At 65.8% G+C, this 115,343-nt stretch carries 98 protein-coding genes and 1 pseudogene (2 of these 99 cut by a window edge); 47 read left to right on the top strand and 52 right to left on the bottom strand.

Translation table 11 applies throughout. The annotated features are described in order from the left end of the window. The 4 genes in view from C7453_RS05615 to C7453_RS05600 are tightly spaced (at most 14 nt apart) and all read right to left on the bottom strand, a layout consistent with a single transcriptional unit that may run on beyond the window. Nucleotides 1–1,109: the 5' portion of a methyl-accepting chemotaxis protein gene (locus C7453_RS05615; RefSeq protein ID WP_114726527.1), read on the bottom strand. It extends 574 nt beyond the left edge of the window; the window shows 1,109 of its 1,683 coding nt (coding positions 1–1,109); its start codon is at nt 1,107–1,109; its stop codon lies beyond the left edge, outside the window. A 6-nt stretch (nt 1,110–1,115) separates the two neighbouring features. Beyond that, complete coding sequence (locus C7453_RS05610; RefSeq protein ID WP_114726526.1) at nt 1,116–1,661, bottom strand: chemotaxis protein CheW; 546 nt, start codon at nt 1,659–1,661, stop codon at nt 1,116–1,118. A 14-nt stretch (nt 1,662–1,675) separates the two neighbouring features. After that, a complete protein-coding gene (locus C7453_RS05605) occupies nt 1,676–3,064 on the bottom strand; it encodes a CheR family methyltransferase (protein WP_114726525.1) in 1,389 nt (462 codons plus the stop codon). After that, nucleotides 3,057–3,587, bottom strand: coding sequence for a chemotaxis protein CheW (locus C7453_RS05600; protein ID WP_114726524.1), 531 nt, complete (start codon nt 3,585–3,587; stop codon nt 3,057–3,059). Before C7453_RS05600 ends, C7453_RS05605 begins: the two co-directional genes overlap by 8 nt. 150 nt (nt 3,588–3,737) lie before the next feature. On the opposite strand from C7453_RS05600, the gene C7453_RS05595 reads away from it, so the two are divergent. The 6 genes from C7453_RS05595 (at nt 3,738) to C7453_RS05570 (ending at nt 8,759) form a co-directional block, all read left to right on the top strand. Next, nucleotides 3,738–4,148, top strand: coding sequence for a hypothetical protein (locus tag C7453_RS05595; protein ID WP_114726685.1), 411 nt, complete (start codon nt 3,738–3,740; stop codon nt 4,146–4,148). A gap of 25 nt (nt 4,149–4,173) precedes the next feature. Further along, nucleotides 4,174–4,854, top strand: a complete 681-nt coding sequence (locus C7453_RS05590; RefSeq protein ID WP_114726523.1) for a cell division ATP-binding protein FtsE — start codon at nt 4,174–4,176, stop codon at nt 4,852–4,854. Next, a complete protein-coding gene (locus tag C7453_RS05585; RefSeq protein ID WP_114726522.1) occupies nt 4,847–5,842 on the top strand; it encodes a cell division protein FtsX in 996 nt (331 codons plus the stop codon). Before C7453_RS05590 ends, C7453_RS05585 begins: the two co-directional genes overlap by 8 nt. After that, complete coding sequence (locus C7453_RS05580) at nt 5,842–6,468, top strand: YdcF family protein (RefSeq protein ID WP_114726521.1); 627 nt, start codon at nt 5,842–5,844, stop codon at nt 6,466–6,468. Before C7453_RS05585 ends, C7453_RS05580 begins: the two co-directional genes overlap by 1 nt. Nucleotides 6,469–6,602: 134 nt before the next feature. After that, nucleotides 6,603–7,373: a lysophospholipid acyltransferase family protein gene (locus C7453_RS05575; RefSeq protein ID WP_114726520.1), complete on the top strand. Its 771-nt coding sequence runs from the start codon at nt 6,603–6,605 to the stop codon at nt 7,371–7,373. 306 nt (nt 7,374–7,679) lie between these two features. Next, complete coding sequence (locus C7453_RS05570) at nt 7,680–8,759, top strand: DUF2125 domain-containing protein (protein ID WP_114726519.1); 1,080 nt, start codon at nt 7,680–7,682, stop codon at nt 8,757–8,759. Nucleotides 8,760–8,774: 15 nt separating this feature from the next. On the opposite strand, the gene phaR is transcribed toward C7453_RS05570, so the two are convergent. From phaR to C7453_RS05515, 11 genes are all read right to left on the bottom strand, one after another. Then, complete coding sequence (gene phaR / locus C7453_RS05565) at nt 8,775–9,419, bottom strand: polyhydroxyalkanoate synthesis repressor PhaR (RefSeq protein ID WP_245948816.1); 645 nt, start codon at nt 9,417–9,419, stop codon at nt 8,775–8,777. A gap of 258 nt (nt 9,420–9,677) precedes the next feature. Then, nucleotides 9,678–10,274: a glutathione S-transferase family protein gene (locus C7453_RS05560; RefSeq protein ID WP_114726518.1), complete on the bottom strand. Its 597-nt coding sequence runs from the start codon at nt 10,272–10,274 to the stop codon at nt 9,678–9,680. Nucleotides 10,275–10,421: 147 nt separating this feature from the next. After that, nucleotides 10,422–11,369, bottom strand: a complete 948-nt coding sequence (locus tag C7453_RS05555; RefSeq protein ID WP_245948814.1) for a 2-hydroxyacid dehydrogenase — start codon at nt 11,367–11,369, stop codon at nt 10,422–10,424. A gap of 32 nt (nt 11,370–11,401) precedes the next feature. Further along, the gene (locus C7453_RS05550) at nt 11,402–12,139 is read right to left on the bottom strand and encodes a class II aldolase/adducin family protein (RefSeq protein ID WP_114726517.1); all 738 of its coding nucleotides are present in this window, start codon (nt 12,137–12,139) and stop codon (nt 11,402–11,404) included. Further along, nucleotides 12,129–13,223 carry an ABC transporter ATP-binding protein gene (locus C7453_RS05545; protein WP_114726516.1) on the bottom strand — a complete coding sequence of 365 codons (1,095 nt, stop codon included), beginning with the start codon at nt 13,221–13,223 and terminating at the stop codon, nt 12,129–12,131. Before C7453_RS05545 ends, C7453_RS05550 begins: the two co-directional genes overlap by 11 nt. Next, nucleotides 13,220–14,236, bottom strand: coding sequence for an ABC transporter ATP-binding protein (locus tag C7453_RS05540; RefSeq protein WP_114726515.1), 1,017 nt, complete (start codon nt 14,234–14,236; stop codon nt 13,220–13,222). The genes C7453_RS05545 and C7453_RS05540 overlap by 4 nt, the downstream gene beginning before the upstream one ends. Beyond that, nucleotides 14,233–15,813 carry an ABC transporter substrate-binding protein gene (locus C7453_RS05535; protein WP_114726514.1) on the bottom strand — a complete coding sequence of 527 codons (1,581 nt, stop codon included), beginning with the start codon at nt 15,811–15,813 and terminating at the stop codon, nt 14,233–14,235. The genes C7453_RS05540 and C7453_RS05535 overlap by 4 nt, the downstream gene beginning before the upstream one ends. Beyond that, the gene (locus tag C7453_RS05530; RefSeq protein ID WP_114726513.1) at nt 15,810–16,649 is read right to left on the bottom strand and encodes an ABC transporter permease; all 840 of its coding nucleotides are present in this window, start codon (nt 16,647–16,649) and stop codon (nt 15,810–15,812) included. Before C7453_RS05530 ends, C7453_RS05535 begins: the two co-directional genes overlap by 4 nt. Next, on the bottom strand, nt 16,646–17,584 hold the full coding sequence (locus C7453_RS05525) for an ABC transporter permease (protein WP_114726682.1): 939 nt from the start codon (nt 17,582–17,584) through the stop codon (nt 16,646–16,648). The genes C7453_RS05530 and C7453_RS05525 overlap by 4 nt, the downstream gene beginning before the upstream one ends. A 40-nt stretch (nt 17,585–17,624) precedes the next feature. Next, nucleotides 17,625–19,223 carry an amidohydrolase gene (locus C7453_RS05520; RefSeq protein ID WP_245948812.1) on the bottom strand — a complete coding sequence of 533 codons (1,599 nt, stop codon included), beginning with the start codon at nt 19,221–19,223 and terminating at the stop codon, nt 17,625–17,627. 192 nt (nt 19,224–19,415) lie between these two features. Continuing rightward, nucleotides 19,416–21,542 carry a TonB-dependent receptor gene (locus C7453_RS05515; protein WP_245948811.1) on the bottom strand — a complete coding sequence of 709 codons (2,127 nt, stop codon included), beginning with the start codon at nt 21,540–21,542 and terminating at the stop codon, nt 19,416–19,418. A 478-nt stretch (nt 21,543–22,020) separates the two neighbouring features. On the opposite strand from C7453_RS05515, the gene C7453_RS05510 reads away from it, so the two are divergent. After that, entirely contained in the window at nt 22,021–22,965 is a 945-nt protein-coding gene (locus C7453_RS05510) for a LysR family transcriptional regulator (protein ID WP_114726510.1), read from the top strand. Nucleotides 22,966–23,089: 124 nt separating this feature from the next. Here C7453_RS05510 and gloB read toward each other — a convergent pair whose 3' ends face one another. After that, nucleotides 23,090–23,818 (bottom strand): hydroxyacylglutathione hydrolase, encoded by a 729-nt coding sequence (gloB, locus tag C7453_RS05505; RefSeq protein WP_114726509.1) that lies wholly within the window; start codon nt 23,816–23,818, stop codon nt 23,090–23,092. Nucleotides 23,819–23,890: 72 nt separating this feature from the next. Here gloB and C7453_RS05500 point away from each other — a divergent pair, with 72 nt between their 5' ends. From C7453_RS05500 to C7453_RS05490, 3 genes are all read left to right on the top strand, one after another. Next, complete coding sequence (locus tag C7453_RS05500) at nt 23,891–24,616, top strand: class I SAM-dependent methyltransferase (RefSeq protein WP_114726508.1); 726 nt, start codon at nt 23,891–23,893, stop codon at nt 24,614–24,616. Nucleotides 24,617–24,690: 74 nt separating this feature from the next. Further along, nucleotides 24,691–25,368 carry a phosphatidylserine decarboxylase gene (locus C7453_RS05495; protein ID WP_114726507.1) on the top strand — a complete coding sequence of 226 codons (678 nt, stop codon included), beginning with the start codon at nt 24,691–24,693 and terminating at the stop codon, nt 25,366–25,368. Nucleotides 25,369–25,373: 5 nt separating this feature from the next. After that, complete coding sequence (locus C7453_RS05490; RefSeq protein WP_245948808.1) at nt 25,374–26,348, top strand: CDP-alcohol phosphatidyltransferase family protein; 975 nt, start codon at nt 25,374–25,376, stop codon at nt 26,346–26,348. Here C7453_RS05490 and C7453_RS19745 read toward each other — a convergent pair. The 9 genes and pseudogenes from C7453_RS19745 to C7453_RS05445 form a co-directional block, all read right to left on the bottom strand. Then, a pseudogene (locus tag C7453_RS19745) lies at nt 26,240–26,680 on the bottom strand (NADH-quinone oxidoreductase subunit B family protein); the annotation flags it as partial. The gene C7453_RS05490 and the pseudogene C7453_RS19745 sit on opposite strands and share 109 nt — an antisense overlap. A 14-nt stretch (nt 26,681–26,694) precedes the next feature. Continuing rightward, nucleotides 26,695–28,206, bottom strand: a complete 1,512-nt coding sequence (locus tag C7453_RS05480) for an NADH-quinone oxidoreductase subunit D-related protein (protein WP_114726681.1) — start codon at nt 28,204–28,206, stop codon at nt 26,695–26,697. Continuing rightward, on the bottom strand, nt 28,203–29,351 hold the full coding sequence (locus C7453_RS05475; RefSeq protein WP_114726505.1) for a hypothetical protein: 1,149 nt from the start codon (nt 29,349–29,351) through the stop codon (nt 28,203–28,205). The genes C7453_RS05480 and C7453_RS05475 overlap by 4 nt, the downstream gene beginning before the upstream one ends. 2 nt (nt 29,352–29,353) lie before the next feature. Further along, complete coding sequence (locus C7453_RS05470; protein ID WP_114726504.1) at nt 29,354–29,908, bottom strand: hypothetical protein; 555 nt, start codon at nt 29,906–29,908, stop codon at nt 29,354–29,356. After that, nucleotides 29,908–30,858 (bottom strand): hypothetical protein, encoded by a 951-nt coding sequence (locus tag C7453_RS05465; protein ID WP_141288706.1) that lies wholly within the window; start codon nt 30,856–30,858, stop codon nt 29,908–29,910. The genes C7453_RS05470 and C7453_RS05465 overlap by 1 nt, the downstream gene beginning before the upstream one ends. Beyond that, nucleotides 30,855–32,621 (bottom strand): hypothetical protein, encoded by a 1,767-nt coding sequence (locus C7453_RS05460; protein WP_114726502.1) that lies wholly within the window; start codon nt 32,619–32,621, stop codon nt 30,855–30,857. Before C7453_RS05460 ends, C7453_RS05465 begins: the two co-directional genes overlap by 4 nt. A 70-nt stretch (nt 32,622–32,691) precedes the next feature. Next, nucleotides 32,692–33,546 carry an aldo/keto reductase gene (locus C7453_RS05455; protein ID WP_114726501.1) on the bottom strand — a complete coding sequence of 285 codons (855 nt, stop codon included), beginning with the start codon at nt 33,544–33,546 and terminating at the stop codon, nt 32,692–32,694. 90 nt (nt 33,547–33,636) lie between these two features. Then, on the bottom strand, nt 33,637–34,086 hold the full coding sequence (locus C7453_RS05450) for a DNA polymerase III subunit chi (RefSeq protein WP_114726500.1): 450 nt from the start codon (nt 34,084–34,086) through the stop codon (nt 33,637–33,639). Between the two features lie 30 nt (nt 34,087–34,116). Continuing rightward, nucleotides 34,117–35,586, bottom strand: coding sequence for a leucyl aminopeptidase (locus C7453_RS05445; protein WP_114726499.1), 1,470 nt, complete (start codon nt 35,584–35,586; stop codon nt 34,117–34,119). 185 nt (nt 35,587–35,771) lie between these two features. Between C7453_RS05445 and cysQ the strand changes: the two genes are divergently transcribed. From cysQ to rsmA, 9 genes are all read left to right on the top strand, one after another. Continuing rightward, entirely contained in the window at nt 35,772–36,572 is an 801-nt protein-coding gene (cysQ, locus tag C7453_RS05440; RefSeq protein ID WP_114726498.1) for a 3'(2'),5'-bisphosphate nucleotidase CysQ, read from the top strand. Between the two features lie 40 nt (nt 36,573–36,612). After that, nucleotides 36,613–37,584, top strand: coding sequence for an L-threonylcarbamoyladenylate synthase (locus tag C7453_RS05435; protein ID WP_114726497.1), 972 nt, complete (start codon nt 36,613–36,615; stop codon nt 37,582–37,584). Between the two features lie 49 nt (nt 37,585–37,633). Next, the gene (locus C7453_RS05430; protein WP_114726496.1) at nt 37,634–38,176 is read left to right on the top strand and encodes a hypothetical protein; all 543 of its coding nucleotides are present in this window, start codon (nt 37,634–37,636) and stop codon (nt 38,174–38,176) included. Nucleotides 38,177–38,301: 125 nt separating this feature from the next. Then, nucleotides 38,302–39,750, top strand: coding sequence for an FAD-binding oxidoreductase (locus C7453_RS05425; protein ID WP_114726495.1), 1,449 nt, complete (start codon nt 38,302–38,304; stop codon nt 39,748–39,750). A gap of 265 nt (nt 39,751–40,015) precedes the next feature. Continuing rightward, the gene (gene lptF / locus C7453_RS05420) at nt 40,016–41,155 is read left to right on the top strand and encodes an LPS export ABC transporter permease LptF (RefSeq protein WP_245948806.1); all 1,140 of its coding nucleotides are present in this window, start codon (nt 40,016–40,018) and stop codon (nt 41,153–41,155) included. Beyond that, the gene (lptG, locus tag C7453_RS05415) at nt 41,152–42,261 is read left to right on the top strand and encodes an LPS export ABC transporter permease LptG (RefSeq protein WP_114726493.1); all 1,110 of its coding nucleotides are present in this window, start codon (nt 41,152–41,154) and stop codon (nt 42,259–42,261) included. The genes lptF and lptG overlap by 4 nt, the downstream gene beginning before the upstream one ends. After that, the gene (locus C7453_RS05410) at nt 42,261–44,609 is read left to right on the top strand and encodes an LPS-assembly protein LptD (protein WP_371858456.1); all 2,349 of its coding nucleotides are present in this window, start codon (nt 42,261–42,263) and stop codon (nt 44,607–44,609) included. The genes lptG and C7453_RS05410 overlap by 1 nt, the downstream gene beginning before the upstream one ends. Before the next feature lie 28 nt (nt 44,610–44,637). Next, entirely contained in the window at nt 44,638–46,005 is a 1,368-nt protein-coding gene (locus C7453_RS05405; RefSeq protein WP_245948805.1) for a peptidylprolyl isomerase, read from the top strand. Between the two features lie 20 nt (nt 46,006–46,025). Further along, nucleotides 46,026–46,862 carry a 16S rRNA (adenine(1518)-N(6)/adenine(1519)-N(6))-dimethyltransferase RsmA gene (gene rsmA, locus C7453_RS05400; RefSeq protein ID WP_114726490.1) on the top strand — a complete coding sequence of 279 codons (837 nt, stop codon included), beginning with the start codon at nt 46,026–46,028 and terminating at the stop codon, nt 46,860–46,862. Nucleotides 46,863–46,882: 20 nt separating this feature from the next. Here the strand turns inward: rsmA and C7453_RS05395 are convergent, their stop codons facing one another. From C7453_RS05395 to C7453_RS05360, 8 genes are all read right to left on the bottom strand, one after another. Then, nucleotides 46,883–48,160 (bottom strand): SAM-dependent methyltransferase, encoded by a 1,278-nt coding sequence (locus C7453_RS05395; RefSeq protein ID WP_114726489.1) that lies wholly within the window; start codon nt 48,158–48,160, stop codon nt 46,883–46,885. Nucleotides 48,161–48,323: 163 nt separating this feature from the next. Further along, a complete protein-coding gene (gene rplI / locus C7453_RS05390; RefSeq protein WP_114726488.1) occupies nt 48,324–48,890 on the bottom strand; it encodes a 50S ribosomal protein L9 in 567 nt (188 codons plus the stop codon). Nucleotides 48,891–48,902: 12 nt separating this feature from the next. Further along, a complete protein-coding gene (gene rpsR / locus C7453_RS05385; protein WP_114726487.1) occupies nt 48,903–49,178 on the bottom strand; it encodes a 30S ribosomal protein S18 in 276 nt (91 codons plus the stop codon). A gap of 6 nt (nt 49,179–49,184) precedes the next feature. Beyond that, the gene (gene rpsF / locus C7453_RS05380) at nt 49,185–49,655 is read right to left on the bottom strand and encodes a 30S ribosomal protein S6 (protein ID WP_114726486.1); all 471 of its coding nucleotides are present in this window, start codon (nt 49,653–49,655) and stop codon (nt 49,185–49,187) included. Nucleotides 49,656–49,808: 153 nt separating this feature from the next. After that, nucleotides 49,809–50,375, bottom strand: a complete 567-nt coding sequence (locus C7453_RS05375; RefSeq protein ID WP_114726680.1) for a GNAT family N-acetyltransferase — start codon at nt 50,373–50,375, stop codon at nt 49,809–49,811. A 20-nt stretch (nt 50,376–50,395) separates the two neighbouring features. Continuing rightward, entirely contained in the window at nt 50,396–52,333 is a 1,938-nt protein-coding gene (rpoD, locus tag C7453_RS05370) for an RNA polymerase sigma factor RpoD (RefSeq protein WP_114726485.1), read from the bottom strand. A 218-nt stretch (nt 52,334–52,551) separates the two neighbouring features. After that, the gene (dnaG, locus tag C7453_RS05365) at nt 52,552–54,384 is read right to left on the bottom strand and encodes a DNA primase (RefSeq protein ID WP_114726484.1); all 1,833 of its coding nucleotides are present in this window, start codon (nt 54,382–54,384) and stop codon (nt 52,552–52,554) included. A 4-nt stretch (nt 54,385–54,388) separates the two neighbouring features. Beyond that, nucleotides 54,389–54,844, bottom strand: coding sequence for a GatB/YqeY domain-containing protein (locus C7453_RS05360; protein ID WP_114726483.1), 456 nt, complete (start codon nt 54,842–54,844; stop codon nt 54,389–54,391). 162 nt (nt 54,845–55,006) lie between these two features. Here C7453_RS05360 and carA point away from each other — a divergent pair, with 162 nt between their 5' ends. The 7 genes from carA (at nt 55,007) to C7453_RS05325 (ending at nt 64,491) form a co-directional block, all read left to right on the top strand. Beyond that, nucleotides 55,007–56,431: a glutamine-hydrolyzing carbamoyl-phosphate synthase small subunit gene (gene carA / locus C7453_RS05355; protein WP_114726482.1), complete on the top strand. Its 1,425-nt coding sequence runs from the start codon at nt 55,007–55,009 to the stop codon at nt 56,429–56,431. Between the two features lie 12 nt (nt 56,432–56,443). Next, nucleotides 56,444–59,698: a carbamoyl-phosphate synthase large subunit gene (gene carB, locus C7453_RS05350; protein WP_114726481.1), complete on the top strand. Its 3,255-nt coding sequence runs from the start codon at nt 56,444–56,446 to the stop codon at nt 59,696–59,698. A 132-nt stretch (nt 59,699–59,830) separates the two neighbouring features. Next, nucleotides 59,831–60,304 carry a transcription elongation factor GreA gene (gene greA, locus C7453_RS05345; protein WP_114726480.1) on the top strand — a complete coding sequence of 158 codons (474 nt, stop codon included), beginning with the start codon at nt 59,831–59,833 and terminating at the stop codon, nt 60,302–60,304. A gap of 11 nt (nt 60,305–60,315) precedes the next feature. Continuing rightward, nucleotides 60,316–61,512 carry a threonine ammonia-lyase gene (locus C7453_RS05340; protein ID WP_114726479.1) on the top strand — a complete coding sequence of 399 codons (1,197 nt, stop codon included), beginning with the start codon at nt 60,316–60,318 and terminating at the stop codon, nt 61,510–61,512. Between the two features lie 72 nt (nt 61,513–61,584). Then, entirely contained in the window at nt 61,585–62,556 is a 972-nt protein-coding gene (locus C7453_RS05335; RefSeq protein ID WP_114726478.1) for an isopenicillin N synthase family dioxygenase, read from the top strand. Next, nucleotides 62,549–63,319 carry an alpha/beta fold hydrolase gene (locus C7453_RS05330; protein ID WP_114726477.1) on the top strand — a complete coding sequence of 257 codons (771 nt, stop codon included), beginning with the start codon at nt 62,549–62,551 and terminating at the stop codon, nt 63,317–63,319. The genes C7453_RS05335 and C7453_RS05330 overlap by 8 nt, the downstream gene beginning before the upstream one ends. Before the next feature lie 26 nt (nt 63,320–63,345). Beyond that, nucleotides 63,346–64,491: a BMP family ABC transporter substrate-binding protein gene (locus C7453_RS05325; RefSeq protein WP_174787907.1), complete on the top strand. Its 1,146-nt coding sequence runs from the start codon at nt 63,346–63,348 to the stop codon at nt 64,489–64,491. A 28-nt stretch (nt 64,492–64,519) separates the two neighbouring features. Here the strand turns inward: C7453_RS05325 and C7453_RS05320 are convergent, their stop codons facing one another. From C7453_RS05320 to msrB, 3 genes are all read right to left on the bottom strand, one after another. After that, on the bottom strand, nt 64,520–64,732 hold the full coding sequence (locus C7453_RS05320; protein WP_114726476.1) for a dodecin: 213 nt from the start codon (nt 64,730–64,732) through the stop codon (nt 64,520–64,522). An 83-nt stretch (nt 64,733–64,815) separates the two neighbouring features. Beyond that, nucleotides 64,816–65,472, bottom strand: a complete 657-nt coding sequence (gene upp, locus C7453_RS05315; RefSeq protein ID WP_114726475.1) for a uracil phosphoribosyltransferase — start codon at nt 65,470–65,472, stop codon at nt 64,816–64,818. A 51-nt stretch (nt 65,473–65,523) separates the two neighbouring features. Further along, nucleotides 65,524–65,937 carry a peptide-methionine (R)-S-oxide reductase MsrB gene (msrB, locus tag C7453_RS05310; RefSeq protein WP_114726474.1) on the bottom strand — a complete coding sequence of 138 codons (414 nt, stop codon included), beginning with the start codon at nt 65,935–65,937 and terminating at the stop codon, nt 65,524–65,526. Between the two features lie 110 nt (nt 65,938–66,047). Here msrB and gpmI point away from each other — a divergent pair, with 110 nt between their 5' ends. From gpmI to C7453_RS05280, 8 genes are all read left to right on the top strand, one after another. Then, on the top strand, nt 66,048–67,598 hold the full coding sequence (gene gpmI, locus C7453_RS05305) for a 2,3-bisphosphoglycerate-independent phosphoglycerate mutase (protein WP_114726473.1): 1,551 nt from the start codon (nt 66,048–66,050) through the stop codon (nt 67,596–67,598). Nucleotide 67,599: 1 nt separating this feature from the next. Continuing rightward, the gene (locus tag C7453_RS05300; protein ID WP_114726472.1) at nt 67,600–68,988 is read left to right on the top strand and encodes a murein hydrolase activator EnvC family protein; all 1,389 of its coding nucleotides are present in this window, start codon (nt 67,600–67,602) and stop codon (nt 68,986–68,988) included. Nucleotides 68,989–69,125: 137 nt separating this feature from the next. Beyond that, complete coding sequence (locus C7453_RS05295) at nt 69,126–70,550, top strand: S41 family peptidase (protein WP_114726471.1); 1,425 nt, start codon at nt 69,126–69,128, stop codon at nt 70,548–70,550. Then, nucleotides 70,543–71,049, top strand: coding sequence for an RNA pyrophosphohydrolase (locus C7453_RS05290; RefSeq protein WP_114726470.1), 507 nt, complete (start codon nt 70,543–70,545; stop codon nt 71,047–71,049). The genes C7453_RS05295 and C7453_RS05290 overlap by 8 nt, the downstream gene beginning before the upstream one ends. 71 nt (nt 71,050–71,120) lie before the next feature. Further along, entirely contained in the window at nt 71,121–71,297 is a 177-nt protein-coding gene (locus C7453_RS18890) for a hypothetical protein (protein ID WP_170143134.1), read from the top strand. A gap of 67 nt (nt 71,298–71,364) precedes the next feature. Next, nucleotides 71,365–71,490, top strand: a complete 126-nt coding sequence (locus C7453_RS19595; protein ID WP_255318156.1) for a hypothetical protein — start codon at nt 71,365–71,367, stop codon at nt 71,488–71,490. 95 nt (nt 71,491–71,585) lie between these two features. Beyond that, nucleotides 71,586–71,861: a hypothetical protein gene (locus C7453_RS05285; protein WP_141288704.1), complete on the top strand. Its 276-nt coding sequence runs from the start codon at nt 71,586–71,588 to the stop codon at nt 71,859–71,861. Nucleotides 71,862–72,248: 387 nt separating this feature from the next. Next, a complete protein-coding gene (locus tag C7453_RS05280) occupies nt 72,249–72,656 on the top strand; it encodes a VOC family protein (protein ID WP_114726468.1) in 408 nt (135 codons plus the stop codon). A 216-nt stretch (nt 72,657–72,872) separates the two neighbouring features. On the opposite strand, the gene C7453_RS05275 is transcribed toward C7453_RS05280, so the two are convergent. The 3 genes from C7453_RS05275 to C7453_RS19590 all read right to left on the bottom strand — a co-directional run bounded on the left by C7453_RS05275 (nt 72,873) and on the right by C7453_RS19590 (nt 79,293). Next, nucleotides 72,873–78,200, bottom strand: a complete 5,328-nt coding sequence (locus C7453_RS05275) for a hypothetical protein (protein ID WP_141288702.1) — start codon at nt 78,198–78,200, stop codon at nt 72,873–72,875. 356 nt (nt 78,201–78,556) lie between these two features. Then, nucleotides 78,557–79,141: a metallophosphoesterase family protein gene (locus C7453_RS05270; RefSeq protein ID WP_211311024.1), complete on the bottom strand. Its 585-nt coding sequence runs from the start codon at nt 79,139–79,141 to the stop codon at nt 78,557–78,559. Further along, complete coding sequence (locus C7453_RS19590; protein WP_211311023.1) at nt 79,123–79,293, bottom strand: metallophosphoesterase family protein; 171 nt, start codon at nt 79,291–79,293, stop codon at nt 79,123–79,125. Before C7453_RS19590 ends, C7453_RS05270 begins: the two co-directional genes overlap by 19 nt. A gap of 447 nt (nt 79,294–79,740) precedes the next feature. On the opposite strand from C7453_RS19590, the gene C7453_RS05265 reads away from it, so the two are divergent. Next, a complete protein-coding gene (locus C7453_RS05265) occupies nt 79,741–80,853 on the top strand; it encodes a GNAT family N-acetyltransferase (protein ID WP_170143133.1) in 1,113 nt (370 codons plus the stop codon). A gap of 451 nt (nt 80,854–81,304) precedes the next feature. On the opposite strand, the gene C7453_RS05260 is transcribed toward C7453_RS05265, so the two are convergent. The 6 genes from C7453_RS05260 to C7453_RS05235 form a co-directional block, all read right to left on the bottom strand. Then, the gene (locus C7453_RS05260; RefSeq protein WP_114726466.1) at nt 81,305–81,703 is read right to left on the bottom strand and encodes an NUDIX hydrolase; all 399 of its coding nucleotides are present in this window, start codon (nt 81,701–81,703) and stop codon (nt 81,305–81,307) included. Nucleotides 81,704–81,726: 23 nt separating this feature from the next. Beyond that, on the bottom strand, nt 81,727–83,322 hold the full coding sequence (locus C7453_RS05255; protein ID WP_114726465.1) for a DHA2 family efflux MFS transporter permease subunit: 1,596 nt from the start codon (nt 83,320–83,322) through the stop codon (nt 81,727–81,729). Beyond that, nucleotides 83,319–84,410: an HlyD family secretion protein gene (locus C7453_RS05250; RefSeq protein ID WP_114726464.1), complete on the bottom strand. Its 1,092-nt coding sequence runs from the start codon at nt 84,408–84,410 to the stop codon at nt 83,319–83,321. Before C7453_RS05250 ends, C7453_RS05255 begins: the two co-directional genes overlap by 4 nt. Before the next feature lie 149 nt (nt 84,411–84,559). Continuing rightward, nucleotides 84,560–86,329, bottom strand: a complete 1,770-nt coding sequence (locus tag C7453_RS05245; RefSeq protein ID WP_114726463.1) for an ABC transporter ATP-binding protein — start codon at nt 86,327–86,329, stop codon at nt 84,560–84,562. Nucleotides 86,330–86,438: 109 nt separating this feature from the next. Next, nucleotides 86,439–87,680 carry a CCA tRNA nucleotidyltransferase gene (locus C7453_RS05240; protein WP_114726462.1) on the bottom strand — a complete coding sequence of 414 codons (1,242 nt, stop codon included), beginning with the start codon at nt 87,678–87,680 and terminating at the stop codon, nt 86,439–86,441. Further along, nucleotides 87,653–88,180, bottom strand: coding sequence for a DUF1285 domain-containing protein (locus C7453_RS05235; RefSeq protein WP_245948803.1), 528 nt, complete (start codon nt 88,178–88,180; stop codon nt 87,653–87,655). The genes C7453_RS05240 and C7453_RS05235 overlap by 28 nt, the downstream gene beginning before the upstream one ends. A gap of 169 nt (nt 88,181–88,349) precedes the next feature. Between C7453_RS05235 and C7453_RS05230 the strand changes: the two genes are divergently transcribed. The 5 genes from C7453_RS05230 to C7453_RS05210 all read left to right on the top strand — a co-directional run bounded on the left by C7453_RS05230 (nt 88,350) and on the right by C7453_RS05210 (nt 96,157). Further along, nucleotides 88,350–89,399 (top strand): AAA family ATPase, encoded by a 1,050-nt coding sequence (locus tag C7453_RS05230; RefSeq protein ID WP_114726460.1) that lies wholly within the window; start codon nt 88,350–88,352, stop codon nt 89,397–89,399. An 8-nt stretch (nt 89,400–89,407) separates the two neighbouring features. Continuing rightward, nucleotides 89,408–90,403, top strand: coding sequence for a DUF58 domain-containing protein (locus tag C7453_RS05225; protein ID WP_245948801.1), 996 nt, complete (start codon nt 89,408–89,410; stop codon nt 90,401–90,403). Beyond that, nucleotides 90,400–93,192: a DUF4159 domain-containing protein gene (locus C7453_RS05220; RefSeq protein WP_114726459.1), complete on the top strand. Its 2,793-nt coding sequence runs from the start codon at nt 90,400–90,402 to the stop codon at nt 93,190–93,192. Before C7453_RS05225 ends, C7453_RS05220 begins: the two co-directional genes overlap by 4 nt. Before the next feature lie 2 nt (nt 93,193–93,194). Continuing rightward, nucleotides 93,195–95,330, top strand: a complete 2,136-nt coding sequence (locus tag C7453_RS05215) for a VWA domain-containing protein (RefSeq protein ID WP_114726458.1) — start codon at nt 93,195–93,197, stop codon at nt 95,328–95,330. Nucleotides 95,331–95,542: 212 nt separating this feature from the next. Beyond that, nucleotides 95,543–96,157: an ankyrin repeat domain-containing protein gene (locus C7453_RS05210; RefSeq protein ID WP_114726457.1), complete on the top strand. Its 615-nt coding sequence runs from the start codon at nt 95,543–95,545 to the stop codon at nt 96,155–96,157. A gap of 144 nt (nt 96,158–96,301) precedes the next feature. Here C7453_RS05210 and C7453_RS05205 read toward each other — a convergent pair whose 3' ends face one another. From C7453_RS05205 to C7453_RS05195, 3 genes are all read right to left on the bottom strand, one after another. Continuing rightward, entirely contained in the window at nt 96,302–97,402 is a 1,101-nt protein-coding gene (locus C7453_RS05205) for a site-specific DNA-methyltransferase (RefSeq protein WP_114726456.1), read from the bottom strand. Next, nucleotides 97,399–98,046 carry a ribonuclease HII gene (locus C7453_RS05200; RefSeq protein ID WP_114726455.1) on the bottom strand — a complete coding sequence of 216 codons (648 nt, stop codon included), beginning with the start codon at nt 98,044–98,046 and terminating at the stop codon, nt 97,399–97,401. Before C7453_RS05200 ends, C7453_RS05205 begins: the two co-directional genes overlap by 4 nt. A 175-nt stretch (nt 98,047–98,221) precedes the next feature. Further along, nucleotides 98,222–98,530, bottom strand: coding sequence for a CsbD family protein (locus tag C7453_RS05195; RefSeq protein WP_114726454.1), 309 nt, complete (start codon nt 98,528–98,530; stop codon nt 98,222–98,224). A gap of 344 nt (nt 98,531–98,874) precedes the next feature. Here C7453_RS05195 and C7453_RS05190 point away from each other — a divergent pair, with 344 nt between their 5' ends. The 4 genes from C7453_RS05190 (at nt 98,875) to C7453_RS05175 (ending at nt 108,344) form a co-directional block, all read left to right on the top strand. Further along, the gene (locus tag C7453_RS05190) at nt 98,875–100,254 is read left to right on the top strand and encodes an MdtA/MuxA family multidrug efflux RND transporter periplasmic adaptor subunit (protein ID WP_114726453.1); all 1,380 of its coding nucleotides are present in this window, start codon (nt 98,875–98,877) and stop codon (nt 100,252–100,254) included. 46 nt (nt 100,255–100,300) lie between these two features. Next, nucleotides 100,301–103,474, top strand: coding sequence for an efflux RND transporter permease subunit (locus tag C7453_RS05185; protein ID WP_114726452.1), 3,174 nt, complete (start codon nt 100,301–100,303; stop codon nt 103,472–103,474). Continuing rightward, nucleotides 103,471–106,767 carry an efflux RND transporter permease subunit gene (locus tag C7453_RS05180; RefSeq protein ID WP_114726451.1) on the top strand — a complete coding sequence of 1,099 codons (3,297 nt, stop codon included), beginning with the start codon at nt 103,471–103,473 and terminating at the stop codon, nt 106,765–106,767. The genes C7453_RS05185 and C7453_RS05180 overlap by 4 nt, the downstream gene beginning before the upstream one ends. A gap of 122 nt (nt 106,768–106,889) precedes the next feature. Then, a complete protein-coding gene (locus C7453_RS05175; RefSeq protein WP_245948851.1) occupies nt 106,890–108,344 on the top strand; it encodes an efflux transporter outer membrane subunit in 1,455 nt (484 codons plus the stop codon). Between the two features lie 64 nt (nt 108,345–108,408). Here the strand turns inward: C7453_RS05175 and C7453_RS05170 are convergent, their stop codons facing one another. Beyond that, a complete protein-coding gene (locus C7453_RS05170; RefSeq protein ID WP_114726676.1) occupies nt 108,409–108,582 on the bottom strand; it encodes a DUF1328 domain-containing protein in 174 nt (57 codons plus the stop codon). 58 nt (nt 108,583–108,640) lie between these two features. Beyond that, on the bottom strand, nt 108,641–108,892 hold the full coding sequence (locus tag C7453_RS05165) for a hypothetical protein (RefSeq protein WP_114726449.1): 252 nt from the start codon (nt 108,890–108,892) through the stop codon (nt 108,641–108,643). Nucleotides 108,893–109,078: 186 nt separating this feature from the next. Between C7453_RS05165 and C7453_RS05160 the strand changes: the two genes are divergently transcribed. From C7453_RS05160 to C7453_RS05150, 3 genes are all read left to right on the top strand, one after another. Then, a complete protein-coding gene (locus tag C7453_RS05160) occupies nt 109,079–110,047 on the top strand; it encodes a glycosyltransferase (RefSeq protein WP_245948800.1) in 969 nt (322 codons plus the stop codon). Between the two features lie 157 nt (nt 110,048–110,204). Beyond that, nucleotides 110,205–111,086 carry an ABC transporter permease gene (locus tag C7453_RS05155; RefSeq protein WP_114726447.1) on the top strand — a complete coding sequence of 294 codons (882 nt, stop codon included), beginning with the start codon at nt 110,205–110,207 and terminating at the stop codon, nt 111,084–111,086. Nucleotides 111,087–111,091: 5 nt separating this feature from the next. Next, nucleotides 111,092–111,871, top strand: a complete 780-nt coding sequence (locus tag C7453_RS05150) for an ABC transporter ATP-binding protein (protein ID WP_114726446.1) — start codon at nt 111,092–111,094, stop codon at nt 111,869–111,871. Between the two features lie 162 nt (nt 111,872–112,033). On the opposite strand, the gene C7453_RS05145 is transcribed toward C7453_RS05150, so the two are convergent. Together C7453_RS05145 and C7453_RS05140 are read right to left on the bottom strand one after the other, a co-directional pair. Further along, a complete protein-coding gene (locus tag C7453_RS05145; RefSeq protein WP_114726445.1) occupies nt 112,034–114,865 on the bottom strand; it encodes a glycosyltransferase in 2,832 nt (943 codons plus the stop codon). Next, on the bottom strand, nt 114,865–115,343 hold the 3' end of the coding sequence (locus tag C7453_RS05140; RefSeq protein ID WP_114726444.1) for a hypothetical protein. 1,339 nt of this gene lie beyond the right edge of the window; 479 of the gene's 1,818 nt are visible here — the last part of the coding sequence; the start codon falls outside the window, past its right edge — the gene reads right to left on this strand; it ends in the stop codon at nt 114,865–114,867. Before C7453_RS05140 ends, C7453_RS05145 begins: the two co-directional genes overlap by 1 nt.

Genomic DNA, 115,343 nt, shown 5'->3' with positions numbered 1-115,343 from the left:
TGCGTGCGCTCCATGGCCCGCGCGGTCTCCTCCACCGCCTCCAGCCCGCTGGCCGAACTATGGACGATGGTCTCGGCCGACGAGATCACCTCCCGCGCCCGCTTGCTGATCTGCGCGCCGGAATGGGTGATCTGGTCCACCGTCGCCGCCGTCTCCTGCACCGCCGCGAACTGCTCCTCCACGCTCGCCGCCTGCTGCTGGGCGGAGGCGCGGATATCGGCCACCGCCGCATCGAGGTTGCGCGTGGCGTCCCGACTCTGCTGCGCGATCTCGCGCAGGCCGTCGATCATCCGGTTCAGGCCGCTGGCCAGCCGCTCGAACTCGTCCCGTCCCCCGCCGGACCCGCCGCCCGCCACATGGGTGGACAGGTCCCCCTGCCCCACCAGTTCCATCACCCGCATCAGCGCCGCCAGCGGGGCCAGGATCGAGCGCCGGGTCCAGAAGGTCACGATCAGCGCCACGATCACCGCCACCGTCAGTCCCAGGATCAACGACCGGCGACTGAATTCATACAGCGCGCTGCTCTGCGTCTCTCCGGCCTGCACCCCGCCATCCAGCGTGGTCCCGGCCTCCGAGATCAACCGGTCGATGGTCTGGTCGCGCGTGTCCGAACGCGCCGATTGCTGGCGCACCGCGCCATCGTCGCCCTGCCGGATCGCCGCGAACAGGTCCGACGCCGCCTCGGCATTCTGCCGCGCCTGGTCCAGCGCCTCGCGCAGGCGGGTCGAAATGGTGGCGAACATCGCGCGCCGCGCGTCGATCCGCGCTTCGTCGTCCGCCTGGCTGGCGGCGGCCAGCGCCTGCACCAGCGTATCCTCGGCCTGCCGGTCGATCCCGGTCCAGTCCGCGATCGCGGCATCCAGCTTCGCCGGCTCCTTCTGGTAATCCCGCGCGTAATAATGCGACAGGATCGACAGCCGCCGCGCGACCAGATCGTTCTCCAGCACCCGCAGATGGTTCAGATGCCGATAGACCAGCAGGTCGCGGGTCACGATCACCGTCATCTCGTCGCGGACATTGCGGATCTGCCCCAGCGCATAAACGCCGATCGACACCATCAGCATCACGCCGACCAGAAACCCGAACAGAAGACGATTGGCGATTGTCACGACAGGTCAGACTCCGAATGAACGCGCGGCAAACAGGCGGGCAGGATCGAGCACCGCGACCAGCCGCCCGTCCGGCAGGGCCGCCATCGGGTGACCGGGTACGGAGACGGCGGCAGGTGCGTCCACAACATCGTCCACGCCCAGCGTCCGCCCGGCCAGCAGCGCGATCCGCGCCACCGGCAGGCCGGCCACCGGGCGCAGCAACGCCATCGCCCCCGCATGCTCCATCGGCGCCCCGCCCAGCAGAACCGACAGATCCATCACTGTATACAGATGGCCGACATGGCCAAAGACACCCCGCACCGCCGCCGGGCAGTCCGGGCGCCTGGGCATGGCGCTCCAGGCTGGTTCGGTCATGCGCAGCACATGATGCAGGTCGATGGCATGGCCTTGCCCGCCCACATCCAGGATCACCGCCGCGCGCCGCCCCGCATCGTCCCTCGGCGTCTGCCCACGCGCGGCCAGCAGCCGCGCCCGCTCCGCCATCACCCGGCGGGCATAGCCATCCGCGCCCCCGGCGGCACCGTCCCCTGCCTCATTCGGCGTGGGCATGAAACCGCGACCGCTCAGAACACGCTCCGCGCCAGCAGCAACGGCCCGGCTTCAGCCACGTCGTCGCCATCCCCGCCAACCAGCCGCAGCAAACCGACAACCGTCAGGCCATCCCCATCGGGAACCGGCGCAGCAGGCGGCAGACGATGCAGCAGGGCCCGCGCCTGCCGCATCATCCGTTCAGCCTCGTCCACCTGCCCGGCATCCCGCAACAGCCGGGCGAGATGGACATGCGCCATGATGTGCTCGCGATCCAGATAGAGCGTGCGCCGGAACTCCTCCCCGGCGGCCCCGGCATCCTCCGCCAGCACGGCGGAGAGAAAATGCAGCCCCGCATCCAGCGGATGCAGCGCCAGCGCCGCGCCGCAGCAGGCCCGCGCCTCGGCCACCGCGCCGCGATCGGCCAGCGCCCGCACCTCCGCCCGTGCCAGCCCCGCATCCGCGCGGGCAACGATATCGGGCGCATTCTCCCGCGCCGGAGGGCGCGGCACCGGCACGGCAGGCCGTGGATCTGGCGACCGGGAGAGCACGCAGCGGCGCGGCGCGGCCGGCCCCTGGCGAGAGCCCGCCACCCGGAACGCCACCGTGCCGGCAAACGTCACCGTTTCCAGAACGCCGCCGCATTCGCCGATCGGGTCCGAATGGCCCAGCAGCAGCCACCCCGGTGGCGACAGCCGGCCCGCCAGCGCCCGCATCAGGTCCAGCGCCCGCGTCTCCTCGAAATAAAGCAGCACGTTGCGGCAGAGGATCAGGTCGAACGGCCCCGCCGGCCCCCCGCCCGAAGGCAGGTCCATGATGTTTCCGTATTCGAAGCGGACCATCCGGCGAAACACGTCGCGAAGGATCCAATGCCGCCCACACGCGGCGGGGCGAAACCATTGCCGCCGTTCCGAGGCACCGACATCGCGCAGAGACCATGCGCCATATTCGGCGGCACGCGCCCGCTCCAGCGCCTGTTCGCTGATATCGGTACCCAGGATGTCGACGGTCCAGTCCTGCTCGCCCCGCATCCGCAGCAGGCGCCGCATCAGGATGGCCAGCGAATACGGTTCGGCACCGTTGGAACAGCCCACGCTCCAGATCCGGATCGTACGCAGCGGGCGCAGCCGGGTGATCAGGTCGGGCAGGATCGTGCGTTCCAGCGCATGGAACTGCTCGGCATAGCGGAAGAAGAACGTCTCGCCGATCGTCACGGCCGATTCCAGCGCCCGCCACTCGGCCTCGCCCGCCGCATCGTCCGAAAGCAGCGACAGGTAATCCATCGGCCGGGCACAGCCGCACGCATCCATGCGCCGCAGCAGCACCATTTCCAGCAGGTCCATCTTGTCGGCGTAATAATGCAGCCCGGTCCGCGCGACGATCCGGGTGGCCAGCCGTTCGAGGGCGCGCTGCCGGTCAGCCATCCGCACGCTCCCACAGGGCGTCGCGCAAGGCCGCATCCAGGGCCAGGGACTCGATCCGCCGCCGCTCACGTTCCATCAGCAGCCGGTCCGGGTCCATCAGCAAGGCGGTCATTCCTCCGGCCAGTTCGACTTCCCCCGTCAGCCAGCCGCCAGCGGGCACGCCCTCGGCGGGCAATGCCGTCACGGCTCCCGCCATCTGCCGCACATCCAGCACGCTGTCGACCATGAAGGCCACCTTCACCCCAGCGGCCGGGCCACAGAGCAGAAGGGGGCGATACAGCATCGCGTCATCGTCCGGCACGCTCCAGTTCCGCAGGCCCAGCAACGCCGCAAGATCGATCGCGACCACCCCTTCGGCACCCAGGCGAAAAAATCCCAGCACTGGCGCGGGGGTCCCGGCAGGGCGAACGAGCGCCGGCATGGACATGCATTCCCGCACCGCAGGCGCGGGCAGGCCATAGCACGTATCCACAAGACGGAAGATGACGACGGCCACTGACACGGGGGCTTTGCTGCCTTCCATCCGAGCCGGTCCGGCAATGCCTTTCCGGCGCGTTTCCTGCGTCCTTTTCTCCCCGAAGATTGCATTTAATACAAGTGACGGCTACCTCCGGCAGGGATGCGTTCCCGGCAGATCGGGCGCGCCACAGCCGCCGCCGGAGATCCGACCGTCATGGACAGTTTCAATTCGGACCGCGCCACCGACCGGTTCCTCCCGCCCCGCGCGGAAGGACAGTCGCGCTTCCCCATCGCCCGCATCGCGCGTGTAGCGATCTGCGCCGTCTTCTACGGGCTTTTCTATTTCGTCCAGCAGGTCACGGAACTCCTGGCCCCGCTGGTCCTGATCCTGGGCGTGGGCTGGAGCGCGCTCCCGCATATCGCCGGCGCCATCGGCACCAGCGCCGCCGCCGCCGATCCGCAGACGCGCGACATCGTCACCCACGTCGCCGGCACCATCCCGCACCAGATCGTCGTCGGTTCGCATATCGTCACGGCCGCTTCGCTGGTCACCGACGGGCTGCTGATGATGGCGGCGGCTGCCCTCTGCGCCACGCTCGCCGCCGTCGCGGCGCGCGAGATGTGACGCCGATCCTGCCCGCTCCTCTCCCGTGATCCGGCTCCGCGACGTCGGTTTCCGCTACGATGCCCCAGGCGCCGCCGGCGCCTCGGCGCCGATCGCCCTGCGCCAGATCTCCTTCGCGGTGCCGCAGGGCGGTTTCCGCTGGCTGCTCGGCCCGTCGGGGGCCGGCAAATCCAGCCTGCTGCGCCTGCTGGCCCTGGGCGCGCGCCCGACCGCCGGCACGCTGGAAATCCTGGGCAGCAATATCGGCCATGCCAGCCGCGCCGCGCTGGCCCGGCTGCGGCGGCGCATCGGCATCGTGCATCAGGATTTCCGCCTCCTGCCCGACCTGCCGGTCTTCGACAACATCGCCCTGCCCCTGCGCCTGCAACGCCGGCCGGAAGACGAAGTGCGCGACGAAGTCCACGCCATCCTCGACTGGGTCGGCCTCGCATCCCGCGCCACCGCCCTGCCCCCCCAGCTTTCCGGCGGCGAGCAGCAGCGCGTCGCCATCGCCCGCGCCGTGATCCACCGCCCGGCCCTGATGCTGGCCGACGAGCCCACCAACGCACTGGACGAACTCCAGGCCAACCGGCTGATGGAACTGTTCCGCGACCTGTCCGACCTGGGCACCACCATCCTGGTCGCCACCCATAACGAGGCCCTGATCCGCCGCTACCCGGCCCACGAGCTGGAACTGGCCCAGGGCAGGCTGGTGCGCGATGGCTGAACGCGCGCACCAAACCGGCTTTTTCACCCGCTGGAACCAGGCCCGGCGCGCCGACGGGCTGGCCCTGCGCCACGCCCTGCCCGACCGGCTGCTGCCCCTGCTGGTGGCGGCCATGGCCGTGCTGGCGGCCCTGGCGCTGGCCGGCGCCACGGGCGCGCAGATCCTCTCCGCGCGCTGGTCGAGCGGCGCCGCATCGATGCTGACCGTCCAGGTCCCCGATCCCGACACACCGGCAGCGGCAAAAGCACCCGCCACCCCGCTGACCCGCTCCGACGCCGTGCTGGCCGCCCTCGCCGACACCCCCGGCGCCGCGCGCGTCCACCGGCTGGACAAGGCGGAACTGGACGCCCTGCTGGCCCCATGGCTGGGCCGGAACAACGATTTCGCCCTCACCCTGCCGGCGATCATCGAACTGCATATGGCCACCGCCCCCACCGAAGAGGCCGGCGCGCTGGCCCGGAGGCTGGCGGCCATCGCCCCCGGCACGCTGGTCGAGCGCAACGCCGAATGGGGCGAGCGGCTGGGCCGGCTGGCCGACAGTCTGCATAGCTGCGCGCTGCTGGCGGTGGCGATCGTGGCCGGAATCGCGGTGGTGCTGATCATGGCCACCACCCGCGCCGGGCTGGCGGCGCGCCGCATGCCGATCGAACTGATCCATGCCATGGGCGCCACCGACGGCTACATCGCCGGGCGCTTCGCCCGCCGGACGGCCCTTCTGGCCTTCATCGGCGGCCTGGCCGGCAGCGTGCTGGCGCTGCCGCTCCTGGTGCTGCTGTCGCACGTCGCCGCCCCCTTCGCGACCGCCGCCCCACCTCCCCCCTCAGCCGCGATCGCGGCAGCGGACTGGACGATGCGCGCCCACATGCTGCTCGACACATTGCCCCCGCCCCTGATCGCCACCCTACTGGCCCTCGCCCCGGCCGCCGCGCTGATCGGCTGGCTGACCACCCAGGCCACGGTGCGCGCCTGGCTGCGAACCCTGCCGTAATGAAACAGGATGACGGCGCGGCCAGACGTTTCCTCCTCGGCACGCTGGCGGGCCTGCTGGGCTGCATGGTCCTGTGGGGCGCGGGCTTCGCATGGTTCGTCAACGACGCGCTCACATCGCCTGTCCGCCCGCCCGTGGCGGATGGAATCGTCGCCCTGACCGGCGGACAGGGCCGCATCGAAGCCTCGCTGCGGCTGCTGGCCCAGGGCCAGGCCCGGCAATTGCTGATCTCCGGCGTCGCCCCCCACGCCACGACCGCCACCGTGGCCGGCGCCCTCCAACCCGACCTTGCAGCCCGCCTGCCGGCAGGGCTCTGGCACCAGGTCACGCTGGGCCGGCACGCCACCTCCACCATCGGCAACGCCGACGAAACCGCGCAATGGGCCCGTGACAACGGGCTCCATTCGCTGATCGTGGTCACCGCCGGCTACCACATCCGCCGCGCGATCATGGAAATCCACCGCACCCTGCCCGACGTGGCGCTCTATCCCTACGCGGTCCACCCGCCAGCCCTGCAATCGCCGCTGCGCGGTTCCTCCCTGCGGCTGATGGCGACGGAATACGACAAATGGCTGATGGCCAGCCTGGGCCTGGCCCGCAACATGACGACCAGGGCCCAGAACTGACAGCAAGCGGAAAGCATCCCGACCGCGACCAGCCCCGCGCCTACGTACCCTTGTCTCCCGGCCGTTTTTCTGTTGTACGCGCCACGCCGCACGCATGCCGTGCCTCACCCGTCCGGAACGCCCCCCCGCCTGCCATGATTTTTGTCCGCGCATGCCTGTTCAACCTGTATTTCGTCCTGCTGACGATCGTGATGGGCATCGCCGCGATGCCCATCCGCCTGTTCGCCCGGCGATACGCGTTGCCCTACGCCAAGTTGTGGACGAGGCTGTCGGTAGCGGGGCTCTGCCATATCTGCGGCATCCGGGTCGTGGTGACGGGCCGCGAGCACCTGCCCGCCGGCCCCTGCCTCCTCGCCTCGCAGCATCAGTCGGCCTTCGACACACTGGTGTGGATGAACCTGGTCGATCGTCCGGCCTACGTGATGAAGGAAGAACTGACGCGCCTCCCCCTGGTCGGCCCGATGCTGCTGCTGGCGGGCATGATCCCGGTCCGCCGCGCCGACGGTGCCAAGGCCCTGCGCGCCCTGCTCACCGCCACCGCCGAGGCCGCTGCCGACGGGCGGCAGATCGTGATCTTCCCCGAAGGCACCCGCACCCAGGCGGGCGAGACAAGGCGGCTGCATCCCGGCATCGTCGCCATGGCCACCCATACCGGCCTGCCCATCATCCCGGTGGCGACGGATTCCGGCCTGCGCTGGTCACGCAAGGCCTTCGTCAAGCGTCCCGGCCCCATCCATATCGCCATCGGTCCCGCGCTCCCCGCCGATCTGGGCAAGGCCCGCATTCTCGGCGGCATCACCGCGGCATGGCAGGACCTGTCCAACCCGTTCGACAGGAACGAGGGCACAAAAAAACCTGTGGATAACTCTGTGGGCAGTCAAAGCGGTCATTCGATGAGCCTGTGACTGTCCGTTTGCCCACCGCCGCGCATTCCTCTCCCGCCACCGGCCTCCACGCCGCGCTCCCCCGCGCCGGGCGGTGGAAAAACGCGCAATAACATATTAAACTTACACCCGTTTTTAACATTCCCTCTTGACAGCCCCGGCATGGCACCGGCCGACGACCTGCCCTGGCCCCGCCTCATGCACCCGGCTGCCCTTCATTGTGGATAAATTTGCTCCCCCACTCTTTTTCCAGAGCGGGTCATCATGTGAAACATTTGTGAATCAATCTGTTCCCGGCCTTCCGGAAAGTGCCCTATCAAGTACGGCATGCCCCAGCACGCTCCCCGACCCGCGCGCCCGCCCCGGCCCAGCCGACACAAATGGTCACGCGGGGCCGCCCTCGCCCTGCTCGGGTTCGCGGCCCTCGACGGCCTGGCCTGGCAGACCGCGCAGCATGAACTGGGCCGAATGGTCACAGACTGGCGCACGCAACTGCACCGACAGGGCTGGACCCTGGACCCCGGTCAGACCACACGGGGCGGCTCCCTGCTGACGGCCCGCCTCACCTTCCGGAATCCACGCCTGAACGGCCCGGCCGGCAACCGGACCATCGCCTGGGGGGCGGACAGGATCACACTGTCCCTGTCCCTGCTGCACCCCATGACGATCCGGATCGCTCCCGGCAACACGCAGGCCGCCCGCCTGACCGGCCCCGACACGGAACAGGCGCTCAGGCTCCAGACAGAAAACGCCCGCCTCTTCCTTCCACTCGGCCCGCCAGCCGACGCCGCAACCGGTCACGCCGCCTGGACCGCCCGCTCCCTCACCCTCCAGATCCTGAACCCGGATGGCCACACCACGGACCTGACGCTGCACGACCTGCGCGGCCATGGCCTCTGGAACAGCCAGGCCAGCCCCGAGTCCAGCCGCGTCGCCATGACCATCCACGCCGCCACGATCGACCTGCCGCCCGCCTGGCCTCTGCCCACCGTTCCGACCGACGCGCACCGCCTGTCCGATGCCGGCCTGACCGTCTCCTTCCCCGGCGGTACCGCGATCCCCCTGCTGGTGCAGAACCTGCACACGCGCTGGACGCATCTTTCCCTGTCGGCGGCAGGAACCGCCCACCTCACCGCCCCCGGCGGTCCCGAGGGCACCTTCACCCTGTCCATCGCAGGCATCGGCCAGACCGTCCGCGCGCTCGATCAGGCCGGCACGCTGTCACCAGACCTCACACATCTGGTCGCGGCGATCGACCAACTGGCAGCCGGATCTCCCGGCGCCATCACCGCCCCCGCCACGCCCGCCCTCACCGACCGCCCCATCAGCCTGCCCCTGCGCCTGAACGCCGGCATGGTCTTCATCGGCGCCCTGCCGTTAGGCCACGTCACGGACTGGCTGCCCTGAAGCGGCCTAGCGGCGTCAGCCCTCCGCGCCGGGCGACATGCCCAGCACGGCCCGCAACTCGGCAACCTCGCGGCGCAGGCGCGCCACTTCTTCTTCCATGCTCTCCACGCCCTCGGGCACCACCTCGTCCACCGGCCCGGCGTTACCGGTCCCCTCGTCATGGGCCACCCCGCCAGCCGAAACCGGGGGTTCCGCTTCCGGCCGGTAAAGCGAGGCGAACATCGACATCGCCCGGTCCATCATCTCGATATCATGGTGGCCAAGCTGCTCGATACCGGGCGGCAGGAACTGCTCCATCGTCCGCTGCATGGTGGTGCGGATCTGGTGATGGTTGGCGGTGAACTGCTCCATCATCTGGTCCAGATACTCCGGTACCAACCCCTGCATGCTGTCACCATAAAACCGGATGATCTGCCGCAGGAAGGACGCGGGCAGCATGGCCCGCCCCTTGGTCTCTTCCTCCATGATGATCTGGGTCAGGACGGCGCGCGTGATGTCGTCGCCCGTACGGGCATCGAAAATCACGAATTCCTTGCCGGAACGCACCATATCGGCCAGCGTGTCGAGCGTGATATAGATCGAGCGCTCGGTGTCGTACAAACGTCGGTTAGCGTATTTCTTGATGACGATCGGGCCGCACGGGCGACTGGCATCCGGCAATATACCCTCCATCGACGGGCTGGGCCGGCAGGTGGCCGGAGCATGAAACGAACCGCCGGGCAAACCCCGGCGAAACAACACGAAAACGACCATCCACCCAGCGCGGTCGCCACGCAATCGCCTCGGATATGGGCGCCAGGGTCGCGGACCCTAGCATGACCGCCCCCCGATGCACGGGCCGTGCCCCGGCCTCAAAAGATGACCGATCGCGCCGCCGGCCACCTGACGGCCGATCGGCCGGCTGCCATCAGGATGGTGCTATGAGGACATGGCCGTCCGGACCAGGCACGGCAGGGCACTGGCCGCCGCGTACCACTCCGCCAGCGCCGGACGATCGCGCCGCCACGGGTCATCGGCGAAGCGCACGTCCAGAAACCCCAGCGCACAGGCCACCGACAGCCCGCCGATATCCATCGGCTCCAGCGCAGGAGGCGCGCTTTCCAGCCGGTCCAGACTGCGCCAGACCGCCGCAAGCTGTCGCTGGAGCAGCGGATGGTCATGCGCAAGCCCCGCCGCGATCAGCGTCCGCACCAGAATCGCAGCATCGGCCAGCCCATCCCCCAGTGCCTGCATCCGCAAGGCCCGCCGACGTGCCTCCCCCTCGGCCGGCACCAGCCGGCCCCCACCGGCCAGCCCATCCAGATAATCCACGATCACCCGGCTGTCGTACAATCCCTCCCCATCCGGCAGTTCCAGGGTCGGGATCTTGCATAACGGGTTCGCCGCCAGCACCTCGGGCGGCGAGTCCGCAACCCGCACCACGATTTCCGTCAGCCGGGACTCCAGGCCAAGCAGAATGGCCGCAGCCCGAACCTTCCGCGCATAGGGACTGAGTGGGGCATGGTAAAACTTCATCGGGCCGATCGTCCTCTGGCAGCCATCAACACATGCGCTGGATCAGGCAGCAGCCCGCTCACCACCCCGCACGGCATATCGGCCACCGGCGGCGAACCCGCCTGTCCCAAGGTATATGTTTCCTAAAAGGCTGTTTGCAAACGGCCTCTAATAGCCGCGCTGCGCGTCATAGGCCAGCGGTGGCATCTCGCCCCGGTTCAATTGCCTCATCGCCTCCACGACATAGGCCATGCGGGAGCCGATCGATGCCTGCGAGGCGACATGCGGCGTGATCGTGATGCGCGCATGCGACCACAGCGGCGAAGCAGCGGGCAGAGGTTCGACGTCGAACACATCCAGCACCGCTCCGCCGAGATGCCCGTCGTCGAGCCTCGCAATCAGGTCCGCTTCGACCAGATGGCTGCTTCGGCCGACATTGATCACCCCGGCCCCAGGCGCGAACAGCGAGAACAACCGCGCATTCAGAATCCCGCTGGTAGAGGGCGTGTCCGGCAACAGGCAGACCACGAAATCGGCATCCCGCACGGCATGGTCCAGTTCATCCGGCCCGGCGAAGCAGGCAATTCCGTCCATCGTGTGCGGCCGGCGCGACCAGCCACGCACGCCAAAGCCCGCATCGCGCAGATGCGTCGCGACACGGCCGCCCAGATGGCCGAGGCCGAGCACGCTCACCGTGCAACTCCCCGACGGCCGGGTGACGACCTCACGCTTCCATTCCCGCGCCTGCTGCTGCAAGGCCCAGGCATGGGCGCCGCGCAGCAGCGTAAGGCACGCCCACAGCACGTAATCGCCCATCAGCAGGGCGGTGTCGCCATCACCCATGCGGATCAGCGGCACATGGACCGGCCAGTCCGGATCATGCCGGACGATATGATCGACACCGGCAGCGGCACTGAAAATGGCTTTTAGGGAGGTAAATTTCTTCAGATCCCCGGCCGGCGGCCGCCACACGAATACATAATCGACCCTGTCGGGTACCGTCAGCGCCTCGCTCCAGTCGACCACCTCCAATGCCGGATCGCATTTCAGGAGGGCGGCACGAACGGCGGGCAGATAATTCTTCGCTTGATCGAAATAGACGCCGATCATGGGCATGGCAGTTGCATCCCTTTCGATATGTCAGGCGCTCAGAGGCGGTAATCGGGCTGTTCACGATCCAGCTTGCGGCGCAGCGCGGTCCAGACCAGCATTTCCTTGTCCGTGTCAGCCACATACTGGGCATAGGTCCGGTCCACCGTGGCGTCGGAAGGCGCATATAGCGGCGTACCGCACGATTGCGCCGCAACCTGGATCTGACACGAACGATTGAGATAGAACATGCGATAGAACGCCTCGGCGACGGAGCGCCCCACCGTCAGCAGGCCATGATTTTCAAGGATCAGCGCCTGGTTAGAGCCTAGGTCACGCACCAGACGCTCGCGCTCGTCCAGATTGTCGTCGTCAGCGATACCCTCGTAGGAATGAAAGCCGACATTGCGCGCGAATTCGATGCTGATCTGGCTGATCGGCAGGATGCCCTGCCGTTGTGCCGCCACCACCATGCCGGCCAGCGTATGGGTATGCATGACGCACGCCACGTCATGCCGCGCGCGATGGACCGCGGAATGAATCACGAACCCGGCGGGATTGACGGCATAGCTCGTCTTCTGCCGCGGCAGCCCGTCGGCGTCGACCTCGACCAGCGAACTGGCCGTGATCTCCTCGAACAGAAAGCCATAGGGATTGACCAGAAACCTGTTCTCCGCACCGGGCAGCCGGACAGAGAGATGGGTAAAGACCAGGTCCGTCATGCCGAACAGGGCCATAAGCCGATAGGCTGCCGCGAGATCCTCGCGCAATATCCGGCATTGTTCATCAATCGACATGAGAGGCTCCTTCGTTGCAGGAAGAGGAAGCCGCATCCGCGAGCCTGTCCAGCAGCGCGAGCCGTCGCTGCGCGACAGACGAAAGAGCGGCATCTTCAAAGGGCGCGGGCAGCGGTAATTCGCCTCCTCGGTGGCAGGCGACCAGATGGCCTTCCGCGATCGCGCGCAGCGACGGCGCCTCTCGCGCGCAGCGCGCGATCGCGACCGCGCATCGCCCGGTATAGGAACAGCCCTCGGGACCAGCCGGCCGGAATGCGGGCGCCGGAGCCTCCGCGCCGGGGTCGTGCGCCGCCTGACGCCGCGCCGGATCGAGCACCGGCGTCGCGTCGAGCAGGCGCGCGGTGTAAGGATGCGCCGGCTGCCCGAACAGCGACCCGACCGTCGCGATTTCCACGATCCGGCCATGGAGCATCACCGCCACCCGATCGGCCACCCGCCGCACGACGCCCAGATCGTGGGTGATGAACAGATAGGACAGGCCCAGCGCGCGCTTGAGGTCGGAGAGCAGGTTGAGAACCTGCGCCTGGACCGAAACATCCAGCGCCGAAACCGGCTCATCGCAGATCACCAGGCTGGGCGAGGTCGCCAGCGCGCGTGCGATGCCGACGCGCTGGCGCTGGCCGCCGGAGAGTTCATGCGCAAAGCGGCGGGCGTGATCCGGCCCCAGCCCCACCATCACCAGCAGTTCCGCCACACGCGCCTCGCGCCGGGCCCGGTCGCCCATGCGATGGACCAGCAGCGGCTCCTCAAGGATGGCCCCCATGCACATGCGCGGGTTGAGCGAGGCGAACGGATCCTGGAACACGAACTGGAACCGCCGCCGCATCCGGCGCAATTCCGCCGGCGCCAGCGCCAGCACATCCACTCCCTCGAACATCACACGTCCGCCGCTGGGCGCGATCAGCCGCAGCGCACAGCGCGCCGTGGTGGATTTGCCGCAGCCGCTCTCGCCCACCAGCGCCAGCGTCTCGCCCGCCATGATCTCCAGCGACACACCATCGACCGCCCGCGTCACCCCGCCCCCATCCCGCGCGAGATAGTGCTTGGTCAGCCCTTCGATCCGCAGGACCGGGGGCGCGCTCACGGCCGGGCCGCCGGCACGCTGGCTTCCAGCGGCGAACGCAGGCAGGCGGCAAGATGGCGCTCCCCCAGGCGGCGCGGCATCGGCCGGGCACGGGCGCAGTCCGGCAGGGCGGCAGCGCAGCGCGGATGGAAGCGGCAACCCGGCGGCATGGAAGCCAGCGGCGGCACGCCGCCCGCGATGGCGCGCTGGCGGCCGGCATTCATCGCCAGCGCCGGCGTGCAGCCCAGCAGGCCAAGCGTATAGGGGTGTTGCGGATCGTCGAAGATCGCCGAAACCGGGGCCTGTTCCATCACTCGCCCAGCGTACATCACCGCAACCTCGTCCGCCATTTCCGCCACCACGCCCAGATCATGGGTAATCAGCAATAGCGCCATGCCGGTCTCGCGCTGCAAGTCGCGCAGCAGGCCCAGGATCTGCGCCTGCACCGTCACGTCCAGCGCCGTGGTCGGCTCATCGGCAATCAGCAGCTCCGGACCGCAGGCCAACGCCATCGCGATCATGACGCGCTGGCGCAATCCGCCGGAGAGCTGGTGCGGATAGGCATCGACGCGCGCGGCGGCGTTGGGGATTCTCGCCTTCTCCATCGTCGCGATCGCGCGGGCCCGCAACGCCCGGCGGTCGAGACCGGGCACATGGACCCTGATCGCTTCCATGATCTGCGCCCCCACGCTCAGCACCGGATTGAGGCTGGTCATCGGGTCCTGAAAGATCATCGCGACCCGTCGCCCCCGGATCGCCCGCAGCGCGGACGCCGGCAGGCTCGCCAGATCAAGCCCATCGAGCAGGATACGGCCCGAGGCGATCCGCGCAACCGGCGGCAGCAATCCCATGATTGCCAGAGACAGCATCGATTTTCCGCATCCGCTCTCACCCACCAGCGCGAGCGTCCGCCCGGCGTCCAGCACCAGATCCACACCGTCGACGACGCCGACCTCCCCATGTTCCCGGCCGCCGTTCGACCCAGGCACCCTGATGGTCGTATGCAGCCCTTCGATCGACAGCAGCGGCGTCATGGCGAAAGCCTCATGTCGAGTCCCTTGTAAAGCCCGATGCCGTACAACCCGTGGGCCCTGACCCCCTGCACCCGGTCCGACGACACCTCCCACAGCTTTTCCCGGCCCAGCGGAATCCACAGGTCGCTTTGCGTGAGCTTTTCCTGCAGACGCGTCAGCGCGTCACGCCGGACAGCGGGGTCGACGGCCGCCGACGCATCGGCCAGCAGGCGGTCGGTCTCGGGGTCGCGCCAGTTCATCCGGTTGGGTGTCGGAATGTTGTGCGACGAGAAAAACAGATTCAACGCCTCATGCGCCGAGAAATACGGATACCCCATGATGAACGCTCCGAACTCCTGGGTGCCGAGCTTGCTCCAGCCGATGGTCGCGTCCCACAGTTGCACGACCATTTCGATTCCGACCTTGTGGAAATATGCTTGCAGGACCTCGGACAGAATCGTGTCGGTCGGATCGCTGAACGCATAGAGCGTGAAGCTCGCCCGCTGTCCGTCGCGCACCCGCACGCCGTCCGGGCCCAGCACCCATCCATGCGCCTCCAGCAGCCGCCGCGCCCCCTCGGGGTCATAGGCGGCGACCCCGACGGGCACCGCGTCCGGCGCGTTCGGATTGATGTAATCGTCTGCGGCATCGGCCTGGCCGAAGAACACCGCGCTGGCCAGCGCCTTACGATCCACCGCCATCTGCAACGCGCGGCGGATGACCGGGTCGCCCACCACGGGCTTGGTGATCTTGAACCCCAGGATATAATCGAACCTGTAGGCAGGCTGCCCGGCCAGATGCAGGCCCGACGTGCGGGCGATCCCGTCGATCGCGTAATAGGGCATGTATTGCGAGACATCGCCCTGGTCGGACTGAAGCGCGATCAGGCGGCTCGTGTCGTCGGGAATGACGCGCCAGACGATCGTGTCGATCTGCGGTACGGGAGAATGATAGACCGGCGGCCCCCAGTCATAGCCCCGGTGGCGGTGCAGCACCAGTTCCTGCCGCGGCTGCCAGCCTCCCCAGCAATAGGGGCCGGTGCCATTGAAGCCGCGCACTCCGAAATCCCGCCCTAGCGTCTCGACGGCATGACGGTCGACGATCGTGGTGAAGAACAGCGACAATTGCGCGAGCAGTTCGCCATATGGCCGCTTGAGCTGGTAGCGAACCGTCAGCGGATCCGACGCGGTGATCGTCTCCACCGGTCCCGCGCGCCAGGCGACGGGGCTGTGGGTCGCCGGTGCCACCAGGCGATTGAGGGAATAGGCCACGTCCTCCGCCGTCATCGGGCGCCCGTCGCAGAACCTTACCCCAGCGCGCAGGTGGAAGACATAGGTCAGCCCGCCAGGGCTCACATCCCAGCTCTGCGCCAGACCGGGGCGGACGGTCTTGAGATCCCAGTCCATCGAAGTCAAGGTGTCGCCCATCATCTCCAGCACTTCGCCCGAGGCACGGGCCGTCGAACGCACCGGATCGTAATTATCCGAATCCGAGCCACGCAGGATGACGAGCGCTCCGCGATCGCGCCCACATGCCGGCCCGGCGCCCCACGCGCCCAGCATCAGCGCGGCAAGGACGAGGGTGAATGCGCGCGTCATGAGCCCCGCCTGTCCACCACGTCGCGCAGACTGTCACCCAGCAGGTTGCAGGCCAGCACGATGATGAAGATCAGCAGCGCCGGCAGAATCGCGACATGCGGCGCGTAGAACAGGAAGTTGCGGCCCTCCGCCACCATCGTGCCCAGTTCTGCCACCGGCGGCTGCGTACCCAGTCCGACGAAGGACAGGATGGACCCCATCAGCACCACCTGGCCGAAGCGCAGGGTCGAGAACACGATCAGGGTGGACAGGCAGTTGGGCATGACATGGCGCCACATCAGCCGCCTGTCCGACATGCCGAGCGAACGCGCGGCCTCGACATAATCGCGGACCATCTCGATCCCTGCCGTCGCCCGGATCATCCGCGCGGTCAGCGGCATGGTGGACAGCGCCAGCGAGGTCACCACCGCCTCCGCCCCCGGCCCGCAGATCGCCACGATGGCAAGCCCGAACAGGATGGTCGGGAATGACAGCACTACGTCGAGCACGCGCATGATCCACTGGTCGGCACGGGGATAGTACGCGGCGGCCAGCCCCAGCGCCAGTCCGGCGCTTCCCCCTATCGCGACCGAGGCCAGCCCGAGCGCCAGCGTCAGCCGCAGCCCCGCAATCAGCCGGCCGAGTATTCCGCGTCCCAATTCGTCGGTGCCCAGCGGAGCGCGCCAGCCCGGCCCCTGCAACGCATGATGCAGGTCGATGCCGTACGGGTCCGCCGCCACGACCCATGGGCCCGCCAGCGCCACGATCCCCAATCCGCAGACCACCGCCAGCGCGACACGGGTCGTGGCGCCGGAACGGCGGAGGATACCCGCCAGATCCTGCAACATGGCCATCATCGCCGAATCCTGGGGTCGAGCAGAAGCTGGAGCAGATCGACGGCAAGATTGGTCAGGACGAACGCCGCCGCAATGACCAGGATCGCCCCCTGGGCCATCGGAAGATCCGAGCTGGTGATTGCGTTCACCGCCAGCCGCCCCATACCCGGCCAACTGAAGATGATCTCCGTGGCGACCGCCCCGCCGATCAGATAACCGATCTGCAACCCAACCAACGTCACGATGGGGATCAGGGCATTGCGCAATGCGTGGCGCAACGTTACCGACCATTCGCTCAATCCCTTGGCCCGCGCGGTGCGCACATGATCGCTGGAAAGCGCGTCGAGCACGGCGGTCCGGGTGATCCGCACCACCGCGCCGAGCAGCACGAAACCGAGCGTGAAAGCCGGCAGCACCAGCGAGGCTAGGCCCGCCCGCGTCCAGAATGGACCGCCGCGCCCGGTAAACGGCAGGAGCTGCCACCAGAATCCCCCGATCCATATCGCCAGCAGCCCGACGAAAAACACCGGCACCGACGCCGCTCCGATCGACAGCATGACAATCGCCCGATCGAACACGCTGTTCCGCCGATACGCCGCGAACGTACCGAGCGCGACCGCCACCGGCACCGACCAGAGCAGGCAGGCGGTCATCAGTTCCATCGAGGGACCGATCGCGCGCCCCAGTTCGGTTGCAACCGGCGCGTCATTGATCAGCGACCGCCCCAGGTCGCCGCGGGCGAGCTGCCGCAGATAGAGCGCGAAGCGCATCGGCAGCGCCCGGTTCAGTCCCATCTCCTCGCGAAGCGCCGCCACGACCTCGGCCGAGGCCTGGGGCCCGGCCCGCACGGCGGCGGGGTCGGACGGCACGACCTGCATCAGCAGGAACCCGACCACCAGCACCCCCAGCAGCACCGGCATGGTCACCGCCACACGATAGGCGACGTAGCGTTTCATGCACGTCCCCGCACGCGGGCTGGTCCGGAACGCCGCCGCATTACGAAACCTCGCCCTGCCGGTCATGGACGATCCTGCCGTCCAGCAGCACCAGGTCGGCCTGCGTGCCCGCGATATCCTCCGCCGGAATGCTCAGCAGGTCGCGCGACAGAACCGTGATGTCCGCATCCATGCCCGGCAGGATGCGGCCGCGCCGATGCTCGCTGAACTGGCTGTGGGCACCGTTATAGGTCAGGCAATGCAGGGCCTGGGCGATATCGATCGTCTCGTCGCCGCCCATGACGGTGCCCCGAAACGTGCGCCGCGTCACCATGGTCTGGAGGTTGAGAAACGGGTCGGTGGTCGAGACGGGCGCGTCCGAACTCGCGGCAGGATGAAACCCTTCCCGCAGCCACGATGCCATGGGGTAGGAGCGTTCGGCCCGCGCGCGCCCGACATTGGTAATGTAGGTTTCGCCCGATTCGTAAAGAAAGATCGGCTGCGGCACGACCTCGATCCCGAACGTCGCCATCTCGGCCATCTGCGCCGGCGTCAGGAAGCCGCAATGCTCGATGCGGTGCCGCCTGCCGGCCAGCGGCTGCTCAGGGGTCGCGGCCTTGCGCATCCCCGCGATCACCTGCGCGATGCCGGCATCCCCGATCGCGTGGATCGCGAGTTGCCATCCCTGCGCATGATATTTGGCCAGCAGCCCATGCATCTGCGCATCGTCGAAACACAGCAATCCATGGCCGCCCTGCAAATAAGGCTCGGTCATCGCCGCCGTCCGGCCGCCCGCCGATCCGTCCGCGAACACTTTCATCGCCCCGAAACGCAGCATTTCACATCCGCTGCCAGGGCGGACGCCGGCCTCCCAGGCCGCATCAGCAATCCCCTCGGGGTTACCGAACAGGCAGCCCCACAGACGCACCGACAACGCGCCGCTGTCGCGAGCGGCCCGATACGCCGTGATGTCCTCCATCCCGTCCGCAAACCCGATCCCCGCGTCCATGACAGCGGTATAACCCTGGCTGTTGAGAAAACTACTGACACGGTCGACGGCCTCGACCAGTTCGGTCGTAGTCGGGCGGGGAATATGCTTTGTCAGCAACTGCTTGGCCCGCTCCTGGATCAACCCGGTCAGGCCAGAGGCATCGCGCCCCAACGCACCGCCCTCGGGGTCCGGCGTCTCGGCGGTCAGCCCCGCCACGGCCAGCGCGGCGCGATTGGCCATGCCTACATGCCCGCACAACCGGAAGATGATGACCGGATGGTCGGGCGCCGCGGCCGACAATTCGTCCAGCGTGGGCGGCCGCTCGACATCGAGCACCGAATCATCATAGCCCCGCCCCTGGATCCACTGGCCCGGAGGCAGCCGACGTGCCTCGGCGCGGATCGCCTCGAGCAGTTGATCCAGCGTGCGCACATATTCCGGCCGCAGATTGACCTGCCCCATCATCAGCCCGAGCGGGAGCGGATGCTGATGGGCGTCGTTGAAGCCAGGCACCGCAAGCCGGCCACCCAGATCAATCCGCCGGGTGGCGGGACCGGCCAGTTCGAACATCAGGGCATCGCTGCCTACGGCCACGATCCGGGTGCCGCTGATCGCAACTGCCTCGGCCAGAGGCAACCCGAGGCCGCGGAATATCTTGCCACCTGTCATTATCGTATCGGCGTGCATTGCGTATCTTCCTTCCCTGATCACTCAAGTCTCCGGATCGTCCGCCGGCGTGCGCGGCGGTTCGTTCCGCGCCAGAGCACTTCCACCGAACACAGGCTCGGTCGAAATGCTCTGGTTTATTGTTTCACGGGCGTCCTCACCTGTTTGAACGCACACGTTCAAACAGGATCTGCACTAGAAATTGATGCCGAACCGGCCACCGACGAAACGCGGCGGTCCGGGGATCCAGAAATAGGTCGTCGTCGTGATCGCCCCTGATTCGAAATACTGTCGGTTCAGCAGGTTGGATGCGTAGACCGTCACCGACCAGCGGTCATTGGCCGGACGGAAGGTCGTATGCGCGCCAAGCTGGAAATAGGGCGGCAGGCAATAGGCGCCATAGCTGCGCGGCGCGAGCTGCTGCTGGGAACGATACATCCAGTCGACACCGGTTTCCCATTCATATTTCCCCCAGACCGGCAGACGGTAGTCAGCCGATCCATTCAAGGTCAGTTTGGGCATTCCCGCATCCGCTCCGGCATAATCAGAGTAAATACCAGACCATATGCCGGTGGCGGCATGCTGCGCTGTGGTCGCGGTTTTGTTAAGCGCCTGGAAAACCTGATATTCTCCACGCATATATCCGAAATTCTGCATAATATAGACATGATCGAGCGGATGAAGCTCGGCGTTGAACTCGACGCCATAGGTGTAGGATTTCGGAATATTGACATAATGGGCCAGGATTCCGACCGGCAGCGCCACCACGCTCAGATATTGCTGGTCATGATAATCGTAATAGAACAGCGCGCCATTCAGGCGGAAACGGTTCGGGATGATGTCACTCTTGAAGCCGACTTCATAGCCAAGATCGGTTTCCGGCTTGAAGGGGGCAAGCTGGTCCTGCACCTGCGTCGTATTCGCCGTAAACCCTCCCGGTTTGAAACCCTTGCTGATCTTGAAATAAAACATCAGGTTCGATAAGGCCTGCCACTGCGCGCCGGTCTCGAACGTGACCTGGTTGCCAAGCGCCCCCTGCGGCGCGAAGCGTGCCACGGAGGTGGTGCCATCCGGGTAATAATAGCTCGTCGCGACATTCTGGATATGGCGGTCGTCGGATTCGTGATTGATCCCCGCGAACAATGTCACCCTGCCCGGCAGGCGGTAAGAGACGTGCGCATATTGCGAAAACGTCTGCTGCTTCTGCAAGTAGCTTGTACCGGTCAGATATTTGTTCGTGTCGCTCTGGTCATAGAACCAGCTCTGGTTCATATTGGTACGGTTATAATACATCCCAACAACCCATTGCAGCGGCGCGTCGCCACCGCGCGATTTCAGTTGCACTTCCTGGCTAAACAGGTCGCCGTTGATATTGCGGTATGAATCCCCCGCGTGCCAGGTCGTGCCGTCCTGGTCGGTATATTCCGCTATGCGGCCGGAGTTGTAGGAGCTGATGCTGGTCAGGCGCGCAAACCCCAGATCGCGGGACATGCGCAGCGTCGCACCCCACATCATGTTATGCTCGCTCGGAACCAGGTTGGCCGGACGCCCGATCAGCTTGGCAAAGTCCGGCGCCATGCTCCAGTTCGCCTGCTTGTATGGTAGGATGGGATAGGGTTCGTTCGGCTGGAAATTCGCGACGGGCCGGACAAGGGTGGTCTCGGATTCGTCATCCATCCAATGACCAGTGACCATGATATCGGTCTTTTCGTCGGGCAGCCATTGCAGCTTCGCCCGCAGGGCGCCCTCGTTCGCGGCCCCCTGATAGCGCCCGTGCGACGGGCTGTACTGCCACGCGCCGCCTTCATTCATCTGCCCAGCCAGTCGAAAGAACAGATTATGCGCAAGCGGACCCGAGACGAAAAAGTTCGTTCGGCTGCGCGCGTAGCTCGCAATATCCTCCGACGCACCGCCATGCCAGGTGCGGGTCGGGTCCGCGGTATGCAGGTTGACCTCACCACCGGTATCGGCCAGGCCATGGGTGAAGCCAACCGGTCCGGGCGTCACCTCCACCCCAGCAAGATCGAACATCATGCCCGACATGAACGTCGCGATCGGAAACGCGACATCGTCCAGATACGGCATGACCGAGGGCACGTTGTTCTGCGTAAAATCGCGCATGCCCATTCCACGCAGATAGAAATTCATCGTTCCGGTGCCGTTAACGCTCTGAATACTCAGATTCGGGGCGACTTTTTCCAGATCGCGCAAATTCACCACCCCGCGCTTGACCAGCAATTCGGGCGTCAGGCGCGTGCTGGAATCCGCTTCATGCTGCGCGGCGGCGAAATGGAAAGCCCGGCGCGCCGCACTTACGGTCATGGATTCGCTATGCGCAGGCACTGTCCGAACAGGAACCGGTCGGGGAGAATGCGCCTCCGCATGCAACACCTTACGCGAATTGGCGGGTTCCTGTTCCGCATGACCAAGTGATGGTACCATCAGGCAAGCTGTCGCGTAAAAACCTACGCCGCAACGTCCAGACCAAACTGACCACGATGCCATGAAACCCTCCCGGTCTGGCGGATTACGATCCTGATTAGTAACGATTATGGCCTACAGCAAAAGTAGATTTCTTACTCGAAACGATCAATACCATCCATTTCATTACGAGTTGATATCAGTCTCACCATGCCGTTGAAAGGCCTTTATCGTCTCCCACAGGCAACCTGACGTCACCACACCGGCCGGGATAACGACGGAAACTCTTCCATATGACAGGACTTTACACAGATACGCGTGGCCGTTATCATTTATTTCGAATTGAAAATAAATAGGTCCCCCGTCTCGGAGAACACCCATGGATGATCGGCCATCGCTGCCGCCGTTTGTCATGCTCAGGGCCTTCGAAGCCTACGGACGCACCGGCGGTATCCGAAAAGCCGCCCAGTCCCTGGGCGTCACGCACACCATCATCAGCCGCCATCTGCGCGGCCTGGAAGAATGGCTCGGCACGACGCTCATCAATCGTCGATCCGGCACGCTGACGTCACGGGGACAATATTATCATCGCGAGATTGCGGCGGCGATCGGCACGCTCACTCGGGCATCGACCCAGTTGCGGGCACCGGCCGCCGGCGTCCTGACCATCAGTTGCGCCACTGGGTTCGCCTGCAACTGGCTCGTGTATCAGTTGGACGCCTTCCGCAAGATCTGCCGCGGCGTGGACCTGGTGATCCGTCCGGACAATGTCCCCTCCGATTTCGACCGCGACGACGTCCATGCCGACATCCGTTATCTGCGCCCGTCCGAGCGCCTCGCCCTGCCTCCCCACCTGCGCGCCGTCGAGATCGCCCGCCCGCAGGTCTTTCCCGTGACCCATGCGGCGCTAGCCCGTGAAATCAACCACCGCATCCGCGCACCGGGAGACCTGCTCGCCGAACCCCTGATCGAGGAAAATGACGACCACGAATGGGTCACATGGTTTCAGGCGCAATCCGTCAGCGTGTCGGCCATCAATCCCTGCGCGCGGCTCTGGCATGCCACGCTGACGCTCGCCGCCGCCAAGGACGCCCAGGGCCTGGCGATGACAAATATCTTCCTGACCGGTGCGGACCTGGCTTCGGGCAGTCTGGCGCAGGTGCATCTTCCGGACGCCCCCTGGCGCTCGGTCACGATCGGCAGCTATTTCATCGTGGCACCCGTCGCGAACTGGCAGAGTCGCACGCTGAACCGATTCAATTCCTGGCTGGCGGACGCAACCGCCGCCTTCAAGTCAAGCGTGGTACTCACCCACATCGATTAAATGATGGATTGAACGAAGGCGCAACGCCTGCACGAACACACGCGGCAGCCTTCATGTCGGTATGAAGATCCCGTCCGGGCCATGAACCAGACGCCCCCCGCCCCGAAAAACCGGAACACCACGGTCAGGAAAAACCATCCTTCTCCCGCCGCAGCCGCGCGAACGCCGCCACGTCAGGCGCGCGCAGGAACGGATTGGTGCGTTTCTCCACCCCCAGCCGAACCGGCACCGTCGGCCGCCCCTCGGCCCTCAGATTGTCGATCTCGGCCGCCCGCTCGCGCAAAGCGGCATTGTCCGGATCGACCGCCAGCGCGAAGCGCGCGTTGGATTGGGTATATTCATGCCCGCAGCAGACCAGCGTCGCATCCGGCAGGGCGGCGATCCGGCGCAGCGAATGGAACATCTCCTCCGACGTGCCCTCGAACAGCCGCCCGCAGCCCAGGCTGAACAGCGTATCGCCGCAGAACAGCGCCGGAGTCAGCGGAAAATAATACGCGATATGCCCACGCGTATGGCCCGGCGTCTCCATCACGGTGCCGATGGCCCCGCCCAGCGTCACGCCGTCACCGTCATCCACCGCCTGGTCCAGCATCGGCAGGCGGTAGGCATCGGCCGCGGCACCGGTCACAATCGCCCCGTAGCGCTTGCGCAGGGCATCCGTCGCCGCCACATGATCGGCATGATGATGCGTCAGGAAAATCTGGTCCAGCCGACCGCCGGCCGCTTCCACGGCGGCAACCAGCGGCGCCTCCTCGGCAGGGTCGACCAGCGCCGTGGCGCCGCTTTCCTCGTCACGCAGCAACCAGGCATAATTGTCGGTCAGGATCGGGACCGGGCGAATGGCAAGCACCATGATCTGTCTCCGTCTCGTATGCAGCTCCGGGGCATCCCGGCTTTTTCCAACAGTTTGTGCTAATCAGGCGTGATGCAAGACGATATCTGCACCGCGGCCAGATTCTATGCGAGCGGAGCGGGTGAGAACACCGCCCGCCTGCTGCGGCACCGCATGCAGGCTTTCTGGCCCCGCACGGGCAGCGACCGGATATTGGGGCTGGGCTACACCCAACCCTTCCTGCCGCTCTGGACCAGGCCGGACGGCCCGCCCTGCATATCGGCACGCCTGAACACCCCCGTCACGCGCGAAGCCCCCGCCTTCACGCCCGAGGGCATACGCGACTGCGTGGTCACCGCAGACCGCCTGCCCTTCCCCGACCTGTCCTTCGACCGGGTGCTGATGGTCCACGCGCTGGAAGTCACCCAGCGGCCCGACGCACTGATCCGCTCCGTCTGGAAAGTCATGAAGGATCATGGCCGCCTGCTGCTGGTGGTACCCAACCGCGCCGGCTGGTGGGCGCATTCCGACGACACGCCCTTCGGCCAGGGCGAGCCCTTTTCCACCCGCCAGATCGCGCGGCGCCTGTCGCAGGCCTTCCTGTGCGCCGAACGCCATGACGGCGCACTGTTCATGCCGCCGCTGGGGGCCGGACATCGGCGCGCCGCCGCACTGGCCGAAAATGCGGGCCACATGCTCCTCCCGCAACTGGGTGGCGTCTTCGTCATCGAGGCGGTGAAGGATGTCTGGTCCGGTGTTCCGGCCGTCACCGCCCCTGCCCTGATCCGCGCGCCAAGACGGATCTACGAACCCGGCTGACCAGTCCTCCGATCCGTGCCACACTGGCCGCCACGCTTGACCCACCTCCCCACAAACCTCATGAAGCTCGGCCTATGTCCCTGATCCAGTCCATCAAGCTCGTCCTCGCGCGGCCGCATCCGGCAGCCCGTCCCTTTCTTCTGGCATCGGGCGCCACCGCGGTGGCGGCCCGGCTCCTGCCCTGGCGCCCGGCCCGCTGGCTGAGCCGCGCGGCGGGGCTGTTCTTCGGCTTCTGCCTCTATTTCTTCCGCGACCCGGAGCGCGTGCCCCCGGCCGACCCGCACCTGGCGGTCGCCCCGGCCGACGGCCGCGTGGTGTCGGTGGAAAAGATCGCCCCCCCCGCATCGCTGGACATGGGCGACGCACCGGTCTGGCGCATCGCCACCTTCCTGTCGGTGCTGGACGTCCACGTCAATCGTATGCCCGCCGCCGGAACCGTCACGCGCGTGGCCTACCATCCCGGCCAGTTCCTCAACGCCAGCCTCGACAAGGCGTCCGAACTGAACGAGCGCAACGCCCTGCGCCTGACGCTGGAAGACGGGCGCAACCTGGCGGTGGTGCAGATCGCGGGACTGATCGCCCGGCGCATCCTGTGCGACGCCGAGGAAGGCATGACCTACGAGGCCGGCGAGCGCTTCGGCCTCATCCGCTTCGGCTCGCGCACCGACCTGTACCTGCCGCCGGGCGTGGAACCGCTGGTCACGGCCGGCCAGACCATGATCGGCGGCGAAACGGTCATGGCGCGTCTCTGATCCCGATGGCGCTGCCCGACATCCCCCCTTCCTCCGCCCCCGCCGCACCCCGGCGGCGGCGCCGGCTGATCCGCAGGCGACGGCCCCGCGTTCGCGGCCCGTCCTTCAACCGGCTGATTCCCAACATCATGACGATGCTGGGCCTGTGCGCGGGGCTGACGGGCATGCGCTTCGCGCTGGACGACCGGTTCGGCGACGCGGCGGTGGCCCTGCTGATCGCGGCCTGCATCGACGGGCTGGACGGCCGGATCGCCCGCCTGCTGCGCGGCACCAGCCGCTTCGGCGCGGAATTCGACAGCCTGTCCGACTTCCTGTGCTTCGGCGTGGCGCCGGGCTTCGTCCTGTATCTGTGGGCGCTGCGCGACGCCGGGCGCTACGGCTACCTGCCCTGCATCATGTTCACCGTGTGCATGGCGCTGCGTCTGGCCCGCTTCAACGCCAGCCTCGACGACACCGACAAGCCCAAATACGCCAGCAATTTCTTTACCGGCGTCCCCGCCCCCGCCGGCGCGGGGCTGGCGCTGTTTCCGCTGTTCCTGGGCCTGGAGGCCCACAAGCTGGGCTGGAACCAGCTCTATGACATGACCCGCCTGCCCATCCTCCCGGCGCTGACGCTCAGCGGCACCGCGTTCCTGCTGGTCTCCACGCTGCCCGTCTGGTCGTTCAAGAATTTCAAGGTTCCATCGGCCTACGTGCTGCCGCTGATGCTGGGCACCGGCGCCTATGCCGCCGTGCTGGTCGCCGACCCATGGGGCGCGCTGGCCGCCGCCGGCGTCATGTATATCGCCCTGCTGCCCCTGAGCCGCCGCAGCTTCCACCGCCTGAAGCAGGAAGCCCTGGCCCTTCAGGCCGAGGAAGACGGTCCCGACGCCCCCAGCAGCCCTGCCAGCCCGGCAACGATGGCCGCAGGCGAAGGCGGACAGCCGGGGATCGACGCATCCAGCGGCGCCCGCCCCTCCAGCCCGCCCAGAACGGCATAATTCTCCCCGAACGGACCACCGTCGATCGCGCAGGCCCCCACAGCGACCAGGGCCTTCCGGTCGGGCATGCCATGCCATGCCGCCTCCAGCACCGGGGCCATGGCGCGGGTCAGCGGCCCGGTCACCAGCAGCACATCCGCCAGGCGCGGCGTCGTCACGAACCGCACACCCGCCCTGGGCAACGCATAGGCCGCGCCATCCAGCGCCGCGACCTCCATCGCGCATCCCTCACACCCACCGGTATCCACGTGAAACACTGCCATCGACCCCACGGCCGGCAGGCGGATGGCGGGCCGGAATCCCCGCGTCAAGATCGCACGCAGCAGCGCCAAGCCCCGTCCCCCGCCTAAAGATCCGCACCGGCGGCCGACAGACCGAACGAGCGCACGATCATCGCCACATCCTCGGCCTGCGCCCCGACCAGCACATGCTCCAGCGCACTGGCCTGCGCCAGCGCCGGGTCGCACACATGCGCCGCCGCAATGCGCCCGTCCACGATCCGGACCCAATACCAGACCGCCCCACGCGGCCCCTCTGCATAGCCCACGCCCTCGCCAACACCCGGCAGCGCCCGCGCAACAGCCGGCGCGCTGCCTACCGCCGCCCGCAACACCCGTGCGACGCTGCCCAGTTCCGCCAGCCGAAGGTCGATGCGCGCCGCCACATCCCCACCCCGCCGCACTCCGCTATCCAGCCATTCGCGCCGATAGCCCGGCACCAGCCGACGCAGATCCTCTTCGCGACCCGACGCCCGGCCAACCACGCCGCCCACGCCCAGCGTCCGCGCCACCAACTGCTCCAGCACACCAACGCCGGCAATGCGCATCTCCAGCCCCGGCCAGGCACGACACCGCACCAGCCGGTCCCGAGCCGACTCCAGCAGATCCGCCACCCCGACCGCCATGGACGCCGCCGCATCGTCCATCGCCGGCTCACCCGCGCCCCCAGGGCTGACGCAATCCATCAGCAGCCGATGGCCGCCGACCCGGCCACATCGCTCCAGAATCGCTTCGCGCACCCGCTCGCATTCCGCCGCCAGCGCCGCCGCCCCGGCCGGCCGCGCCACGCGCGACAGATCAAGCAGATGGGTCGCCGCCCGCTCGATTTCCGCCAGCAACACGCGCGAGCGCGTCGTGGCGATATCGGCTGCCTGCCCCATCGCGCTTTCAATCGCCCGGCACAGCGCCGATTGATGAGCGACCGACGCACCCGCGACAACCCGCCCGGCCAGGCGGACGGCTCCATCGGCATCCAGCCCCGGCAACCGCGCCACCACACCGCGATGCGCATAACCCAGACGCCATTCCGCCTGCCCGACCACACCTCCGCCATCCAGCGCCAGCCGCAGATGACCGGGCGCATGATGCCCGCCATCGGCCGGCCCGCTGCCCAGAATCATATGCTCCGCCGGCACCGACCGAAAATCCGGCGGCTCAGGCGGCCAGGCAACCGGGCCAGGCCGGTCGCTCAACGGCCAGGTCGCACTCCACAGCCCCTGATCCAGCCATGGGCGCGAATCCCGCGCGTCCATCGCCGAAAATCCCCACAGATCCTGCATGCAGCGCTCGAACGGCGCGGCGGCGGGACGCACCGGAGACAGCCCCAGATACCGGCCGCCATAGGGTTCGACACTCGCCACCAGCGGGCGTTCCCCGCCATCGAGGAACAGGGCATGCACATCCCGCCCGTCGGCCCACAAGGTCACGAACGGAAGCGGATCATGCCGCAGGGCCTCGGCCATATCCCGCCAGCCGTCCTCATCCAGCCGAAAGCGCCACGCACCCGCTTCAGCCTCGCCGCGCCGGATCAGCCCGGCGGCATTCCGTGGCAACGGATCGGCGTCGGCACGAACCGTCATCGCCAGCCCCACAGCACCAACACCACCAGACCAGCCAGCAGCACCCCCGCCACGCCCCGCCCGAGCCATCCTGCCCGGAAGGCGCTTCCAACAGGCCCCGGACTGCCGACCGCCACACCAACCGCCACCGGAAACACCAGCAGCGGCGCCGCATCGCACAGCGCCACCAGCGTCAGCACAACGCCCCCGAACGGCAGGAACGGCGCATGGACCAGCGGCGCCCCCCGAACGAATGCCACATCCTGCCGCGCCAAAAGGGCGACCGACAGCAGCAGAGCCACCAGTCCCGCCTGACCGGCGCCCCCACCGGCCCCGGCCGCCATCGCCCCCAGACCGATCATCAGTCCCACCGACAGCCGGCCACGCCGCTCCGCCGACGCAACGCGGATGGACAGCGCCATCAGCCACACCGTCACCAGCCCCAGCGCCATCACCCCCAACCGGTCAGGGCCTTCAGCCAGATGGCGCAGCACCGGCACGGCGGTCATGACCGGTGCCAGGGCCATGCCCCCCCCCGCATCGCCTGCCGCCAGCACGACCGGCGCGGCAGGCCCCAGCCCCGCCACGGTCCCCAGCCCGACCGTCAGCAACAGGCCGCCCAGCCCCTCCAGCCGCCCCGCCGCATCAGACGCCGCCATCAGCGCGGCACCGGGCACCGCCAGCAGGATGCCGGACAGGCTAAGGCGAAAAAGATCCCACCCCGCCCGCGCCGCTCCGCGCGTCACGGCGGTCGCCAGCGCCACCAGCATCGCCACCCCGCCGATGGCAACGGCGCCGGAGAGCGGATCTGCGCACGCGGTGGCGGCAACCGCGCCGCCGGCCAGCCCGTGGATCAGCACGCGCGTTCCCCGCCGGGCCGGCGCCGCCTCGGCCGACAGGCTGGCCACGAACAGCGCCACCAGCGGCAAGGGCAGCAGAAGCCCCAGCGGACCAGACGGCACGGCAAACGGCGTAGCCGGCCAGACGCTCCGCGCCGTCACCGCCAGAACGGCCAGCACCAGCCCGATCGCCGAAAGCCCGATGGCCGCCGCCCGCGCCGAAGCCGGCGAACAGGCGGCCAGCACGCCCATCGAGAGGAACGGCCAGCACAGCACCAGCGGCATCAACACCGGCAGCGACAGCATCGGGGACGAAACGGCGGCCATGCTCACGTCAGTTCCCGCCCCCAGGCAATTCGGCGCAGGCAGACGAAGGCAACCAGCAGCAGCGCCGCCTGCAAGGCCACCGCCCCCGCCAGCACCGCGTCGCGCCCGCCAAGGCCGGCCAGCAGCAGCAATCCATTCACGGCCCCCGCCAGCCCCGCGCACTGCCCCACCACCGAACGCCGAATCGCAGCAGCCAGAACACCGCAGAGAATAGCCACCAGGGCCGCGATCAGATCCGGCCGGCTCACGGCATCGACCAGGCCGCGCGGCACTGCCAGCACGGCCAGGATCGTCAGCATCAGGCCACCACCGACCCCCGATATCCGCTCCCCCGGCATCGGTGCCCGATCCTCCAGCCGCGCCAGCCCCCAGACGAGCGCCGCCGTCCCCGCGACCACGAACAGCGCCGCCAAGCAGGGCCGCACCGGAGCGCCGACATCCAGCGCCCCCGCCAGCAGCGTCAGGACCACAAGCCCGGCCTGCCAGGGCAATGCCCAACGCAGGCCCGACAGCACGACAGAGGCCGCGATCAGCAGACCGGGAAGCGGCGATGCCATCACACGCCCTCCTGGTCCGCGAACAGCACCACCACCGCCAGCGTCGCAAACAGCAGCGCCAGCACCAGCCGCCCGCGCGTTCCCCGCACCGAGCCCATCACCACCACCCGCGCCACGACAATTCCGGCACAGATCACCCCCGTCCGCACCAGCCACGCCACAATGGCACCCGGCAGCGACGCCACCGCCGGCAACAGACCAGCTTCCTGCGGCATCGCCAGCCCTCCCGGCCACGCCAGGTCGCCCGCCAGCGTGATCCAGGCCATCAGCACCAGGTCCCGCGCCAGTTCCATGGCGGCACGGCCGCGCCCGCCCAGATCGACCATCCGCTCCACCGCGCGCGCCTCATCGCCCGGCCCGATATCCGGCCCGGCCAGCAGCATGGCGACGGCCAACAGCATGGCCGACACTCGCCCGCTCCCCATGTCAGGCTCGCGCAGGCGCGTCAGCAAGGCGTCAATTCCCCCGTGCCCGGTCGCCATCACCGCCGCGGCCACTGCCAGCGGAAAAACCGCCTGCATCACCACCAGCGCGGCCGTGTCGCCGGCCGCCGTCAGCCCGGCCCGTGCGCCACCCGACTCCAACCCCGCCAGCAGCGGCAGCAGGCGGGCCAGCACCAGCAGGCCCGATACCGTCAACAGGTCCGAAAGTCCGGCCCCCGGCAGACCAAGCGCGAAGGAAGGCACCAGCAGACAGGCCGCCAGTGCGATCGCCAGCGCTATCGCGGGCACGATCTCCGCCCCGCCGGCCGCACGCACCCCATGCCGGCGCGCGCAGGACAGGATCAGCCGCCAGCGCGCCAGCACCGACAGGTACCCCCCGCCACCAACCCGCGCAACGCCAGCCACCAGCCCCCCCCGCACGACGGGCGCACACGCGACCATCAGCACAAGATGCACGGCCAGCAGCACACTCCCGACCGCCACAATCACCACCCACGACATCATCACGAATGGCCCCATATCCGGAGCAGCGCCGCCACGGCCAACCACAGCAGCACCAGCCCCATCGCGTGGCGCGACACCCAGGCCACCCCGGCCTCCATCAGCGCCGATGCCCGACTCCCGCCAACCCGAACCCTGCGGATCACCCGCCAGATACCCCGCGATACCGAACGCCGCCCCATGCCCCACATCAGCATACCGGCAAACTGCGCCGGCCCGGCCTGCGCCACCGGCTCGCCGAACGGCATCCAGGGCGGCGATGGCGGCGCCCCCTCCATCCAGGCCGGCACCGGGCGCGACGGCACCGTGTTCCCCAGGCGCGACAATGCCAGCACCAGGGCGCCCGCCAGCGCCAGCAGCGCGACGATGCCAACCGGATACAGCACGCCACCACCACCCGGTGCGGCAAGAGCCAGCCAGTCCGGTCGCGCGCCAGAGGGAATCGGCCCCTGCAGGCCGGCGGCAACCCAGCCAGCCCCCCGCGTCAGCCACAACCAGACCCCAGGCACCAGCACCACGCCCACGGCCCCAACCAGGCAGGCAGCCGGCACGGCCAGCCGCCCCGATACCGGGTCGGTCGCACCGGCCGCACGCGGCGTGCGCGGGCGGCCCAGCACCACGCAGGCCAACAGGCGCACCGCCGCCAGGATCAGCAACCCACAGACCAGCCCCACGCCGGCCAGCACCATCAGCAGCGGCATCGCCCCCGCCAGCCCCTCGGCGCGCGGCAGCGCCAGCAGCGACTGAACCAGCAGCCACGCCACGGCAAACCCGCCGGACGGCGGCAGCGCACACATCCCGGCCAGCGCCAGAGCCAGCATGGCCGACGCCTTCGGCATCAGGGCCGCCAGCCCACCGACACGCGCCAGCCCCAGCGACCCCGCGGCCTCGGCAATCTGCGCCAGGGTCAGGATGGCGGCCAGAAACGCCAACCCCACCCCACCCGTCAGCAGCATCAGGCCACGAAAAGCCCCCAGCGCCAGCAACGGCAGGTCATCGGCGCGCCCGGTGACCACCAGCCCCACCAGCAACAGCGCCATGCCGCCCCATCCATTCAACATGCCGGCCACCACCCGCCCGGCATCGCGCGCCCCCAGGGCTCGCCAGCATCCCGTCAGCGCCAGCGCCAGCCCCGCAACGACCAGGCCACCGCCCCACATGGCGCCGACCGCCCCCACCGGCCAGTCGACCAGCATCCGTATCGCAAGGCAAAGTCCGGTCACCAGCCCGGCCAGATGCGCCACCCCGGCAGGCGCCCCATGCCGCGCGCCGGACAGCGGCCGCAGCGACAGCCCCATCAACGCCGCAGCGGCCAGCAGAGCAGGAAGCGGCAGCACGATCAGCCGCCAGCCACCCGAACCCGAGAGCAGGGCAGTCGCCACCGCGACGCCGGCACTCCCCCAGGCCACCATGCCACGCGGCACGGCGCCCTGGGCGCGCAGGAGGGGCAACAACCCCGCCGCGCCGAGACTGAACAGGACAGGATTGCCGGTACCGACCGTCAGCGCCGCCCCCGCCAGCACAGGCGCCCGCGCCCCCGAGGCCAGACCGGCCATCGAGAGGAACATCACGAAGGGCAGCGAAAGCGCATCGACCCGCAACAGGGCCGCCAACCCCGCCGGATAGCCCTCTGTGAGGGCCGACCCAGGCGGCAGGCAAGCCATCACCAGCGCCAGCACAAGGGCAAGCCCCCACCCCGCCCGCGCTGCCTGGGGCACCGCGAACCGGGGCATCAGGCCGTCCAGCAGCAGCACCGACAGCACAAGCATGAGAAACAGCGGCAGGATGGCCCCATCCCCGAATCACGGGTCCGATCGAACCCGCATCAAACCACGCCGTTCAGATCATGGCGAGAGGGACCTTGCGGCGTGGCGGCGGGATCGACCGGTCGATCGCTTCCAGATCATGCTGTGTCAGCACCAATTCGGTCGCCGCGACATTCTCGCGCTGATGCTGCGGACTGCCCGCCTTAGGGATCGCCAGCATTCCAGGCTGCCGCAGCACCCACGCCAGCGCCACCTGGGCGGGCGTGGCGGGCCCCAGGCTAGTCTCGTACTCTCCCGCGATCCGCTGCAACACCGGCTGGCGCAGCAGGTCGCCGCCCTGCCCCAGTGGCGAATAGGCCATGGTCACGATGGCACGCCGCCGATCCGCCTCCAGCAGATCGAACTCCACCCCGCGATAATCCAGGCTGTAGAGAATCTGGTTGGCGGCACAGGAGTCCGGCGCGGCAACATTCGCCAGATCGTCCAGGTCCCCGATATCGAAATTCGACACGCCCCAGGCGCCGATCAGCCCTTCCTTCTTAAGCTGCTCGAAGGCCCCCACCGTTTCCTCCAGCGGCACGGCACCCCGCCAGTGCAGCAGGTACAGATCGATCCGGTCCGTACCCAGCCGCCGCAAGGACGCCCGGCAACTCGCTGCCACCCCGGCACGCGAAGCGTTGGACGGCAGGATCTTCGTGACCAGGAAAACCTCGTCCCGCCGCCCGGCGATCGCCTCACCCACCAGCCGTTCCGACCGCCCGGCGCCGTACATCTCGGCGGTATCGACCACCCGCAGCCCCATATCCAGACCCAAACGCAGGCTGGCGATCTCCTGCGCGCGCCGCTCGGCACGATCACCCAGCGCCCAGGTGCCCATCCCCAACGCCGGCAGGTGCGTACCACCGGGAAACGTGACGGAATTCATCATGCTGCACGGTCCTCCTCGCAAGTTCCCAAGACAGGCGTCCCGGAGACTGGTGATGTTCGAGCAGCGGATCGGCGCGTCCGAAGCCGTCTTTCAGCGGCCTCCCCGGCTCCATCCCTTCGCCTGCTGCCGCCAGTAGACCAGCGTGTGCCCGGCCTCGCGGGCAATGGCCCACCGCCGACGCGCCGCTTCCACGGCCTGCGGGTCACCACCATCGAACAGATCGAACACCCGCTCGAACGCGGCAGCGTCGGGGCAGTTCACCCCATCGGTCAGGAACAGGTAGGTCGCCCCGTTCGGCACGTCCTCTCCCGCCGTCAGCCAGATGGGCTGCAACGGCCCATGCCCCATCGCGGCGCTGCCATGCGGCAGCCAGAGCGGATCGGTGGAGCGCCACAGGGCCTCATCCATCGCCTTGACCCGCTGCACATCGCCACAGCGCAGCACGGCCCGCCGCCCGGCCTCCAGCGTCCGGCCCAGCAGAGCAGGCAGCGCCTGGTCCACACTGGTCCGCGTCAGGTGATAAAAGCCGATCTCCGCCATGGTGCGCCGCGATCCCGCCTCAGTCTTGCATCACCCTTCGTGATTTTCCCGCACAAAGCGGTCCAGCAGGCGCACGCCAAAGCCCGTCGCCCCCTTGGGCGTGCAATGCACGGTCTTCTTGGCCCAGGCGGTGCCGGCAATGTCCAGATGGGCCCAGGGCACGCGGTTGACGAAATGCTCCAGGAACTTGGCGGCGGTGATCGAACCGCCCGGCCGGCCGCCGACATTCTTGAAATCGGCGATATCCGAGCGCAGCGCCTCGTTGTAGGCATCCGACAGCGGCATGCGCCACAGAAGCTCGCCCGTTTCGTCGCCCGCCGCGGCCAGCCGACCGGCCAGCACGTCGTCGTTGGAGAACAGACCGGCATATTCATGCCCCAGCCCGACGACGATCGCCCCGGTCAGCGTCGCCAGATCGACCATCAGGCGCGGCTTGAAGCGCTCCTGCACGTACCACAGCACGTCGGCCAGTACCAGCCGCCCCTCGGCATCGGTATTGATCACCTCGACCGTCTGCCCGGAACAGGTCCGCACCACATCGCCCGGACGCTGGGCATTGCCGGCCAGCATGTTCTCCACCAGCCCGACCGCGCCCACTACATTGACCCGCGCCTTGCGACCGGCCAGCGCCGCGATCAGCCCCACCACGGCCGCCGCACCGGCCATGTCGGTCTTCATCTCCTCCATGCCGCCGGCCGGCTTGATCGAGATGCCGCCGGAATCGAAGGTCACGCCCTTGCCGACGAAGGCCAGCGGCGCGGAATCGTCTCCGGCGCCGTTCCAGCGCATCAGCACAGTACGCGGCGGCGCATCGCTGGCCTGCGCGACGCCCAGCAGCGCACCGAACCCCAGTTCGGCCATCGCGTCGCGATCCAGGATCTCGATTTCGACCCCCAGATCGCGCAACGCCTCGATCCGGGTCGCGAATTCGGGCGGACGCAGCACATTCGCGGGCTCGCTGACCAGGTCGCGGGCCAGATAGACCCCCCGCGCCACGGCCAGCAGGTCCGCCGAAGCAGCCTCCGCCAGGGCAATGTCGGGGGTCAGGATCGTGACCTCCGTCAGGCGCCAGCGCGCATCCTCGGTCAGCCGCGTGTGGTAGCTGTCGAAGCGGAAGGCCGCCAGCGTCGCCCCCTGGGCCACATGGGCCACCAACTCGGGCGCGACACCATCGGCCGCGATCCGCGCGGTCGTGGCCAGCTTGCCCAGCGCCGTGACGGCAGCAGCCGCCGCATTCTCCACGGTCAGGGCACCGATCTCGGCAATTTTGCCCAGGCCGACCAGAAGAACCCGGTCGAGCCCGCCCCCCGGCGCCAGCAGCATGCAGGTCCGGCCGGCACCGAATACGAACGACGCCGCCGCGACCGCGCGCTCCAGCGCGCCGCCAGTCGCCCGGTCGGCCGCGAGATAGGACGCCGGCCGTGGCCCATCCTCAGGCACCAGGATGGCCAGAACACCATCGACGGGAAGGGTGACGTCGGAAAAGCCGGTCTGCAACATGGCGCTGAATACTCCGCAACGATCGGTCGGACAGGGTGGCACCCTGGCCCCGGAACAGGTGCCGCAGCATGCCGCATGCCGGCCCATCTGTCCAAAGCAGGCCCCCGCGCGATGCCGCCGAAAGGCCGGGGACACAAGAAAAGGCGCATGACGCGCGGCCGCGAGTAAGCTAATTCCATGAACCCATGAACCGTTCCTCCCTGCTTCATCCCGGCGACGATATGCTGCTGGATCTCGCGACCCGGCTGGCCGACGAGGCCGCCGAACTGATCCGCGTGATCCGTGCGCGCGGGTTCGAGACCGTGACGAAGTCCGATTCGTCCCCGGTGACCGAAGCCGACCATGCCGCCGAGGCCCATATCCTGGCCGGCCTGCGCGCTCTCGCGCCCGCTATCCCCGTGATCGCCGAGGAAGAGGCCGCCGCCGGCGTACGCGTCGAGGCCGGCCATATTTTCTGGCTGGTCGACCCGCTGGACGGCACGCGCGAGTTCGCTGCCGGCCGGGACGATTTCACCGTCAATATCGGCCTGGTCCGCGACGGTCGCGCCGTGCTCGGGGCGGTCGCCCTGCCGGCCTACCACCAGCTTTATGCCGGCCACGTCGCCACCGGCGCCCGCCGCATCGACGCGGACGGCACGCACGCCATCCACGCGCGCGCCGTCCCTCCCGAAGGGCTGACGGTGCTGGCCTCGCGCCATTATGCCGACGACCCACGGCTGGCCTCGTTCCTGGGCGGTCGGCGGATCGCCCATCTGGGCAATATCGGCTCCGCCGCGAAATTCATCCGCGTGGCCGAAGGCGCGGCCGACCTGTATCCGCGCCTGGGCACCACGATGGAATGGGATACGGCCGCCCCGCAGGTCATCGTCGAGGCCGCCGGCGGCAGCGTCACCGTTATGGATGGCGAACCGCTGCGCTACGGCAAGCCCGCGTGGCGCAACCCGCACTTCATCTGCGCCGGAAAGCGGGAGCCATCAGGCGCGTGACACGTTATGATCGGCGACAAAACGGGCGGGTAGACGGGAGATGACGGAACGTCTGGAAGCAAACGATGCGGGCATCTCCCGCGCGGCAGAACTGCTGCGGGCAGGCGGCCTCGTGGCGTTCGGGACGGAGACCGTCTACGGGCTTGGCGCCGACGCAACCAGCGATACCGCCGTGGCCCGAATCTTCGCGGCGAAGGAGCGCCCGCGTTTCAACCCCCTGATCAGCCATTTCCCCGATGCCGAAGCCGCCTTCACCGAGGCCGTGGCCGATGAGCTCGCACGCCGCCTGGCCGACCGGTTCTGGCCCGGCCCGCTGACGCTGGTCCTGCCGCGCCAACCGGATGGCACAATCTCGGACTTGGCCGCCGCCGGCCTGCCGTCGGTGGCCGTGCGCGTACCGCGCGGCACGGTCACGGCCGCCCTGCTGCGCGCCACAGGGCGCCCGGTCGCGGCGCCTTCGGCCAACCTGTCCGGCAAGGTCAGCCCATCCGACGCCTATCACGTCCTGCGCGGCCTGACCGGCCGCATCGACGCGGTGCTGGATTCCGGCCCCTGCCAGGTCGGGGTGGAAAGCACGGTGCTGGACCTCACGGGCACCGCGCCGATGCTGCTGCGCCCCGGCGGCGTCACGATCGAGGCTCTGGCCGAAATCTGCGGCCCCATCTCGCATCCCGACGACTACACCGACACGCTGCCGGTCTCTCCAGGCCGGATGGCCTCGCACTACGCGCCCTCCCTGCCCGTCCGTCTCGACGCGCAGGAGGTCGGCGCCGACGAGGCCCTCCTGGCCTTCGGGCCGGAACTGCCCGGAGCCGGACTGGTCTGGAATCTCAGCCCCTCGGGCACGGTGGACGAAGCCGCGGCCCGCCTGTTCGCGGGCCTGCGCTTTCTGGACAGTGAGGGCGCGCGACGTGGCCTGACCCGCATCGCCGCGATGCCGATCCCCCGCGCCGGCCTGGGCCTGGCCATCCGCGACCGTCTCCGCCGCGCCGCCTCGCCACGCCCCGCATGATGCCGTATCCGTCCACAACCGCTTGCCCCGAACCTCGTGATCCGCCGCCATGAGCGACAAACTCGATCCCAAGGAACTGAAGATCCTGGCGGATATCCTGGCACTGGTTCTGGAAGACCATCCGGGACAGTCCGCCAACGCCCTGGACGCCATCCGCAATCGCGCCCGCCGCAACGGCACGACCGGCGGGGCACTGAAGAACCTGTTTACCGCGCTCGCGCCCAACCCGCCCTCGCGCCCGCCGCCGCGCCCGCGCGCATCCCGCGCCGCCTCGGGGGCCGCCGCCGAGGAAATGCAGGCCGCGCGGACGCGGATTCTGCAACTGACCGAAAGCGTCAACCGGCTCGACCTCGACCTGCGCAGCGCACGGGCGCGCAATGAAGAACTGCGATCGCAGCTCTACCTGACGCAGCAGGCCCGGGCCGAGACGCAGGCCGCCCTGTCCGTCATGCGGGCGCGCCCTACCCAGCGCCGGCGCTCGGTCGTCGCACTGGCCTTCGCCGTCGGCGCCCTCGTCGGCGCGATCGGCATGGGCATGGTCCGCGCGATGGACGTGCCCGCCGTCCCGTTCAGGACGACCGCCCTGAACTGATCGGCGGACCGGACGGCGCGCGTGCGAAAGATTGCCTCGCCCGCCATTCTGCCCCAAGACAGGCACCCTCAGGACAGGCACCACCGCCTCCCACGCCGATCCTCCATCGCCACCGGAACCCCGTCATGACCGCTTCCCAGTCCTCCGCCCCCCCGACCGCCGATCTGCTGGCCCGTCTGGCGGCGCTGCTGGGGCCGTCCGGCATCCTGACGGACAGTTCCGATGTCGCACCCTACTGCACCGACTGGCGTGCGCTCTATCATGGGCGTGCGGCAGCCGTCCTGCGCCCGGCCGGCACGGCCGAACTGGCCCAGGCCGTCGCCCTCTGCGCCGAAGCCGGCGTCGCGATGGTGCCGCAGGGCGGCAATACCAGCATGGTCGGCGGCGCCACGCCCGACGAGAGCGGGCGGGACATCGTGGTGTGCCTGTCGCGGATGAACCGCGTCCGGCGGATCGACCCGCTGGACCACACCATGGAAATCGAGGCCGGCGTTACACTCAAGGCGGCGCAGGACGCGGCGCGTGACGCCGGCCTGATGCTGCCGCTCTCCATCTCGTCGGAGGGTTCGGCCCAGATCGGCGGCGTGCTGGCCACCAACGCGGGCGGCAACAATACCGTGCGCTACGGCAACGCGCGGGAACTGGTGCTGGGGCTGGAAGTCGTGCTGCCCGACGGCAGCGTCTTCAACGGCCTGCGCAGGCTGCGCAAGGACAATACCGGCTACGCGCTGCGCCAGCTCTTCGTAGGGTCCGAGGGCACGCTGGGCTTCATCACCTCGGCCATCCTGCAATTGCAGCCCCAACCCCGCGCGGTCGAGGCCGCGTTGTGCGCGGTGGCCGACGCCAGCGCGGCCCTGGCCCTGTTCGCCGCCTTCCGCGACCAGGACCCGGCGCTGATCCAGGCGTTCGAATATATGTCGGGCGCCGGCATGGACCTGGTCACGCGGCTGGTGCCGGGCGCCAGCCTGCCGCTGGCCGAAGCCGCCCCGGCCTACGTGCTGGTGGAACTGGCAACCCCGCGCCGCAATGCCGACCTCCGCGCGGTGCTGGAAGACGTCCTGGCCGGCATGTTCGAAGCCGGCACGGTCAGCGACGCCGTCATCGCCGAAAGCGAGGGGCAACGTCTGGCACTGTGGAAACTGCGCGAGGAACACGCCGAGGCCCAACGCAGGGCTGGTGCCAGCGTCAAGAACGACGTCTCGGTTCCTGTCTCCCGCGTGCCCGAGTTGATCGACCGCGCCAGCACCGCCTGCGCGGCACTGATCCCGGGCATCCGCCCCGCGCCGTTCGGCCATATCGGCGACGGCAACATCCATTTCAATCTGGTGCAGCCCGAGGGCATGGACCCGGCGGAATTCCTGGCGCAGGATCATCGGATCATGGATACGGTCGCCGCCATCGTGCGCGAACTGGATGGCTCCTTCTCGGCCGAGCATGGGGTCGGGCGCCTGAAACCCTACATGATGCCAGGTTGGCGCGGGGGCGCCGAACTGGCCACCATGCGCCGGATCAAAAACGCGATCGACCCGCGCGGGCTGATGAACCCGGCAACGCTGTTTCCTCCCGCAGGCTAGGGGCCTCGCCAGCCGTCACGCCCGCACATTTCCGGTTCCTTAATTTTCCACAAGCATCTTCACCCGCGCTGACTCAGCCATCGGGGTGGAACCCGCTTCAACCGGGCCCCTCGTCCCGAAGGACGGGAACCGGCAGAACGGATAGTCGTAAGGGTCGCATCACACCGGGGATGCAGGGCTTTTCACCACGTCCTCCGGGGAGCTACACAGGCCTATGTCGTTCGCCCGATCCGCAACAAGACGTCCGTCAAGGGCGCACCTGCCAATGCTCGACCGCTACGTATTGCGGCAGCTCCTGATGGCACTGGCGGCAACAACGGGCGGCCTCGCGGCCCTCATCTGGCTCACCCAATCCCTGCGCTTCGTCTCACTGGTCGTCGAACGCGGCCTGTCGTTGCGGGTCTTCGTCGGGTTGACCAGCCTGCTGGTGCCCTCCTTCGTCGCCATCATCCTGCCGATCACGACGTTCGTGGTGGTGCAGTTCGTCTATCAGCGCCTGGCGACCGACCGCGAACTGACGGTCATGCGCGCGGCCGGCCTGTCGCCCTTCCATGTGGCGCGGGCCGGCCTTCTCTGCGCAGGCGCGTCGGTGACGCTCTGCCTGCTCCTGAATGTATGGATCGTCCCGCAGGCTTTTCACGCGTTCAAGCAATATGAATTCCAGATCCGCAACCGCATCGCGGCCTTCATGCTGCAGGATGGCGTCTTCACCCCCCTGTCCAGCACCATGACCGTCTATGTCCGCTCCCGCGATCATGACGGCACGCTGCACGGCATCATGGTCGAGGACGACCGCCAGCCCGACAATCCCTCCACCATCCTGGCCGAGCGCGGCACGATGCTGATCGTCAACGACCAGCCCCGCGTGGTCCTGTTCGACGGGTCCCGGCAGGAAATCGATCGCCGGACCGGCCGGCTGAATGTCCTGACGTTCGCCCGCAATACCATCGACCTGACCGCCCCCCAAGGCGAACAGATCCGTTATCGCGATGCCAGCGAGATGTCGCTGCATGAATTGCTGCATCCCGATCCGCACGAGGTCTCCGCCCGCGATCGCGGCAAGTTCGCGGTCGAGGCATGGCGGCGCCTCACATCGCCCTTCACCGCGTTCTCGTTCGCGATGATCGGACTGGTCAGCGTGCTGCGCGGCACGTTCTCGCGGCACGGCAACATCCTGCGCCCGTTCACCGCGATCATGAGCGTGGTGTGCCTGCTGGCGCTCAGCCTGATGGTGCAGAATCTGGCCGGCCGCAATCCCGGCCTGGTCCCCTTGATGTGGGTCGAGGCGATCGTCCCCGGCGCCGTGTGCGCGATCGTGCTGTTCCTGCCCGAATGGCGCCTGCGGCAACGGACGACGGCCGCGCCGCTCATGGCTCCCGCGTCAGATCAGGCACCCCGGCCATGACCGTCTCGGTCACGCTCTCCTTCTACATCGCCCGGCAGTTCACACTGGCGGTCATGGCGATGATCCTGTCGCTGACCGGCCTGGTCTCGCTGTTCGATTTCATCGACCTTCTGCGCCGGGTCGCGACGCGCCCGAATGTCCCCACGCGCCTGGTCAGCGAGATCGCGCTCCTGCACATTCCCTATTTCACGATCGAAATCCTGCCGTTCGGCGTGCTTCTGGGCGGGATCGTCTGTTTCTGGCGCCTGACCCGATCCTCCGAACTGATCGTGGCGCGGGCGGCCGGCATTTCGGCATGGCAGTTCCTGACCGGCCCGCTGGCCTGCGCCCTGCTGATCGGCGCCCTGGCCACCGGCGTCCTGTCACCCCTCTCCTCGATCATGTACCGCCGGGCCGAGACCCTGGACCATGTCTATCTGCGCAGCGGCGGCCCGCTGAACCTTGCCGACGGCGCGTTATGGATCCGTCAGGCCGACAAGGGCCTGACACCCCACGGGGTGGCGATCCTGCATGCCCGCAACGTGCACCTGCGGGATGGCGTCTTGCAGATCAGCGGCATCAGCCTGTTCCGGCTGGACGAGGCCGATCGCATGGTCGTCCGCGTCGAAGCCCCCAGCGGGCACCTGGGCGACGGAGAATGGGTGCTTGACGACACCCATACCATCCGGCCCGACCGCCTGCCCGTCCAGGTGGGGCGGTTCACGCTGCCGACCGACCTGACGCTCTCGCGCGTGCAGGAAAGCTTCGCCTCGCCCGACACGCTGTCGGTGTGGGCCCTCCCGGGCTTCATTGCGCTTCTGGAGCGCTCGGGCTTTTCATCCATCCGGCACCGGCTGCATTTCCAGTCGCTGCTGACCCTGCCCATTCTGGCGGGCACCATGGCCCTGGTCGCGGCCGGTTTTTCGATGCGCCCGACGCGGCGCGGCGGGGTAGCGCGCATGGTCGGGGGCGGCGTGGCCGCCGGCTTCGCATTGTTCACAGTGTCCAAAGTCGCGGCGCAATTCGGGGAATCCGGCGCCATGCCGCCGATTCTGGCCGCCTGGGCCCCGACCGGAGCGGGTCTCTGCCTTGCAGTTTCTCTATTGCTTCATCTAGAAGACGGATGATGCCCATCCTCCTGCCTCGCTGCCTGTACCGCCCCATCGGGGGAAAATCCGCGCAGGCACGCGGCACGCTGCTGGCTGCCAGCATGCTGGGCGGCACGCTTCTGGGCGCCGCGTTCCAGGTCCATCATGCCCATGCCCAGATCCGTCCGGTGCATGTCGGCACGGGCACGTCGGTTTCCCAGAAAGACCCGGTGACCTTCCAGGCCGACACGGTGTCCTACGACAACGCGCAGGGGATCGTCACCTGGTCGGGCAATGTCCAGATCTGGCAGAACGACCACGTCCTGCGGGCCGATACGGTCACCTACGACCGCAATACCGGCATCGCGGCGGCGCGCGGCAACGTCGCGATCGTCGAGGCGGACGGCACCGTGCTGTTCAGCGACTATGCCGAACTCAGCAACGGCATGCGCGACGGCATCATGACGCGGCTGCACGCGCTGATGGCCGACAACGCCAAGCTTGCCGCCAACGGCATGCGCCGTACCGGCGCGCGCATCAACGACCTGACCCGCGCGGTGTATACCGCCTGCGAGATCTGCGCCAAGAATCCCACCCGCCCGCCGTTCTGGCAATTGCGGGCCTATGACGCGATCGACGATACCGAGCACAAGCGCATCGAGTTCCGCGATGCCTATCTCGACATGTTCGGGATACCCGTCATGTACCTGCCGGTCTTCTCCATGTCCGATCCGTCAGTCCGGCGGCAGAGCGGCTTCCTCACCCCAGGCATTACGCCGCACGACCGCTATCTGGGCGCCTACGTCACCATTCCCTATTACTGGGTGATCGACGGCCAGTCCGACCTCACCGTCCAGGGGCTGTTCTCCACCCGTACCGGGCCGCAGGTCAGCAGCCAGTACCGCAACGTCTTCAACTGGGGCACGCTGAACATCCTGGCCGGCCTGGCGTACGATACCCATCGTCAGGGCGCCTATATCAACACGTTCGGCAACACCGTCGGCTCGGCCAACGAACATGGGGTGCAGGGCTTCCTTTTCGCCCAGGGCAAGGCCTCGATCACGCGGGAATGGCGAACGGGGATGAACATCAACGTCGCCACCTCCGCCAACTACATGCGCGACTACCGGGTGACCGGCTACGGGCAGGAAATGCTGTCGTCGAACGTCTTTCTCGAAGGGTTCGGCACCGGTTCCTATTCCCGCCTCGACGCACAGGCCTATCAGGGCCTGAACCAGGGCGTCATCCGCAATAACGACCTGCCCTGGGTGCTGCCGCACTATGCGTTCAGCTATTTCGGCCAGCCTGACGCCTGGGGCGGCCGACTGTCGCTGGATACCAATGATTTCTACGTCTACCGCAATGACGGCGTGTCGGACCAGCGCGCGCAGATCTCGGCGAACTGGGACCGGCCGTTCCGCAACCGGCTGGGCCAGCTCTGGAAACTGACCCTGCATCTGGAATCGGCCATCCATCGTGCCACCAGCCTGAACCAGCAGCCGCTTTACGCCCTGACGACGACCCGCCGCGCCGCGGTCACCGGTCAGGTCCTGCCGACCGTGGCACTGAAGATGAACTGGCCGTTCCTGCGCTCCTTCCAGCATGGAAACGGCACCCAGATCCTGGAGCCGATCGCCCAGATCATCGCCGCCCCCAACACGGGCAACAGCGTCACCCGCAACATGCCCAACGAAGACAGCCTGTCATACGAGTTCACCGACTCGACCCTGTTCGCGCTGAACCGCTATCCGGGCACCGACAGGCTGGATGGCGGCCTGCGCGGCAATTTCGGCGTCCATGCCAACTGGACCTGGGACGGGCATGAAATCGACACGCTGGTCGGTGAGAGCGTCCAGGAGCATATCACCCACAACCGCATCCCCTATTCGGGGCTGAACCACCATCTCTCCGACGTGGTCGCCAGGGCGCGCATCGCCCCCAACCGCTATGTCGACTTCACCGGCCGCACCCGCGTCGACCCCTATGCCGGGCGCATCGATTTCGGCGACGCGCTGTTTTCCACGGGCGTCGAGCATTTCCGCATCACGGGCGGTTATGTCTACGAGCCGGTGACCCCGTATTACTATTACGCCACCAACCTCCAGACGAGCGGCCCGCCCGCCGCCTATTATGTCCGCACCAACGAACTGACGCTGGGCGCCTCGACGAACTGGAGCGGCTACAGCCTCTCGGGCTTCGTCCGGCGCAGCCTGTCCCGCAAGGAATTCGTCAGCATGGGCGGCAATGCGGGCTATCAGAATGACTGTTTTGCCTTCAACGTCATGTATATCAAGCAATATACCTCAATCGGCGGCGAGCAGCGGAATTCGACCGTCATGTTCACCCTGACCTTCAAGACCATCGGGGCCTTTGGTATCCATGGCTGACCCGACGACGCGCGAGAGACCGAACAGAATGCGACGCCGCCTTTCCCCGACCGGATTCCCATCGCCCTTCCTGGCCCGTATCGCAGCCGCCGGGCTGGCAGCCTGGACAGCGGGCATGGTGCTGCCCGCCGACGCCGCCCCGGCGGCCAAGCCAGCCTCCAAGCCGGCCACCGAGGCTTCCGACGGGTCGATCCCGCAGGATTCGATCGTCGCCGTCATCAACGGCACGGTGCTGACCCGGCGTGACGTGGACAATCGCGGCCGGCTGTTCGCGCTGTCCGCGGGACTGAACCTGAACGACGACCTCATGACCCGGTTGCGTCCGCAGATCGTCCGGCAGTTGATTGACGAACGCCTGCGGCAGCAGGAGATGCTCTCGCGTCACATCAACGTACCGCTGGAGCAGATCGCCGCCTCGATCGCCGATATCGAGCGGCGCAACAACATGCCCCACAACGCCCTGCGCGACCGTCTGGCCGCGGACGGCATCTCGCTGACCACCATGATCGACCAGATCCGGGTCCAGTTGGGCTGGTCGCAGGTCCTGCGCGAGGAACTGGGCTCGCGCGGACGCACCACCGCCGCCGAGATCGCCCAGCGCGAGGAAGCCCTGCGCCACGAAGACGGCAAGACGCAGTATCTGATGAGCGAAATCTTCATCCCGGTCGATGACGCCCGTCACTCCGAAGATGAGCTGAAATTCACCCAGACGATCATCCAGGAACTGCGCAACGGCGCGCCCTTTCCCATCGTCGCCGCCCAGTTCTCGCAGAGCCAGACGGCACTGGAAGGCGGCATGATGGGCTGGGTGCAGGAAGACAGCCTGGACCCGCAGGTCGTCGCCATCGCCCGCGCCATGCCCGACGGCGCCATTTCCAACCCGATCCGCGTCGCCGGCGGCTATGTCATCGCCACGCTCAACGGCCGCCGCACCATCGGCCACCAGATGGGCACGCTGCTGACGCTACGTCAGGCGTACCTGCCCTTCACCACGCCGCTCAATCCGCAGGCCCCCTCCGAGCAGCAGCGCGACATGCTGCAACAGGCCCAGCAACTCGCCGCCAACGCGCATAGCTGTGCGGACCTCGAAGCGGCGAACCACAAATACGGCGACAAGCGCCCCGCCAATCCCGGTGACCTGCAACTGGAGCGCATCAATCCGCAGATGCAGCAGATCCTGGCCAACCTGCCCCCCGGCAAGGCCAGCCACCCCCTGGTCTCGGGCGACGGTATCGCCGTGCTGATGGTCTGCGCGCGCCAGCAGAAGAACTTCGCCCAGCAGACCCCCAGCGAAATCGCGGATCAGTTGATGAACGAGCGGGTGGAACAGACCTCGCGCCAGTTGAACCGCGACCTGCGCCGCCGCGCCGTCATCGACATCCGGTCGAAGGTGTGACCAACCCGAGCCAACCGACCATGGCCATGCCCGATCCGGTCCAGGAACCGCTGCGCGACGTCATCGCCCGTCACGGGCTGGACGCCCGCAAGGCGCTGGGCCAGCATTTCCTGCTCGATCCCGGCATTACGGCGCGGATCGCCGCCTTGGCAGGCGACCTGACCGGGCGGCATGTGGTCGAAGTCGGCCCCGGCCCCGGCGGCCTGACCCGGTCCCTGCTGGCCACCCCGGCCACAAGCGTCACGGCGGTGGAAATCGACCGCCGGGCGGTCGCGGTCATCGAGGAACTGGTCGCCCATTTCCCCGACAGATTGCGGCTGGTGGAAGCAGACGCGACGCGGCGCGACCTGACGGAACTCTGCCCCGCACCGCGCCAGATCGTCGCCAACCTGCCCTATAATGTCGGCACCCCGCTGCTGGTCGGCTGGCTGCGCCAGGCAGCGTCGTGGGAACGGCTGACCCTGATGTTCCAGATGGAAGTCGGCGAGCGGATCTGCGCCGCTCCCGATACCGACCATTACGGGCGCCTCGCGGTGCTGGCCCAATGGACCTGTCAGGCCAGCCTGGTCATGCGGATCCCGCCCGGCGCCTTCTCTCCCCCTCCCAAAGTCTATTCCGCCGTCGTCAGCCTGATCCCCCACGCGACCCAACCCGAACCCGCCCTGTTCCGGGCCATGGAGCAGGTCACGGCAGCCGCCTTCGGCCAGCGGCGCAAGATGCTGCGCGGATCGCTGCGCGCCATCGGCGGCGAAGCTTTGCTGGGCGAAGCCGGGATCGCCGGCGAACGCCGGGCGGAAACATTATCGATCGCCGAATTCGACCGCCTGGCACGCTGCCACGCCGCCCGGACCACCTGACGGGCAGGGACGGCGCCGCCCTACTCCGCCGTCCTGTCCTTGCGGCCACGAACCCGACGACGCGGCGCGGCGGCGGGTTCAGCCGCAGGGCCCCCCGCCCGCTCGGCCTCGACCATATAGTCCCGCGTCAGCGGCACCGCATCGATCGAACGGGTGATCTGCAACTGGAAATTCAGATGGCCCTGAACGCGGAACGACAGTTCCGCCCCCGCCAGATAGAATTCGAACATCCGGCAGAACCGCTCGTCATACAGGGCCGCCACCCGGTCCCGGTTGGCAGCGAAGCGCTGTCGCCAATGGGCGATGGTCTGTGCGTAATGCAGACGCAGGATTTCGCAGTCCGTCACCCACAGGCCCGCCTTCTCGATCGCGGCGAACGTCTCGCTCAGGGCCGGCGAATAGCCACCGGGGAAAATGTAGCGGTCGATCCATGGGTTGGTCGAACCCGGCCCGTCATTCCGCCCGATGGAATGCAGCAGCATCACCCCGTCGGGCGCCAGGATCGCGCGCACCTTCTCGAAGAACTGCCGATAATGGCCAACCCCCACATGCTCGAACATGCCGACCGACACGATCCGGTCAAAGCGTCGCGTCACATCCCGATAATCCACAAGTTCGAACCGCACCCGGTCCGCCAGCCCTTCCTCCACCGCCCGACGACGGGAAACGGCCAGTTGCTCTTCCGACAGGGTAATGCCCGTAACCCGCGCGCCATAGTCCCGTGCCAGTGTCAGCGCCATGCCGCCCCAGCCGCTGCCGATATCCAGCACCTCCAAATCCGGACGGTCCAGGCGCAGCTTGGCCGCGATATGCCGCTTCTTGGCGACCTGGGCCTCTTCCAGCGTCTCGTCCCCACGCGGAAAATAGGCACAGGAATATTGCCGGTCGCTGTCCAGGAACAGGTCGTACAACGCCCCATTCAGATCGTAATGATGGGCGACGTTCCGCCGCGACCGCGACGCCGGATTGAACTGGGTCCACGTCCGCTTGCCATAACGGATCACCGCCGCCACGGCTTCGCCGATATGGCCGGCCCGCATGCTGTTGGTCATCAGCAGGTCCAGCAGGTCGTACAGCGTGCAGCCCACCGGCTCGACCAGCCCGTCCATATAGGCTTCACCAAAAGCCAGGCCCGGATTGGCGATCAGTCGCCGCTCTACCGACGGCGCAAGCACGCGCATCGCCGCCACCGGCCCCGGCGTACCGACATAGGTGCGTCGCGACCCGTCCGAAAAGACGACATCCAGCCGCCCCTCGGTGATGAAGCTGCGAAAGATCCTGTCGATCACCGGCGTCATCGTTCAGCTCCCTCCTATTTTGAGGGCAGCATGAAGTCTGCGGCGCCATCCGTAAAGAACGGGCAGCGGTGCTTTCGATGGTTTTTCAACGACAAAAGGCCCGGAGGAGCAAGCTCCTCCGGGCCTTTCGCAGCTTCGGCGCGTCTACGCCGCACGAGTCGGATCAGGCTTCGGCCGGAGCCTCTTCCGTTTCCTCAATCAGCGCTTCCTCGACGAAGCCGGCAGGCTCCTCTTCCACGCCGATGGCCTCGCCGCGTGCCTGACGCTCGGCTTCTTCTTCCGAACGCGCCACGTTGACCGTGACCGGGATCGAAACTTCCGGGTGCAGAGCGACACGCACGGTGTACAGGCCCAGCTGCTTGATCGGGTGCTCCAGCACCACCTGGGTGCGCGAGACCGTCAGACCGGCAGCCGTGGTGGCCTCGGCCACATCACGGGTCGTCACCGAACCATACAGGCTGCCGCTGTCGCCGGCCTGACGGATCAGGATGACGGACAGGCCATGCATGCGCTCGGACAGGCGCTCGGCCTCTTCACGACGCTTCAGGTTCAGCGCCTCAAGCTGCACGCGCTCGCGCTCGAAGCGCTCACGGTTCATGCCGTTGGCACGGATCGCCTTGCCCTGGGGCAGAAGGAAGTTACGGGCATAACCCGGCTTCACCTTCACGATGTCGCCCATCTGCCCCAGGTTTTCGACGCGCTGGAGCAGGATCAGTTCTACTGCGGACATGATCTGCCTCCCTCAACCGACGATGTAAGGCAGCAGGGCCAGGAAGCGGGCCCGCTTGATCGCCTGGGCCAGCTCGCGCTGCTTCTTCGCCGAAACGGCGGTGATGCGGCTCGGCACGATCTTGCCGCGCTCGGACAGGAAGCGGCTGAGCAGACGCACGTCCTTATAGTCGATCTTCGGCGCGTTGGGGCCGGAGAACGGGCAGGACTTGCGACGGCGATAGAACGGCCGACGGGCGCCCACGGCCGTGCGACGGGCGGCGGGATTGATTTCGGTGGTGTCGGACATGGATTCTTACTCCGCTTCGCCGTCGGTGTCGCGCGGCTCGTCATTGCGGGCGCGGAATTCCTCGCGGTCGTCATAGCTGCGACGGGGACCGCCACGGCCGCTCTCGAACCGGCCGGCCGGCTTCGGACCACGGAAACCGCGCTCGCGCTCGTCGCCCTTGCGGGACAGGATCACGGACGGCGCCTCGTCGATCTCTTCGACGCGCAGGGTCAGGACGCGCATCACGTCCTCGTTCAGGCTCAGCTGGCGCTCGATCTCCTTGATCGTCTCCGGCTTCGCATCCAGGCCCAGGAGCATGTAGTGCCCCTTGCGGTTCTTCTTCATGCGATAGGCCAGGCTGCGCAGGCCCCAGTATTCGCGCTTCTTGACGGCACCGCCGTCAGTCTCCAGCAGGGTCGCGATTCCGTCGGCGACGGCTTCGACCTGCTGCTGCGACACGTCATTCCGTGCAATGAACACGGTCTCATATAACGGCATGGGAACTCCCTTCGGATAAGGTCAACCCGGCCGCCTCGGACACGGTCCGCACGGCGCCCCTCCCGGGGGGCATGGGTATAGCCGGGGCGATGCCGCGCCCGAGCAGGGAAGGAGGGGTGTGAAGCACAAACCCCGCCCGATAACAAGAAAAAACTAATCGCGCAGCCAGGCCGGCACGCTCATCCCCAACCGGTCGGGAATGTCCCACACCTCGCGCACCATGCGCACCTTGCGGAATCCGGCCTGCAGATACGTTTCCATCGCCCTGGGATGGTCGGCCGTGCAGGTATTCACCCGCACGCTCTGGGGCCGCGACGCCCAGGCCGCGTCAAGCGCGGCCCGCAGAAAAGTCCGCCCGATTCCCTGCCCGATCTGCCCCGGCATCAGCCCGAAATAGGCCAGATTGACCTCGTCGGGCACCTGCCGATCCAGTTCGAAGAAACCGCAGATCTCGTCACCATGCCACAGGACATGCACCTCGACGCGCGGATCGCGCAGCAGGGCAACCAGTTCCCCCTCGGGCATAACCCGGCGCATCCACCAGCAATAATCCTGCCCCACACCGTCATAGAGACGCCGATAGAAGGCGGCCTCCGGTGCCGGCTGACGCACGATCCGGTACGCATCCGGCAGCACGGGCGCGATACCCGTCGGCGGCGCGTCCATGCACAGGAACGTCACGTCGACGACGATCCGGGTCGTCGGCCCGGACCCGATCATCGCATTCACGGCACCCGGCCTCAGTTATCGTCGAGGAACGAGCGCAGCTTGCGGCTGCGGCTGGGGTGCTTGAGCTTGCGCAGCGCCTTGGCCTCGATCTGGCGGATACGCTCGCGCGTCACGTTGAACTGCTGGCCGACCTCTTCCAGCGTGTGGTCGGTGTTCATCCCGATACCGAAGCGCATGCGCAGCACGCGCTCCTCGCGCGGCGTCAGCGAGGACAGCACCCGCGTCGTGGCTTCGCGCAAATTGGTCTGGATCGCGGCATCCAGCGGAATCACCGCCGTCTTGTCCTCGATGAAGTCGCCCAGATGGCTGTCTTCCTCGTCGCCGATCGGCGTTTCCAGCGAGATCGGCTCCTTGGCGATCTTCAGGACCTTGCGCACCTTCTCCAGCGGCATGCCCAGCTTCTCGGCCAGTTCCTCGGGCGCCGGCTCGCGCCCGATCTCATGTAGCATCTGGCGCGACGTCCGGACCAGCTTGTTGATCGTCTCGATCATATGCACCGGGATACGAATGGTCCGCGCTTGGTCGGCGATCGAGCGCGTGATCGCCTGCCGGATCCACCAGGTGGCATAGGTCGAGAATTTGTAGCCGCGACGGTACTCGAACTTATCCACGGCCTTCATCAGGCCGATATTGCCTTCCTGGATCAGGTCCAGGAACTGCAAGCCGCGATTGGTGTATTTCTTCGCGATCGAGATCACCAGGCGCAGGTTCGCCTCGATCATCTCCTTCTTCGCGCGGGCCGAATCCCGCTCCCCGCGCGAGATGGTGGCATAGACGCGACGGAACTCGCCCACCGGCAGACCGGTTTCCTGCGACAGGCTCGCCACCTGGCCGCGCAGTTCCAGCACGGTCAGCGTATGTTTGGCGACGAAGTTCTTCCAGCTCTTGGCCGGCAGGGCGGACACCATGTCCATCCAGCCCGGATCCAGCTCGCTGCCGCGATATTTGATCAGGAAGTCCTCGCGCGAGACCTTGGTGCTCTCGGCCAGACGCAGCATCCGCCCTTCCAGCCCGTTCAGCCGCTGGAAGATTTCCTTCATGTGCTGCACCAGATACTCGATCCGGGTGTTGTGCAGATGCACCTGCTGCACCTTGCCAACCAGTTCCTCGCGCAGCTTCTCGTACGATTTCTCGGACTTGTCCGACATCTCGGCGCCCGAGGTCAGAGTCTCCAGTCGCTTGGACTGCAATTTCTGCAGCCGCGAATAAAGCTCCTCGATCTCCTCGAACTGCGCCAGGATCTCCGGCTTCAGCTTCTCTTCCAGCGCCGAAAGCGACAGGCCGGCACTGTCGCCTTCCTCGCCTTCCTCATTCTCGGCCGGGGCCTCGAAGCCACCGTCTTCCTGCGGCGGCTCGACGCCTTCTTCCTCGGCGCCGCCCGACTGCATGGCCTCCAGGTCCACGATGTCGCGCAGCAGCATTTCGCCGGCCTTCAGCCGCTCATGCCAGGAGATGATGGCGCTGAAGGTCAGCGGGCTTTCGCACAGCCCGCCGATCATCTCGTCGCGGCCGGCCTCGATCCGCTTAGCGATGGCGATCTCGCCTTCGCGCGACAGCAGTTCGACCGACCCCATCTCGCGCAGATACATCCGCACCGGGTCGTCGGTACGGCCCAGACTCTCGGTATCGACGTTACCACTGGCCGATTCTTCCTCGGCCTCGGCTTCCTCGGTCTTTTCCTCGCGGTTGGCCTCGGTGTCGTCGTTATCCTCGTTCTCGACGACCTGGATGCCCATCTCCGACAGCACCGCCATCACGTCCTCGATCTGTTCCGAGGACATCTGGTCCTGCGGCAGGACGGCGTTCAGTTCGTCGAAGGTGATATACCCCCGCTCCTTCCCGCGGGCGATCAGCCTCTTGACAGCTCCGGATTGCGTATCCAGCAGAGTGGTGTCGTTATCCTGGTCGCCAGCAGTCGCTTCCGAACCCGCGGCTGTCTTTGTAGCCATCGCCTGCCCTATCCCTAAGCGCTAACCCGCCGCCACGCTTTCCCCGCGCCACGGCATCGCCGGCCCTGCCTCACATCCGGTCCCACCTCAAGGGCGTGGGATATAAACCTCCGGATACGAAGCGGCCATTTTATCGCATCTGACAAATTACAAGTGGTGTGCAGGTGGTCGATTCACCCGCCAAAGTCAAGGCCCGGCATGTTTCAGGCCCTGCAACATCATCCGTCGTCGGCGGATAATTCCCCCCGCCGCAGGGCTTCCCAGGCCAGCAGCCGGGGGCGCAGACTGCCCCACGCGCGCTCATCCAGCGTGCCGGCACACATCCGTTCGGTATCCACCCGCAGGTCCTCGCCGAACTGGCGCACATTCATCAGCGCATAGAAATGCCACCATTCCTGCGCGACATCGACCGCCATCAGATCATCAGGCGCGGTGAGCGCCATCGGCAGCGGCCGGGCCGACAGCACGGCGGCGCGCTCGTCCGCCAGCCCGGCCTCGTCCATCCAGGCCGCCAGCGCATCGGCGTCCATCGGGACACCTTCCGACGCCGCATCCATCAGCCCCGCCCGGACCCGGCCCAGCACCGGCGGCAGATCCAGCCGGCAGTAGGCATCTTCAACCTCGGACAACAGCCCAGGATGACGCAGCAGGATCGCCGTCAGGATTCGCATGCGCTCCTCCGTCGCCGCCAGGGCATCGAACGGCGCCGACACCACCGAGACGACAGACGGCCGGGCCGCGCCGTCACGACGCGCCCCCCCACCCGGCCGACGCCGATAGGTCTCGAAGAACCGGTCCACCAATGTCGAGCGGTATTCGGAGGCAAGGCTCTTGTCGGCGATCATCGCCGCCGCATCGGTCAGCCGCCGACGCAACGCCGCCCGCTGCTCCGGCCCCGGATCGCGCACCCCCTGGGTCAGCAACTCGAACAACACCGCACTCAACGGCCGCGCGCCCTCCACCAGAGAGGCAACGGCTCCCGCGCCGCGCGTCCGCAGCAGACTGTCGGGATCCTCACCCTCGGGCAGGGTGCAGAAACGAACCGTCCGCTCCATCGACAGCAGCGGCAACGCGGTCTCGGCCGCCTTCACCGCCGCACGCTGCCCTGCGGCATCTCCGTCGAAACACAGGATCGGCGCCGGTGCCAGGCGCCACAGCCCCTCCATCTGCTCGGCGGTCAGGGCCGTGCCCAGAGGCGCCACCGCACCCGGAAAACCCGCCTGATGCAGGGCGATAACGTCCATATAGCCTTCGACGACCAGCAACTCGACCGGCGGCGCCCCACGCGGGCGCGCCATCCGCAGCGCACTACGGGCCCGATCCATGCCGAACAGCACCCGCCGCTTGGAAAACAGTTCGGTTTCCGGCCCGTTCAGGTATTTCGGCTGCCCGTCGCCCAGGATACGCCCCCCGAACGACACCAGCGCCCCCCTCCGGTCCAGGATCGGAAACGTGACGCGGTTGAAGAACAATTCCCCCTTCGGCCGCCCGTCCTCGTCCACACGCATCAGCCCTGCCCGCACCAGCAGGTCGGACGTCACGCCTTTCGGACGCAGTTCCTCCAGCAACGCGCCCCGGCCATCGCCCGACCAGCCCAGCCCGAATCCGGCAATCGTCTCGTCGGACAGGCCGCGCCCGCGCAGATAGGCCAGTCCGCTCCGCCCTTCCGGCGCATGCAGCCGCCGCACCCAGGCGGCCTGCACCAGGTTCAGCACCTCGGCCAGGTCGCGGGCGCGCTGCTCGTTCTCACGCTGCTGGGGGCTGGCGCGCGGTACCTCCATGCCCGCCGCGGCCGCCAGTTCGGCAACCGCCTCGGGAAACCCCCGCCCCTCGCTCTGCATCACGAACGTGATCACATCGCCATGCGCCCCACACCCGAAGCAATGGTAGTGGTCGTCATAGACGTAGAAGGAAGGCGTCTTCTCGCCATGGAAAGGGCAGCACGCCTTCCAGTTCCGCCCCGAACGGACCAGCCGGGTCCGTCGCCCGATCACGGCCGCGATCGGCGTGCGGGCCCGAAGCTCCTCCAGAAAGGCGGGGTCGAGTGCCACCGCGTCAGGCGGACAGCAGCGACTTGACCAGCCCGCTGGCCTGTCCCGCGTCCAGCGCCGCGCCAAAGCGCGCCTTCAGCGCCGCCATCACCTTCCCCATATCCTTCATCGAACTCGCCCCCAATTCGGCGATCGCCTCGCGCGCCGCCGCCTCCAGCGTCGCCGCGTCCAGTTCGGCGGGCAGATAGGCGCGAATGGTCGCGATCTCGGCCTCCTCCTTCTCGGCCAGTTCGGGCCGCCCCCCCTGATGATACATCGTGGCCGACTCGGTGCGCGACTTGATCATGCCGCGCAGCATCGACACGATCTCGTCCTCCGACACCTCGGCGCTCCGCGCACGGGCGGCGATGTCCACATCCTTCAGCTTCGCATTGACCATGCGCAGGGTCGCGACCTGCGCGCTCTGCCCGGCCTTCATCGCAGCCTTGAGGTCTTCCATGAAACGTGCGCGAAGGCTCATGATCCGTAACTCCTGAATTGAGAGGCACCAACCGGACAGGGGTGCCTTCGGGTAAACAGCCGGAAGATTTTTCCCACCGGATAGGAAACAATCAAAGTGGGAATTTTCTTCCCAGCCCCACGAGAGGCTGGTAGGAGATACCCCCGGAAGGAAGAATTCTCCATGCCGTCATCGATCGACCACATCATCGACCGTCTGGGCGGGGCCGACAACGCCGCCCGCCTGACCGGCGTCGGGACCGAGGCCATCCGCAAATGGCGTCAGGCCGGCGCGATTCCACCCAAGCACTGGACGGTCATCCTGCGCCATACCGGCCTCAGCCTGTCCGACCTGCAACCCGATAGCGTGCCCCCCGACCAAGCGTCCGACGGACCGGAGACCCAGATGACCGAGCGCCAGGTTCCCGCCTCGCCCCAAGCCGCCATTCCCACGGGCGCCACCGCCGCCCTGGTGCTGGCCGACGGCACCATCCTGTGGGGGCGCGGCTTCGGCGCGCACACGCCGGCCACCGGCGCCGCCATCGGCGAACTCTGCTTCTCCACCAGCATGACCGGTTATCAGGAAACCCTGACCGACCCGTCCTTCGCCGGCCAGATCATCACCTTTACCTTTCCACATATCGGCAATGTCGGCACCAACGAAGCCGATGATGAAGCCGCGCGCGTCGCGGCACGCGGCCTGGTCGTGAAGCAGGACCTGACCGAACCCGCCAACTGGCGCGCCACCCAGGGCCTCGACGGCTGGCTGAAAGCCCGCGACGTGCCCGGCATCTGCGGCGTCGATACCCGCGCGATCACCCTGCGCGTCCGCGATGGCGGCGCGCAGACCGCCATCATCGCCTACCCCGCCGACGGCGCGTTCGATCTCGACGCCCTGCGCGCGCAGGCCGCCGCCTGGCCCGGCCTCGAAGGCATGGACCTGGCCCGCGACGTCACCTGCGCCCAAGCCTATCCATGGGCCGACGGCGTGTGGACCTGGCCCGGCGGCACCCTGCCCCTGCCCGAAAAACGTCGCCGCGTCGTCGCCGTCGATTACGGCGCCAAGCGCAACATCCTGCGCTGCCTGGCCAACGCGGGCTGCGACGTCACGGTCGTCCCTGCCACCGCCACGGCGGAAGAAATCCTGGCCCTCGATCCCGCCGGCGTCTTCCTCTCCAACGGCCCCGGCGACCCGGCCGCGACCGCCGCATACGCGGTGCCGGCCATCCAGGGCGTGCTGGCGGCCGGCAAGCCGATCTTCGGCATCTGCCTCGGCCACCAGCTTCTGGCCCAGGCCCTGGGTGCCCGCACCTACAAGCTGGCGCGCGGCCATCGCGGCGCCAACCAGCCCGTCAAGGACCTGGGCACCGGCAAGGTCGAGATCACCAGCCAGAATCACGGTTTCGCGGTGGACGAATCCAGCCTGCCCGACGATGTCCGCATCACGCATAGCAGCCTGTTCGACGGTTCGAACGAAGGCATCGCCTCCACGCGCTACGCGGCCTTCTCGGTCCAATACCACCCCGAGGCCAGCCCCGGCCCGTCGGACAGCCACTACCTGTTCGACCGTTTCGTCGCCCTGATCGACCGCACCAATCAGCCCGCCTGAAAGTCGCGCCCCATGCCCAAACGGACAGACATCCGCTCGATCCTGATCATCGGCGCCGGCCCCATCGTCATCGGCCAGGCCTGTGAATTCGACTATTCCGGCGCCCAGGCCTGCAAGGCCCTGCGCGAGGAAGGCTATCGGGTCATCCTGGTCAACTCCAACCCGGCCACGATCATGACCGATCCCGGCCTGGCGGACGCCACCTATATCGAGCCCATCACCCCGGAATTCGTCGAACGCATCATCCTGCGCGAGAAGCCGGATGCTGTGCTGCCCACCATGGGCGGCCAGACGGCGCTGAACACCGCAATGGCGCTCGACAAGTCGGGCTTCCTCAAGAAGCACGGCGTGGAACTGATCGGCGCCGACGCCGAGGTGATCGACCGCGCCGAAGACCGGCAGAAATTCCGCGAGGCGATGGATGCGATCGGCATCGAAAGCCCCCGCAGCACCATCGCCCATACGCTGGACGAGGCCCGCGCGGCGCTGGAAGATGTCGGCCTGCCGGCGGTCATCCGCCCCTCCTTCACCATGGGCGGCTCGGGCGGCGGCATCGCCTATAACCGCGAGGAATTCGACCAGATCGTCGCCTCGGGCCTCGACGCCTCCCCCACCACCGAAGTCCTGATCGAGGAATCGGTGCTGGGCTGGAAGGAGTTCGAGATGGAGGTGGTCCGCGACCGCGCGGACAATTGCATCATCGTCTGCTCGATCGAGAATATCGATCCGATGGGCGTGCATACCGGCGACTCCATCACCGTCGCCCCGGCGCTGACCCTGACGGACAAAGAATATCAGCGCATGCGCGACGCATCGCTGGCCTGCCTGCGCGCCATCGGCGTGGAAACCGGCGGCTCCAACGTCCAGTTCGGCATCAACCCGGCTGACGGCCGCATGGTCGTCATCGAGATGAACCCCCGCGTCTCGCGCTCGTCCGCGCTGGCCTCCAAGGCCACCGGCTTCCCCATCGCCAAGATCGCGGCCAAGCTGGCGGTCGGCTACACGCTGGACGAGCTGGCCAACGACATCACCGGCTCCACCCCGGCGTCGTTCGAGCCGACCATCGACTATGTCGTGGTCAAGATCCCGCGCTTCACCTTCGAGAAATTCCCCGGCACCCCGGCCCTGCTCTCCACGAGCATGAAGTCGGTGGGCGAGGCGATGGCCATCGGCCGCTCCTTCCCCGAGGCGTTGCAAAAGGGCCTGCGCTCGATGGAAACCGGCCTCGCCGGGCTGGACCCGGTGGAGGCCCCCGGCGACGGCGGCACCGACGCCTTCCGCGCCGCTCTCTCCCAGCCCAGGCCGGAACGGATTCTCATGGCCGCCCAGGCCCTGCGCGCCGGCCTGAGCATCGAAGACATCCACGCCGCCTGCAAGTTCGAGCCCTGGTTCCTGCGCGAACTGGCCAAGATCGTAGCGGCCGAGCACACGGTCATCCGCGACGGCCTGCCGCGCGACGCCCAGGACATGCGCCGCCTCAAGGCCATGGGCTTCTCCGACGTCCAACTCGCCCGCCTCTCGGGCACCTCGGCGGCCGAAATCGCCACCCTGCGCACCCGCCTGGCGGTCACGCCGGTCTACAAGCGCATCGACACCTGCGCCGGCGAATTCGCCTCCGACACGCCCTATATGTATTCGACCTACGAGGGCGGGTTCGGCACGCCGGAATGCGAAAGCCGCCCCACCGACCGGCAGAAGGTGGTCATCCTCGGCGGCGGCCCCAACCGCATCGGCCAGGGTATCGAATTCGATTATTGCTGCGTCCACGCCGCCTATGCGCTGCGCGAGGCCGGGTTCGAGACCATCATGGTCAATTGCAACCCCGAGACGGTCTCGACCGACTACGACACCTCGGACCGGCTGTATTTCGAACCCCTGACCGCCGAGGACGTGATCGCCCTGATCCGCCGCGAGCAGGAAAGCGGCACCGTGCTGGGCTGCATCGTGCAGTATGGCGGCCAGACGCCGCTGAAACTGTCCCACGCGCTGGAAGCCGCCGGCATCCCCCTGCTGGGCACGCCCGCCGACGCGATCGACCGCGCCGAGGACCGCGAGCGGTTCCAGTCCATGCTCCAGCGTCTGGGCCTGCGCCAGCCCGCCAACGGCATCGCCCGCACCCCGGCCGAGGCCGAGGACGTGGCCGACCGCATCGGCTACCCGGTGGTCATCCGCCCGTCCTACGTTCTGGGCGGCCGCGCGATGGAAATCGTCCATGACCGCGCCAGCCTCCAGCGTTACATGCGCGTGGCCCTGCAACTGGCCGGCCAGGACATCGCCTCCGGCCCGGTGCTGATCGACCGCTATCTGAACGACGCGATCGAAGCCGATGTCGACTGCATCGCCGACGGGCAGGAAGTCTACGTCGCCGGCGTCATGGAGCATATCGAGGAAGCCGGCATCCATTCCGGCGACAGCGCCTGCTCCCTGCCGCCCTACACGCTGTCCCCGGCCATCGTCACCGAACTGAAGGCGCAGACCGAGGCCATGGCCCGCGAACTGGGCATCGTCGGGCTGATGAACGTCCAGTACGCGATCAAGGACCAGGAGATCTTCGTCCTGGAGGTCAATCCCCGCGCCTCGCGCACCGTGCCCTTCGTCGCCAAGGCGACCGGCGTGCCGGTGGCCAAGATCGGCGCGCGGGTGATGGCCGGCGCGAAACTGGCGGAATTCCGCCTCGACGACCGCGCGGTGGCCCCGCATGTCGCGGTCAAGGAAGCCGTCTTCCCGTTCAACCGCTTCCCCAACGTGGACACAATCCTGGGCCCGGAAATGCGCTCGACGGGCGAAGTCATGGGCCTGGATGCGTCGTTCGAGCGCGCCTTCGCCAAGTCGCAGCTCGCTGCCGGCGTGCGCCTGCCCCTGTCGGGCACGGTGTTCCTGTCGGTGCGCGGCAGCGACAAGCCGGCGGTGCCGGCGCTGGCCCGCCGCCTGGTCGACATGGGCTTCACCATCCTGGCCACGCGCGGCACCGCGCAGCACCTGCGCGACGCCGGCATCGCCGTCCAGGTGGTGAACAAGGTGCTGGAAGGGCGGCCGAACTGCGTGGACGCCATCCGCTCGGGCGAGGTGCAGATGATCATCAACACCGCCCACGGCGCACAGTCGGTCGCGGACAGTTTCGACATCCGCCGCTCGGCCCTCATCTCGGGCATTCCCCACTTCACCACGATCGCCGGCGCACGCGCCGCAACCCACGCGATCGCGGCGATGCGGGAAGGACCGCTTGAAGTCGCGCCGCTTCAATCCTACTTTAACGGATCGTTCTGAGCGTACCACCCACACGCCGGGAACAGGGCAGGCACCGCCGGCCCCGTTTCCGGCGCTGTCGGTCTTGTGGGATGCTCTTGTTGCAATCTGCCATGTCGGCCATCTGACCGACCTTCACCCTGGGGACGCGCCTTGCAGAAATTTCCGATGACAGGCAAGGGCCTGCAACGGCTGGAAGATGAACTTCGCAAACTCAAGAGTGAAGAACGCCCGGCCGTGATCCGCGCGATCGCCGAGGCCCGCAGCCACGGCGACCTGTCGGAAAATGCCGAGTACCATGCGGCCCGGGACCGTCAGTCCTTCATCGAAGGCCGGATCATCGAACTGGAAGAGATCGTCTCCTCGGCCGAGGTGATCGACCCGTCCACCCTGTCGGGCGACCAGGTGAAATTCGGCGCCCAGGTCAGCCTGGTGGACGAAGAGACCGACAAGGAAGCCACCTACCAGATCGTCGGCGTGCACGAGGCCGACATCAAGCAGGGCCTGCTGTCCGTTTCCTCGCCGCTGGCCAAGTCGCTCATCGGCAAGAAGATCGGCGATACCGTCTCGGTCCCCGCCCCCGGCGGCGACCGGACCTACGAAATCCTGGCCGTCACCTACGGCTGAGGCAGCCGGCCATGATCACGCTCGATGACGTCCGGGCGGCCGCCGCCCGGATCGAGGGGCGCGTGCTGCGCACCCCCACGGTTCCCTCGCACGCCCTGTCGAAGGCGACCGGCGCGGAGATCGTGCTCAAGCTGGACAATCTCCAGGCCGTGGGCTCGTTCAAGGAGCGCGGCGCCGCCAACAAGCTGGCGCTGCTGACGCCCGAGGAACGCAGCCGCGGTGTCATCACCGTCTCGGCCGGCAACCACGCGCAGGGCGTCGCCCGCCATGCCGCGCTGCTGGGCATCGACGCGGTCATCGTCATGCCGCGCTTCACCCCCGCCGCCAAGGTCACGCGCACCGCCGCGTGGGGCGCGCGCGTGGTGCTGCACGGCGACAATTTCGCCGAAGCCACCGCCCATGCCGACGCGCTGTGCGCGGCGGAAGGCCGGGTCTTCGTCCACCCGTACGACGACCCGGCGGTCATGGCCGGCCAGGGCACCTTCGCGCTCGAACTGCTCGAAGATGCCGGCCCGCTGGATGTCTTCGTCGGCCCTATCGGCGGCGGCGGCCTGCTCTCGGGCTGCGCCGTGGCCGGCGCCGCCCTGCGGCCGGAGATGGACATCGTCGGCGTACAGGTCGAAGCCTATTCCTCCCTCTCCGATTTCCCCGGCGACGAACTCATGCCCCCCGGCGGCGCCACGATCGCCGAGGGCATCGCGGTCCTGCGCATCGGCCGCCAGCCGCTTTCGGTCATCCGCGATCACGTCTCGCGCGTGCTGGTGGTGCCGGAACGCGCGGTCGAAGATGCCATCACCCTGATGGCCGAGGGCGCCAAGCAGGTCAGCGAAGGCGCGGGCGCCGCAGCTCTGGCGGCGGTGCTGACCTACCCGGAACTGTTCCGTGGCAAGCGCGTCGCCCTGCCCGTCACCGGCGGCAATATCGACAGCCGCATCCTGGCCAACACCCTGCTGCGCACCCTGCTGCGCGACGGCCGCCTGCTGTGCCTCAAGATGGACATCCCCGACCGACCGGGCGTGCTGGCCGATATCTCGCGCAAGATCGGCGATGCCGGCGGCAACATCATCGAGGTCTCGCACCAGCGCCTGTTCACCGCCGCCAGCGTCCAGGCCGCCGAACTGGAAGTGATGATCGAGGCGCGCGACCCGCTGCACGCCCAGCAGATCATGGACGAACTGGCCAAGACCTACATCGTCCGCCGGGTCTGACGCCCCGCCTCCTTGTCATCTCCCCCGCGCACCGATATCGTCCCGAAACGATCGAACCGGGCGTGGGGGCGCATGGACAATCCGACAAAGCTGGACGCCCGACAGGTCGGCGCCGATTCCCTGCCGGTCATCTCGATTGCCGGCCTCTGCGCGGCCGACCCGGCAGAACGCCAGGCCGTCGGCGACGCCCTGCGCGCCGCCTGCACGCAGACCGGTTTCTTCTACTGCGTCGATCACGGCGTACCACAGGGCCTGATCGACGCCGTACTGGCGGAAAGCCGGCATTTCTTCGCCCTGCCGGCGGAAGACAAGATCCGCCTCGACAAATCCCTGTCCTCCTGCAATCGCGGATACGAGCCGCTCCGCAACCAGACACTCGAAGCCGGCACCCCGCCCGACCTCAAGGAAGGCTTCTATATCGGCACGGAGCAGCCGGAATCGGGCGGTCTGCGCTTCAACCAGGGCCCCAACCAGTGGCCCATGGCCGTGCCCGGCTTCCGTCCGACGATGATGGCCTATTCCGCCGCCCTGACCGTCATCGCGGAGCGGCTGATGCAGGGCCTGGCCCTGTCCCTCGGACTGGCGGAAGATTTTTTCAGCACCTATTGCCGTGATCCCCAGATCACCCTGCGGCTGCTGCACTACCCGCCCCAGCCCGCCAACCCGCAGCCCGGCGAGAAAGGCTGCGGTGCCCACACCGATTTCGGCGGCCTCACCCTCCTGCTCCAGGACCAGAGCGGCGGCCTGCAAGTACGCGGGCCGGATGATTGCTGGATTCACGCCACCCCCATCCCCGGCAGCTTCGTCGTCAATCTGGGCGACATGATCGCGCGCTGGACCAACGACCGCTACCGCTCCACGCTGCACCGCGTCGTCAACACATCAGGCGGCGACCGCTATTCCGTGCCCTTCTTCTACACCGGCAACGCCGACTACACGGTCTCCTGCCTGCCCGGCTCCCTGGAACCGGGCGAAACCCCGCGCTACCCGCCCGTCACCGTGCAGGACCACCTGCGCGCCATGTATCGCCGCACCTATGGCTGATACCGAAACCGGTGCCGCACCGCTCCTGCTCATCCACGGCGCCTGGCAGGGCGCATGGGTCTGGGACGGCTTCCGCGCGGCACTCGCCCGGCGCGGCGATCAGCGCCCGGCCATCGCCGTCGATCTCCCCGGCAACGGTGCCGACGGCGCGCCGCCCGCCACCGCTTCCCTGCCGGCCTATCTGGACCATCTCGACCGGATCGTCGCCGACATCGGGCGCCCGTTCAGCATCGTCGCCCATTCCGGCGGCGGGGTCGTCGCCTCGGCCCTGGCCGAACGGCACCCCGGCCTGACGCGCCGGCTGGTCTATATCGCCGGCATGATGCTGCCGTCGGAAACCGGCTTCGCGGACATGGTCAACCACCTGCTGCCCACCGACCCGACCGCCTCCGGCGTCACCCCATGGCTCGACTGGCCGATACCGGGCGAAATTTCCGTCGTCCCGCCGGAAGCCGCCATCGCCTTCTTCCTCCAGGACTACCCCCCGGCCCTCGCGGTGGCGGCTTCCCGCCGCCTCACGCCACAGGGCGAACGCGGCCGCGCCCTGACCGCGCATCTGACGCCGGAGCGTTTCGGCACCATCCCGCGCCTCTACGTCCAGGCCCTTCGCGACAGGTCCGTCACCCTGCCGTTGCAGCGCCTCATGTGCGACCGGCTCCCCGGCGCGACCATCCGCACCATCGACACCGGCCACGCTCCCCATGTCGTCGCCCCGGATGCGCTGCTCGACATCCTGCTGCCCTTCCTCGATTCCCCCGGATGACCCGCATCCGGCTGCCCGGACCCCGCATGACCACACGCCGGGGTCTCCTGCACATGGCCACCGCCGCCTCGGTCGCCACGGCCCTGCCGCCCAGCCGCGCCATCAGCCGCGACCTCCCGCCCGACGACCCGGTCCTGGCCAGGCTGACCGCCCAATGGTCCACACCACCCCTCCCCCCGATCCGCGAGGAAGATGCCCTCCTCGCCATCGCGCATATCAGCCCGGTCACCGATGGCGGCTGGAGTTCGCTGCATAATCGCGCGGTCCAGGCCGTCCATGCCGCCTTTCCGCGCCTGCGCACCGTCTGGGTGGAAAATGTCCCCTTTTCGGCCGACGCCGAACGCATCCTCCGCCAGTTCGTGGCCGAGGGCGCGAACATGGTCCTGGCCGGCGCCGATTACGGCGATTTCCTCACCGAAGTCGCCGAACGCGCGCCGGAGGTCGCCTTCGTACAATGCGACAGTAACCGCCTGGCCCATAATATCGGCTGGTACTATATCGCGCACTGGTATGCGTCCTACGTCATCGGCATCGCCGCCGGCCGGCTGACGCGCACCGGCCGCCTCGGCTTCATCGCGTCCTTCCCGCTGCCCAGCGTCTATGGCAGCGCCAACGCGCTGCTGCTGGGCGCACGCTCTGTCCGTCCCGACACGACCATGCATGTCGTGTCCATCAACGCGTGGTTCGACCCGCAGGGCGCGCTTGGCGCGGCCGCCGCCCTGGCCGACAATGGATGCGACGTCCTGGCCGGCATCATGGACGAGCCCAGCTATCTGCGTCTCGCCCAGCAGCGCGGCCTGTGGGGCGTCATGTCCAGCACCGACCAGCGCGCGAGCGGCCCCGACGCCTATCTCAGCTCCGTCGTCTATGATTTCCGGAATTATTACGTCGATCAGGTACGCGCCCGCCTGGATGGAAGCTGGACTCCGACCGCTCGATTGCTGCCGCTCGGGGCCGGTGTCGATCGCGATGCATGGGGCGCGCGGGTGCCCGAGGCCGTGCGGCAACAGGCCGATGCCGCGCGTGACCGGATCATGGCCGGCTGGTCCCCCTTCGTCGGCCCGCTACGCGATACGCACAACCGCATCCGCGTTGCCTCCGGCGAACGCATGGACGATTTCAGCCTCTATCACTGGAACTGGCCACTGGACGGCGTCTACGGCCTGGACTGACGCTCCGCCCGATCCGCGATCGGGCGGCTCAGGTCTCGTCGATGGTGAAGCCGACCTTCAGCGTCACCTGATAATGGCCGACCTGGCCATTGACGACGTGGCCGCGCGTATTCACCACCTCGAACCAGCGGATCGCATGAACACTGTCGGACGCACGCGACAGCGCACTGCCGATCGCGGCTTCGATCGTGTCGGGCGACGAACCCACCAGTTCAACCACCTTGTAGACATGTCCGGACATGATGTTCCTCCCTGTCCCGAGAGGCTGTTCCAACAGCCTCCGACAGAGGAACAACGGCTCCCGCCGGCCCGGGTTCCGGCCGGCTACTTGGTGCCGAACAACCGGTCCCCGGCATCGCCCAGACCGGGCCGGATATAGCCGTGCTCGTCCAGTTCGCGGTCGATGGAGCAGGTAATGATCTTCACGTCGGGATGCGCCGCCGAGAGAAACGCCACCCCTTCGGGCGCCGCCAGCAGGCAGACGAAGACAAGCTGCCGCGCCCCCGCGGTCTTCAGCCGGTCGATCGCCGCAGCGGCACTGTGTCCCGTCGCCAGCATCGGATCGACGACGATGCAGACCCGCACGTCGATATCCTCGGGCAGCTTCATGTAATATTCGACCGGCTCCAGCGATTCCGGGTCGCGGAACAGGCCGATATGCCCCACCCGGGCGGCCGGCAGCAGATCGAGCATCCCGTCCAGAATGCCGTTACCCGCCCGCAGGATCGACACCAGGCAGAGCTTCTTGCCCGAGAGCAGGCGCCCTTCCATGTGCTCCAGCGGCGTCTCGATCTCCACTGTCTCCAGTGGCAGGTCCCGCGTGGCCTCATAGGCCATCAGCAGGCTGATCTCGCGCGTCAGGCGGCGGAAACCGGCGGTCGACGTGCTCGCCTGGCGCAGCCGGGTCAGCTTGTGCTGAACCAGAGGATGATCCAGCACCACCACGGGCGCGGAAGGGGGGGTAATCACATTCTCGCTCATTCTGCCCTTTTACGGCAGATCGTGGCGCAACCGAAAGGGCTACCCGCCCTCTCAGGCGGCATCGGGCACAAAATTCAACGCCAGCCCGTTGATGCAGTAGCGCAGCCCGGTCGGCCGCGGCCCATCGGGGAAAAGATGCCCCAGATGCCCCTGGCAGGACGCGCAATGGATTTCGGTTCTGACCATCCCGTGGCTGGTATCGGTATGGCTCTCCACCGCATGCGGCAGCACGTCGTAATAGGAGGGCCAGCCGCTGCCGCTGTCATATTTGGCCTCGGAGCGGAACAGCGGCGTGCCGCAGGCCGCGCAACGATAAAGCCCAGCCCGCTTTTCATGGTTCAGCGGGCTCGATCCGGGGCGCTCGGTGCCATGGTCGCGCATCACGCGCATCTGCTCCGGCGTCAGCGGGCCGCAGCCACTGCCGCAGGCCGGGCCATCCGTCGGGTTCGCTTCGTTCGGTGTCATCACGCTTCCTCCATCCAAGGGCACCGATCTCGCCGGAACCCCGTCCCGGGCATTCGCAATCCCGGCAATCGGTGCCATCATGGGCGACAAAATAACGGGAGAGAATACCCATGGCCGACCAGACCCAGCTTCATCCCCGCCGTCCCGTCATGCTCGTCATCCTCGACGGCTTCGGCTGGCGCGAGGACGTGGCCGACAACGCCGTGCGCGCGGCCCATACCCCCACTTTCGACCGCCTGTGGCAGGAAGGCCCCCGCGCCTTCCTCAAAACATGTGGCGAGGATGTCGGCCTTCCGGAAGGGCAGATGGGCAATTCCGAGGTCGGCCACCTCAATATCGGTGCCGGCCGCGTCGTCATGCAGGAACTGCCGCGCATCTTCGCCGCCATCCGTGACGGCAGCCTGGCAACCAACCCGACCCTGACCGACCTGATCGCGGCGGTAAAAAAAACCGGCGGCACCTGCCACCTGATGGGCCTGGTCTCGGCCGGCGGCGTGCATTCCCATCAGGACCACGCCGTGGCACTCGCCAGGATCCTCGCCAGTAACGGCGTGCCGGTCGCCTTCCACATCTTTACCGACGGCCGCGATACGCCCCCGCATTCGGGCCGCGACTACGTCACCCGCCTGCTCAACGACCTCCCGACCACCGTCACCATCGCCACCATCTCGGGCCGCTATTTCGCCATGGACCGCGACCGCCGCTGGGAGCGGGTCGAAAAGGCGTACGACGCCATCGTCTCGGCCGAGGGCCCGCACGGCGAAGACCCGCTGGCGGTGCTCGACGCCGCCTACAAGGCCGGCACGACCGACGAGTTCCTGCCGCCGACCGTCCTCGGCGCCTATGGCGGCATGAAGGATGGCGACGCCGTCCTGTCCTTCAATTTCCGCGCCGACCGCATCCGCCAGTTGCTGGATGCCGTGCTGGAGAAGGATTTCCAGGGTTTCTCCCGCTCGCGCGTGGTCCAGGTCTCGGCCGCCGTCGGCATGACGCGCTACAGCGATCGCCTCGCGGCCCTGATCGGCGTGCTGTTCCCCCCGCAATCGCTCGACGACCTGCTGGGCGACGTGGTCTCCAGGGCCGGCAAGCGCCAGTTGCGCATGGCCGAAACCGAGAAATATCCCCACGTCACCTACTTCCTCAATGGCGGCAAGGAAGGCGAACTGCCGGGCGAAGACCGGATCATGGTCCCCTCGCCCAAGGTCGCGACCTACGACCTCCAGCCGGAAATGTCCGCGCCCGAACTCACCGAAAAGGCCGTCCAGGCCATCAACAGCGGCACCTACGACCTGATCATCCTCAACTACGCCAATCCGGACATGGTCGGGCACACCGGCGTCTTCAGCGCGGCGGTCAAGGCGATCGAGGCCGTGGACCGGGGCCTCAAGCAACTGGTCGAGGCCATCCACCGCCAGCGCGGCGCCATCCTGGTCACCGCCGATCACGGCAATGCCGAGACGATGTTCGACCCAGAGACCGGCGGCCCGCACACGGCCCACACCCTCAACGTGGTCCCCGTGGTGCTGTCCGGGGCGCGGGAAGTCACCCTGCATGACGGCCGCCTGTCCGACCTCGCCCCCACCCTGCTGGCCCTGATGGGCCTGCCGCAACCGGATGCGATGACGGGAACATCGCTGCTGGTGCCGAAGCACGGCTTCTGAGATGTCCGTTTGTAAACGCGCGCCGGCAGCGATCCTACGCGCGTTTACGCCGCTCCTGGCCACCGGACTGCTCGCCGGGCTGGCTATTCCGGCCCCGTCCGATGCAGCCCCGTCTCATACGTCCCACACCAGCCCACACCACCACGCCGCACCGCACGCCAGCCAGAGCGCGGCTGCCGATCACGCCGCCGCTGCTGCGCGCCGCGCGGTGGCGCAGGCCCATGCCGCCCAGCAGGCGCTGATTGCCCGCCAGCAGCTTCAGGCCCGCGACCTGGCAGCCCGCACCGCCGCCCGCGACGCCGCCCGCGCCCAGGCCCGCCAGGACGCCGCCAAAGCCGCCGCCCTGTCGGAGGCAACGGTCGATGCCACCACGCAATTGCAGCAGACCGAACAGCAGACCGCCGACCTGAGCGACCGCGTGGCCACCCTGCGGGCCGAACAGACCCGGCTCCGTGCGGAGCTGGACCGCGACTCGGCGGCGGTCACCCCCATGCTGCCGCTCGCGGCACGGCTGGCGCGCTATCCCGCCGATACGCTGCTGGCCGCACCGGTCCCGCCCGACCGCGCCATCGCGGGCCTGCTGGTCATCCAGGGCCTGTCGGCGCAGCTCGAACAGCGGGCCAACGCCATCCGTGCCCGCCGCGCCATCCTGGCAAAACTGGATTCCGACCTGGCAGCCAAGGGCACGCAACTGGCCGCACTCCAGCAGAAGCAGGCCGCCCAGCGCGACAGCGTCGCCCGCGCCGCCGAGGCCGCACGCCAGGCCCAGCAGCGCTCGAACAGCGCCGCCACCCAGGCCGCCCGCCGGGTCGAGGACGCAACGCGCAGGGCCAGCAGCCTGCAAGACGCCGTCAACCGGATCGAAGCCCTGGAAAAAGCAGCCGAGGACCAGTTGGAACAGGCCGCCCAGGCCGCCATCCGCGCCCATCGCGCCGACGAGGCCGCGGCCGCCCGTGCCCGGGCCGCCGCCATCGCCCAGGGGCCGGGCCCCGGCCTCGCCACGCCGCCACCGGGCACGCCGGCCGGGCGCGGGGCCCCCGTGCCGGGCACCATCGTCACCGCCTGGGGCGCCACGACCGAGGCCGGGCCGGCATCCGGCATCACCTACGCCCCCCCTTCGGCCGCCACGGTGCGCGCGCCCTGCGCCGGGCAGATCGATTTCGCCGGCGCCTTCCGCTCCTACGGCCAGATGGTCATCCTCAATTGCGGGCGCCATTACCGTTTCGTGCTGGCGGGGCTGGGCGCACTCGCCGTCTCGACCGGCCAGGCGCTCGCCCACGGCGCCCCGCTGGGCCGCATGCCCGACTGGTCGGGCCAGGGCGCGCGGCCGACCCTGTTCGTGCAGTTGCGGCACGGCGGCGGGGCGGTCGATCCCGCTCCGTTTCTGTAGTCCTTCTCTCTCGGCGGTTTCCGCCCGGCACGAGTTCGGTATAAGATCGTCCGAATGACGATGGTCCGGGCCGTTTCCCGACGGCACGGGCTCCACCCGTCCACGGCAGGGGCGGTTTCACTCAGGAGACGCACGGTATGACGTTCCGCACCGGCCTGCTGCTTGGCTGCGCCTTTCTGGCGGGCATCGCGGCGGGGCCACAGATCGCCCACCTCTCCCTCTCCGGGGGAAACAGCCTGACCTCCAACGCCCTCGCCGCCAGCCTGGCCAAGGACGGCGATTCGGATTCTCCGGCCGAGAATTTCCGCCTCCTGTCGCTGTTCGGCCATGTGCTGGAACAGGTGAAGGCGAATTACGTCGATCAGGTCTCCAACCGCGAACTGATCATCAACGCGCTGAATGGCATGCTGAGCGGCCTCGACCCGCACAGCTCCTACATGACCGAAAAACAGTACGCCGACCTGCAAACCCGCACGAAGGGCGAGTTCGGCGGGCTGGGGCTGGAAGTCCAGGCCGATGACAGCCACATCCGCGTCGTCTCGCCGATCGACGACACGCCCGCCGCCAAGGCCGGCATCAAGACCGGCGACTATATCGTCGCCATCGACGGCAAGAACATCGACGGCCTGCCGCTGGACGAAGCCGTGCAGCGCATGCGCGGCAAGCCGGATACCAAGATCACCCTGACCCTGATCCGCGAGAAGACACCCAAGCCGATCATCGTGACGATGACGCGGGCGGTCATCCACATCCAGGTGATCAAGTCGGCCCTCTATGATTCGACGGGCTATATCCGGGTGTCCGAGTTCAACGAGGAAACCACGCCGGGGCTGGAAGCCGCCTATCGCAAGCTGAAGGCCGATGCCCATGGCCACCTGACCGGCCTGGTGCTGGACCTGCGGTCCGATCCGGGCGGCCTGCTGAACCAGGCGATCGGCGTCAGTGCCGATTTCATCCGCAATGGCGAAATCGTCTCCACCCGCGCCCGCCATGCGCAGGAGAGCCAGCGCTGGGACGCCCACGGCACCGACATCACCGACGGCCTGCCGATGGTGGTGCTCATCAATGGCGGCTCGGCCTCGGCCAGCGAAATCGTCGCCGGCGCTCTGCAGGATCATCAGCGCGCCGTCCTGGTCGGCGAGAAATCCTTCGGCAAGGGCTCGGTGCAGACCATCCTGCCGATCCCCGGCGACGGCGCGCTGCGCCTGACCACGGCGCGCTACTACACGCCGTCCGGCCGCTCCATCCAGGGCCTGGGCATCGTCCCCGACGTGACGGTGCGCGAAACGCGCGAGGACCCCGGCTACAGCATCCGCGAAGCCGACCTCAGCCACATCATCAAGAACCAGGGCGGCAACACCGCCAAGCCGCCGGCGCGCGTCGACATGCCGCCGATCGTCTCGTCCATCCCCAACGAACCGCCGGCCAACTGGCCGGCCTTCGACATGACCAAGCCCACGACCGACTTCCAGTTGCAGCAGGGGCTGAAGATCGTGCGCGCCATGGCCACCGGCCAGCACACGGCGGCCGCCACGCCGGCCAACCCGCCGCGTCATGACTGACGCGGCGTCCCTGCCCTACCGCCGCAATGTCGGGGCAATGCTATTCAACGACCGGGGCCAGATCCTGATCGGCCGGCGTACCGACCAGCCCGGCGCCGGCGGCCCGCTGTCCGAAGGCGTCTGGCAATGCCCGCAAGGCGGCATCGACGCGGGCGAGGACCCCGAACAGGCGGTCCTGCGCGAACTGCACGAGGAAATCGGCACCAACCGCGCCGACATCCTCGCCGTCCACCCGCAATGGCTGACCTACGACCTGCCCCCCGCCCTGCTCGGCAAGGTCCTCGGCGGCCGCTATCGCGGCCAGACCCAGAAATGGTTCGCCCTGCGCTTCACCGGCACCGACGCCGACATCCGGCTAGATGCCCACCAGCCGGCGGAATTCGACGCCTGGCAATGGATCGACCTCGCCACGCTGCCCGACCGCAATGTCGGCTTCAAGCGCCCCATCTACCAGACCCTGGCACAAGATTTCGCGCCCTACGCACACCCCCGGCCCTGACCCCGGCGCATCCGCCCCGCATAGCCGCCGCATTCGCCCCCCCCGTCCGCCAGACATTCGCGGCCGAACGCGTGGGAAACGCGGACCTGGACAATGCGATATCGCTCAACTCCACCTCCTTCAATGCCGCGCGCATGATCCGCCCCCATGACGAGGACCGTGATCGCGGCAATCGGCAGGGGCTGGGCTTTCCTGATCAATGGCGCTACGGGCCGGCGATCTGCGACCAACCATCCGCGCATACCTGAAAAAAGGTGGTTTCTCCGAGGGTTTCCACTATGCGTGGGTCGCGGCGACCTACGGGCGATCCTGATCATGTTCTTCCTGATCGGCACGATACCAGAAGCATTCCTCGGTTCAGGCCGAAAGGAGTCCCGCTTCGACCTGCTGCTGACCGGCGCGGGCATCTTCGGCACCGGCTGCGCGAGAGCCGGCCATTGACCCACCTACTGGGTCTTTGCGGCGGCCCTGGTCATGATCGGCATAGCCACACTGCCCCACACCAATACAACGAACAGCTTGAAACAGCGCCCGAAATGCGCGGGCGCGTAATGGCGCTGCGCGTGGGCGTGGGCCTGGGCATGGCGCTCGGTGGCACGCCGATCGACGCACCGATCATCCATTGGGTTGCCAACACGTTCGGGCCACGCTGGGCACTCGGCATCGGCGCGGTCGGCAGGCTGACGGTGCTCAACGACGAGCCGGTGCACGGAGCAATCCAGGCCTTGACCGACCTGCCGAGCGAACATGGAAGAACGATCGCGCGCGCCGACGGTCGCCAATTTCGTCGTGGAGCAGTTCACGGACGATAGCTGGGGTGTACAAGGCACCGCTAATCACCTGGTAATGTGCAATGCAGGTCGGCCAGTGGTGTTGGGCGCCGCAGGCGGCAGCAGAGCTGCTCTTTACGCCCTCTTATTGGCCGTTTTCGTCATTCAATAAGCTTCTACGAAGCGGACATGGCTGAAGATGCCGCTTGACCGCTGCTGCTGGCGTCAGCAAAGTCGATTTTGCCTAAAAAGACAGCGATGCAGGTACGGTGACAACCTGTGGTCTCTCCGGAGACAGTCACGCTTGAGCGAATAAACCCGCTCTTGGCCATGGCCGGACACGACGAGGATTGGCCTCGTCCGTGGTCGGTCGTTGCTGTCCGCGTTGCGACCGGCTCGTGTCCGTCTCACCAACGGAAAGACACAGCCATGAAGCTGAACCACATCAACCTCTACAGCCACGATACTGAGGCTGATCGCGCAATGTTCGAACAATATTTCGGCCTGCGCACTCTCGTTGTGCGTGGAACCAAGATGGCCATTATGCAGGACAATGACGGGCTGGTACTGATCGTCAACCATTTCGACAACAAACTCGAAGGCTTCGATTATCCCAAGCGATTCGACATTCTGCACATTGGTTTCATCCAAAAGTCTCGCGAAGACGTCGATGCTCTCTATAAGCGCCTGAGCGGGGACGGCTGGGAGGTGCAGGTACCACGCGACGCACATGGCGCGTGGTCTTTCTACTTTCGAGCGAAGGGTGGCTACTTCATCGAAATCACGACATTAACCCCGGTTCGGCCCGTAGAAGCGTATCACGGAAACCCACAATAATGCCCAGCATGAGCGGCTGAGTAACCTGAACTGCTTGTCTGATCTGTGATGCTGGATCAGACAGGCAGCAACCGCCCTCATTTCGGACGTACGTTCTTCGAAGAGCTTCTCCGCATAGCGGACAAGATTTATCCGAAGCTGAACTGCCGAATGGGGAGCGTAGCGATCCGACAGGTTTAGGGCAGAACAGACTGTGTAAGCCGGCAACCTCCCGCCCTACCTGAGAAGCTTAATACGCTCCTGCAGCACGAATGCATTGTCGATATTCTTGGCGACCAGCTCGGCTGCGATTGCGATCACTGCCTCCAAAGCAGGCCGGTTTCTCTGTAACTCGATACTGTTCTCGTTTATCACGGCGTCTAACAACTCTACCAATGCAGGGCCGGCTTGATCGCGAGAGAACCGCGTGGATACGGTTCCGTTCGCTATGCCCGATGCGAGCCACTGAATCCCTTCCAGACGGATCGGCGCAGCGAATTCGCCCGCAAGAAAGTAGGCAAAACCCACAACGTTATCCTCTTTGAGGCGCAGGTGTGCTTCGGCCCACAGTTTATAGAGGTCCTTGAGGCCGTGGACTGCCGCAGCCCGGTCCGCCAGTTTCGTCAGTGCAGCGTGCCCGAAACCGAGTAGGCTGCGCAAATAGCGTTCGCCGTAATACCAGCGGTTGCGCTTTTCCCAGCCTTGCGCGAGACTAAAGACGATCATCTCACGCCATGCGGCGCAGAACCTGACGGCGTCGCATTTGCCTGGCAGGAGCATGAATGCGTTGATGAATTGCTCGACGGCGGCATGGCCATCATTCCCAAGCGCGAAGACCGCCTCCCACAGTTTGGGGGCCTGGTCTGCTGGTCCTACGACAATCATCGATGCGAATTTGCGGACGAGATCGTAGCCAAGGTCGCTTGGCAGAGGATATTCACCATCCTCTTTCTGCCGCGCCTTCATGTTGCGGACCTCAGCGTCCCAAAGCTTTAGGCAAAGGCTCAATTCGGTTGCTGCGGTGTCTGCTCCGAGCGGTTGCTCACGGCCGAGAAGCCATTGGAAGAGGACACTGAGGAAACGTGTTTCAAGCCCGATAGACGTCCTGTCGGCCGGGTCGCGGCGATGCCAGCCCGGTCTGTCCGACGCGAACTCGCGTTGCCAACCGTCAGCCTCTAGACGCTCGTAACCCTTGATGATCCGGTGAAGGTCGAGTGCGTCGGCATTCGCCTTCACGCCGAAGATCTTCATTCGCCGAAACTTCGCGAGCCACCGATTCCAAACAGCAGGCGCGATCCCATTGTCGTCGTGATACGGTGCCAGCATCACGAGCGCAGACCAGAACAGTCCTAGTTGCAGGACTCTCCACCACGCATCGCCCAACACTGCACGATTTTGATAGGCAGCGTCGCTGACGATGCCGACAGCGCGGGCATCGCCACTCGATAAAAGCCTAAGGACGAGAGGCTCCCAGACTTCGCGGTTCTGTACGTCGTGCATCCAGAGCTTCATGACCGCATGGCCCCAGAGCGGGATGTCTTGCTCAAATCCACTGATTCGATAACGGAGGATTCCTTCCGCGTCGTCCGGTGTCGAGAGCGCCGCCGCTTTCACGGCGACGCAGGCGCGCTCAAAGGTTTCAGGGCGTCCCGAAATCCATGGATAGCAACACCCGATGAGCGCCGAAGAAAGTGCCAATGCGTTCAACGTTTTGACTTCTTCGTCAAGCGTGTTGTTCGTCTCGACCACCTGGAGATAGTCAGCGATCTCCTGCGCATTCTGATCGCTGAGCGCTGCCCCGTTGCCCAGCCACTCCTTGCACTGATAGGGGATAACGATGCCGCGGGCCCGATCCTCCTGCACTGAATGCCTCTCTTCGATTTCCCTTTGAAGCTCGTCGGGACATTTGAACGCCAGTTCTCTGTTGCTTTCGCTAGATGTATTGCCGGGACGGTAGTTGTCGTAGTCAAGTGTTGCCTGAAGGGTTCGGATTTCCGTGGCGCGTGTCGTATTTTTAGGGAATTCCCAGGCAGCGCATGATTGCTTCAGAGCGGCTGCTACGACCGGATCAGTCTTGAGAAGGTCGACTGCCACCCCGCGTAAGGTGCGCATACGATGAGGTGCAAAGACCCATGCTTTCGCAAACTCGAAGATCTTGTCGCCGAGCTTAACCCAGTGCCATGCGTCGAAGCTTTGCCCGATCTCCTTTACCCTATCCTCATCCCAGATGAAGATCGCGGGATGCGCATGGAGGGGGGCTAATTGGCCGGCCAGAAGCTTCGGCTCGAATTTTGCGACGTTGGTGAGGACGCCGAGGAAAGCCGTCGATTTGCCCTGAGCTAACAGCCGTTCGATATATTCCGAGCAGTCATACCCATACTGCAGTTGAATCGTCAGCCACCGCTCCAACGCATCAAGGGTAGAGAACAGTGTACCGTTCCGAAATGAGTTGGTCTGCCCCCAGCAGAATACCGCACCATCCCCCGGGTAGCTGACGATTACATCCCCAATGAGAAGGTCGATGCTTGGCACCGTGCTCGAAGAGGCAGATTGATCAGCAGCCCATCGCTCGGTCGCAAAGTTGACGAGCGCGATCAACGCACCCACAGCCTCTTTAGGTGCGATTTGGAGGAAGGAGAAGAAGGGACTCTTCCAGAAAGCACTCGGGTAAGCTTCCCGTTGATGAGAAAGACCCAGCTCAGGTTCGATACGCGTAGAAGAACCAAATTTCTCTTCGGGGTTGTCCTCAATGTGGAGGGCTATCAGTAATTCAGCCGCTGCAGCAGGGTTTGCATGCATTAGCGCCATGAGCGGATTCGATTTGAACGCCATATTTACGAAATCGCGGTCAAGTCGATGCTGAGGTCCGAGTGGCCACGCAGGAAGGGCGTACGTCGACGAGATCATCATCGGACCTCTCGACGACCGCCCGCGCTTTTGCTCCGCCGCCCGATAGGTCAGATCAGTCCCAAGCCGCTCAGCTCGCTTCTCGGCTTCTTTACGGTTGGCTTCCGCTACGCGTTCGCGAACAAAATCCGATGGCTCCCGGCGGCCCACCATTTCAAGAGCCCATGCCGCCACCTTCTCCGGGAAGTCAGGCGCGCCTGCCAAGGCAGAAGAAAAGAAGGTTAGGTCGTCGTGACCGCTATAGATTGTGCCGCGCATTTTATCCGCCTGAACTACCTGAGCAATCCGAAGCGCAAGCTGCGCAAATTCCTTGCGGTACGGTGTCGGGGTATCACCAATCAGGGACGAAACGCCGTTGAGCCATGTCTCGCAAACAGCGGACACGGAAGGCAGCATCAAATCCGCGACGCGCGCTTCGTGCTTGGCCAGAAAGTTCGCGATGGGTGGCCATCGCCCAATGACCAGCGTGCGGAAATTGGCGTCGAGGTAAAGGCCCATCGACGTGTCGGCGTTTAACAATGTCGGCGCTACGCTGGGCATGGATGCGACATGCCGAAAGCGGCGGAGCAAACTGTCGAGCCATCTTCCGCGGTTCGCGAAAAGGAATTCGGCGCGCTCGTTCAGAAAGCGCTCAGCTTCCGGGTCTAGGCAAATCGCATCGAGCAATACGTCCATGGCGAGGGGAGGTTGTCCTCCCTCGACGGCGCGAAATGCTTGATCCCAAGCGGTTTCGGCACCGATTTTTTCTCGCAGAAGGTACTGCCCCAACATGCGAAGAGCGCCGGTCCACAAGGGGTTTACTGCGTATGCGGCCCATGTTGGCACATCGTCCGCGATCTCCTTGAGATGTTGGAATCGCGCCCAATCAGCCGCAAGATCGTGCTCGAATTCGATCCGATTGCGGCGGATGAACAGTGGCAGTTGTGACGGCCTGTTCTGGAAAATGGTCGCATCTGCAGGATCAAGCGCCGAGATCGCAAAGCTCCGTTCGAAGGAGGCTTCGCGCCGGGCAAGGCGCATAATCAATCCCTGCACATCAAGTCGACCGTTCGTCCAAAAATCCCATAGTTGATCCGCAATCGCTGTATGGGAAGCAAGTGCGCCACTATCGGTCCCCATCGCGCCGCCAGCGGTCATCACCCAGGAGAGGGTTTTAAGGTTGGTAAGCGCGACAACGGTCTCATTGTGGGTAGCAAGCCAGCGAAGCGTGAGGCTGGATAGAAGAGCGGCCCGTACCTGCTCCGCATTCAACGCATTTACGGTAACGACTTTTGGTGGTGTTGAAACCAGAAGCCGCTGGGATATAGTTCGCCAGTTCTGCTGCTGACTTACAATGACAATGCGCCATGTTGCGTCTTCCACGCCTTCGCTAGGAGCGGTTATCAGCTCGATCAGACGTTTCGTGGCGACCAAGTCGGTGTCGCTGAACCGCTCAGCGGAATCCAGCACCAGCACGTTACGTGCATGGCTTGTGGCGTTCAGGACTTCGGGGAGCGGGTGTGAGAGCGATAAACTAAGACGCTTTACGGCGCTCAGAGTTGCAGCCAGTTCATCCGGCCCAAGCCAGACCTGATTCCTGTTCGTAAACCGGTCGTCGAGCGTGTCCTTGACGAGAGCAGACTTCCCAACGCCCGAGTCGCCGAGAACGACTGCCACGCTGGTGGACTTGATGAGCTCTTCCAGTTCGGCGCGAGGGTGCGAACGGTCAACGGTATATCCTGCTGGCAGCTCGGTTTGAATGTTGTCGCGGTAGTCGATGGTGAGCGTCGAAAGCGTATCCCACGAGGCCGCGTAGTCGGGATGTGCTCGCAGAGCATATTTCTTCCTCAGCCGATCCCACACCACGGTAAACGGCAGGGTGCCCGAACCCAACCTCGTGTCTCGCGCTGCGTCGATGATATCCTTCCAGAGGTTCTCCGCCTCCACCTGGCTACGGCTAACAAGGAGTTGCCTGCATTGAGCAATCATCCGAGAATTGTCATTCGACTGCGCAAGCTGGAAATCGAAAGGCAGGACGTGAAGCCGGCGGATGATCTCGACGGTTTCCACATCGGAGGCTGCTTCGTACCCTGCTGGACTACGCAAGCTATCGAACACCGTCCGGTGCTTGCGCGACGCATTGATCCTGCTGAGGGCGAGCGCCGGATCAGGCCCCTCGCACCAACCTTTGATATCGGCCCACGTAGCCTCGAAGTCGGCGTTGTGCCCGCGCGAAGCTAGGGCAAGGTGATCGGTCGCTCGATTGAACGGTGTGCTTCCCTCACGCCACTGCTGCAGGACGCGGCCCGCGAATTCCGGCTGAAAACCGTTCCTCGTCACCTGCACATTGCTCTTGCAGGAGATAGCAAGCCGTTGATGCGTCCTGGCTGACGACGTGGTGACGAGGAGGTCGTCAATCTTCCAGCCCAAAGGCTCGGTCTGCGTCTGTAGATGGATGCCCGACCCTTCGATGGCGGGCTGCGCCTCACCTGATACCATCCGAAGTAGAAGCGACGCAGCGACACGATCTTCAAAATCGAAGCCAGCCCCGCCGGTGGAGCGGGTGGTTGCTGCTCGTTTGCGTGCAACGACTGTCCTAGTCCCTGATGATACATTCGGGCTCGTGGTCGTATCTGTATGCTTCTTCGCCATCTTCTCTGTATTATTGCATGAGATCATCTAGAGCATATCGCAATTACGAGTAGCAGATTGAGGGTTTTACGCTTCGATTTCGGCACATATGAGTGACGGATTCAATAACCTACTTCGGGAAATATGCAGTGAGCGCCAATGTTCTAGTTTAGAGCGCGTAGTTGTCGTAAATGTCGACGGCGCAAATGGCCGCTTTTCTAATCTCCCTTCCGAGAGCCGACATTCCTCTTCCCCCCCTGATCTGCCTGTCGGCTTCCAGAATGAACAGACCGGCAGCACTCCCCTTCATCCAGATGCTTAAACGGCGCATCGCAAAACCGAATAACAGACGTCGTATTGTCACGTCCCCAGGTCGCGCAAAAAGCACCTGCTTCCAACACCATTCAGCACGGCATTCTACCTGTACGCACCCCAAAAGCGATTTCGGGCCGCCCAGCCTGCTCCGCTTGTCGCGCAGCCGCCTCGAAATCGTAAGGAACGGCCCGCAGATCAACGCGCCATCCCGAAGACGAAGGAGTGACCAGGGCATATCGCGCATGCGGGCAACCTGCCTCCATGACATGCGCAACCGGGCGATCGTCGTCATAGGCAGGCATCCCGACACTGCCAGGATTGACGATAACAACACCATCAATCGTGACGACGCGTGGGATATGGGTATGCCCACACAACACGAGTTTCGCATCACCCGCCCCGACCAGCCGACGGCGAATAGCCTCAGGCCGATCGAGCCGCGCATGGCCCGTCGAGACATCTTCCAGGAAGTACTCCAGGTCCCCTCCGGCAGGACTGCCATGACAGGCGAACACCCGCCCATCCAGCAACCTCGCCGTGGCGGGAAGCGACCGCAGCCATTTCCAATGGTCTTCCGACAGGCGCGGCCGCGCATAGGCATCGGAGGCACCCGCCCCACCTGTCAGCAATTGGCGTTCGTGATTACCTGCCACCGTTACGGCAGAAAGCGACATTTGGATATCCCACTGCGGGCCGGGTCGAACGGCCCGGAAACCAGGTCCCCCAGATTGACGATCAGGTCGGGATTTTCTTGGGCAATATCATGCAGCACTGCATCCAGAGCCAGGCTGTTCCCATGGACATCGGCGATCACAGCAATCCTCATGCCGCCAGCATATTCCAATCACGCCGCTTCAGTCCACGCGACCGGAAACGTGCGCGTCCGGGTGAGACTGTCCTTGCGGTTGGAACTGGCGCGCAGGTGAGATGAAGAACGGGGACCGCTTACGCCGCCATCAAAGACGAACCCGAACCCGCGAACGAGTGCAGGACCAAGCCCCCAACCGAGCAGAAGGCTTCTACCAGCGGAAGCAATCCCGCCACCAGCCTCTTGCGCCGGGACATGATGCGTCTCCCTCTCCAGCATCACACCAAACACATGACATTCAGGACAGGTCCCCGCCGGCTTGCCGCTCTGAACCTCCTCCTGCCCCAACACCATGCAACAGGGCTCGTTCGCCATGAAGCGGACTCTCTCCATTCAAAACGCGTGCATTATCTCTAGATCCGGCGTATAGTTGCTTCAGGCAACCTTTTGTCCGAATGGATGAACATGGAACAGGCGATAGCGGCGGTTCGTGATTTCAACCGCTTTTACATGCGATATGTCGGGGCGCTCGATTCACGCTTTCTGGGCAGCGACATGACGCTGACGGAAGCCCGTCTTCTGCTGGAAATCGCAAACCGCGAACCCGTTCAGGCCAATGTCCTGCAGGATGTCCTGACACTGGATCGCGGGTATCTGAGCCGCATGATACGTCGGTTCGAGAATGAAGGATGGATAACACGCGAACGATCACCGGAAGATGGCCGTTCACGCCCCATGAAACTGACGGCCAAGGGACGTATCGTTTTCGAAAACGTCGATCAAAGACAGCACGATGTCATTAAGACCTCCCTGTTACAGTTGAATGAAACTGAACGGCAGACGCTCGCGCAGGCACTGACTTCAGTTCGGCATCTGCTAACCCGCACACCCGCCTCACCTCCGTTAGATGTTCTGAATCGCCCCGTCTGGCATGCTCTCACGGGCCGGCAAAGCGCACTCTCTGTCGGTAATAATCATGCATTGTGCTACCAAAGAACGATTACCCCGTTCGGCGCTTCCGCAGGAACCGGAGACATTGATCTTCGGGCATTTGGGAAATTGCTCTCTCCGGATGAAGAGATCTGGCTCGTGGAAAAGGAACGCTTTCCCACCCCACCTGGCCTGAAAGTCGTCAAAACTGCCGAATGCCTACAGATGGTGGCATCGCATGTATCTGATAGTGAGCACGATTTTTCTTTCTTTGATCTAGGGGCAGACGACACCGTTGAAATGCGAGAACTCGCGATGCTCACTGTCCCCGGTCCTTTCCTGGCAGACACATGGCAATTAGGCGGTTTCGTCGGTATCCGCGAAGCGGGACGTCTGGTCGCCATGGCTGGAGAACGCATGAAGCCAGGAAATTTTACGGAGGTCAGCGGTGTATGCACTCACCCTCACTATCGAGGACGCGGATACGCTGGATTTCTCATGCGTATTGTCGCCCAGCGTATTCTGGATAGAGGCGAGACGCCTTTCCTCCATACTTACTCCGACAATAAAGCTGCCATCGCATTATATCGGTCGCTTGGCTTCATTCCCCATCAGGTCGTGACGGCCACCGTTCTTCAAAAACAATAGACAGAACTGCGCATGCGAAAAATGGGAGCCGGCCCTGACGGCAAGCGCCGTACGCACCTTGCATCGGCGCGTCTCCCCTGCCGATCCATCGGGACCAGCGCGATTGCCCGATCGTCCGGTGAGCCGCTTTAGGTTCCTAACGGAAAACGGCAATTCGCGTCGAGGCTGTATGCAAAGCCACCCTGCCTCAACGATCACGGCCACACCCGACTTTACTGACAGAAACCGCCTGGATCGTTTTCAGTGCCAGTCGCAACGCAGGATCAGGGCGCAACCGGTGCGCATGTCATGATTGAGGCGCGATATGAAACGGCGACCAGCATTCGGCTACCGGGGCGATACGATATGGGGGCGGATGAGGGCTCCGGCCGGCGTCACGGAAAAGGTCGGGCTTTGCCCGAACCCGGCAAGGGCCTCGGCCCTTGCATCCCCATTCGTCGATCGGAAAGGGCTATGCCACCACGTCGCGCAGAGCAGGCAGCACATGCCGGTTCAGCAGCGGGGCCAGCCGGATCGGCGGCTCCTCCTCCCCCTCCACATCCAGCCACAGCATCTCCGCGATTTCCGCCGCGATCACCGGCACGCCATCCAGGTCGCCGCGATAGATCGCCGCCCGGACCACGCATCCCGGCTCGTTGGCCGCCGGCGCCTCGAAATGGCCTAGCAGCGCCAGCCTGTCAGGATGCAGCCCGCAACCCAGTTCCTCGCGCAGTTCGCGTTGCAGGGTCTCGGCCTCGGTCTCGCCCGGCTCGCCCTTGCCACCCGGCAGCATGAAGCTGTCGGTGCCGCGCTTGCGCACCACCAGCAGCGCCCCATCCCGCACGATCGCAGCCGACACGACGCTGATCACCCGCCCTCTCGGCTTCCTGCCGCTCAATGCCCGGCCGACGGCTTCTTGCCGCCCCCCTTGATCGGCGACAGCAGGAAGCAGAACGGCACGACAAGGAAGGCCCCGATCCCCAGGATCATGAACACTTCATTATAGGCCAGGATCGAAATCTGCCGCGTGAATTCGACGAACAGCCGATGCTGCGCGACCGCATTCAAGGCCCCCTGCGCCACCCCGTGCCCGCTCGCTGCCTGCTTCACCCTGGCCAGATAGTCGTTATAGGGCTGATGAAACGGCGTCATCCAATGCACCATCTGCGTCTGATGCGCCTGACGGATCTCCGTCAGCATGGCGGTCGAGCCGGAAATCGCGATCGACCCCAGCACGTTGCGCGCCATGCTGAACAGCGCCGAGGCATCGCCATTCAACTCGCGCGGCAGGGTCGCGAAGGTGATGGTCGAAATCGGCACGAACAGAAAGGCCAGGCTGGCCGTCTGGGTCATGCGGAACAGCACCAGATGGCGGAAATCCAGCAACGGAACCAGATGCGCCGACCAGAACAACGACACGCCCATGAAGAAGAAGCCCATCGCAATCAGCGTCCGCAGGCTCAGATACTTCATCGACCGCCCGACCAGCGGAATCAGGATGATGACCGCAATGCCACCTGGTGACAGAATCAGGCCCGAAAGCGTGGCGTTATAACCCATCACCTGCTGCGCGAACTGCGGCACGATGATCGCCGAGGCATAGAGCAGCGCGCCCACCGCCCCGATCAGCAGCGTGCCGGTCGCAAAATTCCGGTCCTTGAAAACCCGCAGATCCACCGCCGGCTTTTTGGTCCGCAACAGCCACGCCACCGCACCGCCGATCCCCAGCACCGCCAGCACGGCCATGATCCGGATCATCGACGAGCCGAACCAGTCCTCGTCCTCGCCGCGATCGACCGCGACTTCCAGGCACCCGAACCCGATGGCGATCAGCCCGATCCCCACGATATCCAGCGGCGCCTTCTGCTTGCCCGCCCATGGCGGGTCCTCGACGATCATCGACACGGCAAAGGTCGCCGCCAGCCCCACGGGCACGTTGATGAAGAAGATCCAGCGCCAGGAATAATTATCGGTAATCCACCCACCCAGCGCCGGCCCGATCACAGGCGCGACGATGGTGGCGATCGCCGTCAGCCCGAACGCCGCCGCCCGCTTTTCGGGCGGGAAGGTATCGAGGATGATCGATTGCTGGTTAGGTTGCAGGCCGCCGCCGAAAAACCCCTGCATCAGCCGGAACAGAATCAGTTCTGGCAGGCTCGTCGCCATGCCGCACAGAAACGACGACACGGTGAACATGAAGATACAGATCAGGAAATAGCGTTTTCGGCCCAGCAGTTTTCCCAGCCACCCCGAGATGGTCAGCACGATGCCGTTGGCCACCAGATAGGATGTCAGGGTCCAGGTCGCATCGTCATAGGTCGACGACAGGCTGCCGGCGATATGCGGCAGCGAGACGTTGACGATGGTCGTGTCCAGGATTTCCATGAACGCGGCCACCGTCACGACGACCGCGATCAGCCATGGATTCGCCTTGGGCTTCCATGACCTCTCCGCCGGGGCAGACGCGCCGGCCGCCGGGCCATCGCTCATTCCGTATGCACCGTCGGCACGACCGACAGCCCCAGCGACAGCGGCAGATCAGGTTGCAACCCCTGGTCGATCACGATCTTCACCGGCACGCGCTGCACGATCTTCACATAGTTGCCCGTCGCGTTCTCGGGCGGGAAGGCGCTGAAGGTCGCCCCGGTGCCAAGCTGGATCGAATCCACATGGCCCTTCAGGTTCAGGAACGGATAGGCATCCACCGCGATGTCCACCTTCTGACCCGGCCGCATATGGGTCATCTGGGTTTCCTTGTAGTTCGCGACCACCCACACTTCCGGCTCGACGACCGAGAAGAGCGACTGCCCCTCGCTGACAAAGCTGCCGCGCTCGATATTGCGCTGCGAAATCCAGCCATCATGCGGGGCACGGATCTCCGTCCATCCCAGGTTCAGTTCGGCCTGCACCAACTGCGCCTTGGCCTGCGCCACCTGCGCGTCATACTGGCTGATCCGCGTCTGGGTGTTCGAGATATTGGCCTGCACCGGCTCGGCAATCCGCAGATTGCCTTCGGCCTGCGTCACCTGCGCCTTGGCAGCCTGGAGCGCCGCCGTGGCGTAGTCGATATCCTGCTGCGTGGTGGCGGCCCGCGCCACCGCATGCTGGCGGCGGTAATCGGTCTCGGCCTTGAACTGCTGCGCCTGCGCGGCCTGCAACTGGCCCTGCGCCATCAGCAACCGGCCCGGAAAATCCTTCTGCGCGACCGCGAGTCCAAACTGCGCCCCTTCCGCCTGGGCCTGGGCAATCTGCAACGTCGCCGCGGCATTGTCGCGCGCCGCCCGATAGTCGCGGTCGTCGATGCGCGCCAGCACCTGCCCGGCATGGACGAACTGGTTATCGTTCACCAGCAGTTCCGTCACATAGCCGCGCACATGCGGCGCGATGGTCACCGCACGCCCGGCGGTAAACGCATCGTCGGTCTCAATGTCGTGGCGGGTCAGGAACCAGTAGATCCCGGCCGCCACCACAAGGACGACGACAAAAAGGATCAGGCCGACACGGACCAGCGGGTTGGGTTTCTTTTTGCGCGTTTCTTCCGGCTTGTCGCCCGACCCTGCGCCGTCTTGCTCGGCCATACGGTTCCTCTTGCGTTCCAGCTCATAGCGTCAGCGCGGTCGAATGACCGAACCGGTCGGTCAATCCATGGCACGAAGTCCCCGATCCATCAACCGCCCCACCCGGCAGACACGACGAAAAGACTGGCCGGCTCCCCCCGGCCTGCGATTCAGAGGCCGAAAGCCTGGGTTCGTACCATGCGGGCATACAGCCCGTCGGCCGCCATCAAGTCGGCATGGGTTCCGCATTCCCCCCCTTGCCCGTCGGCCAGCACCACGACCAGATCGGCCGACCGCACGGTCGAGAGCCGGTGGGCAACGACGATGGTCGTCCGCCCCTGCCGCAACTGGCCCAGTGCCTCCTGCACAAGCGCCTCGCTCTCGCTGTCCAGGGCACTCGTCGCCTCATCCAGCAGCAGCACGCGCGGATCGCGCAGCAGCGCGCGCGCCAGCGCCACCCGCTGGCGCTGCCCACCCGACAGGCGCTGCCCGCCGGGGCCGACACGGGTGGCGAACCCTTCCGGTAGCGCGTCGATAAAGGCTTCCGCCGCCGCCGCCCGCGCCGCCGCCCGAATGTCGGCATCCGTCGCCGTCGGCCGTCCCACCCGGATATTATCGGCCACCGACAGGTCGAACAGCAGCGTATCCTGGCTGACATAAGCGATGGCGTCGCGCAGATCAGCCAGCCGCACGGCCCGCAGGTCCATCCCATCCAGCACGATCCGCCCGCCACTGACATCATGCAGGCGCGGAATCAGCGACAGCGCGGTGGATTTCCCGGCACCGGACGGCCCGACCAGCGCCACCGTCAACCCCGGCCGCGCGTCGAAACTCAGCCCGTTCAGCCCCACCCGTCCATCGGGATAGACGAACGAAGCCGCCTCGAAGCGCAGATGGCCGTTGCCCTCGGGCAGAGGCCCGGCATCGGGGGCCTCCACGATATCGGCCGGTTCGTCGATCACGGCGAAGATCCGCTCCAGACCGGCAAACCCCTCCTGCATCGCGGCATTCAGCGACCCCAGCGCCCGCAACGGCCGCGAGGCCAGCAGCAGCGCAGCCACGAAGCCGGAGAAATCGCCCAACGTCGCCCCGCCCAGCGCCGCGCGCCAGCCGGCGAAGCCCAGCACGGCGGCAACCGCCGCCCCGCCCAGCACCTCCAGCACCGGATCGACCCGCGCCCGCCCACGGGCAATGCGCAGCAGCGCAGCATGCAACTGGTCGAACGCCTGATCGACCCGCCTGGTCTCCGCCTGCTCCAGACGATAGACCCGCACGGTGCGCGCCTGCGAAAAACTCTCGGTCAGCAGGGCCGACGTCTCGCCCATCCGCTCCTGCATGCCGCCCGAGGCCCGCCGGACCTTCTTGCCCAGCCGCTGGATCGGCACCGCCGCGATCGGATACAGCACCGCCGCGATCAGGCTCAGCTCCCAGTCCATATAGAACATCGACACCACCAGCCCCGCGACGGTGACGACATCGCCCAGCGAATTGACGACACGGATCATCGCCTCGCGGATCGAGACGGCATCGGTGGTGAACCGGGCAGCAAGCTGCGCCGGCGCCTCGCGCTCGACCCGGGCGATGTCGGCATGGAGCAGATGCGCGAACATCCGCTCCTGCAAGCCGCGAATCACCACCAGCACCAGGTTCTGCACCGCGACGGTCTGGCCATATTGCGACAGCGCCTTGGCGGCGGTGATCAGGATCACCAGCGCCGGCACCTGATAGAGGATGCGCGGATCGTGGTCGGCGAACATGTCCAGCGCCCGCTGGATGACCAGCGGATACAGCCCGGTCAGCGACGCCATCAGGATCGTCAGCCCGATCACCGCCGCGATCCGTCCGCGATGGTGCCGCACGTCCTCGCGCCACACGCGCCGCAGCAGGTCCATGCCCCGCTCATGCGCATCGCCTCCCGCCGGCCGGGCCGGCGCAGGCATGGGCGGGGAAGAGGCCGGGGTCCGGGACGAAACGACGTTCATGCAGCCCTTTACCAAGCCATGGATGACAAAGAAAGCAACGCCGTTCCAGGGCGCGAGCCGTCCGGTATCAAGCGGTCCCCGCCGTCAGCCGCTCCAGTTGCGCCAGGCACTCCCGCCGCCCGGCCCGGCACCCTCCGGCGTGCCACCAGGCGCGGACCTGTTCCAGCACCTGCCCCACACGTGGGCCGGGCGCCATGCCGGCCTGCACCAGATCCCGCCCCGCCAGCGGAAAGACCGGCCGCGCACGAGCCAGCAAATCAGCCCGCAGCGCGTCCCACAGGGGTGATGCCACCCCCAGCCGCTCCGCCTGCACCCGCCAGCTCCGCCCGACCAGGGCCTGTGCCGGCTCGTCGGCCAGCAGGCGACGGCGGTCGTCCTCCTCCAGCGCCGGATCAGGCTCCGGTCCCGACCGGATCGCGGCAAGCGCCGCCGTATCGGCCCGCGACAGGCGCAGGCGCCCGGCCAGTTCCTCCGGCACAGCCCGCGCCAGCACCGCCAGGCGCAGCACCGCGTCATCCGGCGCTCCGCTCCCGATCAGCCGCGCCAGCGCCGGCAGGTCGCATCCCTCCGGCAGCAGGATGGCCAGCACACCGCATTTCGCCATCAGCGTCAGGGTCGCCACCACGGCCGGCCCGGTGAGGATGCGCCGCAACTCCGACCACACCCGCTCGGCCGAAAGCCGGGAGACGCCGTCACGACAGGCCACGATCGCCTCCATCGCCGCCACGTCCGGCACGCCCCGCCCATAGCGGGCGTGAAAGCGGAAAAAACGCAGAACCCGCAGCGCGTCCTCGCGAATGCGCGCCGCCGCATCGCCGACGAACCGCACCCGCCCAGCCGCCAGATCCACCCGGCCACCGAAATAATCGTGCACCACCCCGTCCCGGTCGCAGGACATCGCGTTGATCGTGAAATCCCGCCGGGCCGCGTCCTCTTCCCAGTCATCGGTCCAGGCCACCACGGCATGCCGCCCATCGGTTCGCTCGTCCCGACGCAGCGTGGTGATTTCATAGGGCCGGCCGTCGATCACCGCGGTCACCGTCCCATGGGCCAACCCGGTAGCCACGACCTTGACACCAGCCTCGGTCAGGATCGCCTGCACACGCTCAGGCGGTTCGGGCGTACCCATGTCGATATCGGCCACACTCCGCCCGGCCAGCAGGTCGCGCACAACCCCGCCGACCAGCCGCGCCCGCGGCAGCAATCCCCACAGCCGCGCCAGTCCCTGCCGCGCATCCGGCGGCAATGCCGCCAGCCGGTCCGCCAGTTCGCCGCCCCGGTTCAGCTCCCGTCCCCCGCCGGCAGGCATGAGAGGGGAAAAAAGACATTCTGGCTCCACACGCCCAGGCACGGCGCACCGCGACAGGTGCCGGGAACCGCCAGGGCCGCCAGTTCGTAATAGACCGAACGGGCGATTCGGGCCTGGATCGGGTATGCCCCGGCACCGTCGCGCACATGCAGATAGGGAACCGGGCCAGTGCCGCATTCCTCGCAGGGAACATCCCATTCCGCCACGATCGCGTGGTCCGGCCCGGCACAGACCACCAGGTCCACATTCGTCCGAAAGGAGAGCACCTGCTTGCGCCCGCAACCGCTCCAATGCAGTTCCATCGCCACGAATGGCGCGTCCTCGACCTCGATCGTGCCGCGTTCGGTCGGCGTCTGCAGCCAGTACGCCCCCTCGGCGTCCCGCGTCAGCACCGACGCGAACAGGCAGACCATCGGCTTGCGGCGGATCGGCGTGCCGCGATAAAGCCATGTCCCATCCCGCTGTATCCGGAACGGCAACGCCCCGCATGATGCCGACATGGGGGGAATGCCAGGGCGGGAGGAGCATTGGGCACCATCGAAAGCCGCGACGGCACGCCTGTTCAGATCGTCAGCCAACTGCATAACCCACGCCTGTTGAATCGTCAGACACCCGATATAGGGATCATCCCCGACTTGATGAAACCCCCAGACCTGTCAGATTGAGCGCATGACGATATCGGACGCCCTGCCCCCCGCCTCCGGCACCGCGCCGGGCCTGCCCCCCTTCTCGGCCCCGAACGCCACCGCCGACCTCGCACAGGCCGAACGCCTGGGCAGTCTGCTGCAGGCGGCCCGGGCCGAAATCGGCCGCGTCATCCACGGTCAGCGTACGGTCATCGACCAGACGCTGACCAGCATCCTGGCTGGCGGCCACACGCTGCTGGTCGGCGCACCGGGGCTGGGCAAGACCCTGCTGGTCACGACATTGGGAACGGTACTGGGCCTGGACGCCCGGCGCGTCCAGTTCACGCCCGACCTGATGCCGTCCGACATCACCGGCAGCGAAATCCTCGACGAGGACGAACACGGCCGCCGCAGCTTCCGCTTCGTACCAGGTCCCGTCTTCTGCCAGTTGCTGATGGCCGACGAAATCAACCGCGCCAGCCCCCGCACCCAGTCCGCCCTGTTGCAGGCCATGCAGGAACACCGGGTCGCCATCGCCGGCACCGACCACACATTACCCACTCCGTTCCACGTCCTCGCCACCCAGAATCCCATCGAACAGGAAGGCACCTACCCCCTCCCCGAGGCCCAGCTCGACCGTTTCATGCTCCAGATCCCCCTCGGTTTCCCCGATGAGGCCGCCGAGCGCGCGATGCTGCTGGCCACCACGGGCAGCCAAGACATCGTGCCCCGTCCGGTCCTGACCGACCGCGACCTGATCGAGGCCCAGCGCCTTGTCCGCGCCCTGCCGGTCGGCGACCGGGTGGTGGATTCCATCGTGCGACTGGTCCGCGCCGCCCGGCCGGAAACGACGCAGGACACCACCATCCGCAACGCCGTGGCCTGGGGCCCAGGCCCCCGCGCCGCGCAGGCGCTGATGCTGGCCACCCGCGCCCGCGCCCTGCTCGACGGCCGCCTGTCGCCCAGCATCGACGACATCGCGGCCCTCGCTCAGCCGGTCCTGGCGCACCGCATGTCCCTGACCTTCACCGCCCGGGCCGAAAACCGGCGCCTGCCGGACCTGATCGACGGCCTGCTCCACACACTGGACTGAGCGTCGCGATGACGCGGCCCCCTTCCCTGTCCGGCCGCGCGGCCGCCTTCCTGCGCCGCGCGCTGGCCCGGCACGTCCCGGCAATCGACATGCCCGATGCCGGCCTGACCCCGGCCGCCGTCCCGCTGGCAGCTGCGGAAAACCTCGCCGCGCGCATGCCGGCGCTGATTCTGTCCGCCCAGCGTATCGCCGCCACCGTCGCGGCAGGCCACCATGGACGGCGCCAGGCCGGTCCAGGCGAGGATTTCTGGCAGTTCCGCCCCGCCCAGCCCGGCGAGCCGGTCACGCGCATCGACTGGCGGCAATCCGCACGCAGCAGCCGGGCCTATGTCCGCGAAACCGAAGCCGAAGCCGCGCAGACCATCTGCCTGTGGTGCGATCCCAGCGCCTCAATGCGCTGGCGTTCCATCCCCGCGCTGCCGCTGAAATCGGACTGCGCCATCCTGCTTACCCTCGCGCTCGGCGCGCTGCTGCTGCGTCAGGGCGAACGGGTACGCCTTCTCGCGTCGGGCGAACCGGTCGATATCCCCCCCGGCGGACGGGCGGCACTGGACCGGCTGGCCGTGGCCTTGATGCGCACCTTGGACCATGATCCGGAAGATGCCGGCCTGCCCCATCCGCAGCAGGTCCCCCGGCATGCCAGGGTCGTCCTGATCGGCGACGGGCTGTGCGGGCTGCCGGCCATGGCGACACTGCTGCGCGGCCTGACGGCCCGCCCGGCCCACGCCATGCTCCTTCTGGTCAATGACCCAGCCGAAGCCGAACTGCCTTACGCGGGACATATCCGCTTTTCTGGCCTGGAAGGCGAGGAAACACTGACGCTCCCCGGCGTCGAACAGATACGCGGCGCCTATCACGAGGCCTATGCCCGCCATCAAGCCGACCTGGCCGAACTCTGCCGCGTCAACGGTCATCTCCTGATCCACCATGCCACCGACCACCGGCCGGAAGAGGCCCTCCTGGCCCTGCACGCCGCCCTGTCCGGGCGGGGAGAGCGCCCATGATCTTCCAGCTTCCCTGGCTACTGGCGGCGCTGGCCATCCTGCCGGTGCTGTGGCTGCTGCTGCGCACATTGCCGCCGCCGCCCCAGCGCCGCGCCTTCCCCGCCATCATGTTGCTGCGCGGCTTGCGCGCACGGGTCACGCAGGCCGCCACCGCCCCGCTCTGGCTGTTGCTGCTGCGCTGCGTGGCGCTCGCGGCGCTCATCGTCGGGCTGGCCGGTCCGGTGCTGCGCCAGAACCGGGCCGGTCAGCCAGCACCCGGCGGCCAGGACGCCGAACAGATCATCGTCCTCGACAACGGCTGGGCCGCCGTGCCCGACTGGCCCCGCCGACTGGCCGCCATCGATGCCGTGCTGGACCGTGCAACGCATCCCGTCCGCCTGCTGACGACCGCACCGGGCCTGGCTGGCGAAGCCCCCTCCGTCGGGGCGCCGACACCACCCTCCTTGCTGCGCGGCATGGTGGATTCCACGCGCCCCATGCCCTGGCCGACCGACCGCGCCGCCGCCGCGCGCGCATTGCGCGACCTGGCATCCGGCGGGTGGCACGGGCGCGTGGTCTATGTCTCCGACGGCCTGGCAAGCGCCGACGACCCGGCCTTCGCCGCCGCGCTGACCGCGCTCGGCCCCGTCCAGACCCTGATCGACCGCAACGCAACGATCGCAGTCCTGACACCAGCCCCCGCCAATGGCGACCAGCAATTGCACGTCGCCATCAGCGCCCTGCCCTTGCCCCATCCGCGTCAGTTAACAGTACGCGCCGAGGCCATGGATGGCGGCGTCCTGTCGCTGGTGCAGGTGCCAGTCGCGGCCGGCGCACGGGAAGGATCGGCCGGCGTGGCATTACCCGCCGAACTGCGTAACCGGATCGGCCGACTGGTCCTGCGCGACATGCCCGGCCCGGCCGGCGTGCGCCTGCTGGACGAAGGCGATCGCCGCCGCCCGGTAGGGCTGATCGGCGTCGCCGGCACCGATACGCCGCTGGTAGGCACATTGTTCTATCTCCGCCGCGCCCTCTCCCCCACTGCCGAACTGCGCGAAGGCCCGGCGCCGACGCTGCTGAAGCGCCCGCTTTCGATCCTGATCGCACCGGACGGCGCACTGGACAGCCCCGAGACCCGGCGTATCGTTACCGAATGGGTACGCAAGGGCGGTATGCTGATTCGCTTCGCCGGCCCGTTGCTGAACGGCAGCCCGGACCACGACCCGACCACCCCAGACACAGTGATGGATTCGGGCGCCCCCGCCGCATCCTCCCCGCTACCCGATGCCCTGCTCCCCGTCCCCCTGATGGACGGCGAACGCCAACTGGGTGGCGCGATGTCCTGGGGCAAGCCGGAACATCTGGCCCCCTTCCCCGATGATTCGCCGTTCCACGGACTGGCGGTTCCCGCCGACGTCACGGTATCCCGTCAGGTCCTGGCCCGTCCGGCAGCCAACTTGGCCACGCATAGCTGGGCGCGCCTGACCGACGGCACACCGCTGGTCACCCACGCCGCGCTGGGCACGGGCGAGGTAGTACTTTTCCATGTCACCAGTACGGCGGAATGGTCCAACCTGCCGCTGTCAGGCCTGTTCGTCGATATGCTGCGCCGGCTGGCCGAACGCTCGGTCGGTATCGACGCCCCGGCCGACCACAGCCTGCTGGCGCCCTACATGACTCTGGATGCCGACGCGACCCTGAGCCCGCCCCCACCCGCCGCGCGGGCTCTCCCGTCCGATGCATTCGGCACCACACCAGCCTCCGCCGCCCATCCGCCGGGTCTGTATGGTCCGCGCGCCAGCCGGCGGGCCTTGAATCTGGGCGATGTCATCGGACCACTCGCCGCCCAAAGCACCATCGGGCACGAGGCCACGTTGAGCGGCCAGTCACGCGACCGCGCACTCGGCCCCTGGCTGGTCGCCGCCGCCCTGCTGCTGCTGGCGCTGGACGCGATGCTGACATTACTACTGCGGGCAGGCCGCCTGTCAGGCCGACAAGCGGCGCTAACGGGCACGATCCTGCTGGCCGCCCTGTCGTCATCCCCCGCGCGCGCCGATCCCCGTCCCGATGGCGTGCCAGGCGCCGCATTGGAAACGAGGCTGGGCTACATCCAGACCGGCCATGCCGATATCGACGCCGTCTCGCGTGAAGGGCTGCAAGGCCTGTCGGATTACACCAACGCCCGGACCTCCGCCGTACTGGGCCACCCGGACGGAGTGGTTCCTACTCGCGACGACCTATCCTACTACCCCATGCTGTATTGGCCGGTCGTGGCCGACGCGACGATCGACCCCGCACGCACGGCGGCGCTGAACGCTTATATGCGCCATGGCGGCATCCTGCTGATCGACAGCCAGGGCATCGATCCCGCCACGCCCAGCGCCGGTAGCCCCTCGGATGCCGGCTTCGCCGCACAGGCCCCCGGCACGGCAGCGGCACTGCGGCGCATGACCAGGGGGCTGGACGTCCCCCCCCTTACCCGACTGACCGACAAACATGTGCTGGCCCATACATTCTACCTGCTGCACAGCTTTCCGGGCCGTTATGACGGGTTGCCGGTCTGGGTGGCGCGCGGGGGCGACAGCGCAAATGACGGCGTCAGCCCGGTCATCATCGGCTCCAGCGACTGGGCCCATGCCTGGGCCATCGATGCCCAGGGCGACACGCCCTACGCCACGGTGCCGGACGGCGCCAACCAGCGCGTCATAGCCTACCGGTTCGGCGTCAATGCCGTGCTCTACGCCCTGACGGGTAATTACAAGGCGGACCAGGTCCACGTTCCCGCCCTGCTGCGGCGGCTGGGGGAATGACCATGCCCAACCTGTTCACCCTGCGGCACATGACGTCCTTCTCTCCGCTGCTGCCTCCCTGGCTGCTCTACACACTGGCAATTCTGACCATGATTGTCCTGCTGGTCGGGCTGCTACGTCGGGCGCGCGGCACGCTATGGCGCGCGGCGGCGGCGGCGGTCGTCCTGCTGTGGCTATCCGGCCCCGAACGCATCAGCGAGACCGGACAGGCCCTTCCCGAAACTGCCATCCTGGTCGTTGATCAATCCTCCTCCATGAGCGTAGGCCAACGCGCCGCCGTAGCCCATCAGGCGGCAGAACGCCTTCAGACCGAAGCCGCGCATGTGCCGGGTCTGACGCTGCGCACCGTCACGGTGCATGACGGCCACGGCCAGGGCACGCGCCTGTTCGCAGCCCTCGACCAGGCAACGGCAGACATCCCGCCGGCCCGGCTGGCAGGCGCGATCCTGCTGACCGACGGGCAAGTCCACGATACCCCGCAGCAGCCCCCCGAACGACTGCGCCCCGCTGACCCCGGCGGCCGGCACGCGACCCTGCCGCTGCATGTGCTTTTGACCGGGCGGGGAGAGGAAACCGACCGCCGACTGCGCATCCTCCAGGCGCCGCCTTATGCCATCGTCGGCCAGAATGCCACGCTGCGGGTACAGGTAGACGATCTAGGCCCGCACCCGGATAACGGCACGGACATCGACCTAACGCTGGATCGCGGCGGGGAACCCCCGCTGCACAAAACCGTCCGCGTCGGCCAGCCCCAGGACATCACCCTGCCCGTCACCCATCCAGGCCCGATGCTGGTCGGACTATCGGTCTCGCCGCTTGAGGGTGAAGTCTCGACCGCCAACAACCAGGACGTGGTGCGGATCAACGGAGTCCGCGACCGGCTGCGGGTATTGCTGGTCTCGGGCACCCCCAACCAGGGTGAGCGGGTCTGGCGCCGGCTGCTGAAGGCCGACCCATCGGTCGATCTGGTGCATTTCACCATCCTGCGCCCGCCCGACAAGGATGACGGCACGCCGCTGTCCGACCTGGCGCTGATCGCCTTCCCGGTGCGCGAACTGTTCCAGGAAAAGATCAGCCAATTCGACCTGATCATCCTCGACGGGTTCGAGAACCGTGCCATCCTGCCCCGCACCTATCTTGAAAACATCGCCCAGTATGTGCGCGACGGCGGCGGATTGCTGCTGATCGGCGGCCCGGAATTCCTGGGGGCGGGCTCCCTGCAGGATACGCCGCTGGGCGACATCCTGCCGGCCCATGTCCCGGTCGAAGGCGGGCTGGTGGAACAGCGCTTCCGCCCCGCCCTCACGGCCGACGGCCATCGCCATCCCGTCACGGCGGGCCTGCCGGGAGTTGGCACCGCACCGGACGGGCACGATGCCGACTGGGGGCCATGGTACCGGGTGCTGCGAACCGATTCCGTCCACGGACAGGTCCTGATGGACGGTCCGGCCCATACACCACTGCTGGTTCTGGACCGGGTGGACCGGGGCCGCGTTGCTTTCCTGCTGTCGGACCAGATCTGGCTGTGGTCGCACGGCGAGGGTGGAGGCGGTCCGCAATCCGAACTGCTGCGACACGTCTCGCACTGGCTGATGAAAGAACCCGAACTGGAAGAAGAACAGCTGACGGCCACCATCGCCAATGACCGGATCGTCGTAACCCGCCGCACCGCAGCCCCCGTCGCGCCGCACGGGGTCACAATCACCGCGCCCGACGGCACCACCCGCCAGATACCCCTGCATACCACCGGCATCGGCCTCTCCCAGGCCGATGCGCCCGCGACCCAGCAGGGCATCTGGATGGCCGATGATGGCACGCACCGCGCTTTCGCCGCCCCGACCCAGGACGATCCGGTAGAATGGTCGGACCTGCGTGCCACGGCAAGCGTCACGACCTCCCTCGCCAGCCAGACGGGCGGTGGCATCTACTGGCTGGGCGACGACCCTGCCAATCTCCACCTGCCCGCATTGCGCACCCCGGCCACAGGCCGCGTGTCAGGACCGGACTGGATGGGCTTTCCGCAACGCGATGCCCGCCTGGTCACCGGTCGCACCGCCAATCCGCTTCTCCCCGCGTGGCTGGTGCTGACGCTGGCCGCAGTGCTTCTGCTGATCGGCTGGTGGCTTGAAGGCCGCTGAAGAGAGCGCGGTAAGCCGGCCCGCCGGCTCACAGCATCCTCTGCGAAAGGAGCCGTGACTCACGATCCTGCGATTTCCATCGCATCTCAGCCCGATCTGGACTATAAAAGGGGGCCGGGTCCGCGTCCGGCAGGCCGGTCCATATCGGACGGTTCGCATCCGCCCCGAACAGGTCGCGCCTGTCATCGAGACGAATGTTACTGAGACGAATAATGATTATCAGAACAGGTATCCGCCTTCTCTTTCTCGCACTGCTGACCGGCAGCGCGGCAATCATGGCTCCGATGAATTTCGCCTATGCCCAGTCGGATGACGATGAGGCAGAAGCCGATGCTGCCGACGCGGCGAAGCAGGCCGAAGCCCGTCGCGCCGCACGCGCATCAGCCCCACCGGCAGCCCTGCCCGGCGCCGAGTCGAACGAAGAGATCGGTGGTCATGCGAATGGCGACCTGAACCCCACCGCGGCCCTGTTCGACGCCATCAATCGCGGCAGCCTCGGTGCGGCCAAAGAAGCCCTGAACCGTGGCGCTGACATGGAAGGCCACAACGTTCTGGGCCAGACGCCTCTGGACATGGCGATCGACCTGAACCGCAACGACATTACCTTCCTATTGCTGTCGCTCCGCACGCTCGATGACGAACACGTCATCGCAGCTTCGACGACCCATTCCGGCATCACCATGCACAATGGCAGCGGCCACCTGACCATTGATGGAACCAGCCATGGATCCCGATCGGGCGTCATGATGGCGACAAGCCGTACTGCCCCCCGAGACAACGGCACGCCTCGGCCCGAAATCGGGTTCCTCGGTTTCGGCGGCGGCTGACAATCCATTTCGTGAGGCTGGTCACCCGTTCCGAGCGAAAAATCCGAACGGAGACCTCTCTTCACTGACCGACGTTTCAGAACACGCTAGTTTTTGTTTTTACGAACATCCTGTTTGAATCCACGCATTCAAACAGGATGTGTTCTAGCTGGCTGCGCTGTCCTGTGACAGGATTTCGCTCCGCAATATGTCCAGCGGAACCATCTGCCCCTCGCGCATCAGATGCCAGAAGGTCCATCCATTGCAGGACGGAGCGTTGGTTAATAACGCCCCCAGCTTATGGATCGATCCGCGCTGCGTGCCGCTGACCAGCGTGCCGTCAGGCGCAACGGTGGCCGACACGCGTTGATGACGATCATAGACCATCGTTCCTGCCGGCAGCAGTCCACGTTCGACCAGACTTCCGAACGGCACACGCGGTGTCTCACGGCGCGCAGGTGTGGTCAGCACGCTGTCCAGAGGCACCGGGCGCTCGCGCCGAGCACGACCGATTGCGGCTTCCGCATAATCCGGATGACGCTCGATCCCGATGAAACGGCGGCGCAAACGCCGCGCCATCGCCGTCGTCGTACCCGTGCCGGCGAAGGGATCAAGAATGATGTCATCCACATTGGTCGAAGCGACCAGCACCCGGTGCAGCAGACTTTCGGGCTTCTGCGTCGGGTGCAGCTTCAGGCCATGGGCATTGCGTAACCGCTCCCCCCCAGTGCAGAGCGGCAGATACCAGTCCGAGCGCATCTGCACGTCATCGTTCAGTGCCTTCATCGCCTGGTAGTTGAAGCGATAGCGGCTGTCGGCGCCCCGTGCCGCCCAGATCAGCGTCTCATGGGCATTGGTGAAGCGCCGCCCCCGAAAATTCGGCATCGGGTTCGATTTGCGCCAGATCACGTCATTCAGGATCCAGAACCCCAGATCCTGGAGGATCGCACCGATCCGGAAGATGTTGTGATACGACCCGATCACCCAGATCGTACCGTCCTTGCGCAGCAAGCGGCGGGCCTCGCCCAGCCATGCGCGGGTAAACCGGTCATATTCCGCGAGATCGCTGAATTTGTCCCAGTCGTCATCCACTCCGTCCACGATGCTGTCATCGGGACGGCGCAGTTCCCCACGCAACTGAAGGTTATACGGCGGATCGGCAAAAATACAGTCAATCGACCCACTCGGCAGGGTCTGCATCAGTTCGATGCAATCCCCACGCAGGATCTGATCAAGGGGCAACTCCATCATGACCGCGCCGCTCATGACACACCCCAAGCCGCGGAGCGGCTGTCGACGGGCAGGCCAAGAGACAATTGCCTGACTAAACCGAATGCCTCCCGATGATGCGGTGTCGTACCGACGTCACAAAGCGCCGCCCGATGCTGGGCCGTGCCGTAACCGGCGTTGCGTTCCCATCCGTAGGCAGGCCAGCGGACGGCGAGGCGCTCCATCAATCGGTCACGCACAACCTTGGCCACGATCGAAGCTGCCGCGATCGACAGGCTTTCACCATCGCCACCCACCACGCATTCCGTCGGGCAGCCGAAATCGGGGGCGGCATTTCCGTCCACCAGCACCAATTCCGGCCGCACAGACAGGCGTGCAACCGCTCGCCGCATCGCCAGAAATGCAGCCTGCAGAATATTCAGGCGCGCGATTTCAGCGACCGAAGCTGCGGCAACCGCGATATGCACCCCACGAGCGCCGCGCAGCGCAACATAGGCACGACGCCGCGCCACGACAGACAGCTTCTTTGAATCATCCAACAGCGTGGCCAGTTGGGCCGGCACGCCGCCATCAAAGATCACCGCGGCCGCCACAACCGGACCCGCCAGCGGGCCACGGCCCACCTCATCCACTCCGGCAACCCGGCCGCCATGCTGCGCTTCGCGCGTGTAATCCGGCATTCACCCCATCCCGAACCGGGCCGAGCCGGGCGCCTGTCGCCCGATTCGCACACCGAATCACGTCCTGAAGGGATGGAAACCATCTTTACGTCATGTTGCGCAAGATGCTGATTCCATGCCGAGTCCTTTCAAACAGAAAAAACTTCTTCCATCAGGGACTCGGGCCAGGGGAATTTCAGCCCTTCGATGTCCGCCGCGGCAACAGAATCAAGCCGGCCAGAAGCCCGACCAAAGCCGCAACCGCCACCGACAGCAGGGGCCGGTCCTGCACGAAGAGTACCGCCTTCTCCACCTTGCCCTCGCTCTCTTCATAAAGCTCGGCGAACTCGCGGCGAGCCATACCGCTCAATTGATCGACCTTACCTTCCGCCTGCAGGCCCAGATCGCCCGTCAGGCCGCCAGCCGCGTCCTTCAGGCGACCAGTCCCTTCCTCGATCGTGCCCTTTGCCTTCTCGACGAATGTGTCGTCACCGGATTCCGTCATGCCTTTTTACTCCTCCAAACGGACCAACCCATACGGGGCCAGTCCTATGGAAACGGATCGAATGCGCCCCGGTTGCGCATGTCGCCCCCGGGCGGACCGGATGATCCGGTCCGGATGGCACGCTATCGCGGACACCCCGATCCCGCCACTGATGGAACAGTTGGCGGCATTCAGTGAAAACGCATGGTAGCCAGTTGGCGAGCGACAAAAATTGTTACATTTCTAGGCGGTTTCCTAAGCAAGGATTTAGGCATCTTTTTTTCACTTAGCTGCTAACACTGCCCCAACAAATCGCACGCCTGCGGCGTGCCCGACGTCATTGGATTGAGGAAGACCTGAGGACCATGGACAAACCGACTCTGGACCCGTCCGACGCGCCTGCGCAGCAATCGACGGGGCGCGGCCGGCAGGGCAGCGCCGGGAATAAATCGCGCCGCCGTTTACTACTGTGGGGCACGGCGCTGGTGGGTGCTGCCGTGATTGCGGCGGCCTTTCTCAGGCCGCACGCCCAGAGCGGTGGTGGACGGCACGCCCACCAGATGGCGGCGGATGTCCAACCTGTGGCGGTTGCCATCGTGCGCAAGGGCGACATGCCGGTGGAACTGACCGAACTGGGCACGGTGATCCCGATCACCAACGTCACGGTCCAGTCGCGCGTCGACGGCTACCTGATGCAGGTGCTGTTCACCGAGGGCCAGCACGTCAAAAAAGGCGACCTCCTGGCACTGATCGACACACGGCCATACGAAGTTCTGCTGGCCCAGTACCAGGGGCAACTGGCCTCCGACATCGCCCAGTTGGAGCAGGCCCGGGTGGATAATGCCCGCTATCAGCGCCTGATCCGCCAGAACAGCATCGCGGCCCAGACGGCCGTCGACCAGCAATACAAGGTCGCGCAACTCGAGGGCACAGTGAAGGTCGACCAGGCCCAGGTCGACAACGAGAAGCTCCAGATCATTTATTGCCACGTTATTGCCCCGGTGGACGGTCGTGTCGGCATCCGCCAGGTGGACATGGGCAACTACATCACCGCCGGCCAGACCAACGGCCTGGTCATCCTGACCCAGATGCAGCCGATCTCCGTGATCTTCACCCTGCCGGAGACGGAACTGGGCCGGGTGGCCGAAAGGCTGCGCAGCGGCGTCTCCCTGCCCGTCGAAGCGTGGGACAGCACCAACACGCGCAAGCTCGCCGATGGTGCCGTCAGCGTGCTGGACAGCCAGATCGACACCGCGACAGGCACGATCAAGCTGCGCTCGATCTTCCCGAACCAGGACGAGACCCTGTTCCCGAACCAGTTCGTCAATGCGCACCTGCTGGTCAATACCGAGCATGACGTGCTGCTGCTCCCCGCCAACGCGGTGCAGACCGGACCGAGCGGATCGTTCGTCTATGTCGTCAAATCGGACAACACCGTCGAAGTCCGCGACATCGCGACCGGCACTTCGCACGGAGATAGCGTGGTGGTGACCAGCGGCCTCAAGGAAGGAGAATCGGTCGTGACCGACGGTACCGACCATCTGCGTGCCGGCGCCAAGGTTACGATCCCGACCGCGACCGACAGCACCGCCGCACCTGGCGATGCGACCACCCCAGCGGCAGGACAGGGGCATCGCCACCGTCGGCACAATGCCAGCGGACAGGGCGACATGACCGGCAGCACGACCGGTGGCACCACTGACGGCACCACGGGCAGCCCATCCGGCGGACAACCCCAGCAATGATCCCGGTCCGACACCAGATCCGTCGTCTTCACCCGGAGAGCCGTGCGTGAATCCGTCCCGCCTGTTTATCCAACGCCCGGTCGCCACGACGCTGCTGATGCTCGCCATCATGCTGGCGGGTCTGCTGGGCTATCATTTCTTGCCGGTCTCGGCGCTCCCGCAGGTCGAATACCCGACCATCACGGTCCAGACCTTCTATCCCGGCGCCGGGCCCGACGTCATGGCGACGTCGGTGACCGCGCCGCTGGAAACCCAGTTCGGCCAGATGCCGGGCCTGGACCAGATGACGTCGCAATCCTCCGGCGGGGCCTCGATCGTCACGCTGCGGTTCGGCCTGACCATGTCGATGGACGTGGCGGAGCAGGAGGTCCAGGCAGCGATCAACCAGGCGCAGATGCTGCTGCCCACCGACCTGCCGGCTCCACCGATCTATGCCAAGGTCAACCCGGCCGATACTCCGGTGCTGACACTGGGCATCACCTCGAAAACGATGCCGCTTACCGAGGTCGAGGATTATGTCTATACTCGCCTGGCGCAGAAGATCAGCCAGATCTCGGGAGTCGGTCTGGTCACGCTCTCGGGCGGCAACCGCAAGGCAATCCGCGTGCGCGTCAATGTGCCCAAGCTGACATCGTTCGGCGTGGACATGGACACGCTGCGCACCACGATCGGCAACGTCAACGTCAATTCGCCCACCGGCACGTTCGACGGCGCGCAGCGGGCTTCCACCTTGCGGGTCGATGGGCAGATCGCCAGCGTCGACCAATTGCTCAACCAGGTCATCGCCTACCAGAACGGCGGTCCGATCCGCATCCGCGACGTCGCCACCGTCGTGCAGGGGGCCGAAAACACCCAACTCGCCGCCTGGTCGAACACCACACCGGCCCTGATCCTGAACGTGCAGCGCCAGCCGGGCGCCAACGTCATCTCGGTGGTCGACAATATCAAATACGCCCTGCCGCAACTGCGTCAGGCGCTGCCGCCGGGCATCACCATCACGCCGCTGACCGACCGCACGACCACCATCCGCGCCTCGGTCGCCGACGTTGAGTTCGAACTGGTGCTGGCGATGGCACTCGTGGTGGCAGTGATCTTCGTCTTCCTGCGCAACGTGCCGGCGACGATCATCCCCAGCCTGTCGGTTCCGCTGTCGCTGATCGGCACACTGGCGATCATGTATCTGATGGGGTTCTCGCTGGACAATCTGTCGCTGATGTCGCTGACCATCGCGACCGGCTTCGTCGTCGATGATGCCATCGTGATGATCGAGAACATCGCCCGCTACATCGAAATGGGCGACGACCGGATGACGGCATCGCTTAAAGGTGCCGGCGAAATCGGTTTCACCATCATCTCCCTGACCGTCTCGCTCATCGCGGTGCTGATCCCGCTGCTGTTCATGGGCGACGTAGTGGGGCGCCTGTTTCACGAATTCGCCATCACGCTGTCGGTCACGATCGTGTTGTCGGCCGTGGTGTCGCTCACCCTGGTGCCAATGATGTGCGCCCGGCTGCTTAGTGAGCGCCCGCATGGGCCGGACGCACGGGGCTGGTCAGCCGCCGTCGAGCGCTGGACCGAAGCCGTGATCGCCGCCTACGGCCGCACGCTTACGGTCGTGCTGCGCCACCAGAAACTGACCCTGGCCATCTTCGTCGCCACGCTGGGCCTGACTGGCCTGCTGGCCTGGTCGATCCCCAAGGGGTTCTTCCCGGTGCAGGATACCGGGGTGATCCAGGGCATCTCGGTCATGGCGCAATCCACGTCCTTCGATGCGATGGCGGCCCACCAGCAGGAGTTGGGCCAGCGTATCCTGCAGGACAAGGATGTCGTCAGCCTGTCCTCGTTCATCGGCGTCGACGGGCAGAACGTGACGCTGAACCAGGGGCGGTTCCTGATCAACCTGCGCCCGCATGACGACCGGTCGGAGACCGCCGCCCAGATCGCAACCCGCATCCAGCAGGAGACGGCCGACATCCCCGGTGCCAGCCTGTATCTCCAGCCGGTGCAGGACCTGTCGTTGGATACGACTGTTTCCGCGACCCAGTACCAGTTCCTGCTGGAAAATCCTGATTACGACCAGTTCCGCACCTGGGTGCCCAAGGTCATTGCCGCCCTGCGCCAGGAACCGGCCCTGGCCGACGTCACGTCGGACCTCCAGGCCGAGGGGCTTGTCGCCCATGTCACCCTCGACCGCACCACGGGCGCACGGTACTCGATCACCCCGCAGACGATCGACAACGTGCTGTATGATTCCTTCGGCCAGCGCCAGATCTCGACCATCTACACGCAGTCCAACCAATATCGCGTGATCCTGGAGGCCGATCCGGTCTTCCAGAAAGACCTCGCGTCACTCGACAAGCTGTACCTGCCCGGCATCAGCGGCAATTCGGGCAGCAGTACCTCGGGCCCGACCCGCGCGCCGACCTCGGGCCTGGTTCCGATGCGCACGGTCACCACCGTCACCCGCAGTACCGCACCGCTGCTGATCACCCATGTCGGTCAGTTTCCGGCGACCACGATCTCGTTCAACGTCGCACCGGGCTATTCGCTGGGTGAGGCGACGGATGCGATCGAGCGGGTAGAAAGCACGCTGAACCTGCCTGCCAGCTTCCAGACCTCGTTCCAGGGCACTGCGGCCGCGTTCCGCAACAGCCTGGGCAACGAGATGTGGCTGGTGCTGGCCGCCCTAGTCGCGGTCTATATCGTGCTGGGCATTCTGTATGAGAGCTTCATCCACCCCATTACCATCCTCTCCACCCTGCCATCGGCGGGTGTCGGCGCCTTGTTGGCCCTGCAACTCAGTGGTGCCGGTCTCGGCGTCATGGGCATCATCGGCCTGGTCCTGCTGATCGGCATCGTGAAGAAGAACGCCATCATGATGATCGATTTCGCGCTGGAAGCCGAGCGGATCGAAGGCATGCCGCCCGTCCAGGCCATCCATCACGCCGCCTTGCTGCGTTTCCGACCGATTCTGATGACGACGCTGGCCGCCATGCTCGGTGCGATGCCGATGGTCATCGGCACCGGCACCGGCTCGGAACTGCGTCGTCCGCTGGGCATCGCCATTGTCGGCGGCCTGCTACTCAGCCAGTTGCTGACCCTGTTCACTACCCCAGTCATTTATCTGCTGATGGACCGGATCAGCCTGAACCTGCGGCGCCGCTTCGGGGCGCCAGCCACGCCGGCCCGTGACGTTCCGCCGCACCAGACCGCAACATGAATCCGGTCCGGCTCTTCGTCCTCCGGCCTGTCGCCACAACATTGCTGACGACCGCGCTGCTGATCGCGGGCATCATCGGCTATCGGGCACTTCCGGTCGCCGACCTGCCGAATGTCGATTTCCCGGTGATCCAGGTCCAGGCGCGCCAGGCCGGCGGGTCACCGGAGGAAATCGCAAGCTCCGTCGCCGCCCCGCTAGAGCGGCGCCTTGGCGCCATAGCCGACCTGACGGAAATGACGTCCCAATCGACGCAGAACCAGGCCCGGATCACCCTGCAATTCGCGCTCAACCGCGACATCAATGGGGCCGCCCGCGATGTGGAGGCCGCCCTACAGGCCGCCCGGGCCGATCTGCCGTCGTCGCTGCGCCAGAACCCCAGCTACTTCAAGGCGAACCCCAACGGCGCGCCGATCATGATCCTGGCTCTGACATCGAAGACACGCACGATGTCCCAGCTCTACGACCTCACTTCCAACGTCCTGCAGCAACATCTCTCGCAGATCCGCGGCGTTGGCGAGGTCGAAGTCGGCGGCAGTTCGCTCCCGGCGGTGCGCGTCGAGATGAACCCGCTACCCCTCTACAAATTCGGAATCGGGTTCGAGGACGTCCGCGCCGCGCTGGCCTCGGCCAACGCCAATACCCCCAAGGGCTTCATCGACCATCAGGGGACCCGCTACACGCTGGACACCAACGACCAGGCCCACAACGCCCAGGCCTATCGCGATCTAATCATCGCCTACCGATCCGGCCGGCCGGTGCGCCTGGCGGATGTCGCCCAGGTCAATGACGGCGTCGAAGACCTGCGCAATGCCGGCTACTACAATCGCCAGCCAGCGGTGTTGGCCATCATCTTCGCCCAGTCGGGCGCCAACGTGATTCGCACCATCGACCAGATCAAGGCCGAAATCCCGGCTCTGCGCGCGGCCCTGCCGCCGACGGTTGAACTGCACAGCGTCCTCGACAGATCGGTGACCATCCGCGCCGCACTGGCCGACACCCAGTACACGCTGGTCATATCGGTGGTGCTGGTGGTGCTGGTGGTGCTGGTCTTCCTGCGCTCGGGCCGCACCACGCTGATCCCGGCAGTCGTGGTCCCCACTTCGATCATCGCCACGTTTGGAGCCATGCAGCTCTTGGGCTATTCGCTGGACAACCTCTCGCTGATGGCGCTCACCGTCTCCACCGGCTTCGTGGTCGACGACGCAATCGTGGTGATCGAAAATATCAGCCGCTATCTCGAAGAAGGCAAAAGCCGGCTGGAAGCCACGTTGCTCGGCGCGCAGGAAGTCGCCTTCACCGTCTTCTCGATCACCATGTCGCTGATCGCCGTCTTCCTGCCCATCCTGCTTCTAAGCGGCGTCGCGGGCCGCCTGTTCCACGAATTCGCGATGACAATGTCGGTGACGATCCTCATCTCGATGGTCCTGTCGCTGACCCTCACCCCGATGATGGCAGCGCTATTCCTGCCCACCCACATCGCACCCCCCGAAACCGGCCCGTGGGCCCGCATCTCGGCAATGCTGGAGCGCATGCTGCATGCCATGCAGCGGGGGTACGCGCAGACGCTGGACGCGGCGCTGTCCCATCCGCGCCTCGTGCTGCTGTCGCTGCCTTGCACCGTCATCCTCATGGTGGCGCTGTTCATCCACATGCCCAAGGGCTTCTTCCCCGACAGCGATACCGGCATGCTGATGGGCCATTTGCAAGGCGACCAGTCGATCTCGTTCCAAGCCCTGGTCGGCAAGATCGACGAGGTCCAGAAGGCCGTGATGGCTGATCGGGATGTCGCCAGCATCACTGGCTTTACCGGCGGGCGCGGATCGTCCAACCAAGCCAACATGTTCGTCGTGCTCAAGGACAAATCACAGCGCGCCGGGCCGCCCAGTACCACGATCGCCCGAATCAGTGCTCGCCTGCAGAACATGGTGGGCGCGCATTTCTACGCCATGGCACCCGGCACGCTGCGGCTGGGTGCCCGCCAGTCCAATGCCGCCTATCAGTATACACTGCAATCGGACTCGCCGACCGACCTGTATACATGGATGCCCAAGCTGGTCGCAGCCCTCCAGAAACATCCGGAACTGACCGATGTCTCGTCGGATGTGCAGCAGGGCGGTTCGGCCCTTAATGTGGCCCTCGACCGCGAAACCTCGGCCCGCACGCTGATCACGCCCCAACTCGTAGCCAATACACTGTACGACGCATACGGGCAGCGCTCGGCATCGACCATCCATAACGCGCTGAACCAATATCATGTGGTGATGGAGGTAGAACCCAGGTTCTGGAAAGACGCCGCCAGTCTCCAGCAGGTCTGGATCAGCACCGCTGGCGGCTCGGCCAGCGGCGGAACGCGAGCGAATACGATCCGCGTCCCCACTGCATCCACCTCCAGCCAAGCCACCAGCCTCAGCAGCCAGTCCTTCCGCAACCAGATTGCCAACAGCCTGGCCGGGGGCGCATCGGCATCCAACGGCTCGGCAGTTTCGACCAATGCCGAGACGATGGTTCCGATCGGCATCGTCTCGACCGTCGCGCCTCAGCTCACCCCGCTCTCCGTCAATCACCAGGGCCAGTCGGTCGCAGCTACCGTCTCCTTCAATCTCGCAACCGGGGTACCTTTGCAGCAGGCAACCCAGATCGTGAGCGCTGAAATGGTGCGCCTGCATGTGCCCGCAACCATCCATGGCAGCTTTGCCGGCAATGCCGGCCAACTCCAGAAATCGGTAAATAACGAACCGCTGCTGATCCTGGCAGCACTGGCGGCGGTCTATATGGTGCTGGGCATGCTGTACGAAAGCTATGTCCACCCACTGACCATCCTCTCCACCCTGCCGTCGGCCGGCGTCGGCGCGCTGTTGGCACTGGATCTCGCCGGCGAGGATTTCTCGCTGATCGCCATGATCGGTGTGATCCTGCTGATCGGCATCGTGAAGAAAAACGCCATCATGCTGGTCGATTTCGCCATCGAGGCAGAACGAAACGGCCAGCCGGCAGCGCAGGCCATCCATACCGCCTGCCTGCTGCGCTTCCGGCCGATCATGATGACGACGCTGGCCGCCGCATTAGGGGCATTGCCGCTGATCCTGGGCCAGGGATACGGTTCGGAAATGCGGCGGCCGCTCGGAATCGCCATTGTCGGCGGGCTGGTCGTCAGCCAGGCGCTCACGCTCTACACCACTCCTGTCGTCTATCTGTATCTCGACCGATTCGGCCTATGGTGCCGACGCCAGTTCCGTTCCCTGGCCAATGCCCTGCCGGGCCGGCGGGGCCCCCTTTCCCAACAGGATGCCTGACCCGGATGTCCCTGCCGCCCTCCCGATCGATCGCCCCGAAATCCCGTCCCGGCGCCTACGCGCCGCGCCGGCATGCCCTTCTGTTCGGCGTCGTCCTGTCCCCTCTGGCGTTGGCAGGATGCATGGTCGGCCCGTCCTATCATCGTCCTACCGCACCGGTATCCGCCCGTTTCAAGGAACTGGTGCCGGCCCCCGGCTGGGAGAAAGCCCGGCCGGCCATGGCAGAACTGCCCAAAGATGCCTGGTGGACGATCTATGACGACCCCATCCTGAACGATCTGGAGTCGCGCATCGCGATCTCGAACCAGAACGTCAAGATGTATGAGGCGAATTACCGCCAAGCCCGCGCCACCATCAACAGCGTGCGCGCGCAGTTGTTCCCCACCATCAGCGGCAGCATCGGCTTCAACCGCGCAGGCCATGGCGGGTCGTCCGTCTCGTCCTCCGGCAGTTCCTATGCCAATGCCGGCACCGTCTACAATTCCTACAGCATCGGCCCCAGCGCCAGTTGGGACCTCGATCTGTGGGGCAAGATCCGCCGCAATATCCAGAGCCAGGTGACGGCAGCCCAGGCCAGCGCCGCCGATCTGGCCAACGCCACCCTGTCCTACCAGGCACAACTCGCGACGGCCTATTTCAACCTGCGCTACCAGGATTCGCTACAGGACCTGTTGCGCCGCTATGTCGCGTTCAACACCCGGGCGCTGGAAATCGCCCAGAACCAGTTCGACGCCGGCATCGCCGACCCGACGGCGGTGATGCAGGCCCGCACCCAGTTGGAGCAAAACCGTGCATCGCTGATCCAGGCAGGCGTTGCCCGCGCCCAGTACGAACATGCCATCGCCGTGCTGGTCGGCCGCTCGCCCGCCGAACTGACGATCACACCGGGCGCACTGAGCCGCGCCATCCCGGCGGTTCCGGTCGGCGTTCCCGCCGACCTGCTGCAACGCCGCCCCGACATCGCCGCCGCCGAGCGCTCCATGGAGGAATACAACGCCCAGATCGGCGCTGCCATCGCGGCCTTCTTCCCCTCTGTCACCATCAATGCCAGCTATTCACAGAGCGGCGGCGATCCGGTGACCTCGTTGATGAGCGTTGCCAACCGCGTCTGGTCGCTGGGAGCCTCGGCAACCGAGACCCTGTTCAGCGGCGGGTCACGCACCGCAGCCGTCCATTCAGCCGACGCCCAATATGACAGCGCCGTAGCCACCTATCGCCAGACCGTGCTGACGGCCTTGCAGGGCACCGAGGACCAATTGTCTAACCTGCGCATCCTGGCCCAGCAGGCCGCACAACAGCAGGTCGCACTGGACTACGCCAACAAGGCCGTCCAGGTCTCGATGAACCAGTATGAAGCCGGAACGCAGATCTACACCACCGTCATCACCAACGTGACCACGGCTCTGGGGATCGCAGAAACGACCCTCTCGATCCAGCAGCAACGCATGGTCGACAGCGTAGCCCTGGTGCAGGCCTTGGGAGGGGGGTGGAATGCCGCGCGGTTGCCGTCGAAGGCGTCGCTCCAGACCGACAATCCGCTTCTGCCGTCCTTCATCCAGAAAGACAAAAATCAATAGGGCACACCCGCCCTACACGCCCCAAGAAAACATTCCGGGCCGCACTGCGGCCCGGACGGCGTCGTCACAAGATCGTTTTGGCCGTCAGCAACGCGATCAGCAGAAAGACGACGAAGGCAAGAATGAAGAGGAAGAACAGGATCTTCGCAACACCAGCAGATGCAGCGGAAATTCCGGTAAACCCAAACAGGCCGGCGATGATCGAAATCACCAGAAAAAAGAGGGCCAACTTCAACATCATTCACGCTCCATCCATAGTCCTTGCATGACGAACGCCGGGTCGGGCCGGCGGTTCCTCAGCGCCGCACCCATGCCATCGCCAGGGCAAACCCGGCTAAACCCGCTGTCACGACAGCTACCACCGGTTGATCCACCGTCAGGTCGCGCACGGCATCCCCGGCCTTGAAGCCGGCTGAACGGGCCTTGGCACACAGCAGGTACCCTTTGCCCTTCATCTGGAGTACGGGATCACCCAGCAACCCGCCAAGCCCATCTTGAAGCCGACCGACCCCTTCTTCCAGCTTCGTTTCAAACTGTCCGTCCGTCATGATGGCACCCCAATCTTCTTAATAAACATAGTGACATAGGATATATGAGGGACACAGACATCGTTTTCAAATCGTAGCCACTCCCCTTCTCAGCACGACAAGCCTTGGTGGGAGGGTATCCTCCGCAGGCTCTCGACCAGATGCCCGGCAGCCCTGAATCAACGTTCCAGCATGGGATCTTTCCGCGTGATCAGTTCCGACCGCCTTCCCGTGCGCGACGCCATGCCGGTGTGCATCCTGCTATCCGTCCATAACGGCGCCGCCTTTCTCGATGCGCTGCTCCAGTCGTTGGGGCAGCAGACCCATGCGGCGTGGCGACTTGTCTGGCGGGATGACGGATCGACCGATGATAGCGCGCAGATCGTGCGGCGCTTCGCCGACAACCTGCCCACCGGGCGTTGCGTCCAGGTCACCCGGAGCGTGGAGCGCCTCGGCGTAGCCGGATCGTTCGGCCTGCTGCTGGATCATGTGCCAGACGGCCACCTGGCCGCTTTCTGCGACCAGGACGATGTCTGGTTTCCAGACAAGTTGGAACGCGCGGTAAATGCCTTGGCGCCGTTCCACGCGACCAACGAGCCAGCCCTGTATTGCTCCCGTCAGATGCTCACGGATTCGGCGCTCGCCCGTCTCGGCCTTTCGCCCGCATTGCCGCCCGAACCCGTTTTTCCCATGGCCTTGACTCAGAACATCGCCACCGGCTGCACCATCATGCTCTCACCCGCCGCGATCCGTCTGGTGCAGGCCGCCATGCCACCGCCCGCTGGAACGCTGCATGACTGGTGGAGCTATCTTCTGGTCAGCGGTGCGGGCGGCCATGTCGTGACGGACAGCCAACCCACTCTCTATTACCGCCAGCACCAGAGCAACGTGGTGGGCGCACCCGCGCATTTCGCGGCGCGGGCACGGGCCGCCCTTCGACGAGGGCCGGCTCTGTTCATGTCCACCTTCCGCGCCAACGTCACGCAGCTTCTCCGCCACGGGGACCTGTTGACGGACCCGGCGGTCGCCCGCCTGGGCAAACTCCGCCAGGCGTTGGATATCCCCGGTCCGGCCGGCTGGCTGGCTCGTTGGCGGCTTCTGCACCGGATGCCCGAGATGCGGCGCAGCACCCGTGCCGAGCAGATGATTTTCCGCCTTTGGTTCGTGCTGGGATGAACCCGGATCGCCCATCTGCGCCGGTTTGCCTCTCGACGCTCGATCCGCGTATGGTCACCCCACTGGAGCCTGACCGCAACTGCGCGCCGGATCACCGTTCACACGCGCTTTTGCCCGGCTTCCAGGCAGATATAAGGGTATCAAAGGCTCCATTCTCATGACCAAAGCACTCTCTACGATGCCGCAAGACGGAGCTTTTCGAAAGCCGGCCCATTTTATTCTGTCAGCCGATCGCGGATGGAAACAACGGCTCCAACTTGCATTGGCCGATCTGCGCGAAGGGGTCCACCTGTGGAGGCTCATCGCGGTCCTCGGTTTTCTCGATATCAAACTTCGATATCGCGGTTCCGCACTCGGACCGTTCTGGCTGACCATTTCGATGGGCGTGCAGGTGGGGGCCATGGCCTTCATCTATGCCGATCTGTTCCACACCGACATCCATACCTACCTTCCCTTCCTGTCCCTCTCCCTCATCGCCTGGAACTACCTGAACGCACTGGTAACCGACGGCTGCGGCTGTTTCATTCAGTCCGACTCCGTCATCAAGGGCATGCGCATGCCCTTCACTGTTCATGCAGCACGCAGCATTGTACGCAACACGATCATTCTTGCCCATAATATCGTTATCATTATCGCGGTATTCGCAATAATGGGTGTGCAGCAATCTCTGTCTTCCTTAATGGCAGTGCCAGCCTTTTTCCTGTGGCTGGTCGATGCGTTCGCGTTCTCTCTGCTTTTCGGCGCCCTGTGCGCCCGTTTTCGTGATGTACCGCAGATTATCTCGGCAATCATGCAAATCGCTTTTTTTGTAACACCCGTCATGTGGAACACGGATATCCTCAACGGTCACCGCGAAGCGATTTTCCTGATCCGTTTCAATCCATTTTATTATATGTTTGAAATCCTCAGGGCCCCTCTCTTAGGCACACCATTGCCGGCCACAACCTGGATCAGCGCACTGATCATTTCCGGTATCCTTATTCTCTTCTCATGGGTCGCTTTTACGCGAACGCGCGGCCGGATTGCATTCTGGGTCTGAACACAATGGCAAATCTCACAGCATCCAATATCACGATTGATTTTCCACTCTATCATAGCGACAGCCGCTCCCTGAAGAAGACTATACTTGGACAAGCCTCGGCCCGCTTCGGGCGAGACACCAACAACCGTCCCGTCGTCCAGGCCCTTCGGAATATCTCTTTTTCCTTGAATTCCGGCGATCGTCTCGGATTGATCGGCTCCAACGGATCGGGAAAGACAACCCTCCTGCGTGTGCTTTCCGGCATATACCAGCCAACGGGCGGCGTTCTGTCAGCAGACGGGCGACTGACAGCCCTGCTAGATCCGGGCCAGGGTATGAACCCTCAACTCACCGGCCGCGAGAATATTCGCCTCCGAGGCCTCTATCTCGGTCTATCCCCTTCGAAGACAATGGACCTCGTCAAGGATGTCGAGGACTTTTCCGAATTGGGGAATTTCCTGGATCTTCCGGTGCGCAACTATTCCTCCGGCATGACCATTCGGCTTGCATTTGCCATGGCAACCGCATTTCCACCTGAAATCCTGCTGATGGATGAATGGATCCTAGCCGGAGATGCGGTTTTCATGGAGAAGGCTAGGAAAAGAGTGGAAGATATGGTTCGCCACGCTGACATACTCGTACTGGCAAGCCATTCTCCTTCAATCCTGGTTGAATGGTGCAATCGCTTGCTCTGGGTCGAGAACGGTCAGATCAAGAGTGACGGCAGTCCTCTGACTGTTCTCGAACAATATCTTCCGCCCCACGCCTTTAAGGAACTCGCAAAAATTGATACGAATTCGTAAAATCTCTAATTATTATAAAAATAATTCTCTATCTATTTTCCAAGATAACATGCCAGATAGGCGAAAAATGCTCCACCATGACCCGCTCAGACCTTGGCCCGAAACGTACTCATAAATTTCTTCCAGTTTTCACAAGGAAAGATTATCGAACCATCCCCAGCTTCACTTCTGTTTCCTCCCAACATTCTTCAGACGAGGCAAACTATCCTTCTGTGCGTCCTCCCAAGGACGCCGCCCCCGCGGTGGATTAGCCAACGCGAGGTCAGTTCCAACGAGGCTAAGATTCGGATTCCAATAAGGATCATTGTCGAGAAGCGTTCCCCAACGGGCCAGCATATACTTCACTTCCTCGCCGAACCGTTTTTCTTGTTCGTAGTTCCTCGTCTTCCCGCGAGAAGCGGATTCCTTGTGATATAGTATTGCGAATGGCGTCCAGATATTACGAAAACCCTGTTCTTGTAGACGGAGACAGAAATCAACGTCATTGAAATCGACAGCCAGCTTGATTTCGTCCAGGCCTTCGAACTGTTGGTAGAGGTCACGCCGCACGACGAGGCACGCTCCTGTAACGGCAGAGACCGTTCGTGTCATGCTCAATGCTCCCTGCGGTCCAGGATCATCGGCTGAGGCCCCCATATACATATGACCGGCGACACCACCGGGCCAACCGATACCAAGCACAATGCCGGCGTGCTGAACGCGTCTGTCCGGATATAATAGTTTTGCACCAACGGCCCCGATACCCGGACGAATTGCCTGCGTTACCATCTCAGTCAGCCAATCCGAACCGATCACCTCAATATCATCGTTGAGGAGGACAAGTATATCCCCTGTCGAAGCCATTACACCGCCGTTGATGAGCTTCGCGTAATTGAACGGACCCGGCGATGATATAATTTTAACACGTGGCTCCATCGAGAGCCGATTAAGAAGATTTAAACTTTCATCTGAAGTACTACCGTTATCAACGATAATAACTTCGACCGAAGGATAATCCGTCCGATATAGGATTCCTTCGATACAGTTCGACAACAAATTTGCACGGTCACGCGTGGGTACAATAATGGAAACGTGTGGTGTCGGATCGGGCAAAGGATACCGGATAGAGATCGTTCCCTGCACCAGGGGATTAGGCTCGATATGTGACACATCAGAACATGGTTCGATAAACCGTGCGGCATTCTGTTTCAGATCATGGAGTTCGATTGGAAGATGGGCTGCCCCTATATGGTGCAGTATCAAAGGAAGGTGCGCAAAAGCCTTCGCGCCAAAATCCCGATAGGCCTTCAATGCTGTGGCCTGTAACAAGGCTGCAGGCGTAAGCGCCGGATGCCATGCGGCTTCCTGTCTCAGTAGATCCTTACGAAATATCGCTCCTCGCCCGACGAACTCGCATGCGATGAGTAAATCGGGATCAATCTGTGTCTTGAAAACGGGATCGGATCGGCCTCCGTCCTCATCGATCCTGTCTTCGTCCGCATAAACGACAGCAATGTCGCCATTATCAACCATGGCGGCGACAAGAAGAGAGAGCGCCGGCTTCGAAAGCGCAGCGCCATTGTCCAAACACATTACCAATTCACCATCAGCCTCATCCAGCGCGAGTGCGACGCTGGTGAATGGAGTTGCCTGACGGATGCGGCCATCGGACAGACTATATGTCGCCGCCAGCAACCGTGCATCGGATGGCGTTCCAAAGAACAACACCTCCCAATGGCTATATATCTGACCAAGCAGCGACGAAAATAGGCAAGCGATATCCCGTTGCGAACCGACTGAAACGTCAACCAGAATACTCACCTTGGCAGGCTTCCTCAAACCCCACCAAACCGTCCCGATGGTGTTGATATCCTGTGCCGTCAACGATTGATAACGTGCTGACCACTGCCTGTAGGCTAGACTATCGGACGGGGAGAAAACGCTCCCGCTACCGCTTCCTCCCTTCTTTACAACGACCGTTGGCTTTGCTGCATGTAAACGCTCCCGAACAAGCAAATACCGTTCTGCCGTCGCATCCCACGTGAATCGTGTAGCGACGAAGTTGCGACAGAGTTGCCCGTGGCTCGCGAGAAGAGCAGCATCACATGCATAACTCTCCAGCAAATCGGCTATTCCGCCGAGATCCGGCATCAGGAGCGGTGTCACAGCCGGATGGGCACCGGTATCAAGCGCGAGGCTAGGCGTTCCGAACCATTGCGCCTCCACGATCGGCAGGTCGAATCCTTCCCACAGGCTCAAGGAAATAAAGACGTCGATCTCGGAAAGAAATGTTGCCCTTTCTGCATCTGTGCCGTTGAGATGGACCTTGAAACCGTGTCTGCGAAGCAGCTTGGCATCAGTTTCTGTACCACGCCCCATCACTTCGATGACGGCATTTACGTTGCGCAACCTTAGTTCAGTCTGCAATGGCTCGACCAGATCGAACCCTTTGTAACGTGCTTCCCCCACCCCCAACCGTGCGAGCAGTCCGACCCTCAATGGACCGTCCGCGCGCTTGGGCTTGCCGATATAGACGCCAGCATGATCTGCACCGTTTGGAACGACGATAGCATCGGGCCAGTTGATGTCGGAGATCAGGAACTCGCTTACTGTCATCACGCCGTCGATGCGCGGATATACATTCCTCCTTTTTGCTAGAGCCCATCCTTCGCGTATCAGCGCCTCTGTTGCAGGGAAAAGCCCAGGTGTCGGATCCCCGGCCTCCCATGCAAGACGAAGAAAATCTGATGGCAGGTCCGGCAGAATATCGAAATATGGGGCCGATAAAGCAACAACCGTGTCGGCCCCGGCGGCGCGCATGGCAGCGGCTACAGCGCCAGCATCCGGCGAAATCGTCCGCACATCCAAATCAGGGAAATCAATACTAGGTTCGACACAACCGATCGTTACCGCATGACCGCACCGCAAGAGCGCACGCGCAGTTTCGGCAGCAGTTACACTGACACCGTGCCCCCGCTGCATACGGATGACGAGAAAAAAACTACCGTCTCGCATCAGGGAATCTCCACGTCACCAATCGCTTCAAGCCATGATGTCCAACGGCGAATAAACAATCGTCGGTCAGCAAAATTTTCTTCGCCTTTCGGACGTGTCGCATTTTCAAGGTGAATAGTGCGCTTATTGGCAACCAGAAGGCAGCGCCCCCCGATCCGTCTTACTTTCAGGCAAAGATCAATATCCTGGCATTCCGCCGCGTAACGTGTATCGAAACCGCCAACCCGACGGAAGATGTCAGCACGAACGGCGAGACAGGCACCCGTCACGGCAGGCACATCCGAGATTGCAGGGAAAGACGACACGTCTCGCTTCTCTCTCGCACCTGGATGAAAAGGCAGACCACGTAACGGGCCCGAGCGGAAAAAGTCGACCCCGCCATGCTGCAAATATTCGCCATCCCCAAACTGCATGACGAGCCCGGCGATTGCCGCGCCGTCAACACTGACAATGGCATCACGCAAAGCGAGCAGCGTTG

The sequence above is a fragment of the Gluconacetobacter liquefaciens genome, assembly GCF_003350405.1.
Classification (GTDB): Bacteria; Pseudomonadota; Alphaproteobacteria; order Acetobacterales; family Acetobacteraceae; genus Gluconacetobacter; species Gluconacetobacter liquefaciens.
This window is presented reverse-complemented; position numbering and strand designations above follow the sequence as displayed.

Bases quoted from the DNA above. Each gene is read 5' to 3' on its own strand.
- C7453_RS05235 (WP_245948803.1), bottom strand. From the start codon at position 88,180: ATGTCGGCATCATGCGGGGCGTTGCCGTTCCGGATACAGCGGGATGGG.
- gloB (WP_114726509.1), bottom strand. From the start codon at position 23,818: ATGGTGCTTGCCATTCGCCCGGTCCCGATCCTGACCGACAATTATGCC.
- C7453_RS05210 (WP_114726457.1), top strand. From the start codon at position 95,543: ATGATTATCAGAACAGGTATCCGCCTTCTCTTTCTCGCACTGCTGACC.
- C7453_RS19590 (WP_211311023.1), bottom strand. From the start codon at position 79,293: ATGAGGATTGCTGTGATCGCCGATGTCCATGGGAACAGCCTGGCTCTG.
- C7453_RS05190 (WP_114726453.1), top strand. From the start codon at position 98,875: ATGGACAAACCGACTCTGGACCCGTCCGACGCGCCTGCGCAGCAATCG.
- C7453_RS05535 (WP_114726514.1), bottom strand. From the start codon at position 15,813: ATGACGCGCGCATTCACCCTCGTCCTTGCCGCGCTGATGCTGGGCGCG.
- C7453_RS05570 (WP_114726519.1), top strand. From the start codon at position 7,680: ATGCCCCAGCACGCTCCCCGACCCGCGCGCCCGCCCCGGCCCAGCCGA.
- C7453_RS05220 (WP_114726459.1), top strand. From the start codon at position 90,400: ATGATCTTCCAGCTTCCCTGGCTACTGGCGGCGCTGGCCATCCTGCCG.
- C7453_RS05325 (WP_174787907.1), top strand. From the start codon at position 63,346: ATGACCACACGCCGGGGTCTCCTGCACATGGCCACCGCCGCCTCGGTC.
- lptF (WP_245948806.1), top strand. From the start codon at position 40,016: ATGCTCGACCGCTACGTATTGCGGCAGCTCCTGATGGCACTGGCGGCA.
- C7453_RS05195 (WP_114726454.1), bottom strand. From the start codon at position 98,530: ATGACGGAATCCGGTGACGACACATTCGTCGAGAAGGCAAAGGGCACG.
- C7453_RS05605 (WP_114726525.1), bottom strand. From the start codon at position 3,064: ATGGCTGACCGGCAGCGCGCCCTCGAACGGCTGGCCACCCGGATCGTC.
- upp (WP_114726475.1), bottom strand. From the start codon at position 65,472: ATGAGCGAGAATGTGATTACCCCCCCTTCCGCGCCCGTGGTGGTGCTG.
- C7453_RS05495 (WP_114726507.1), top strand. From the start codon at position 24,691: ATGTCCCTGATCCAGTCCATCAAGCTCGTCCTCGCGCGGCCGCATCCG.
- C7453_RS05375 (WP_114726680.1), bottom strand. From the start codon at position 50,375: ATGATCGGGTCCGGGCCGACGACCCGGATCGTCGTCGACGTGACGTTC.
- C7453_RS05285 (WP_141288704.1), top strand. From the start codon at position 71,586: ATGCGCGGGCGCGTAATGGCGCTGCGCGTGGGCGTGGGCCTGGGCATG.
- carA (WP_114726482.1), top strand. From the start codon at position 55,007: ATGCCGTCATCGATCGACCACATCATCGACCGTCTGGGCGGGGCCGAC.
- C7453_RS05265 (WP_170143133.1), top strand. From the start codon at position 79,741: ATGGAACAGGCGATAGCGGCGGTTCGTGATTTCAACCGCTTTTACATG.
- C7453_RS05500 (WP_114726508.1), top strand. From the start codon at position 23,891: ATGCAAGACGATATCTGCACCGCGGCCAGATTCTATGCGAGCGGAGCG.
- C7453_RS05435 (WP_114726497.1), top strand. From the start codon at position 36,613: ATGACGGAACGTCTGGAAGCAAACGATGCGGGCATCTCCCGCGCGGCA.
- cysQ (WP_114726498.1), top strand. From the start codon at position 35,772: ATGAACCGTTCCTCCCTGCTTCATCCCGGCGACGATATGCTGCTGGAT.
- C7453_RS05520 (WP_245948812.1), bottom strand. From the start codon at position 19,223: ATGACAGGTGGCAAGATATTCCGCGGCCTCGGGTTGCCTCTGGCCGAG.
- C7453_RS05270 (WP_211311024.1), bottom strand. From the start codon at position 79,141: ATGTCGCTTTCTGCCGTAACGGTGGCAGGTAATCACGAACGCCAATTG.
- C7453_RS05540 (WP_114726515.1), bottom strand. From the start codon at position 14,236: ATGACGCCGCTGCTGTCGATCGAAGGGCTGCATACGACCATCAGGGTG.
- C7453_RS05580 (WP_114726521.1), top strand. From the start codon at position 5,842: ATGAAACAGGATGACGGCGCGGCCAGACGTTTCCTCCTCGGCACGCTG.
- C7453_RS05145 (WP_114726445.1), bottom strand. From the start codon at position 114,865: ATGCGAGACGGTAGTTTTTTTCTCGTCATCCGTATGCAGCGGGGGCAC.
- C7453_RS05575 (WP_114726520.1), top strand. From the start codon at position 6,603: ATGATTTTTGTCCGCGCATGCCTGTTCAACCTGTATTTCGTCCTGCTG.
- C7453_RS05515 (WP_245948811.1), bottom strand. From the start codon at position 21,542: ATGACCGTAAGTGCGGCGCGCCGGGCTTTCCATTTCGCCGCCGCGCAG.
- C7453_RS05460 (WP_114726502.1), bottom strand. From the start codon at position 32,621: ATGCTTGTGCTGTCGGTGCTGCTGCTGGACGGCCTGATGCCCCGGTTC.
- C7453_RS05455 (WP_114726501.1), bottom strand. From the start codon at position 33,546: ATGATGAATTCCGTCACGTTTCCCGGTGGTACGCACCTGCCGGCGTTG.
- C7453_RS05340 (WP_114726479.1), top strand. From the start codon at position 60,316: ATGATCACGCTCGATGACGTCCGGGCGGCCGCCGCCCGGATCGAGGGG.
- C7453_RS05295 (WP_114726471.1), top strand. From the start codon at position 69,126: ATGACGTTCCGCACCGGCCTGCTGCTTGGCTGCGCCTTTCTGGCGGGC.
- C7453_RS05395 (WP_114726489.1), bottom strand. From the start codon at position 48,160: ATGACGCCGGTGATCGACAGGATCTTTCGCAGCTTCATCACCGAGGGG.
- C7453_RS05600 (WP_114726524.1), bottom strand. From the start codon at position 3,587: ATGGAAGGCAGCAAAGCCCCCGTGTCAGTGGCCGTCGTCATCTTCCGT.
- C7453_RS05405 (WP_245948805.1), top strand. From the start codon at position 44,638: ATGCGACGCCGCCTTTCCCCGACCGGATTCCCATCGCCCTTCCTGGCC.
- C7453_RS05275 (WP_141288702.1), bottom strand. From the start codon at position 78,200: ATGATCTCATGCAATAATACAGAGAAGATGGCGAAGAAGCATACAGAT.
- C7453_RS05530 (WP_114726513.1), bottom strand. From the start codon at position 16,649: ATGATGGCCATGTTGCAGGATCTGGCGGGTATCCTCCGCCGTTCCGGC.
- C7453_RS05225 (WP_245948801.1), top strand. From the start codon at position 89,408: ATGACGCGGCCCCCTTCCCTGTCCGGCCGCGCGGCCGCCTTCCTGCGC.
- rplI (WP_114726488.1), bottom strand. From the start codon at position 48,890: ATGTCCGCAGTAGAACTGATCCTGCTCCAGCGCGTCGAAAACCTGGGG.
- C7453_RS05280 (WP_114726468.1), top strand. From the start codon at position 72,249: ATGAAGCTGAACCACATCAACCTCTACAGCCACGATACTGAGGCTGAT.
- C7453_RS05595 (WP_114726685.1), top strand. From the start codon at position 3,738: ATGGACAGTTTCAATTCGGACCGCGCCACCGACCGGTTCCTCCCGCCC.
- C7453_RS05245 (WP_114726463.1), bottom strand. From the start codon at position 86,329: ATGCCTGCGCCGGCCCGGCCGGCGGGAGGCGATGCGCATGAGCGGGGC.
- C7453_RS05525 (WP_114726682.1), bottom strand. From the start codon at position 17,584: ATGAAACGCTACGTCGCCTATCGTGTGGCGGTGACCATGCCGGTGCTG.
- C7453_RS05290 (WP_114726470.1), top strand. From the start codon at position 70,543: ATGACTGACGCGGCGTCCCTGCCCTACCGCCGCAATGTCGGGGCAATG.
- C7453_RS05555 (WP_245948814.1), bottom strand. From the start codon at position 11,369: ATGCCCATGATCGGCGTCTATTTCGATCAAGCGAAGAATTATCTGCCC.
- C7453_RS05425 (WP_114726495.1), top strand. From the start codon at position 38,302: ATGACCGCTTCCCAGTCCTCCGCCCCCCCGACCGCCGATCTGCTGGCC.
- C7453_RS05470 (WP_114726504.1), bottom strand. From the start codon at position 29,908: ATGGCATCGCCGCTTCCCGGTCTGCTGATCGCGGCCTCTGTCGTGCTG.
- C7453_RS05150 (WP_114726446.1), top strand. From the start codon at position 111,092: ATGGCAAATCTCACAGCATCCAATATCACGATTGATTTTCCACTCTAT.
- C7453_RS05360 (WP_114726483.1), bottom strand. From the start codon at position 54,844: ATGAGCCTTCGCGCACGTTTCATGGAAGACCTCAAGGCTGCGATGAAG.
- C7453_RS05175 (WP_245948851.1), top strand. From the start codon at position 106,890: ATGGTCGGCCCGTCCTATCATCGTCCTACCGCACCGGTATCCGCCCGT.
- rpoD (WP_114726485.1), bottom strand. From the start codon at position 52,333: ATGGCTACAAAGACAGCCGCGGGTTCGGAAGCGACTGCTGGCGACCAG.
- rpsR (WP_114726487.1), bottom strand. From the start codon at position 49,178: ATGTCCGACACCACCGAAATCAATCCCGCCGCCCGTCGCACGGCCGTG.
- rpsF (WP_114726486.1), bottom strand. From the start codon at position 49,655: ATGCCGTTATATGAGACCGTGTTCATTGCACGGAATGACGTGTCGCAG.
- C7453_RS05490 (WP_245948808.1), top strand. From the start codon at position 25,374: ATGGCGCTGCCCGACATCCCCCCTTCCTCCGCCCCCGCCGCACCCCGG.
- C7453_RS05170 (WP_114726676.1), bottom strand. From the start codon at position 108,582: ATGTTGAAGTTGGCCCTCTTTTTTCTGGTGATTTCGATCATCGCCGGC.
- C7453_RS05510 (WP_114726510.1), top strand. From the start codon at position 22,021: ATGGATGATCGGCCATCGCTGCCGCCGTTTGTCATGCTCAGGGCCTTC.
- msrB (WP_114726474.1), bottom strand. From the start codon at position 65,937: ATGACACCGAACGAAGCGAACCCGACGGATGGCCCGGCCTGCGGCAGT.
- C7453_RS05200 (WP_114726455.1), bottom strand. From the start codon at position 98,046: ATGCCGGATTACACGCGCGAAGCGCAGCATGGCGGCCGGGTTGCCGGA.
- C7453_RS05205 (WP_114726456.1), bottom strand. From the start codon at position 97,402: ATGAGCGGCGCGGTCATGATGGAGTTGCCCCTTGATCAGATCCTGCGT.
- C7453_RS05180 (WP_114726451.1), top strand. From the start codon at position 103,471: ATGAATCCGGTCCGGCTCTTCGTCCTCCGGCCTGTCGCCACAACATTG.
- C7453_RS05250 (WP_114726464.1), bottom strand. From the start codon at position 84,410: ATGGCCGAGCAAGACGGCGCAGGGTCGGGCGACAAGCCGGAAGAAACG.
- C7453_RS19595 (WP_255318156.1), top strand. From the start codon at position 71,365: ATGTTCTTCCTGATCGGCACGATACCAGAAGCATTCCTCGGTTCAGGC.
- C7453_RS05480 (WP_114726681.1), bottom strand. From the start codon at position 28,206: ATGACGGTTCGTGCCGACGCCGATCCGTTGCCACGGAATGCCGCCGGG.
- C7453_RS05230 (WP_114726460.1), top strand. From the start codon at position 88,350: ATGACGATATCGGACGCCCTGCCCCCCGCCTCCGGCACCGCGCCGGGC.
- C7453_RS05430 (WP_114726496.1), top strand. From the start codon at position 37,634: ATGAGCGACAAACTCGATCCCAAGGAACTGAAGATCCTGGCGGATATC.
- C7453_RS05445 (WP_114726499.1), bottom strand. From the start codon at position 35,586: ATGTTGCAGACCGGCTTTTCCGACGTCACCCTTCCCGTCGATGGTGTT.
- gpmI (WP_114726473.1), top strand. From the start codon at position 66,048: ATGGCCGACCAGACCCAGCTTCATCCCCGCCGTCCCGTCATGCTCGTC.
- C7453_RS05585 (WP_114726522.1), top strand. From the start codon at position 4,847: ATGGCTGAACGCGCGCACCAAACCGGCTTTTTCACCCGCTGGAACCAG.
- C7453_RS05215 (WP_114726458.1), top strand. From the start codon at position 93,195: ATGCCCAACCTGTTCACCCTGCGGCACATGACGTCCTTCTCTCCGCTG.
- C7453_RS05410 (WP_371858456.1), top strand. From the start codon at position 42,261: ATGCCCATCCTCCTGCCTCGCTGCCTGTACCGCCCCATCGGGGGAAAA.
- C7453_RS05300 (WP_114726472.1), top strand. From the start codon at position 67,600: ATGTCCGTTTGTAAACGCGCGCCGGCAGCGATCCTACGCGCGTTTACG.
- C7453_RS05240 (WP_114726462.1), bottom strand. From the start codon at position 87,680: ATGCCTGCCGGCGGGGGACGGGAGCTGAACCGGGGCGGCGAACTGGCG.
- C7453_RS05165 (WP_114726449.1), bottom strand. From the start codon at position 108,892: ATGACGGACGGACAGTTTGAAACGAAGCTGGAAGAAGGGGTCGGTCGG.
- C7453_RS05335 (WP_114726478.1), top strand. From the start codon at position 61,585: ATGGACAATCCGACAAAGCTGGACGCCCGACAGGTCGGCGCCGATTCC.
- carB (WP_114726481.1), top strand. From the start codon at position 56,444: ATGCCCAAACGGACAGACATCCGCTCGATCCTGATCATCGGCGCCGGC.
- C7453_RS05155 (WP_114726447.1), top strand. From the start codon at position 110,205: ATGACCAAAGCACTCTCTACGATGCCGCAAGACGGAGCTTTTCGAAAG.
- lptG (WP_114726493.1), top strand. From the start codon at position 41,152: ATGACCGTCTCGGTCACGCTCTCCTTCTACATCGCCCGGCAGTTCACA.
- C7453_RS05560 (WP_114726518.1), bottom strand. From the start codon at position 10,274: ATGAAGTTTTACCATGCCCCACTCAGTCCCTATGCGCGGAAGGTTCGG.
- C7453_RS05320 (WP_114726476.1), bottom strand. From the start codon at position 64,732: ATGTCCGGACATGTCTACAAGGTGGTTGAACTGGTGGGTTCGTCGCCC.
- rsmA (WP_114726490.1), top strand. From the start codon at position 46,026: ATGGCCATGCCCGATCCGGTCCAGGAACCGCTGCGCGACGTCATCGCC.
- C7453_RS05610 (WP_114726526.1), bottom strand. From the start codon at position 1,661: ATGCCCACGCCGAATGAGGCAGGGGACGGTGCCGCCGGGGGCGCGGAT.
- C7453_RS05255 (WP_114726465.1), bottom strand. From the start codon at position 83,322: ATGAGCGATGGCCCGGCGGCCGGCGCGTCTGCCCCGGCGGAGAGGTCA.
- C7453_RS05450 (WP_114726500.1), bottom strand. From the start codon at position 34,086: ATGGCGGAGATCGGCTTTTATCACCTGACGCGGACCAGTGTGGACCAG.
- C7453_RS05550 (WP_114726517.1), bottom strand. From the start codon at position 12,139: ATGTCGATTGATGAACAATGCCGGATATTGCGCGAGGATCTCGCGGCA.
- C7453_RS05475 (WP_114726505.1), bottom strand. From the start codon at position 29,351: ATGGCCGCCGTTTCGTCCCCGATGCTGTCGCTGCCGGTGTTGATGCCG.
- C7453_RS05330 (WP_114726477.1), top strand. From the start codon at position 62,549: ATGGCTGATACCGAAACCGGTGCCGCACCGCTCCTGCTCATCCACGGC.